This is a genomic window from Sunxiuqinia sp. sy24 (genome assembly GCF_052677165.1).
Map to the genome: position 1 here is coordinate 1 of NZ_JBQYLH010000015.1, position 115343 is coordinate 115343.

The following is a 115343-nucleotide window of genomic DNA, read 5'->3' on the forward strand; positions in this document are numbered from 1 at the left end:
CGAACATTTAAGAGAAACTTTGAAAGCAGGATGCTAATTTTACATGAAACAAGACGGGGTTTACCGAATGCTTACAAAAGCTTCTTCTGTTTGCAGGTCTTCGCGGGAAAAGCCTATCAGCCATTCATCGATGTCTTTCTTATAGAAAAACTTTTGGCAGATGTTGGCATTGCTCCCTGTCGGGATGAGTTTCTTGCTAGGCAGCTTGTAGATTTTGCTTTTCGAAAGCCCGGTGTACTGCGAGAAATCTTCAACATTGAAAACCGTCTTGTTTTCGAATAGCAGGCTTTTGATCTGTTTGAGTTCGTTTAGGACCGCTTTTGAAATAATCGCTTCATTTTCTATGGCTGATACTTTTGATGATTACGAATGTTGCCAGTTGCAACAAATTGTCATCAGCGAATATAGGCTCGCATCTAGCTGATCATCAAAAAAGTATTTTTGATTATGGGGCGATTATGGGAGAAATACCGTCTATTTCCGATGTGTCTTTTGAAAAGGCTCCAGGTTAGTTTGGAATTCCAGTTCCTTTTCGTTGACCAGTTCCGAAAACCGGGAATTAAAACTGGCTCGGTTTACCGGTGATCCATTCAACGTGAAGTTGTCCTCCACGAATTTAAAGAGCAATTCCTTTTGTTCTTTTTTGAAATCCCTGATCCCGCCAACAATCAGTAAATGAATAACTCTTAGAACTTTTTTATAATCCGCCGCAATCCGGTTGTCGGAAACCAGTTTGAAGTCGATTTTACTTTTGGGCTGAAGGTTATTGAGCACAAGGTTCAGGTTTTCACGGGCCGTTTCCGAAAAGCCCAATTCTGAAATGACGATACCATTCATATTGGAGTGGGTGAAATGAAAACACGAATTGAGTTCATTGGCCTGCAAACGTTTTGCTTCGTAGTATGCCCCTATTAAAACCAGCAGAATGAAGAACACAACGCTTAAACCAATGGAATACATAACCGCCTTTTCGGCAGGATATCCCAGCTCCCATAATACCGTCAAAAAAATTACCGTCAGGAAAATCCCAATAGAGATGATCATGGATGTATGATTTCGAAGAATCCTGTAATAACGCAGTTTCCGGATCCTTAAATCCAATAGGTACAAAATCTGCCCGGCTTTGCGTATTAGTGCATCCATTTTCTGTTCTCTTTGTTTTCAATGGCCCTGGTTACGAAGGATTAAACTTAATAAATAAAACAAATGCTGTTAAATGAAAATTGCTCAGGGGGTGTGGGGTGACGGGTTTTGGGTTGAATTGAGTGGGGATTTGAGATTGATGAGAAACGATGCAAATGAGAACAAGTATCGATTTTCCTTCAAATTGAGGACAAGGAAATTTTAAAAGTGACCATTCATTGCCCAAAACGGCAAAGAACACTTGATTCTATGATCAGAGGTATATGGACAAAAACTTCTGGCAAACACAAACTTCCTACACAATATCATCTCCTCTAATGTGTGAATTGTGTAACTTTTTCAGGAAGTTATGTAACACTTATCCTGAATATATTGTGACCTTTACACAGACTTCTCAAAAAAATAATTTGAAACTCTATATCAAATATATGGTAAGCAACCGCTGCAAAATGGCGGTAAAGGAAGACCTCAAAAGGCTTGGACTACATTTCATTATGGTCGATTTAGGTGAGGTTGAAATTATGGAGAACATCTCCGAAGAACAGCGCGAGCAGGTAAAAATTGCTTTGCTCAATTCGGGATTTGAGCTAATGGACAGTAAACGAGCTGTTTTGATTGAAAAAGTTAAAAATACCATCATCGAAATGGTTCATCACTCAGATCACTTAATCAAAACTAACTTTTCCAACTTCCTAAGTGAAAAATTAAACCACGATTACACCTATCTCTCTAACTTATTTTCAGCAATACAAGGAATGACCATTGAGCAATTCATTATTGCACATAAAATTGAGCGAATTAAAGAATTGATTATTTACGGCGAGCTGAATATTACAGAGATTGCATGGAAGATGAATTACAGCAGTGTGGCCCATTTATCCAATCAATTTAAGAAAATGACGGGCCTTACTCCTTCGCACTTTAAAAAGCTGAAGGGTCAAAGACGCAGTCCGATTGAACACATCGGAATTTTATTGAATAACGATGGCGCTAATAACTAACAAAAATGGAACAAACGAGGTCGCACCAGTCACAATACGCCAGCAGCTTGATCGAAGCCAGTCGCGCGCCCTTGGTTGTGATCAGCCCCAAGGGAAAAATTACTGATATGAACGAGGCCCTGGTTAACACGACCGGGGTATCTCGAGATGAACTGAAAGGAACCGGATTTCTCGATTATTTCACGGAGCCTCTAAAAGCCCATCAGATTTATCAGGAAGTATTTGCAAAAGAATCGGTTGCCGATTCGCAATTAACGCTTCGTCATGCCAATGGCAAATTGACCGATGTTTTGTTTAACGGTTCGGTTTACAAAGACGACCAAGGAAATGTGCTGGGTGCGGTAATTGTTGCCCGCGATGTGACCGAGCAAAAAAGGGTTGCAAATGAGCTAACCGAAGCCATTGTATTTGCCGAACTGGCCGTTGATATTGCCGAAGATGCCAAATTAAAAGCAGAAGATGCCACACGGATTGCCGAAAACGCGGTGAAAGCCAAACAGCAGTTTTTGTCGAATATGAGCCATGAAATCCGCACCCCCATGAATGCGATTATCGGCTTCACCAAAGTATTACTCAAGACCGAAATGACTGCCAAACAAAAGGAATACCTGGCAGCAATCAAGCTGAGTGGCGATGCATTGATTGTGTTGATCAACGACATTCTGGATCTGGCAAAAGTAGATGCCGGAAAAATGACTTTCGAACAAACCCCCTTTAAAATAGCGGCTTCTGTTTCGGCCATGCTTCATTTGTTTGAAACAAAAATTCACGAAAAAAATCTCAACCTAGTCATGGAGTACGACCAAAATATTCCTGAAATTTTGGTTGGCGACCCGATCCGCCTGCACCAGATTATTTCAAACCTGGTGGGCAATGCAGTTAAATTTACAAACAAGGGGAAAATCACGGTTGACGTAAGTTTACGAAGCGAAGATGAGAAAACAACAACCATCCAGTTTTCAGTTGCCGATACCGGAATAGGGATAGCCGAAGAAAAATTGGAAAAAATATTTGAGAACTTTCAGCAGGCGACAAGCGGAACTTCACGCATTTATGGAGGAACCGGCCTGGGCTTGGCTATCGTTAAACAATTGGTTGAATCACAAGGAGGAACGGTGACCGTAGAAAGCACGGTTAACCAGGGCTCAACATTTAGCTTTACGCTAAATTTCCTGAAAACCTCTGAAGATGCTGAATTTGATTCAGCGGTCATTGAGTTGGACAGCGAACTTGAAAATATAAACATTCTGGTTGTTGAAGACATCGTACTCAACCAACTTCTGATGCGAACCTTACTCGATGATTTCGGTTTTGAACTCGATATTGCCGAGAACGGAAAAATTGCTATTGAAAAGCTTCGGGCTAAAACCTACGACCTTATTTTAATGGATTTGCAGATGCCTGAAATGAATGGGTTTGATGCAACTGATTACATCCGCAGCACGATGAAATTGCAAATCCCGATCATCGCCTTAACGGCCGATGTGACTACTGTTGATCTGGACAAATGTAAAGCCGTTGGAATGGATGACTACATTGCCAAGCCAGTGGACGAACGCTTATTGTACAGCAAAATAGTTGCATTCGTTAAAAAAACAGCTCCCAAAAACCTTAGCGAATCGCAAGCAAAAATCATTGATGAAGTTATCGTAAACAGCTGTATTAATTTAGAATACTTAAATGGCCGAACCAAATCGCATCCGAAACTAATGATGGAAATGATTTCGGCTTATCTGGAACAAACACCATCCTTAATTTCAAACATGAAAAAAGGCTTGATTGAAAAAGACTGGAACCTGCTGTACGCTTCTGCTCATAAAATGATCCCTTCTTTTTCAATCATGGGCATGGGAGTCGAATCCGAAAACCTGGCAAAAAGGGTTCAGGAATATGCCAGCACACAGCAACAGATGGGAGAAATATCGGAGCTGGTAGGGCAACTCGAAACCGTTTGCACGCAAGCCTGTAATGAATTAAGAGTAGAGTTAAACCGGATAAAAAACACCACATCATGAACAAAAATAAAATAAAACTTTTCCTGGTCGATGACGACGCCGTGTTCCTGAAACTGTTGGAAATAGAATTCATGGAGCAAGCCAATTTTGACATCGAAACTTTTGCTACCGGTGAGCTTTGCATTGAAAGCCTGTCACACCGCCCGGACGTGATCATTTTAGATTATAATCTGAACGGGGTAGACCCCGACGCCATCAACGGGATTGACACACTGGATGAGATTAAAGCATTCAACCCAGAAATTCCTGTGATCATGTTGTCTTCTCAGGATAAAATCGATGTAGCCATTAACTGCATGCGCAACAAGGCAACTGACTATGTTGTTAAAAGCGAAACTGCCTTCCTGCGGCTGAAAAAAATCATCTCAACCATTTTGGAAACCCAAAAACTCGAAAGGCAATTAAACTGGTATATGGATCGCATGTGATCAATTTCTTTTCAATCTATTGAAAACCTCTGTAATTCAGGGTTTCTTTGTTAGTATCAACAAGCTGCAATGTGTGAATGATGTAATTCTTTTCCAAAATTGTGTAATGCTTTTGGGCTTGGATGTGCTGATCTTTGAATAGTGAAAATACCTTCACAAACTAATTTTATCCAAATGAAAAAAGTAACACTTGCCTTAATGACATTATTTCTGGTGCTTCTATTTTTACCAGACGAATTGAGAGCTGATGCAGAACCCGTAACGGTTCCAGCGGAGACCACCACTGAGGTGACCGTTGTGTCAGCCGAAGCCAATGCCCGGATCGACCGGTTAATGGAAATAAAAGCCATGGATGTATCAACACTTACTGCTTCAGAAAAGCGGGTGCTTCGAAAAGAAGTTCGCACCATCCGATCTGAAATGAAAGCCAATGGCGAAGCTAGGGTTGCCGATAGCCGAAACGGTGGAATTTACCTTTCAGCCGGAGGAATAATAATCGTTATACTCCTACTTGTCCTGTTGCTTTAAGCATTTACATGAAAATTCGATAACCCCCAAAAATTAATTATTATGGGAAATTTGCTTTATATCGTTGCTGTTGTATTAGTCATTTTATGGCTGATCGGAGTTGTTGGCTATAATACCGGAGGGATCATACATGTGTTGCTGGTTATTGCCCTCATTGCTGTAATTTTTAGAGTGATTCAGGGACGAAGGGTACTTTAAGATGAAGAACTTAGGAATTGTACTTATCGTGCTCGGAATAATGATGATGGTCTATACCGGATTCAATTATGTAACCAAAGAGAATGTCGTCGATCTGGGCCCGATTCAGATCAACGCGGAAAAGAACCATCCGGTCCAGTGGTCACCCATTGTTGGCTTAGTGCTAATTGTTGGAGGCATCGTTGTTGTTGCGGTTGATAGAAAGAAATAAAAGAAAACATCAACCAAAACAGTTCCAAATTACCCCATTGCTGGATGCCGTATGTGGACGATTTACAGACCAATACGCATTCATGCATCATTTGATATTGTTTCACCAACTTTTAAAAATTAGTACATATGCCTTTATTATCTATTCTAATTGTAATCCTTGTTGTGGGTGTTCTTTTGTGGATCATCAATTCATTCATCCCCATGGATCGTAAGATCAAACAAATCTTCAATATTGTCGTTGTGATTGCCTTGGTAATTTGGCTTCTCAAGGCGTTTGGAGTGTTTAATTACTTGATGAATGTTCAGATTTAAATCAGGCATCCGTCGTACAAAAATGAAAAACAATTTTTCATAAAATTGCTGTTTAATGTAAACAACGAAGCTGTTTGATATTTGAACAGTTTTAAAAAACCTGTTCATGCAAGTAAATGTCCTCAGAAAAAATTTATTATTCTCGCCTGACCCTTCCAGAGTAATCGCCCGGTTTCTATTTTTAAATGATGAACGATCGGCTGATATCATCCGGAAGGTGCTGGCTATGCCCGAAACAGAAGTCAATATTGCCATGAGTCAGTTACTTAGGCGGTATTCGAGAAGACACCGGAATATTTCACGAATATTTGAGACGCACTTTGCCCGTTTGGCCCCCATATTCGACAGGATTGAAATCAATGAAGAAGATTTGAGCCCTGCTCAGAAAGCACTGATCGGCTCTTATTTTACGATGGAATATTCGATTGAATCGGCAGCATTTTTTAATCCATCGGTCGTCGAAGATCCTGACCAATCGGGATTGAGAGACGACGAAAAAAGGGTTATCCTAAGTTTTCGGGCGACTGGCGAAGGCCATATTTCGTCCCTCGTATTCCGCACAGGAGTGCTTGACAAAAACAATGACCTACGTGTTGAACCAGTCGGAAAAATGTTGGCTGAGGCCGATGTAATAAAACGGAGTTTCTACGAAAAAAAGACTTTTCAGGAGAAATTAGTTGAAATGAACAAAGCAGAAAATGATCATCCTCCTGCGAATCTCAACAAGCCGAACGAAACCCCCGACCAGCAAGATGGTACTCCTCCAATTATTACTGACAGCCCGAAGCCTTTGCGAAAGTCTGCAAATGTTGTGTCAGCGGATTTCATCCTGGATAAGCTCGGCGAAAACTTTACCTATGGCGACCTAATGAAGAACGTCTCCATGGCATTAAAAGACCCGGATACTTCAGACGCACAGATTAATGTATTGAACAAACTCATGTGGTTGGCCTCATCGCATTACGAGATCAACTTTTCCATTGATTCGGCCATTTCTGAACGGGTTATTTTCCCGGTTTCGGTTACCGAACAAAAAGGCATTGAAGATGCCCGCTTTGTCAAATTCATCGATGAAAATGGCGAAATAACTTACTATGCCACTTATACTGCTTATGATGGGGTGACCATTTTACCTAAGCTGATTAGTACAACTGACTTTTATCATTTTAAAATTTTGCCGATCAACGGCGAGCTCGCCCGTAACAAAGGAATGGCTTTGTTTCCGCGGAAGATAAAAGGAAAATATGCCATGTTGTGCCGCATGGATGCTGTAAACAATTACATTGCGTTCTCTGACAAGATCAATTTCTGGAGTGAAGCAAAAATGACGCAACAACCTAAATATCCCTGGGATTTGGTGCAAATGGGCAATGCAGGATCGCCTATTGAAACAGAAGATGGATGGCTGGTAATTACCCATGCCGTTGGACCAATGAGGGAGTATAAACTGGGAGCATCCTTGTTTGATCTGGAGAATCCGGCAATTGAAATTGGCAGATTGAAAAGCCCCTTGATGGCTCCCAATGAATCAGAAAGAGAAGGTTATGTGCCCAATGTGTTATACTCCTGTGGTTCCGTTATTCATAACAACGACCTGATTATACCTTACGCCATGTCCGACCATTCCTCAGCGTACGCGACCGTTAATTTAAGGGAATTGCTCGACGAATTGAAAGCTTCAGGTAAGTCGTACCAGAATTAAAAGGTCATTCAGCTGTCATTGGAGGGGCATTAACTCCTCTTGAAACTATTAATGATAATAAAATGAATCACTTCAGCTTTTTGTGGAGAATTCGCGTTATCCTATATTAAAAAAAACTACTATACAACTCATAGGTAAACTTTCACCACCCAAGCTTATTTCTTCAATTTGAATAAAATACCTGACCCACGCTCTCCTTTCAAGCTACCCTTTAAAAAAAAAAGCACAATCCCGCTGATGATGTGTGAATGATGTAATAGTTAATCGGAATTGTGTAACGTTTTCCGAGGCCAGTTAGGCCACCTTTGTATGGTATATAGAGCGCAATTTGAATTGAAAGATATGACTGAAATAAATGCTGACAGCAGCTGGAAAAAGAGTAAAAATAAGCTTAAACAAAAATTTGCAGACTTAACAAAAAATGACCAAGTGCTTGCGGGAAGAAAAAAAAATGAAGTGATTGCCAGGCTTCAGCTAAGACTTGGAACAACAGAAGAAGAGACTTTAAAAATCATTTCAAGACTTTTCTGATCATTTGCGCCATCTATACCAACAAAGCGATTGTAGCCATGACATTATATATTTATCATTTAAAAATTGGAATTATGAAATCAGGAAATGTATTATTAAGCGTGTTGGCAGGCGCAGCCGCCGGAGCGTTGGCCGGAGTTTTATTCGCACCGCATAAAGGCAAAGTTACCCGCAAAAAGATAGGAAGACAAAGCGGAGCTTTGACCGACGAGGTAAAAGAAAAAATCAACGAATTGCTGGACGATCTTTCGGAACGGTTTGAAAAGACCAAGGAAAGTGTTTCGGAATATGCAGAGCAAAAAATGCACAATTCGAATCCTGCGAAGAAAGAAGCGGCATCTGTTTAAACAGAGACAAAATTACGCCTACAATAAAACTTGAGCCCGTAACTGAGAACAATAAAACTGGATTACTTCTATTTTATCGATTTCAGGATGCGGGCCCATTTTTTAAAATTGAATAAATACTGTCCAAAAAATGATGGAAGAAAATATAAACTCCATAGAATCGCTCATCGAAAGAGCGACTGACTACGGAAAAACAAGCATTGAATTGGCCAAGCTAAAAGCCCTGGATCAAATGTCACATGTGAAGTCATCATTGCTGTCCAATGGGGTTGTCCTGGTCATTGTTTCACTCTTTGCGATTTTTCTGAATTTTGGCTTAGCCCTCTGGATTAGCCACATGCTGGGCGAAATCTATTACGGCTTTTTTGTAGTAGCCGGCTTTTTGGGGATGATGGCAATTGTGGTCTATTTTTTTATGCGGAAATGGATAAAACGGACGGTTGGTAATTCGCTGATTAAACAAGTGCTAAAATAAATCCTATGAACCCGGTCACTACAACAGAAGCGCTTAAGAATGCCATTCACACCCTGGAGGTGGAGCATGCAGCCAAAGGCCAGCAACTTAGGGCGCAATTGCTGATTACCTACGAAAGTTTTAAACCGGTTAACCTGATTAAAGGAGCATTGTCCGAAGTTACTTCATCGCCCTCGCTGGGCAATAGTATTTTGGGAACGACCATCGGGCTGGTTTCCGGATACCTTTCGAAAATGATTATTGTTGCCGGATCAGGTAATAAGATGAGGAGGCTTTTGGGCCTGGTGCTGCAGTTTGGTGTGACCAATCTTATAGCACAGCACGGCGGCACGATTAAAACAATCGGTCAGTCTGCTTTCCATCATGTTATGCATAATAAAGGAACAAATCCAGAGTAGCCGTGACAGGTCGTGATAAAATACTGCAACTTCCGTTTTACGCAAAAGCATCGCTCATTTTAATTGGGCTGTATGTGCTGATTAGCATGCTTTACATTGGGCGCAGTATTATTGTGCCTTTGGTTTTTGCTGTCATTATTGCGATTGTACTCCATCCGGTCATCAACTTTTTTACACGGATGGGTATCAAGCGCGTAATTGCTATCATCATTACGATATTTCTGAGCTTTCTGGTTATTGCCGCTTTCGGGGGGCTCATCATGTTGCAAGCCAGTAAGTTTAGTCAGTCGTGGCCAATCATGGTCGACCGGATTAGCGACATGATCAACGAGGCAATCTCGGCCTTATCGGTTTATGCCGACATAAGCCCGGGAGAAGTTAATGCCTACATTGAACAGGGTAAAGAAGAAATGCTCAATCTCGGAAAAGCGGCCATTGGCGATACAATTGTAACCATTGGTAGTACGATCATGGTATTGCTTTTGGTGCCTGTTTATGTCTTCATCATCTTATTTTACCATTCGTTGTTGGTCGATTTTCTTCACCAGGTATTTGGTAAAAGCGATCAGGCGCAGGTAAGTACCATTATTTCTAAAACCAAATCGGTTGTTCAGCGCTATCTTGTCGGGCTCATTATTGAAGCGGTAATTATTGCGGTCATGAATTCGGTTGCGTTACTGGCACTGGGCATTGAATATGCCATTTTGCTGGGCATTATTGGTGCATTGCTGAACGTCATTCCATACGTTGGAGGGCTGGTAGCTGTAGCTTTGCCGATGATTGTTGCACTGGCCACTGAGACTTCTGACATGTACGCGGTTTATGTGTTGGTGTTGTATTACATTATTCAGCTGATTGACAACAACTACATTGTCCCGATCATCGTTTCCTCGAAAGTAAAGATCAATGCGCTGTTTTCAATCATTGTCGTCTTTGCCGGAAACGCCTTGTGGGGAATACCAGGCATGTTTTTGTCTATCCCGCTGCTTGCTATTGTCAAGCTTATTTTCGACCATATTGAACCCTTAAAACCCTGGGGATTTTTATTTGGAGACACCATGCCTTCCTTCTTGAAATTGAACCCGATTTTTAAGAAAAAATAATGCCATAAGATTAATGTAAGAAGCAGGCGAAAGCAAATTCCCGAATCTCCTGCACCCCGGTGAATTCATCAAAATTGGGAACAAATAATTAACAATTTATCATATGAGAAAGAATATCGATAGCCAACAGTATGAAGCCCATTCCTTGACTCAACCGGAGCAGACTGAAGTATTATTTTTGACTTCATATCCACCAAGGGAATGCGGTATCGCAACCTATTCGCAGGACTTGATCAAGTCGTTGAATAATAAATTCAGTGACTCTCTGTCGATTAAAGTTTGTGCCATGGAAGCCGATGATGTGAATTATGAATACCCGGATGAAGTTGAATTTGTATTGAAAACGTCCGTAGCTGCCGACTACGAAAAAATGGCACTCAAAATAAACCAGGATCAAAATATTAAAATTGTGTTGATCCAACACGAGTTTGGATTCTTTCATGGCCGGGAGGATGCTTTTCTGGAACTCCTTAAAACCGTTTCGAAGCCTGTTGTGATTGTTTTTCACACGGTTTTACCTAATCCTGATGAGCAATTTAAACTAAAATTACATCATATCGCAGCGGCATGCGAATCAATCATCGTGATGACCAATACTTCGGCCGAAATTTTAAAGACCGACTATGATGTGCCGCGGCAAAAAATAGCAGTGATCGCCCATGGCACCCACTTGGTTCCCCGATTAAACAAAGCTTCGTTAAAACTGAAGCACGGACTGAAAGGTCGAAAAGTACTGACGACATTTGGCTTGCTAAGTTCAGGGAAGAGCTTGGAAACCACCATTGAAGCAATGCCGGCAATTCTGAAAAAATGCCCCCGGGCCATCTTTCTGGCTATAGGAAAAACACACCCGGAGATCGCGAAAACGGAAGGCGAACAATACAGGAAAATGCTCGAAGGAAAAGTAAAACAACTGAATCTTCAGGATCACGTTCGTTTTGTGAACCAATATCTGGATTTGCCGGAATTACTCGAATATTTGCAGCTAACGGATATCTACCTGTTTACGTCCAACGATCCCAACCAGGCCGTTAGCGGAACCTTTGTTTACGCCATGAGCTGTGGTTGCCCCATCATTTCTACACCCATACCGCACGCAAAGGAAGTGCTGACCAAAGACACTGGTATTATTTTTGATTTTGGCAATTCAAAACAACTGTCCACTGCGGTAGTCCGGCTCCTCAACAATGATAAGCTACGGAGGAACATCAGCTTAAACACCTTGCAGGAAATTGTTTCAACAGCTTGGGAGAATTCCGCCGTTGAACATCGGTTGTTGTTCGACAAAATTGCTGGCAACCATGCTTCCGTACGCTACAACTTGCCCGCCATTAACCTGAGCCATTTGAAGCAGATGACCACCCGTATTGGGATCATTCAGTTTTCAAAAGTTAATCAACCAGATATTAACTCGGGATACACCCTTGACGATAATGCCAGAGCCCTTGTGGCTGCCTGCATGTACCTGGAAACAACAGGCGACAGGAAGATTATTTCGGCGATCAAGAAATACCTCAGCTTTATCGCGTATTGCCAGCAAGCGAAAGGCGACTTTTTAAACTATGTCGATAAAGAGCTCCGTTTTACCGACCAGAACAAAGATGTGAATTTAGATGATTCGAATGGCAGGGCCATTTGGGCGCTGGGCTATTTGACTTCATTAACCGGCCTGCTACCCAAGAAACTGATTACTGATGCCGGGGCCATGATTGAGAAATCATTGCCACGCATGCGCATGGTGCGTTCAACACGTGCCATGGCGTTTACAATTAAAGGCTTGTATTATTATGAGAATGCGGTCAATTACTCGGACAATCTCGACCTGATCGACGTATTTGCCCGTCGCATGGTTCAGATGTATAGACATGAATCGAGCAAAAAATGGGAATGGTTTGAAAGCTATCTCACTTATGGAAACAGTACCTTACCCGAAGCCATGTTGTATGCCTGGTTGCTAACGAAGGATGTTGCTTATAAAAACATCGCCTTGTCGTCTTTCAATTTTCTGCTGAATCAAACCTTCAACGAAAATGGTATCGAGGTGATTTCGAACAAACAGTGGCTAAAAAAAGGACAGAAAGCCGGGCAGTTTGGTGAACAGCCCATTGATGTGGCCTACACCATCATGACTTTAAGTGAATTTTACAAAGTAACAAACCATGAGAATTATCGTCTGAAAATGGATATTGCCTTCAATTGGTTTTTAGGCGAAAACCGGCTGCATCAAATCATTTACAATCCATGTACCGGAGGATGTTACGATGGCTTGGAAGAATGGCATGTGAACCTCAATCAGGGAGCTGAATCAACGGTGAGCTACCTGATGGCCAGGCTAACCATGACAGGAAATGAAAATTCGAAAGCATCCTTCGGCATGAAGCTACCAACCCACAGCCAAACGATTGCAGAACCCGTCAGATAAGGTTAGTAGCGCATTCGACAGAGTTGGTACCTAACCTGACAGAACCCGAGCCTTGTCCGCAGAAGCTTGCGAATCGTCCGATAAAACTTGGGATTCGTTGAGATTTTTGAAGAAGAATTCAAAAACAAGTGGGTCACCAATAGATGAACCCCTCAGGAAGGAAGAGAAAGGGAGATCGGATTTTGCGATTGGAGGGATGCCCGACACTTCGGGGGTCTCATCTTTCCTAATCAACTTTGTGTTTTTACGTGTTTGAACAAAAGCCGGGCGGAGTTTGGGGCGAAACCATTAGCGATTGAACAAAACTGGAAGGTTTCCAAGGATCTTTTCAGGTCTGCTATAAATTGCAATTTGCCCGAAAAATCCAACCACTGCCGGATTCAATTATCTTAATACCGTACAAAAATTTATCGTACATTTATGTAAATTTTCAAAGTAAACAACCGCAACACAGGTGAAAGAAAAATCAACAAAAACAAGCAAGAAGAAAACCTCAGATTTGGATGCCCACTTATTTCCAATCGTTGGTATTGGGGCCTCGGCCGGAGGGCTGGAGGCCTTTGAACAATTTCTGGTTAAGGTTCCCGAGAACAGCGGAATGGCCTATATCTTTATTCAGCATCTGGATCCTACCCAAAAAGGCATGTTGCCCGAATTGCTGCAACGGGTTTCCAAAATACCGGTTCATCAGGTAAAAGACCAAACCACGGTAAAGCCAAACTGCGCTTACGTCATCCCTCCAAACAAAAGCATGTCGATTTTAAAAGGTGTGCTTTACCTGTTTGAACCAATGGAAGCACGAGGACTTCGGTTACCCATCGATTTCTTCTTTCGTTCGCTTGCAATCGACCAACGCGACCGAAGTGTCGGTGTCATTCTGTCGGGAATGGGATCGGATGGAAGTATTGGGCTCCATGCCATCAAGGAGAATAATGGAATTGTCATGGCGCAAGAACCTGCTACGGCCAAATTCGACAGCATGCCGCGCAATGCGATCGATTCGGTGATGATCGATATCGTTGCCCCTGCCGAAGAGTTGCTCACAAAGCTGATGGATCTTATCAAGCACATCCCCACCCTCAATCCTGATTCACAAATTGAGGTTAAAGACAAAAGCGCACTCGATCGAGTGATTATCCTGCTGCGCAGCCAGACCGGAAACGATTTTTCGCTTTACAAGAAAAACACCCTGTATCGGCGCATTGAAAGGCGCATGGGCATCCATAAAATCGACCGCATCAATTCCTATGTTCACTTTTTGCAGGAGAATCCCGCTGAAATAGATATTCTTTTCAAGGAATTGCTGATCGGCGTTACCAACTTCTTTCGTGACCCGCATGTCTGGAGAAAATTGAAGGAATCCATCTTGCCTGGGATTATTGCCAACACCAAAGACGGATCAATTTTAAGGGCTTGGGTTCCCGGATGCTCTACCGGCGAGGAAGCCTATTCGCTGGCCATCGTCTTCAGGGAAGTACTGGAAAAAGCCAAGAAACATAGTGGTATTACCTTGCAAATATTTGCAACCGACCTGGATGAAAGCGCTATCGAAACAGCTCGAAAAGGCCTGTTCCCCGCTAATATTGCTACCGATGTTTCTCAAACACGCTTGAACCGGTTTTTTGTCAAAACAGAAGACAGCTACCTGGTCAAGACTGAAATTCGGGAGATGATTGTATTTGCGCAACATAACATTATCATGCACCCGCCTTTTACCAAAATAGACTTTCTAACGTGTCGCAATCTGCTGATCTACCTTGATAATGAGTTGCAAAAAAAACTACTTGGTTTATTCTATTACAGCCTGAATCCGGATGGACTGATGCTGCTTGGCAGCTCCGAATCGCTTGGAACACAAAGTCCGCTTTTTACGACCGTTGATTCAAAACTGAAAATATACAAACGCTCCAATATCACCTTAACGCCCGAACTGGTTGATTTTCCTTCCTCATTTTCACGAGCGAATATGAGCAAAACTGAAACCCAAATGCCAACCAAACTACCTTCAAATATTCAAACTCCTGCAGAGCAGCTGCTGTTGCAGCAGTTTTCGCCTCCTGCTGTTTTGGTCAACGAAAATGGCGACATTGTCTACATCAGCGGACACACCGGGAAATACCTCGAACCCGCAGTCGGTAAAGCCAACCTGAACATTTTTGCGATGCTGCGTGAGGGTTTACGCAACGAATTCCCGCTTGCCTTCCGTAAAGTTCTAGCATCCAAAGGGAAAGAAATTCTGCACCACATCAAGGTTGAAACCAATGGCAGTTCACAAACCTTGGATGTCACCATTCAATGGATTGAAAAACCTGATTCATTGCGGGGAATGGTGATGGTGGTATTTACTGACGTACACGAAATTTACAACAATAGCGCAAGGGCTGGCCGAAAGGCTATTGCCAGTCGCAAACAATCAGAATTGGAAAGAGAGTTGCAACACGCGCGCGAGTCGATGCAGGGCACGCTCGAAGAAATGCAGACGTCGCAGGAAGAACTGAAATCAACCAATGAAGAATTGCAATCGACAAACGAAGAGCTGCAATCAACCAATGAGGAACTGACGACTTCGAAGGAAGAAATGCAAAGCCTGAACGAAGAACTGCAAACGGTGAACGCTGAATTGCAGTCGAAAGTTGATGATTATTCAAGGGTGAACAACGACATGAAAAACCTGCTCAACAGTACCGATATTGCAACCTTGTTTCTGGATAAAGAACTGAATATACGCCGCTTCACCAATCAGACGACCAAAATTTTCAAACTTATAAAAAGCGACATTGGCCGACCATTTACCGATCAGGTCTCGGTTCTTAATTACCCTGATCTGGCTGATGACGCGCGCGAAGTTCTACGCACACTTGTTTTCATACAGAAACAAATTTCGACAAAAGACGGACGGTGGTTTTCCATTCGCATTATGCCCTACCGCACATACGATGACCGGATTGACGGACTGGTCATCACTTTCATCAATATCTCCGACCTTAACCAAATGGAAGTTCGTTTGCTTGAAGCAGAAAAACTGAACCGTTTACTGCTCGATTCCGTATCAGATGTTATCATTAAACTTACAACTGAGTTTAAAATTGTCGAGTTCAACCCTAAAGCGGAACTGTTTTTTGGAAAGGTAAAAACCGAAGTGACCGATCAGAATTTCATCCGGCTGTTCATTCCGTTGCCGGAACAGGAACACATTAAGAAAAAGCTGACCAACATACTCGGCAGCTCAAAAGATGGCAAATTGAAAATGCAAGTTTTAGCAGCGGGAGACAATAAACCAACGATTGAATGGTCCGTCAAGCGATTACTCAATCAACAAAAAGAACCAACAGGAATGATCATAACGACTAAAGAATAGAACCATGCAGAACGAAGAGCCAGATTTAACCGATCCACGGGCACTGCGCCAAAAAGCCGAAGAACAATTGAAGGCGAAGCAAAAAAAAGCCGTGTTTGAAGACATTGACGCTTCCAGGCTTGTGCACGAGTTACAAGTGCACCAGATTGAATTGGAAATGCAGAATGAAGAATTACGTCGGGCATACGACACCGCTGAAACTGCCCTAAAGAAATACACCATGCTGTACGACCTGGCCCCGATGGGCTATTTCACACTCGACGGCAATGGTAGTATTTGCGAACTGAATTTTACAGGCGCCGATCTGTTGGGAGACAAACGTTTCAAACTAATTAACAGTAACTTCAAACTGTTTATCTCCGAAGATTCGCGGGGCATATTCAACGATTTTTTCAATAAGGTTTTTACCAGCCATGCCAAAGAATCGTGCGAAGTGACACTCGGGTACGACAGTAAACCATTATGCCAGGTTTACATGGAAGGGATTGTTACCGACGATGACCGGCAATGTCTGTTGTCGGCAATCGATATCTCAGCTTTCAAAACCTGATCATTTAACGAACGATGGTCTTTCGTACTTGTTTAATGCCTTAAAATGAGTACATTTAGACAACACCCGATTTTCGAATCAACTAAAATTAGTTTACCTAAAGCACAAGCAGCATGAAACTTCACATCAGAAATATGGTAAGTAATCGCTGTAAGATGATTGTGAAGTCAGAGCTTAAAAAGCTTCGACTCCATTATATTCTCGTAGAGCTGGGGGAAGTTGAAATTATGGAAAGTCTCGCGCCTGAAGAGCTGGAGCAGCTAAACAGTGGTCTGCAAGAATCGGGACTTGCAATAATCGAAGACAGGAAGGGAATACTGATTGAGCGCATAAAAAATATTATCATTGAGTTGGTGCATTATTCCGAAGAACAAATCAAGGTGAATCTGTCGGATTACCTAAGCGAAAAACTCAATTACGATTACACCTACCTTTCCAACCTTTTCAAAGAAAACCAAGGGATCACGATCGAGCATTTTTTGCTCAGCCACAAAGTTGAGCGCGTAAAAGAATTGTTGGTTTACGACGAGCTTAATGTCACCGAAATCGCCTACATCATGCACTACAGCAGTGTAGCCCACCTGTCGAATCAATTTAAAAAATTGACCGGACTAACCCCATCGCACTACAAGCAGCTTAAAATTAAACGCAATCCCCTCGAAAATATGTGAATGTTGTAACTCTTTTCTGAAGTTGTGTAAGAGTTAATCATATCAATGGTTTTACCTTCGGATAAAATAAGAGGATAAGCGATCACCTAATATTTCGAATCATGAAAAATATGCTATTAGCATTACTAATCGCCTCCCTTTTAGGAGGATGCGCAATGAATCTGGTAACAGGGCGCAACCAGTTAAGCCTGGTTCCGGAATCGGAACTACAACTGATGGCCACAAACCAGTACACGACTTTTTTGGCAGAGAATAACACCTTAAATCCTAAAAACAGCAGTGCGGCAATGGTTGACCGTGTTGGTGCGCGTATTGCCAACGCTGTTACGCAGTATTATAACGGCAGGGGACAAGGATCAGTACTGGAAGGATACCAATGGGAATTCAACACCGTGACCAGTGACGACGTGAACGCCTGGTGTATGCCCGGCGGGAAAGTGGTTGTTTACACCGGCCTGCTGCCGGTTACCCAAAACGAAACAGCGCTTGCCATCGTTATGGGACACGAAATTGCTCACGCTATTGCCAAGCATGGCAGCGAACGGATGAGCCGGGCAATGGTCCAGCAATTGGGAGGAGCCGCTTTGGAAGTCGCTCTATCGCAAAAGCCACAGCAGACCAGTGATCTGTTTATGATGTCGTACGGCATTGGCACCCAGCTTGGAGCTATGTTGCCCTGGTCACGTCAGCAGGAAACCGAAGCCGATCAATACGGATTGATATTTGCCGCCATGGCCGGGTACGATCCCCGCGAAGCTATTTCCTTTTGGCAACGCATGTCGGCAGCCGGCGGAGCAAAGCAGCCTGAGTTTCTAAGTACTCACCCCTCTGATGATACCCGCATGAGAAAATTAAAGCAGTTTATGCCCGAGGCGTTGAAATATTATGTAGCAAGCAAATAAGCGAAAATCAAAAAACGTGCTATTCAAAGCAATCATCGTCTGCGACATATGTCGATTAACTGACAGACAATCTTTTGTTAAGAATGTTATAGGTGTCGTTGTGCCATTATTTATTACAATTATTATGAACAAAGGAGCAGTAAAATTTTTCAACGAATCCAAAGGTTTTTGATTTATCACAGACGGTGCATCAACTGAAGAGTATTTCGTACACGTATCAGGTTTGAACGACGAAGTAACATTCGATCTTCAAGATGGCCGCAAAGGATCAAATGTCGTAAATGTTAAACTTGCGTAGTTTATAAATATATAAGACATTTATTACTGAAAAGCCGACTCAATTCAAATTGAGCCGGCTTTTTTTCTATGCCGTTTTATCGAAACAAGACGGGTGCTGGTTTCCCAATTTCAAAATCCTGAAAGCCAAAATCACCCGTCGAAAATGAGTTGGGCTTCAAAACATTTCGCCCGACCCCGGGAATTCTCGGATAAAATGAAATGGAGATTTGAAAAGAATTCATAACCAGATGCTCATTCTTGATTAAGACACCCACACCCAACTGCGAATAAACTGGGCTGTTTTTAAAATCCATCCGTTCGTTGCCAAGCATCCCTATGGAGTAGTTGAGAAAAGGGCCAAACGTGAATCCAATAAAATCCCACGGGGCATACGACTGTGTCTGGATCGTCAATAAAAGCCGGCTGGCACCTGTCAGATCGCGACTGCGAAACCCGCTCAGTCCAAATTCCTCATTGAGTGTCAATCTGTCCAACGACAAGCGGTTTATTCCAACGGTAAGATGGGGTTTTACAAAATGCCGGAATTTCCACGGCCCAATTTCGATCAAGCCCGTAAAATAATTAACATCCATCTTAATTACGCCCTGGTTGGCATTCGACGCACGAATGAACGTACCCAGTTCAATATTGGAACTCAAAAAACCCCACCGAAAATAATCACCTAAGGAAAATCGTCCACCCAAATAAAACCGGGCAATCGCATTTTTTTCCTGATAACCTCCGGTTAGGTTGTACACCTTTCCAACCGGAACATCTTCCGTGATCCCATGTTTAAAAATGTATTTGTCCTGAACATACCTTCGAGCAGACACGCCAATACTTCCTAAAAAGAAATTTTCATCTGAATGAAATCCCTGCGGATCAACTGTTTTTCCAGGTTTGTCAAGATAACGAACCCGCAAAAAGCGGATGGTCGAAATAAAATTTGTCCCCCGGCGATAGGCTGGATTGACTCTATTTAATTGAATGGCAGCTCCCACCCAATAATCCTGGGCGTTAAACTTAAACCGGTTTTCCCTGTAAAGGGCATCGCCTGTGGGGATTGAATCATTGGTGAATTGTTGCATAAAATGAACGCCACCGGCCCACCTTGTAAAAGGCGAAAAAAACGGGCGTTCAATCGTCAGGCTTTTGTTAAAATAACGATCGCCGTCAACGGCGTAGTCCAAGGTTGCGCTAACGTAAGTGTTCTTGATGTTCGGAATGGAGTAACGGGTGTGGTACGAATAATCGGCTTCAGAATAGTTTCGGGCAATCTCATTTTGAAATTCGTGGCCCAGCCCGATAACATTATCATCAGTAAACCCAATGGTCGTGCGCGAACTTGAGGTTGAGAAGCTTGGAATAATGCTCCAAATATCCAACGTGCGAATATAAATGTCGACTGAATCAGAGCCCGGCGAAGCAGATTCAACAAAAAAGGCAACATCACGAATGTAATTTCTGCTGCGGACCAATCGTTCTGATTCTTTCATCAGCAGAGAATCAAAAACTTGATTATGATGGATCAACAGCAGATTTTTGATCGTGATCGAATGAGATTTTACATGTAGTTTGTTCCCGGTTTTCGAGAACCAATTGAGCGATGCATGGATGGTGTCGCCAATGGAAGTACCAAACGGATCGAGTGCTTGGACTGTGATGTTCCGGATGATTTTTCCTTCAAAAACTCGGTACGGCTTCTGCTCCTGCCTCGCATAAATTGGTTTTTCGCCTTTGTTTTTTACAGGATCGGGCACAATTGGTTCGAAAAATAGCCGGTACATAAAGCGGGTGAAGTTGCCGACTTCCGAATAGGCTTCAATATTTTCGTAAAAACGGGTCGAATCTTGTTTTTCAGGAGTTTGCCCGGCAAATGCAGAGCTGCTGGTTGCAAGCAGAACAATGAGAAGTATGAAGATAGTTCTGAGCCACATAGGAATACCGCCATTTTTTATAGTTATGGTTGTTCGACAACTTATCAATCTGGTCTTTCCCAGTGTTCAATTTTTGTCTTTCCTGGTCATTCTGTTGTCATGTTTTGTTTCGATGAAACTTATTGACTTTCAAATGACCATTCAATGACTTTTCAGTCATCGTAGGGGAAACATGCGGATCTATATCCCATTTTATGGAGTTTCCGGGTTCAACTCCCCAATCCGCTTCAGTTCCTCTTTTTTTGCTTTCCTTTTAAAATATCCTCTGAACAACAGATTATGCTTGAGTGCCTCCATGTTTTCGTCAAAGCTTTCGGAACTGTTTTTAAGGTTTATAATGGTCTGGTCGATATTATTTGAAGTGACCGTATCATTAATTAAGCGGCCCAATGTACCCTGTCCTCCATTAACTTTAACCATAATATCTTCGAGTTGCTGGGTTGAGACTTCAGCATTGTTCGCTGTTTCCTGGAAACTCGCCATAATGACGGAGACATCGCTTCTGGTTTTCATAATCATTTTATCCATTTCTTTCGAGCTATTCTGAAAATTCACGATGGTGTGATTAATATTATTTGCAATAATTGTGTCGTGTATTAGCCGGCCAAGCGTGCCGCGACCGCTGTTTATTTTAATCGCAATCTCGGCAAGTTGTTTGGTAACAATTTCCACATGTCCTGATGTTACCTGCAAACTGGAAATGATGGCATCTGTTTCAACTGGTTCAACCGATGCAAGTTGCTGGTCGTTTTTCACCAAGGGAGAATCCGTGCTCCCTTGGGTGATAATCAACAAACGGTCGCCAATCAAGCCTTCGGAACCGATGGCCACGATGCAGTCCGACTTAATAAACTGTTTTATTCCCTGCCTCACCAACATACCAACCTGTACCGTTGAATCGTTAATGATGCTGATGTTATCAACCGTCCCAACATTAATCCCCGAAAAACGGATGTTGTTTCCAACCTGCAGTCCACTGACATTATAGAAAGTCGTGGTCAGTTTAAACACCGGGTTGAACAGGTTCTTTTGTTTGCCGATGATAAAAATGGCAAGTATAAATAGCGCCAGTCCGCCGGCGACAAAAAGGCCTAAACGAACTTTAAAATTTGATGAGTGATTATCCATAATGCTGTTATTTTCTAATTACTTAAAAAATGATTTGATTAGAGGGTCGGTTGATTTTTCGAAATCTTCAATCGTCCCTTCTGTATATACTTCTCCGTCTTTCAGCATGATGATCCGGTCGGCAGTGGCACGCGCACATTCAATATCGTGGGTAATAATGATGGACGACGTTTTATATTTTTGCTGAACATCGTTAATCAGCTCGCTTATTTCATCAGATGTTACCGGATCAAGCCCTGTTGTGGGTTCATCATACAGCATGATCATAGGATCAACAACCACCGTGCGTGCCAGGCTAATCCTTTTTCGCATTCCGCCTGAAAGTTGGGATGGCATTTTATTCAAAGCATCAGCCAAACCCACATTTTCCAATGCCTCAATTACTTTTTCAGAGATTTGATTTTCTGTCAGGTCCTTTTTTATTCTCCGCAGGGGAAATTCCAGATTTTGTCTGACGGTCATGGAATCATACAAAGCGCCACTCTGAAAAAGAAAGCCAATTTTCTTCCGTAACTCACTCAATCCTGCGTTGCCCAGTTGACCGACTTCTTCGCCAAACACATGGATTGTACCCCCATCGGGATTTAGCAAGCGAACAATACATTTGATCAACACCGATTTTCCTGAACCTGATTTGCCCAGGATGACCAGGTTTTCGCCATTGTAAAGATTGATCGAAACGTCAACCAATACCGGCTCCATGTCGAATGACTTTTGCAGGTTCATGATCTCAATAACCGGCTCATTGCTTCTGTTGATTATTGGCCAGGGATCTGCAATTTTTTCTGTTTGAATGGTACTCATGACATTAACATATCGGTAATTTGTACTGCAATCATATCGGTAACGATCACCAGGAGCGAAGCCAGTACGACAGCCGAATTGGCGGCTTTGCCCACACTTTCGGTTCCACGCCCTGCGTTGTATCCTTTGTAGGTCCCGACTAATCCGATTACGGCACCAAAGAAAAATGTTTTCACGACGGCAGGTAAAAAATCGATAAACGCGATAGAGGCAAATGCCTGGGAGAAGAATAAGGAAAACGTGACGTCGCCTTTAATATTCGCACCGGCCCAGCTTCCCAGGATGCCCATCAAGTCGGCATACAAAACCAGCAAAGGGATCATTAAGGTGGCTGCCAACACCCGGGTGACCACTAAAAAACGCATCGGGTTGGTCGACGAAACTTCCATGGCTTCAATCTGCTCGGTCACTTTCATCGATCCAAGCTCCGCCCCCATTCCCGAGCCCACCTTACCGGCACAAATCAGTGCGGTAATCACCGGGCCCATTTCCCTAATCAGCGAAACGGCAACCATTCCCGGAAGCATGGACACCGCCCCAAAATCGACCAATACCGGTCGCGACTGGATGGTCAGCACCAGGCCCATAATGGCTCCCGTGATCGAAATAAGTGCCAAGGATTTAGACCCGATTTGAAAGCATTGCTGAAAAAATTCACGCCATTCGAAATGGCCCGAGAACATTTCGCGGACCAGACGGCCTATAAATAGGGACACGTCAGCAACATCCATTAAAAAGCGGCTGAATATCCCCGTTTGTTCCAGCGTCTTTTCGCTAAGCCTGGTCATGGAATGCTTCGTCACATCGCGGACCTTCGGAAGGACTCTCGGAATGACTTGAATAATAGGAGTAAACTTTCCCATATCAATTTTAAGTTTGCTTAAAAGTTGGTACAAACCTACGCTTATCAGCCCAAGATTGTGTTACATGATTTTACCAACATGTTACATGATTCACACATTGGGATAAAGGAAGCAGCTGACAGCTAGCGAATTGGAATAGCTATGAACACGGAGCCGGAATATCCATTTGTTCTGCTTGAACAAGAGTTATTTGATCAGCCGAACAAACTCAAAAGGAAAACCGTCCCCTTTTGAGGAACGGTCTTCCAAACACTAACCTTCACGTAAAAACCTAAACAAACTTAAAACCGATATCCCAATGACAGACCGAAGCCTGTATTCTTTGCTGTTGATTGTTCACCTGAAGAATCTTCAGGAATAATATTTAGCATCCCAAACTGGGTATCTAACTGTAGAAATAATCCACCGGCCGTTTCATATCCGGCAAAAATGTTCGCCCCTGCATCAAAATCATTGTAATCGACACCTCGCTCAAGCGTTAAGGAATTACCTTCAAAAACTTGTTTGCCGCTAATGCCATAAGCAATATAGGGCCCAAATCCAAGCATAAAAAATCCGCTACCTAAGGGAGCTTTGTAAACCAGGTTCAACGGCATCTCAAGATAGTTGATCTTGATTTCGTCGGTGAATTCGCTGCCCAAAGCCGTATACGTGTTTTTGGCACCTTTTGTGGAATACATCAATCCGGGCTGAAAATAAAACTCCGGGGCAATCGGAATCTGGGCATTAACTCCAACGTGGTAACCCAATAGCATGTCGTTTTCAAGTTTGTCACCATTGGGCAATTCTCCGTTCAAATTCTGAAAATTTATGCCGCCCAATATTCCAAATGATACATTCGATCTTTCCTGGGCAATCGCAGACGTTGCTGAAAACGCAAGAAATAATACCATTAATAGTAGTCTGTTTTTCATCTTTATTGTTTAAAATTGTGATTTTCGTAAATGAATTGTTCCTTTTTTTGCTGTAAACTTCCTCTAACTTCCTGCTTCTTCTTCCGCTTCCGCCTTCATCTTTTCATTGGCAGTAATCAAAAACTCAACCCTGCGATTTTGTGAACGGCCATCATCGGTGCTGTTATCATATTTTGGAAGCGTTTCGCCAAATCCTTTGATACTTAAACGGTCGTAATCGATTCCCTTGCTCGTCAGGTATGAAGACACTTGCCCCGCACGTTGTTCCGAAAGACTGCGGTTGTAGGCTTCGCTACCTTTGTTGTCGGTATGTCCCTGAACCTCGATATCCGTATCGGGATAAACATTCAACACTTTCACCAGCTTGTCCAGGTTCGTTTTGGCATCAGCCGAAAGATTTGAACTGTCGAATCCAAACAGAACATTGCTGCTAAATTCAACAACGATCCCTTCGCCTACGCGTTCTACTTTTGCATCGGGTACGGTTTGTTCGATTTCCTTGGCCTGTTTATCCATTTTATTGCCAATTACAGCTCCAGTCGCACCTCCAACAGTGGCTCCTATAATTGCTCCAAGCCCCGTATTTCCAGATGCCTTACCTATAATAGCCCCCATTGCGCCACCAGCAACAGCCCCAACAGCTCCACCTTTTTGAGTTTTGTTTAGCGATGCGCAGCCTGAAAACAAGAAAGCCGCACTTAGCAAGAGAACTACACTTATTCGTAACTTTTTCATAGTAAATGAATTTAATTCTTAATGTTTCAGTTTTATATAGACAAAGATAGGGTTGACCGAGTCTGGAAAAGTTACATAACTTTATATTTGATTTACATGATTCACACATTTCGAATAGTAAGCGTCTGAATATCTGTAAATCATGTAATATTTTGGTGGAATAGTGTAACAACAAATACCGGCATAAGGTTGACCTTTGTTACTTGCACAGTTATCAAATTTTTTACTCTGAAAAAATATGTGGCACGCATCATCAAATTACGGTCTCCCTGATCAAGCGGGAAAGAAAGTCAAACACGTTTCAAAAGAAGCGTTAATGGCATCTGAAGTTCATTATCGCCGACTCTTCGAATCAGCACAGGATGGAATTTTGATTCTTGATGCTGAAACCGGAAGGATTGTCGATGTCAATCTGTTTTTAATTGATTTGCTGGGCTACTCGAAGGAGGATCTGGAGGAGAAATTCTTGTGGGAAATTGGAGCCTTTCGTGATATTTATGAAAACAGAGAACGATTCAGAGAATTACAGGAAAAGGAATACTTGCGCTACGAAGATTTGCCTCTTGAAACAAACCATGGACGCCAAATCAATGTCGAGTTCATTAGCAATGTCTATTTAGTAGATGATTATAAGGTAATTCAATGCATCGTCAGAGATATTTCCAGGCGCAGGAAAGCCGAAAGCGACCTCCAAGAGAAAACCAATCAATGAGGTGGAGCAAAACCATCGCCAAAATCAAAAACGAATATGAGCAGAAAAAGCATACCCGAGGATCAGCCCAGGAATTATAAAATTCTCATCGCCAGCAACGACGAACTATCTGGAGTGCTAATGGCGCTTGCGGTGCAAGGGCCCTTTGGCGAGATTTTCAAGACAAGCAATGGGTTTGAAGCCATTGAAATTTGCCGCCGCAACCCTGCCGTGGATTTGATTCTGATGGACATTAACCTACCCGGAAAAAACTGTTTCGACATTTGCCGACAAATAAGAACGTTCAATAAAAAAGTGACTATTATTGCACAAACCACCCAAACACTGGCCAGTGAGCGCAAAAAAGCGCTCGAAGCCGGATGCGATGACTACCTTCTTAAACCAGCAAAAAAGAATGATCTGATCGCCTTAATCGTCAACCATCTTCAAATAACCGGGAACGATAAAACAGCATTGCCGGGTATCAAGAAAAAAGTGGACAGCACGGACTCATACCGTCGAGGGGCTGAAAATCTACTACAAAAAAAAACGGCAAAAATCGGAGAAGAAACCTACCGGCGTCAATAATTTAAAGCTCATTTATGAGCTTGAAGTGCATCAAATTGAACTGGAAATGCAAAACCAGGAACTCAGTCATGCAAAGGAAACGGCAGAACAAGCTGAAAAGAAATTCACCGAGCTGTATGATTTCTCCCCATCAGGCTACCTGACGCTCACAGCTGACGGTGAAATTGCTGAACTGAATTATACTGCAGCGCTTTTATTAGGTAAAGAGCGATCGCAATTGATCCGAAGTATGCTTGGCTTCTTTGTTTCGTCCGAGACCAGAGGCGTTTTTAATGATTTCATTCAAAACGTATTTCAAAGTGGGATCAAAGAAACCTGTGAATTAATACTGACGGTTGCGGACAGTGCGCCTAAATACGTACGTGTTGATGGTATCATCAGGCATGCCGAGGGGAAATGTTTGATCACCATGCTCGACATTACGAAGCAAAAACGAATCGAAAACGAATTGGTAAAAGCCAAAGAAAGAGCGGAAGAAGGCGAACGGTTGAAATCCGCTTTTCTGGCCAATATGAGCCACGAAATCAGGACGCCAATGAATGGCATCCTGGGTTTTACCGAATTGCTTAAAGCGAGCAAGCTATCCGAGAAGAAACGCCAGAAATACATCGGCATTGTTGAAGAAAGCGGAGTTCGAATGCTCAGTATCATCAACGACATCATAAGTATTTCGAAAATAGAATCGGAGCAAGTGGAAATTTCAATTTCGGATACGAATGTAAATAAGCAACTCGAATATATCTACCGATTTTTCAAGCTGGAAGCTGAAAAAAAGAAACTGCATCTTTCCTTCAAAACCGGTCTGAGCGACGATGAAGCAAACGTAAACATTGACCGGGAAAAAGTCTATGCCGTGTTGACCAACCTGGTGAAAAATTCGATCAAGTTTACAGCGGAGGGGTCCGTTAAGTTTGGTTACCAAAAGAAAGAAAACGATCTGGAGTTTTTTGTGACGGATACCGGTTCCGGAATTTCTGAACACAACAAGGAAATTGTATTTGAGCGATTCAGACAGGAAAACGACGCGCTGAGCCGCTTCCACGAAGGGGCCGGCTTAGGCTTAGCCATTTCAAAAGCCTACGTTGAAATGCTTGGAGGAAAAATTTGGATCGCAAGGGGTACCGAAAAAACGACAAAAAATAATCAACCGACAGAACACGGAACGACGATCTGCTTCACCCTCCCTTTTCATCCGGTCAAAAAACCGGAAGAAAAGGATGCTCCCATCCTGAATGGGGATGCGACGAAAATACCGAAAAGAAAAATCAAAATTTTGATTGCTGAAGATGACGAGATTTCGGGCCTGCTACTGACAAAGATGATCGAAAATATTACGGAAGAATTTCACAAAGTGACCACGGGCAAAGAAGCAGTGGCTGCCTGCCGCAATGACTCGGATATTGATCTGATTCTTATGGACATCAGCATGCCTGAAATGAATGGGTACGAAGCAGCCAGGCAGATCCGTCAATTCAATAAAAAAGTGGTTATTATCGCTCAAACAGCACATGCCCTGTATGGAGACAAAGAAAAAGCGATTGCGGCGGGATGCAACGATTATGCATCAAAGCCGCTAAATATGACAGCTTTAAGCAAGATGATTGATCGTTGTTATCAGAAAACAGAACGGCAAACAGTCAGTAAATCAGGCTGAAATAAGCCTTATTAAATATCCTTCCAATTCATGATTAAGTCCATCTCAGAATTCTGGGATGGACTTTTTACGTCTGTGTGAAAAGAAAAGCATAAGCCTGTGGATTACCATAAGGACATTAGCGGTAAAGTACAACAAGTTTCAATATTTCCCGTGATTTTATCTATTAGTTATGAGTATACATTCTGATTTAAAGACAGAAAACATGAAGCAAGTTCAGCTGTGCTAATTTCATTTATAGCATAATGGGGAAATTGGTCATCCACTCCTCCTTTCTGTATTCAGATATCGATGTCCGGATAGCTAGGGGAGGAGAGTATTTTTTGCAGAATGATTTAAGGCTTTTGATGATGAAAAAATGGTGGGGTTTATTTCAGGTTGATACACGATTTTTCTATTTATTCACCTTCGGATGAAAATATAGTGAGATCGAAATTCATTTAATTTTACTTACAGTGCAACTTTGTTGTACCCACCCAAAAAAAGAAGGAGTTAGATCTCGACCTAACTCCTTCTTTTTCAATAAGTCGGGATGACAAGATTTGAACTTGCGACCCCTCGCCCCCCAGACGAGTACGCTACCAGACTGCGCCACATCCCGATTGTTTTGCTATTTGCTAAAATGACATCTTTCGAATTCATTTTGCTAAAGCGTTTGCAAAAGTAAATAAAGAAGCCAATTCTGCAAAATTAATTTTAACTATTGCGTAAATATTTTCGATAGTCTAGCTCTATCCAGACTTCATTATTATCGATGGATCAAATGTTGCAAATATCTCGATGTTGTGTAATTTTGTCGTGTTATATATTGAAAAAAAAGCTAAAAAATAAAAGTCATGTTTAAATCATTGAATCTGAAAGAAAACGAAAAGCCAAATACAGAACCGCTAGGCGATGCTGAGCGTGTGAAATGTTTAATTATTGGTTCCGGACCTGCTGGATATACTGCAGCAATTTATGCTGCGCGGGCTAACTTAAATCCAGTTATGTATGAAGGACTTCAGCCAGGTGGGCAGCTAACGACAACTACCGAAGTTGAAAATTATCCTGGCTATCCGGAAGGGGTTACCGGACCGGTGATGATGGAGGACTTTAAAAAGCAGGCTGAGCGTTTTGGAACGGACGTGCGTTTTGGTTATGCTACAAAAGTTGATTTTTCAGGAGATATTCACAAAGTGTGGATTGATGATAAAAAAGTGATTGAAGCAGAAGCTGTTATTTTGGCTACCGGAGCTACGGCAAAGTATCTGGGCTTGGAAGATGAACAGAAATATGCCGGTGGTGGCGTCTCTGCTTGTGCTACCTGCGATGGCTTTTTCTATCGTGGAAGAGATGTAGCAGTGGTTGGTGGAGGAGATACAGCGGCTGAGGAAGCGTTGTATCTGGCCGGCTTGGCAAATAAAGTTTACCTGATTGTGCGCCGCGATGTTTTGCGAGCTTCTCGAGTCATGGCTGACCGGGTGAAGAAGACCCCTAATATTGAAATCCTGTGGAAGCACCAAACAAAAGGGTTATCTGGTGATGGGGTAGTGGAAGGAGCAACACTGCTGAAAAATAAAGGGGAAGCGAATGAAGAAGAAGTTAAAATAAAGATTGATGGTTTCTTCTTGGCAATTGGGCACAAACCGAATTCTGATTTCGTAAAGGATTTTCTGGAAACAGATGAGGTGGGCTACGTGAAGACGATTCCCGGCACATCAAAAACGAATGTTCCCGGAGTGTTTGCCTGTGGCGACTTGATGGATTCAATCTATCGTCAGGCTGTTACAGCGGCCGGTTCAGGCTGTAAAGCGGCCATGGATGTTGAGCGGTATTTGTCTGAAAAGAATGCATAATTGCTGAAAACGAATTAAAAAAAAATAGCCGTGTGGAATTTCCACACGGCTATTTTTTGTTTTGCTATGACCCTTATTAGGCCATATCCGGAACTTCAGCATCTTTGTAGGCGCCTGATTCCAGTTTATCTCTAACTTCTTTAAATGCTTCAATGGTGATTTTAACATCTTCCAGGTTGTGCATGGCTGTGGGGATTAAGCGAAGGATGATTTCTCCCTTCGGAATAACTGGGTAAACCACAACAGAGCAGAAGATACCATAGTTTTCGCGTAAGTCCATCACCACATTGGTTGCTTCTCCAACGCCACCCTTCATGTAAACAGGAGTTACTGGAGAGTTGGTTCGTCCTAAGTCGAATCCAGCCTCTTTCAAGCCCGATTGCAGTCCATTAACAACCGTCCACAGCTGTTCGCGCAGTTCGGGGCTGTTTTTCAAAAGCTCCAGGCGTTTCATAGCACCAACAACCATAGGCATTGGTAATGATTTGGCGAATGTTTGTGAGCGCATGTTGTAGCGCAAGAAGTTACAAATATCCGTGTCGCAGGCAATGAATGCTCCGATTCCGGCCATCGCTTTGGCGAAAGTACAGAAGTGCAGGTCCACCTGATCCTGAACGCCAAAGTGCTCTGGTGCTCCAGCTCCTGTTGGTCCCATCACACCAAATCCATGTGCATCGTCAACCAATAGTCTGAAATTGAATTCTTTTTTCAAGGCAACAATTTCGTCCAGCTTGCCAAGGTCGCCTGACATTCCGAAGACGCCTTCGGTGATCACTAAAATACCACCACCTTGTTTTTCAGCCAGCTTGGTTGCACGGCCAAGTTGAATTTTTAGGTTTTCAATATTGTTGTGTGGATATACATAGCGTTTGCCCATGTGCAGACGAACACCATCCAGAATGCATGCGTGAGATTCACTGTCGTATACAATCACATCATTTCGGCTACAAACCGCGTCAATGATTGAAACCATTCCCTGGTAACCGAAGTTTAACAAGAACGAATCCGGTTTGCCAACGTAGGCTGCCAATTGTTTTTCCAGTTCCTCGTGTTGGTTGGTTTGCCCCGACATCATGCGAGCTCCCATCGGATAAGCTAATCCCCATTCTTTTGTAGCATCAGCATCTACTTTGCGAACTTCCGGGTGATTGGCCAGGCCAATGTAGTTGTTCAAACTCCAGGTCAGCACTTCTTTGCCCCTGAACTTCATGCGGGCACTGATCTCACCTTCCAGTTTTGGGAAAGCAAAATAGCCATGGGCTCTCTCCATGTGCTTACCAATGTCGCCTCTATTTGATCGAAATTTTTCAAAAATATCCACTTCAAAAAGCTTTTAAAATTTACTATGCAAAAGTAATTTTTTTTAAGAAGTCTACAAATTTGTTAATTTATATTAAACCAGTGGGTATATAAACAATATCTTGCGTATTTTGCCGCTAGTTTTTTAATGAAAAATGTATCTTTGCGCCATGTTTATAAAAATGAAGAATTTAATCCTTTTCGCACTCTTGTTAATAATGGTTGGTACGTCATGTAGTGATTACAATAAGATTGTAAAAAGTACGGACTACGAGTTTAAGTATAAAAAAGCACTGGAATATTATGAAGATGAGGAATTTGTACGTTCTTCCCAGTTGTTGAGTGAGCTTGTTAATATTTACAGAGGAACCAGCCGGGCCGATGAAGTCTATTATTATTACGCCAAAAGTCATTTTGGGATGAACGATTACTTAATGGCTGGACATTGGTTTCGGACTTTAGTGAAGGATTTTCCGAAAAGTAAATTCGCGGAGGAATCGCAATATATGATTGGTTATTGTTTTTACCTGGATTCACCCAAGCCCCGCTTGGATCAGCAGGTTTCACAAAAAGCCATCGACGCACTGCAATTGTATATGAACCTTTACCCGGGTAGTAACCGGATTGAGGAAGCTAACCGATTGATTATTGAGCTGCGTGACAAGTTGGTGTTTAAATCATTTTTGAGCGGAAAACTTTATTACGACTTGGAAGATTACAAAGCAGCGGTCATTGCATTGACTAACTCGCTAAAGGATTTTCCTGACACGAAGTATCGAGAAGAGCTCATGTTTATGCTTTTAAGGGCAAAGTATCTTTTGGCTATCAGAAGTGTAGAAGAAAAAAAAGAGCAACGTTTGACCGATGCATTGGATGAATATTTTACCTTTGTCGATGAATTTCCGGAAAGTGAACACCGGAAAGATGCTGAAAAGTTCTATCAGGAGACAGCAAAACTATTAAATTACAACGAAGAGGCTAATTTATAAATAGATATGGATTATAAGAAAATTAAAGCTGAAAGCTCAACGGTACCAAGAAATTTGACGGACTTGGAAGATCAAACAGGAAACGTGTACGAAACAGTTATGATTCTGGCAAAGCGTTCTAATCAAATTGCTTCTGAAATGAAAGAAGAGTTGAACCAGAAATTGCAGGAATTTGCTTCGTATACTGATAACTTGGAAGAAGTATTTGAAAATCGCGAACAAATCGAAATTTCAAAGTACTACGAGCGTTTACCAAAACCAACGTTAATTGCTTTTGAAGAGTTGAAGCAAGGACAAATTTATCACCGTAATCCCGCGAAGGAAAACCGCAAGGGACTTTAAATGGAGGCCTTCATGAGGCTTAAAGGAAAACATATAATTTTAGGATTGACTGGAAGTATAGCTGCCTACAAGGCGGCTTATCTTTTAAGGGGGCTAATGAAAGAGGGGGCTGAGGTGCAAGTTGTGATGACTCCCGCAGCCAAAGAGTTCATTACGCCCGTTACAATGTCAGCCTTATCCGGACGACCAGTCGCTTCGGAATTTTTTGCTGCTAATGACGGAACCTGGCATTCGCATGTTGATATGGGACAATGGGCTGATTTGATGCTAATTGCTCCCATTACGGCTGCTACGCTGGGTAAAATGGCGCATGGTATTGCCGATAACCTACTGGTAACAACATACATGTCGGCAAAGTGCCCGGTGTATTTGGCGCCAGCAATGGACTTGGACATGTTTCGGCATCCCTCAACTCTTCAGAATCTGGAGATGTTGCGCTCGTTTGGCAATGTGATTCTCGAGCCGGGCGAAGGAGAGTTGGCCAGTGGCTTGCATGGTAAAGGACGCATGCAGGAACCCGAGCAATTGGTTGAAGAGGTGGTTAACTTTTTCCACTCAAAAAAAAAACTTCTGAATAAAAAGGTGCTGGTAACTGCCGGCCCTACTTTCGAAAAAATTGATCCGGTACGTTTTATTGGAAACTACTCCTCAGGTAAAATGGGTTTTGCCTTGGCCGAAGAGTTGGCTGAAGCTGGAGCTCAGGTTATTTTGGTGACTGGTCCCGTAAGTTTGCCAGCATTTCATAGTAATATTCAGCGGGTTGATGTTGAATCGGCCGCTGAAATGCATCAGGCTTGTTTGGCACATTTCTCTGAGGTTGATGCGGCCATTATGTGTGCCGCAGTAGCTGATTATCGACCCAAAGATGCAGCTCCTCAGAAGATAAAGCGAAAAGCAGACAGCATGAGCATTGAGCTGGAAGCAACCGTCGATATTGCCGCTTCACTGGGCAAACTAAAAACAGACAAGCAGTTGCTGGTTGGATTTGCCCTGGAAACCAACGATGAAAAGCAAAATGCGCTGGGTAAGATGCAGAAGAAAAACCTCGATTTTATTGTGCTCAATTCATTACAGGATCAAGGAGCCGGCTTCGGGGTGGATACCAATAAAATTACAATTCTGTCGAAAGACAATAATACTCATGAATTTGAGTTAAAGCACAAGAGGGAAGTTGCCGCTGATATTGTGGGAAAACTTACCCAGGAATTGGCAAAGTTGTAAGACTTCAGTAGATTTTGTTTATTTTTACTCCATTGGTATTTATCGACTATGAAGAAACTGAGCTTCTTAATGCTGTTGAGTTTGCTGATGACTGGTACGGTCATCGCACAGGAATTACGCTGTAATATTAGTGTTTCGGGACAGCAGATCCAGGGAGCGAACCGCAATGTGTTTCAGACCATGCAAGCTGATCTGTACGAGTTCATGAACAACCGCAAATGGACCGATCATGTGTATTCGATGGACGAGCGGATCGAGTGTAGCATCTACATTCGGCTGACAGAGCAAATTTCTTCTAATGAGTTTAAAGGGAGTATCCAGGTGCAGTTGCGTCGTCCGGTTTTCAACTCCGACTACGAAACCCCGCTTTTAAATATAAAGGACAATGATTTTCATGTCGAATATGTGGAGTATCAGGCAATGGAGTTCAATGAAACTTCCAACAGGGATAATCTGACCAATTTGATGGCTTTTTATGCCTACATCATTTTAGGAATGGATTATGATTCGTTTTCTCCCAATGGAGGAACGCCCTATTTTCAGAAAGCTCAGCAAATCGTAAATAATTCACAAAACGTAAGGTATTCGGGCTGGAAGGCTTATGAAAGTGAGCGAAATCGTTATTGGCTGATCGAAAATATAATGAATAGATCATATGCGCCGTTTCGCGACTGCATCTACCAGTACCATCGGTTAGGCTTAGACCAGATGAATGAGCAAATTGAAGAAGGGCGGGCAGCAATTGCCGAATCGTTGAAGTCGATTCAAAAGGTATTCCGTTCGCGGCCATCACTTTATATCTTGCAGGTCTTTTTCGATGCGAAATCGGATGAGTTGGTAAATGTTTTTTCCAAATCATATCCTGATGAACGCAACCGGGTGTTAACGATTTTGAATGAGGTTGACCCCTCGAATGGCAGTAAATACGAAAAGATAAATGAAGCCGCTGAAGAATTTTAAAAGCTAAAAACCACCTCTGTGTTACAATCTTTATACATTAAAAATTACGCGCTGATCGATAAGTTGTCGATCGAATTCAACAGTGGATTCAACATCATTACTGGAGAAACAGGTGCAGGAAAGTCGATTCTCTTGGGGGCTTTAGGGTTGATTCTGGGTCAACGGGCCGATCTTTCTGTACTGCGCGATAAAAAGAAAAAATGTACGGTTGAAGGTTGTTTTGGCGTACCGGCTTATGGGCTCGAAGAATTTTTTGCCGAGCATGAGTTAGATTATGATGATCAAACAATTTTGCGCCGGGAAATTACACCAGCCGGAAAGTCGCGGGCATTTATCAACGATACACCGGTTAACCTGAAAACCATTCGCGAACTGGCTTTGCGGCTCATCGATATCCATTCACAGCACCAAAATCTGGATTTGGGTAACCGTCTTTTTCAATTGAAATTGGTTGACTTAGTGGCCAGAAACAAAGCCTTGTTAGTCAGTTATCAGAGTCTGTTTCGCATTTATTCAGAAACTAAAAATAACTACATCCGTTTGGTCGAAGAGGCCGATCAGGCTCGAAAAGATTTGGATTACTTCCAGTTTCAGTTCAACCAGCTGGATGAAGCCAAGCTAAATACGGGAGAACAAACAGCGCTGGAAACTGAACAAAACCAGTTAGATCATGCCGAAGAGATTAAGCGGACCTTTGGGCAACTAGCAGAGGCGCTAGACAGTGAAGAGTTAGGCTTGCTGACTCATCTGAAGGAGCAGGTGAATCAGCTGCGGAAAATGAGTGATTATTTTGTGGATGCAAAATCGTTACACGAACGGTTGGAATCCTGCTATCTGGAATTGAAGGATATTTCGGATGAAAGTGCGACAGTGGCCGAGCGGGTAGAGCATGATCCGGCTCGCATCCAGCAGGTAGCCGGTCGCCTGGACTTGATTTATTCACTGCAACAAAAGTTCAATGTTGCTACGGTCGAGGAATTGCTTGCTCTCCAAGATGAATTGGAGCAGAAAATAGGGCAGGTGGAAAGCTCTGATGAAGAACTTACAGCTTTGGAGGCGTTATTAAAGAAACAAGAAACGGAACTAAGTACGATGGCTGCGGAATTAACGCAAAGAAGGAAAGCTGTTTCTGTAAACTTTCAGCAATCCGTTGTTGACATGCTTCGAAAACTAGGCATGGCCAATGCTGTTTTTCAGTTGAGTTTTGAATCGACGGAACAGCTTGGAGCGATGGGTAAAGATGAAGTTCGTTTTCTGTTTAGCGCCAATAAAAGTGCTGAAGTGCAGGAAATTTCTAAAATTGCTTCCGGGGGTGAAATGTCGCGCGTAATGCTGGCCTTGAAGAGCTTGATTACGGATAGCAAGTCGCTGCCAACCATCGTTTTTGATGAGATTGATACCGGAATATCGGGTGAGATTGCAGTTAAAATGGGTGATATTCTGAAGGCTATTTCCTCTAAAATGCAAGTGATTAATATTACGCATTTACCTCAAATAGCGGCTAAGGGTGATCACCATTATCAGGTTTATAAGTTCGATGAGGAAGATCAGACGTTTACTTCCATTCGTAAATTGGAGAACAGCGAACGGGTAGAGGAACTGGCCCAAATGTTGAGCGGTGACCGTAACTCGGATACTGCGCGCGAAACAGCCCGCGAGTTGTTGGATTAATACATGTAATCAATAGAAGATCTTTTTAGTTTCGAATACACCCCAGCGAATAGCAATTTCATCGCGAGATAGGCTTCGACGTTGCTGGCGAATCTTACGTATATTCCGTTTCGAGATAAACAAAAGGCTTCATCAATACGTGAAGCCTTTTGTTTTAGGGATGCTTTTTATATCCGATCTTCCAAAATCAGTTGAATTTCTTTTGGGCCGATATCTGCCTTCTCTCCAAGCTTGAAGCCACGTTGTTCAAAACGGTTGGCAATGCGTGTGATTGTTTCGGCCGGAACCTCATAGTCGGGTAGGGTGGTTTTGATACCTACCGACTCAAAGAAAGCAATGGTCTTGGCAATGGTTTGATCAATGCGCTCATCAACGGTTCCTTCGGTAATATTCCAAATGCGTTCGCCGTATTGCAGTAGCTTATCTTGTTTGTCTTTCCGGCGGATGTGCATGATTCCGGGAAGCACAATAGCCAGTGTGCGCGCGTGATCGATGCCATGGTAAGCCGTCAGTTCGTGCCCAATCATGTGGGTGGCCCAGTCCTGAGGAACTCCCATTCCAATAAGTCCGTTTAACGCCATGGTTGCACTCCACATAAAATTGGCTGCAGCTTCATAATCGTTGCGGTTGGCCAGTACCTTCGGCCCTTCTTCAACCAGGGTATGCAAAATTCCTTCAGCAAACCGATCCTGTAAAGGCGAATTGACCGGAAAGGTCAGGTATTGCTCTACCACATGGATGAAGGCATCAACGATTCCGTTAGCCACTTGTCGTTCGGGAAGGGAGAAGATTACTTCAGGATCGAGTACTGAAAATTGGGGCATAACAGCCGGCGAATCAAAAGCCAGCTTTTCTTGTGTTTCTACCCGGTTGATGACAGCATTGCCATTCATTTCCGAGCCAGTGGCTGGAAGGGTGATTACCGATCCAATCGGGACGGCCTTAGTGATACTCACCTGGCTGCGTTTAGCACAAATATCCCAAGGTTCGTTACCTTCATACAGGGCAGAAGCAGCAATGAATTTGGTGCCATCCAGCACCGAACCGCCACCTACTGAGAGCAGGTAACCTACCTTTTCAGCTTTGACGAGTTCGATCGCTTTCATTAGGGTTTCGTAATGCGGATTTGGTTCGATTCCTCCAAATTCAATAATATCGAGTCCTTTGGTGGCCGCTTTGACTTGATCATAAACGCCATTTTTGAAAATACTACCGCCACCGTATGTCAGCAGAATTTTTTTATCTGTTGGAAGTTCCTCTGCTATTTTTGCTATCTGTCCTTTTCCAAACAATATCTTTACCGGATTTTTAAACTTGAAATTATACATATTTTCTCCTTTTTTGATTTGATCTTCAAATTTACAAAACGTGTAGCAGATTCTCTGTTAATAAATTTAAAGCTTTGAAGGGGGTGGAGGAATCCTTTTTTTTAGGCTTTGTGGCTGAACGAAGTTTCCTATTTTTGCTGAATGGAAAATGAAGAATTGAAAAAGCGAATCTGTTCGCTGGATGATGCTGGCTTAAAGCGTCTACTTAGCTTGCGCGATTCCTATCAGCCGGAAGCCGTTGAAATTGCCATATGCGAAGCAATTGATCGTCAGTTGATCGAATCGGAAGAAGAATTGCAGTCAAAACGCTTCCAGGAGGAGTCTCACCCGAAAACCCTATTTCCATACCTTCATCATGAAAAGCAGTTTCAAAAAGTTTTTGGCAGTTTAATCCGGACCTTGTACCTGGTGGCAGTCATCCCCCTTATTTATGGAGCGCTGAAAGTTGTGGAGGCTCAGCAGCGTGACGGCTTGGTGATGCTGGGCTTGGGTTTGTTATGGATTGGATTGAGCATTCGAATGCAAAAACGGCAACAAGCTCAAATCCCTTTTGTATTGATGGGCGTTTTTCTGGTTGGCTTAATTCATGTTTTTATTAGCCGACCCAGTCATTTGACCTGGCAGGTTTCTGATTTTGTAGTTTTAGGAATAGCTGTTTTGTTGGTGTTTTATCTGCTAAGTTATCTCCGGGTTTTGCTTACTCGCAAACAGCACAAAGAATGAATTACTGCTTTAGCCACGCATTCGCCTTCTAAAAACGGGTATTCATCGAAAAAACGAAGTGTTAAAATGTTGTTTCGTGTAGTTTTGTGTTGTATTTAATTCCTATGAATGATGAAAACGAGACTATTCCCAAATTTATTTTTTCTCCTGACCTGTTTATTGATTTCGGCGCTTGCATCAGCAGCTCCGGAGTGGGATGACGATGACGTACGTGTTTATGATGTGGCGAATTTTGAGCGGATTGTGTTGGAAGGAGGCTATAAGGTCATCCTGAAGCAAGCTGATCAACCAGGCTTGCGCATTAAGGCCGATGAAGAGGCTTTCGAGTACATCAAGGTAGACAGCGACCGGGGAACATTGAGTGTAACCCTTAAAGAAAAGCACTTCAGCTTTGATCGCATGATTTTGTATATCGAGTTTGTTGAACTGCAAGAGCTCAGGGTAGAAGGTGGCATTAATTTGGAAACCCGTGGGTATTTAGATTTGGATGATTTCGACATACAGGTTGAAGGCGGAGCGATGATTGAGATGGAGATGAAAGTAGATCGTTTAAACGTTGTGGGAGAAGGTGGCGTCAGTTTCGATTTTCGGGGAGTCGCCAATTCGTTTGATGCCCGGATTTCGGGAGCGGGACATTTGGATGCAGATAAATTGAAAGCAAGATCGGTTGCAGTGGAGATTGAAGGCGTAGGTGGTGGCTCAGTTTACGCAACGGATTATTTGAAAGCAAAAATTGAAGGTGTCGGAAAGATTAGATATAAAGGCAATCCGGAAGTGGATAAACAGATCGAAGGTATCGGTTTTGTAAGCCCGGAATAAAGTTAAATCAGTTTTAGGAGGAAAGCAGAAGACTAAATTACCTTCTGCTTTTTTATTTTAGTAATTTCTTGTTGCTGAGTGATTAAAACCAAAGGAGTGCAATATTTGTTTAGGTTTTTAAATCATTATTGCTATTTTTGGAAACTTTGACACTAAAAAGAGGTAAGATTTAACTTTTATATAATTAATAAAACTGAAAAAGAGGATCATATTATGAAGCGATTTTTTTTATTTACTGTATTTTGTCTTGGAATGGCCGTTGCCGGAGTGGCTCAAGAGGCAGTTGACGCACTTCAACTGAAGAATGATGGTAATAATGCGTTACGAGACAAGAACTACAAAAATGCTCTGGAATTGTTCGAAAAATCGTTGGCTAACTGGGGCGAAGAAGAGCAAGACAATGCGATGATCTACAACGCTGGCTATTGTGCGTATAAAGTAAAAAGCTATGAGAAAGCAGTTAATTATTTCGGCCAATCAATCAATAATAATTATAAAGTTTCAACTGCTTATTTGTATAAAGCCAATGCACAGCGGAAAAATGGGGATGACCAAGGATTTGTAGAAACATTGGAAGCAGGTATTGCTGCTAATGCAAACGATTCTAAGATGAAATCCATGCTTTCAACCTATTATTTGAAAGAAGGAAATGCGTATTACAAAAAGGGAGCCTCGATTTTGAAAGAGGCCGCTGCTGATGTTGCTGCCGGTAAATTTAAAACGACTGATGACCAGTATAAGCAAGCAACGAGTGAAGCAAAAACGGAGTTTAAAAAAGCTTTGCCTTTCTTTGATAAAGCATTAAAGCTGACACCAAACAATGATACTGCTAAGCAGCTAAAAGCTGCAGCTAGTCAGGCAATCAATGGGTAATTAGAAGCTCAGAAAAATTTAAGCTGCTCCAAATGGGGCAGCTTTTTTTATGCCTTATTTTAAGTTTGGAACTTGGGAAATGGAGAGACTAAATTGCGTTTCGCTATTCTTTAAAACAACCAGTGAGTAGTTCGGGAGGGATGATGCCTCGATCGTTCTGGTCTTTTAGGGGGCTTGGGTTCGCACTTTTTTATTATCAGGATGTTCGACCGAAATGTTTTTCTGCAGAATAATGGAGTTGGGAATAGTAATACGATCACCATCGGGCGAGATGAGGTGTATGAAAAAGAAGGTTACATCATTGACCTGCCCTTCAATAATGAAATCTTTCTCGAGTATTTTGATGTGATCTCCCAGTTTCATCGGATGGTTAAAATAGAGAATTAAGCCAGCAGTAATATTAGCCAGGATAGACCATTGGGCGAAAAATGCGATTCCGAGGATGGTAAGCACCGAGGATAAAAACAGCATCAACTTCTCTTTTTCAATTCCCCAAATACCTATAACCGCTATGGTGGCACCCAGAATAATGAAAAAGTTCATCATTTTAATGGTGATTCTTCGACGTTGAAGGGTGAAATTAAATTTCTTTAGCGTTCGGTTAATGGAATGTCGAATAACGAAGCGAATAGCTAATAATGAGGCCAGCACAATGGCCGTTTGCATGATTTCTAATTTGTAGGCATCCATGGTGATAATTGTTTCAAACAAAAATAGGAATAAATTGATGTATTCTTACTACCGCCTACCGAGCTGTTAACAAAGGCCTGTATTTGATTCAAAATGAGCGGTAAAAAAAGCTGAAATACGCATGATTCCAGCACAAACAGGGTGACTCTAATTTTTGAGCATCGGGAAAAGTCTTTTGATCTCATCATCGGATGGATACCTGCCATATTCGCAAATTTCGAAGACTTCGGCCTTTTTTACCCCTTTGCCTTTTTTAGTTCCATACCACTTGATCAGAGATGCCAGTACTTCCTTGTTGATTTCCTGATCGCGTATGCCATGCATCCACTTTAGGCGCTCCTCTTCGGTTTGGGGAACTTGATCAAGGGTGCCGTTGAGCCAAGGCAGCCACTCAAAAAACTGAGATTCGTGAGCGGCCATCCCGTATGTTTTATCATCATACACTTCCGTAATGTCGATGGTAATATCTGGTTTTAACGGAGCCGGTTTTTGAAATCGGTCATGAGAATACAAGAAAAGTGGGTTCTCTTTCAGAGCCGGAACATCGGAGGCGATGTTGGGGACAACCACCATAAAGGCAGCATCCTGGAGTAACTGTGCGGTGTATCGGTGATCCGGATGGTAGTCATTGGGGCGATGACCGATCACAATGTCTGCTTGCCATTTTCGGATGATACGAATGAGTTCCAGTCTGTTTTCCAAGCTTGGCATCAATTCGCCATCGTGGTTGTCCAGTACCAAGTACTCCACTCCCAGGCGCTTGCCGGCTTCTTTTGCTTCGGCTCGTCTTATCTTAGCCAGTGCGCCTCCTCCTTTTTCATAATGGCCCGCATCTCCATTGGTAAGGGAAACAAAAAGGACTTGGTGTCCCATTCGCGCAAATTGAATGGCGGTTCCTCCGGCATCAATGTCACAATCGTCAGGATGAGCTCCAATGACTACCAGTTTGATTTTTTCCTGTGAACTAGCAAATAGGGGTAAAAGAAAAACGTATAGGATAAAGATTGTTAGTTTCTTCATGGTTTAGTTTTTTGGGTTTTTTAATAGGGAAATTTGGGAACTCCACTGATGCTGGTCAAGGGGTAGCCAAATCAATTTTGAGGTATGTTTGCAAAAATTGCTTTCAAGGGTGATATTTTTTTCTCAAAGATATCCGAAAAAAAGGATTCTCAAAAAAGACCAGCCTATAGCAGACTGGTCTTTTTGAGTTCCATTGGGAGTATGTGCATTAAAATAAGCCATCGATGGAAAGGTAACGTTCTCCGGTGTCGTAGGCGAAAGTCAGGATTTTTGATCCTTTGGGTAGCTCCTGTATTTTCTTGGCCACAGCAGCCAGAGAGGCGCCCGATGAAATGCCAATAAACAGGCCTTCTTCTTTGGCTGCGCGTCTGGCATAGTCAAAAGCGTCCTCTTTCGAAACCTGAACGGTGCCGTCCAGCAGGTTGGTTTTAAGATTTTCAGGAATGAACCCGGCGCCAATACCCTGGATGGGGTGAGGTCCTGGGTTTCCCCCGCTGATTACTGGTGAAAGTTCTGGTTCAACTGCCAGTGTTTTTAAGTCGGGAAAACGTTTTTTCAAGACTTCGCTTACGCCTGAAATGTGGCCACCCGTACCCACTCCGGTAATCAGGTAGTCAAAGCCCTCGGGAAAGTCGCTTAGGATTTCCTGAGCTGTATGTTCGCGGTGGGCTGCAAGGTTTGATTCGTTATCAAATTGCGAAGGAATCCACGAATTGGCATGTTCTGCCGCAATTTCTTCTGCTTTGGCAATCGCTCCTTTCATCCCTTTTTCTTTAGGTGTAAGCACCAATTGGGCGCCATGAGCGGTCAAAATACGACGACGCTCCAAAGACATAGACTCGGGCATAACCAAAATCAATTTGTATTTTTTGACAGCGGCAACCAGAGCGAGGCCGATGCCTGTGTTTCCCGAAGTGGGTTCAACAATTAGCGAGTCTGGTTTCAGAATTCCTTTGCTCTCTGCGTCTTCCACCATCTTTAAGGCAATCCGGTCTTTTATGCTACCGCCTGGATTGGCTCGTTCCAGCTTGATGTAGACTTCATATCCCTCAGGATAGAGGTTGTTTATTCGCACTAAAGGCGTGTTGCCAATGGTCTCCAAAATGGTGTTAAATTTCATATTTATCTGTTTTAAAGGGTTATTAAACAAAAAAAGGCCTTCCAAAATCATGGAAGGCCTGCTTATATCTTTATAAAGAGTTTACTGCATTTTACTCATACCTTCCCCGTGTTACTTCGAAGCAACAGCACATACACATATTTGGGAAGGAAAAGTTCATCTGAATTGTCTTTTTCTATTTTAGATGGAACAATATTAAGTAAAAATTCTGAATAAAATACAATTTAGTCTGATATTTAATTCTTATAAAAAAGCCATTTAAGGATTTCTTTAAAATTGACCTTCTTACCATACATTAAAATACCGGTCCGATAAATTTTACCTGCAACCCAAATGGTCCCATAAATGGAGCCCAGCAGGATGCTCATCGAAAGTAACAGTTCCCACAGCGGAACCCCATAAGGAACCCGAACCATCATGATGACTGGCGAAGTGAATGGAATCATGGACGTCCAAAAGGCCAGCGCTCCTTCCGGGTTTTTCACCACCGGAAATAAAATGACGATAGAAAAGATAAGCGGAATGGTAACAGGAAGCATGAGTTGTTGTGCTTCTTCTTCGTGATCGACAGCTGCACCAACGGCTCCCATCAGGGAAGAGTACATCAGAAATCCACCTAAAAAGTAGAATAGGAAAGCTCCCAGAATTAACGGAATATTCAGATTACCGATTAAATCGATAATGTTGAGTACGGCATTATCTTGCGTGGCTTGTTGAAGCTGGGGATTGGCTGCCATCATGCTTTGTGACTGCTGTAGCATTTCGGCCTGGTCGGGGGACAGAAAAAACTGCAAGCCGGTAACAATCAAAAACATCAATACAACCCAAAATACAAGTTGGGTTAAGCCAACCAAACCAATGCCTACGATTTTCCCAAACATCAGTTGTGTGGGCTTCACCGAGGAGATAATCACTTCCACAATACGGCTTGACTTTTCTTCCATAACACCGCGCATAACCATAGCCCCATAAATGAAGACGAACATGTAAATAATGAATCCAGCAGCATAGCCAACAGCCATGGCAATTTCCGTTGAACTTTTCACCGCTTCACCCTTTTCGTCCACTTTCACCGTTTCCAATTGAATATGAGTACGGGCAGCGGCCAACTTTTCCTCCAGATCCGGAATACCTGACTCATCAATGATCAGCGCTTTTTTATCTTCTTCAATCAGATTTTCGAGCTTGTTGCCAATCATATTTTTGATGTCGAAGGTCACTTGCTTGTCGGACAGTAAGCTGGCGCGGCTTGTCGTAACGATATCTTCTGGAATATATAATACAGCGTAGTAAGCACTCGATTTGATGTCTTGCTGAATATGCTCAAATTCCGTTTTCGGAATAAAGGTAAAATGGGTGAATTCGGTATCTTCCCATCGTTCATGAAACTGCTGGCTGGCATCGTAAACCCCGATGTTTCGCTCTTCCTTGTCATCTTGCATGGCCAGCCAAGTTGGCAAAATGGTAATCCCGGCAAATAAAAAAGGAACCAGTAAGGTTAGTATGATGAAGGACTTTTTCCGGACCCGGGTCAGGTATTCCCGTTTTAAGATTAAGAATGATTTATGCATGAGCTTGTGTTTTGGGGTTTGCTTGTTCAACAACTTGGATAAAGACTTCATTCATCGAAGGAATTACTTCGCGGAAAGAGCGAATCTCCATTTTTTCCATCAGGTTGTGGAGTAGGGTATTGGTCGAAACTTCATGCTCAAGTTGAAATTTCACGCGCTGGATCTGACCTTTCAGTTCATAATCGATGAGTTGAAAACCATTGCGGCTGAATTCGGCGGTGACATCATGGGGAGCAGTTGTTTCAATCTCAAAAACGTCTTGTTTATACTGTTCTTTGATGGTGTCGATTGGGCCATCCAATATTTTTTTTGATTGGTTGATGAGGGCGATGTGATCGCACACTTCCTCTACCGACGCCATGTTATGGGTCGAAAAGATGATGGTTGTCCCTCCTTCTTTTAGCTGGAGGATTTCATTTTTTAGCAGGTTGGTATTGATGGGGTCAAAACCACTGAAAGGTTCATCAAAAATCAGGAGTTTGGGTTGGTGCACAACCGTAATGATAAACTGAACTTTCTGCTGCATTCCTTTGGAGAGTTCTTCTACTTTTTTGTTCCACCACGGCTGAATCTCAAATTTCTCGAACCAGTATTTCAGGCTTTTTAAGGCATCATGGCGACTTAATCCTTTCAGCTGAGCGAGGTATAAGGCTTGTTCGCCCACTTTCATCTTTTTATATAGACCCCGTTCTTCAGGCAAGTAGCCAATGTGTTGAATGTCGGTAGCTTTCAGCTTGCGTCCAAACAGTCTAATTTCACCTTGATCGGGAGCGGTAATCTGGTTGATGATGCGGATCAGCGTGGTTTTGCCAGCACCATTAGGTCCGAGCAATCCAAAGATGCTTTGTTCGGAAACTTGAATGCTGACTTCATCCAATGCCCGGTGTCCGGCATAATCTTTCACGACATTGGTCGCTGTGAAAAGTTCCATGGATATGGTATTTAGGTTTTTAAAATTATGTAATTCGTTTTAAATTGAGCGAGCCGGGAAGCTCGTTTTGCTATTCAAATTTAAGTAAAACACCATAAAGGGCCTGCTTTTTTCGGCGAATAGTTGATTTTAATCTCCGAGTGGCACTTTTGGGTTCTTGCTTTCAGTAGATTTGGTCAGTAGCACGTGTTCTGCTGTTTCCTATTTTGCACTCAGTCCGGTTTCGTTGACCCGGGTTACTCCGCCCGAAACTACAAATTTCATGGCTTCAGAAGGAGGCATTTCCAGCGGTTTGATGGCGGAGGAGACAATCATATATAATTCGCCGGAAAAGTTATACGAGTGTGGAAAGTAAACGGCAACCAAGCCTTCCATTCCTATTTCGGCCATGCTTTTTTGCGTGACGAATCCAATTTTCCAGAGCTTGTTTTCTTTGTTGATCTCCACCAAAACCGGCTGGTTAAACTTTTTCTCTTTGCCCACGAAAGCTGAGAAAAGATCAGCCAGCGAGCTATAAATAACTTGTAGCAGAGGTGCTTTCTTGAGTAAGTGATGTCCCAGTGCTTTGAATGGACGAGCTACAATGGATTGCCCAACGAAGCCCAGAAAGGTGATCATTGCAAAAATGAGGAGTAATCCCAGACCGGGGATCATATAGCCAAACCATAGTTCCAGTTGGTGGCGTAAAATCCCATCGATAAAATCAAAGATCAGGAAAACAATGTAGATGGTTATAACGATGGGGGCAACAAGCACAAGGCCTTGCATAAAGTAAGTCAGTAATTTTTTCATGGGCTATAATTTTTTGAATAAGGCGAATTGATATCACTGATATTATCATTGCTGGCGTTTGGTGAAGCAAGTTACAAAATAAACTTATGGGCAAACTAATCTGCTGCTATGGATTGCGAAGCTCGTCAATAGCATCGGGTAGTTGCATAATCCGGGCTGGAGGCATGAATAGGTGCCTGGAAGTGAGTGTTATCTAATTTTTGTCATGTCGGGATTCCAACATTGGGGAAATGTTTATCTTCGTAGCGTGAAAAATGTATCGGATATTATCGCGCAAAAATCGTTTTCTAAAGACGATCTACTAGCTTTGCTTCAGGTGGAAGGCAACGATCGAAAGATTTTGTTTAATGCCGCTCAGGACCGGAAAGTGGAGGTTGTTGGTAAGCAGGTTTATTTCCGGGGACTCGTTGAATTCTCTAATATTTGCTCAAAGGATTGCCTGTATTGTGGTATTCGCAAAAGCAACGAGAAGGTTATTCGTTATGAGGCTTCGGACAAGGAGATTTTGGCGGCCTGCCGCTTTGCCTGGGAAAATCGTTTTGGGTCGGTGGTGTTACAGTCGGGCGAATTGTCGTCGCCAGCCTTTGTCGATCGTGTCGACCGTTTGCTAAAATCGATCAAGGAGCTTTCAAACCAGGAATTAGGAATCACCTTATCTTGTGGAGAGCAAAGTCGGGAAACGTATCAGCGCTGGTTCGAAAGTGGCGCACACCGGTACCTGTTGCGCATCGAGAGTTCCACTCCGGAATTGTACTCTCAAATCCATCTGCAAAACGCACATCATTCATTTGAAAAGCGATTGGAATGCTTGCAGTTATTGAAGGATTGCGGCTACCAGGTTGGAACAGGCGTCATGATTGGATTACCTTTTCAAACGATGGAGCATTTGGCTGCGGATTTACTTTTTCTGAAAAAACTCGATGTGGATATGGTGGGTATGGGGCCTTATATTGAGCATGAAGATACTCCTTTGTACACTTTTCGGGATCAACTAAAAACCAAACAGGAGCGCTTCGATCTGGCTCTGAAAATGGTGGCTGTGTTGCGTTTGCTAATGCCAGATATAAACATTGCGGCAGCTACAGCCTTGCAGGCTATCGATCCCGCCGGAAGGGAAAAAGCGTTGAAGATTGGTGCCAATGTGATTATGCCGAATCTGACTCCATGCGATTTCAGAAAAGAATACCAACTATACGAAGACAAACCTTGTCTGGATGAAGATGCGGAATTGTGTCGTAACTGTTTGGAAGCACGGATTGAAATGGCGGGTGGAGAAATTGGCTACGGCGAATGGGGAGATTCTAAGCACTTTTCTGATCGAAGTCAGGCTTCATCAGGAGGTAATTAAGAGCAGCTTTTAAAAGAGGTCATGGCTGGATTGTCGAAACTCCAGCTCGTGGCGTAAAAGCCATTTTTTTCGCCACAGGCCTCCGGCATAGCCTACTAGTTTTTTGTTACTGCCGATCACGCGGTGGCAGGGAATAACAATAGGTAACGGATTTTTGGAGTTGGCGCCACCAACAGCCTGAACCAAGTTTTTATCTCCAAGTCGCAATGCCAGATCTAAATAACTAATCTGTTGTCCATAATCGATCGCTGCCAGTTGGTTCCAAACCCTTTTTTGAAAATCAGTTCCTTCGGGCTTGAGCGGAAGATCAAATTGAAAGCGTCGTCCGTCGAAATAATCCTCCATCTGTCGAAAAATTAGATCTTCTAATTCCGGATCCATGTCGAGAGCTTTGCACTCGTGCTCAACAAACTGAATTGTGGTGATGCATTGGTCACTGCAGTCAAACTGCATCAAGCCGATGGGAGATGGATATGTGAAGGATTGAGCCACTGGATAGTTATTCTTTTGTCTTTAGTTAACGTTTAGTTAACGTTGTATTAACGAAAAGGTTTGGGAAAAGTGCTCACTCGAATAGCAAATGGGGATATGTTTTTTCGTTAGTCATCGATCGCTCCATAGATTACAGCGGTTAAGCGCTCGTAAAATTCACCGTGGATAAACGGATTAATTTGTGTCATACCAACAAAAATGAGTTCTTCTTTGGGGTCGATAAAAAATTTGGTGCTGAAATAGCCGCCCCACTCATACGTTCCGGGAGATTTTGAATTAAGGCCATTGGCTTCTTGGGTGATTAATCCGAAGCCTAAGCTAAAGGTGTTGCCTGGTATTGAGCTTATTCCGGCTCCTTTTCTGTTGAGCATTACAAATTGGTCTGCAGTCATCAACTCGATTGTCTTTCGGCCTAAAATCCGATGACCGTTTAATTCTCCTCCATTGAGCAGAGCTTGAATAAAACGAGCATAATCCATAGCTGTGGATGATAGTCCGCCACCTCCCGCATAATGCCCTCTGTCTTTCCATTTGGGGTAATCAATTCCCGGAGATAAGTCATCATCTTGCTTCATGATGGTGCCCTGATCGGTTTGTGCATACACCGGAACCAGGCGCTCCTGTTTTTCTTTGGGTAAGTAAAAATGGGTGTCGACCATTTTGAGAGGATCAAAAATATGTTGTTGAAAATAATCCCGGAGGGATAAGCCTGAAACGACTTCAATTACCCGACCAAGAACATCCATGTTTAAGCCGTAGTTGTATCGTTCACCCGGATGAAAAGCAAGGGGAGCCTTGGCCAGCTGGTCGATAAACTGGTTGGTTGTCCAGGATTGGTGCGAAAGTCCGACACCTAGTAAGTCCAGTTTTTGGTAGGCTGCGCGAATATCTCCTCGTTCAAAATTGCTATAAACCAGGCCGGAAGTGTGTGTTAACAGGTGACGAATGCTTATGGGCCTTTGGGGAGGAACGGTCGTAAAGCTCGAGTCGACTGGGTTTAACTGATCCAGAACTTCTGTTTGTGCAAAGGCTGGGAGGTATTTTTTTAGCGGATCATCCAATCCCAGTTTCCCTTGTTCGTAGAGCTGCATGATGGCTACGCTTGTTACTGCTTTGGTCATGGACGCAATTCGGAAAATATCGTCTTTTTGATATTGTTGCCAGAAATTTAAGGAATGGAAACCAAAGCTTTTGTAGTAGGCAATGGTTCCGTGACGGGCTACCAGAAAAACCCCACCGGGAAGCCAATGTTCTGACATATACCGCTCAATTAAGCTATCAGCCTTAGCCAATCTTTGCTCTGAAAATCCTGCTTCGGTTGGGTTTATGTGGTTTGGATTCAGAGAACTCTCCTTCGGATGGGTGCAAGCAGAAAGAAAAAGAATACTGAGAATAAAGGTAATTAGCTTAAGCATATAATTGTGTTTACTATTTATTAGGCAGCACAATTTACACAATATTGATAAATTGAGCAGAAGATTCTGAAAATAAAAAAACCACTTCTGAAGAATGAAGTGGTTTAGTACTGGTCGCTTTAGAACCGATCTCTTGGTGTGTATTTGGTATGCAGGAGGTGGTGTGACTTTGGACCAAGTGGTTCGCCTAGAAAATCCTGGTAAATTTTTAACACTCCCGGGTTTTCATGTGATTTACGTAGCGGCATCTCACCATCTTCGGCATAAATGGCGTCCATGCGCTTTTGACGAATCTCCGGGCTTGTCGGAATGGGTTGACCTCCACCTCCAAGACAGCCGCCAGGGCAAGCCATAATTTCAATGAAATGGTAATTGCTGGTGCCTTCTTTTACTGCATCCATTACTTTTTGGGCGTTAACAAGTCCGTGAGCAATGGCGCATTTTAGTTCTACACCATCCAGAAATGCCCATTCTTTGAGTGGGTTTTCAATTTTTACTGAAGCTTCCCGCACGCCGTCAATTCCGCGAACCGGGGTGATATTCAGATTGTCAAAGGGCACTTCGCGTCCGGTTACCAATTCATAGGCTGTTCGCAGTGCTGCTTCCATCACACCTCCTGTGGCACCAAAGATCACTCCGGCACCTGTAGATTCACCCATCAATCGATCGAACTTACCATCCGGAAGTTTTTCAAATTCGATACCGGCTTGTTTGATCATAATGGCGAGTTCGCGTGTGGTAAGCACATAGTCGACATCGCGGAAGCCACTATCGTGCATTTCGGGCCGATTGGCTTCAAACTTTTTAGCAGTACAAGGCATGATCGACACCGAAACGATTTTCTCCGGATCAATTTTTCGGGCCTTGGCATAATAGGTTTTGGCCAAGGCTCCAAACATTTGCTGAGGCGATTTGCAGGTCGAAAGATTTTCCAGAAGATCAGGATACAGGTGTTCAATATATTTAATCCATCCTGGAGAGCAAGATGTCGTGAGCGGTAGTTTGACACTGGCATCGTTGTCCTGCAATACTTTTTTGAGGCGGTTAAGCAGTTCAGTTCCTTCTTCAATAATGGTCAGGTCGGCCGTGAAGTCAGTGTCTAAAACGGAGTTGAATCCGAGTCGTTTGAGGGCAGTGGCCATTTTGCCTGTTACCCGCGCTCCAACTTCCATTCCTAAGGCTTCGCCCAGGCCTACGCGAACGGCCGGTGCTGTTTGAACCACCACATGCTTGTCGGGGTTCGAGATAGCGTCCCACACTTCTTCAATGTAGTTACGCTCGACCAGCGCGCCTGTAGGGCAGTGGTTGACACACTGTCCACAGTTGGTGCATACCACATCGTTCATCGCTTTTTCAAAGAAGGTGGCAATTTTCATTTCATCGCCTTTGTAGGCAACTGTCAGGGCGTTTACTCCCTGTAATTCGGCACAGGTGCGCACACAGCGCTGGCAGCGGATGCATTTGCTGTCATCTTTGATGATAGAAGGGGAGAATTGGTCGATGGTGTAATTTCTCATGGGCGCCAGACGGAGGAAATCTTGGGTCATAATTTTATACTCCGAAGCCAGTTCCTGCAGCTCGCAGTCCCCATTCTTGTAGCATTTGGTGCAGTCGGCATTGTGTTCCGACAATAACAGCTCGATGATGTGCTTGCGCGAATTTCTTACTTTTAGGCTGTTGGTCTGAATCTCCATTTCTTCTTCGCAGGGAGTAGCACAGGCCGCAGCCAGGCGTTTCTGCCCCGACACTTCGACCACACAAACCCGGCAATTGCCGGCAATGCACAGATCTTTGTGGTAGCATAAGGTCGGAATGATGATGTCGGCTTCATTGGCGGCATCGAGAATGGTGCTTCCGCGTTCTACTTCGAGTTGAAATCCGTTGATTGTGACATTTATTTTCGTGCTCATCGTCATTTGCTTTTGGAATTAGTAAATCATTTCTTCCCGGAAATTCTCAACAATGGAGCTAAACGAGTTGGCGACCGATTGTCCCAATCCACATTTGGCGGTTAACTGCATGGTCTCGGTTAGTTTGAGTAGTTTGTCGAGGTATTGAGCCGGTTTCTCTCCCCGCTTAACAGCCTTTATCCCACTGTGAAGCTGTTGGCAGCCAACGCGGCAAGGCGTGCACTGTCCGCAACTTTCTTCCCTGAAAAATTCCAGGTAATTGTCCAGCACATTGTACATCGATCGGGAGCTGTTGTATAGCATCATGGATCCGCCGGTGGGCAGCGAAATCCCGGTTAGTTTGCCCCGGTAACCAATAGTGGTTTTCTCGAGTCGTTTACGGGGAACTAAAAATCCGGAAGCACCGCCAACCTGTACCGCTTTGGTGTCGCCATCGCCAAACTCGTTGACAAAATCCTGGAGACTCATTCCCAGTTCGAGTTCGTAGATTCCGGGTTTTGGGGTGTCGCCCGAAACGGAGAACAGTTTGGAGCCCCGGGAATATTGAACGCCGAGATCATAAAATTTCTTCGCCCCATATTTAAAGATGGTGAACGTGTGGGCTAATGTTTCAACATTGTTTACCACGGTGGCTTTGCCCAAGTATCCGTTTGAGGTGGGATAGGGAGGTTTGTTGCGCGGTTCGCCTCGCTTGCCTTCCATTGATTCAAATAGAGCCGTTTCTTCTCCACAAATGTAGGCTCCGCTTCCTAGAAATATCTGGATGGAAAAGTCGTGGCCTATTTCTTTACAGTAGTATTCAAATTCCTGGATAACTTTGTTGAGCTCGGGAACCAGAAACTTATATTCGCCCCGTAAGTAGATGTATCCTTTTGACGAACCAATGACGTAGCCACAAATAGCCATGGCCATCAGTACTTTGTAAGGAACCTTCGATAAGATTTCGCGGTCTTTGAATGTGCCGGGTTCTCCTTCATCGGCATTGCAAATTACAAACTTTTCGTCCGATGGTTCTTCGGCGGTCAGCTTCCATTTTAATCCGGTTGGAAAACCAGCACCGCCGCGGCCTTTAAGCTCCGAACTCATCAATTCGTTAATTAGTTCCTGAGGTGGACGCGTAAGGGTTTTATCCAGAATCCGTTCCCAGTCATTATCATTTTTGAAGATAAAATCAGCACGTTTTAGTTGATAGGATGAAGCAACCATGGTTTTTATTTTTTTAGGTATTGACTCAAAATTTCTCGTACCGATTCATGGTTTAGTTCGGTGTAAACCTCATCATTTATCAGCATCGCCGGCGCCTTGTGGCACCATCCCAAACAGTTGGTTTGCAGTAAGGAGAATTTTCCATCGGACGTGGTTTCGCCCAAGCCAATTTTGAGCATGTCCTGGATGGTTAGCAGAATCTGGTTTTTGCCTTTCATGGAGCAGGTAATGGTTTTGCACACCCTAATAATATACGTGCCCATTTTTTGGTGTTCCAGAAACGAATAAAAGGTTGCGGTGCCATAAACATCAGCCGTGGAAAGATTCAGTTCACGAGCAATTTCAATCATGGAATATTCCGACAGGTATTTTTCCTGCTCAACAACGCCTTGTAAGATAGGGAGTAAATTGCGCCGGTTTCTGCCGTGTTCATCAGCGAGGGTTTTTATTAGGTCTTGTAGTGGGCTCATACCTTTTGAAATTAGAATTGATTTAGTTCGATTTGAAGGTAACATGTTGTATGAGAGCGCCTGGGTGATGGCGGGATCCAATTTTTGTTGAACTAACCTTTTTTTTGTTAGAAAGATCATTTGTTCACTTTGGTGTAAAATTAAGGAAGCTGAGGAAGATAACCAGTAGACTTTTATCAGGATACACTGGTTATTAGCTGTTCTTCAACATAATTTCGACTTTTGAGCATTAGAACGATTCTAAATAAGTGAATATTTTACATTGGCTTAAGGATGGAGAGGGTTTTGTAAATCTTTTGACTTCTATTCTTTTTATCTCGTCAGGTCTTTTACTTTTGTTTAAAAATTGGTGGGTATGTCCATAGAAATTGAACGAAAATTTTTGGTAGACGAGCAGCTACTTCCTGAAGCAGAACAAAAAATAGAGATGATTCAGGCCTATCTGCAAACCGATCCGGAACGAACGATTCGGGTTCGGATAACGGATGATTCGGCCTATTTAACTATCAAAGGGAAGATGGTTGGTATTTCGCGGAAGGAGTTTGAATACCCGATTCCGGTAAACGATGCCCATGAGCTTGTCAAATTGGCGGTGTACCCACCGATTGAAAAAGTCAGGCATCATATTTTTGTTGATGGTCGAAAATGGGAAGTTGATTTTTTTGAGGGAGTCAATCAAGGATTAATTTTGGCAGAAGTCGAGCTTCTTCATGAAGATGAGGGGGTTCGTATTCCGTCTTGGATTAGAGAAGAGGTTACCGGGCAGGTTCAATACCACAATTCATACTTGGCCCAGCACCCCTATTCGACTTGGGAATAGCCACTCTGGCTTAGTTTTTGATAGCCATGCACAAGATTTTGTATGAAGTTACGTTTGTAAGTAAAGCCAAATAAACCTTTCAATTCATGAAGAGCAGATTATTTCTACCTGTTATTTTAATCCTAATAACTGGTTGTTTAAATGTTAGTGCCAATAGTTGGCCCCGAAAAGCAAATGATTCGAAAGTCGACTCTGTCGCACTAAGTGTCGAATACCTTAACTATTTTCTAGAACAACAAAACAATTGGGTTCCCCGTAATGAAGAACTTTTTAGAAGTCTGAAAGGCTTGGTTCATTTTGCAGAGGATGAGAAAATAGACACAATTCTATATCGGATAAACGCTTACCGGAAGATGAATGACGGCGATTTTTTTTACCGTTCACCAGCTCGCGTTTCTGATAGTTTAGATGTTGAGGGGTATGTGTCGCAAACGGAAGTTAGCGAGCAGTTGCAGCGATTGGAGCGTGCGATCAGGAGTACGATTGTGGAGGAACAGATTGCCGTTCCTGAAGAGTTGCTGGAGAACCTGACTGAAAAAGTTAAGCTGCTCGAGCCCGGCGATGTTCATGTTTTGCTGCGTGACTCATTGGTTGTGATTCCGGATAGTTTGATTGGATTTGACGTGATTCCAGACTCGCTGATTAGCAGTCCTGCCGACTTTAGGCGTTTACAGCGTTTAGATAGCGCTAAAAATAATCTATTGGAAAGTGCACGGATTCAATACAACAGCAAAGCTTTGCAGCTGTACATTGATTCGGTTTCTACAGCTTATCGTAATCAGTATATTCAAGATTATACCAACCAGGCTAAAATCAACTTTGTCGATTCTATTCAGATACATAATTTCAGAACTCTTGAGCAATACAACAATCAGGTGATGAGATCGGTAAATGATTCCATTGCCCATATGATTGATGTGCTTACGGATTTTGCAGAGAAAGACTCTGTTGAGGTTTGGGTTAAAAACAGTACCGGTGACTCAACCCAGGTCATCCTGCGTAATGATGGTTCGCGTTACACGCGGATGTTTTTGAAGAATGAGCAAAAGGACTCGCTTGGAATCCGAATTCATAACACCGCTAAAAACGGAATGCAGATTTTTATCGACGATGCGGTAACCCTGAAGCGCTTTTCGGCACAGCAAACCAAGGATTATGATTTTGACCAGTTTCAGCCTGAAAGTAACTTACGAAAAATCGATAAACGCTACCAAATTACCACTCCTTGGGTGTTGGGAGGAGATGGAACAATTGGTTTTACCCAAACGGCAGTCAATAAATACTGGAAAAAAGGAGCTGGTTCATTATCCAGTTTGATGATCTTGAAAGGGTATGCCAACTACTCGCGAGGGAAAGTGAAGTGGGCTAATTCGGTCGAGATTCGGAATGGATGGCTGAAACCATCGGAAGATAAAATTCAAAAGAACGATGACAAATTTGAGTTTACCTCACGTTTTGGCGTAAGTGCCTTCAAAAAATGGTACTACAGTTCGGAGATTGATTTTCAAACCCAGTTTTTTAATGGCTATAAGTACCCGGATCGGGACAATAAAATTTCGGGCTTTTTATCGCCTGCCAAAACGTTGATTAAGGTTGGTCTGGACTATAAACCCAACAATAATTTCTCCCTGTTCCTTTCGCCCTTTACTTCAAAAACGGTTTATGTGCGCGACACCGCGAATATTGATGAAACCAAGTATGGCATTGAAGAAGGCAAACAGCGTTACTGGGAGCCTGGTTTAAATGCGGATCTATTTTTCAAAGCTGATATTGCATCGGATATTTCGTACCAGATGAAATATAAAATGTTCATCAATTACAATGCACCATTTTCAAATTTCGATGTGGATTGGGAAAATAATCTGGTCATGAAACTGAATGACTTTATGAACCTAAGGATGCAAATTCACTTCATCTTTGATGATAATGTCAAATTTAATGTCGGGGAAGATGCTAATGGCAATCCGATTTTAGAACCGAGGTGGCAGGTGAAAGAATTTGTCACCATTGGGTTTAGTTATAAATTAAATAAGCGTATTTTTCGCAGAGAAAAAGTCAAATAAATCGCAGGACGTATGTCTACTCAAGCAGGGAAAGTATGCATGTTGTTGACGTGAGTTGTAAACATGGCTGTTTTTTTACGCTCAACGTGGCCTGTGTTGACAAGCTAATGGCTGAGTTGCTTGGCTAATAAAAAATGTTGAACTCCATTTGGGAGGATTCGTACACTGAAAAAAAATAAACATGAAAAATTATAAGAAGTATTTTCGTCTGGCAGCTGCGCCATCCGATGTTTACAATGCCTTGACCAATAAGGTTATGATCGAAATTTGGACGGGTGAAGATGCGGTGATGGAAGAAAAAGCGGATACCGAGTTTTCTCTTTGGGATGGAAGTATTTGCGGGAAAAACCTGGAATTTGTTAAAGATCAGAAGTTAGTTCAGGAATGGTTTTTTGGAGAGCAGGATGAACCTTCCATTGTCACCATCAAACTGCATAAAGATGGAGAAGGAACGAGCATGGAAGTTGTGCATACTAATATTCCGAACGAGGCTTATGACAACATTGTAGATGGCTGGAAAGAGGATTACTTTGATGCCTTGAATCAACTTTTTGAACAATAGTATTTTCAGAGAAAAAGATAAAAAAGGCAGGGCGGTTTCGTTCAAGAAACAGCCCTGCCTTTTTCCATTTTGAAATTGATGATGTTAGTCTTTACCTGAATTGCTGACAAACGAAATTTGTTTACTGTTGGGTGACCAGGATGGCACGTTGATCGTTCCCTGCCCTCCATACAGGTAGGCAATAACTTTGGGGGCACCTCCGGCGGTGGGCATCAACCGAAGCATGACCCGTTTGTAAGATGGGTGCGAATTGAATTCAATATCCGGAGGAAAGGAAATGAATGCGATCCATTGGCCATCGGGCGAGATGTGTGGAAACCAGTCGTTATATTCATCGAAGGTAATTTGTTCTTTTCCGCTGCCATCTGGTTGCATTCGCCAAATTTGCATCGTCCCCGACTGACTACCGTTGTAATAAATGTATTTCCCGTCGGGAGAGTATTCGCAGCCATCCACATGTTCGCCGGGCTTATTAGCAGTAAGTGCCACTTCTTGTCCGCCCTTGATGGAGTTTTTATAGATGTTGTAAACGCTGCTTCCGCTACGCTGCGCCACATAAACGACCTCCTTGTTGTTTGGGGCCCAGCCGTGCCAGTAAGAGGGTGTTTTTTCTGTAATTAATTGAGGTGTTCCCCCCTCAAGAGGCAATACATAAATGCTGGATCCTCCTCCTGGTAGTCCCTCGCGGTGGTGGCTGATGGCCAGCAGTTTTCCGTCGAATGAAATACCGTGGTCGTTGTTGTTACGTTTGGCAAAGCCGGTGTCTAGTTGTTTCGGGGCGCCTCCTTCAATCGGAATGGTATACAATAAGCCCTTGCTGTTGAAAAGTAGTTTCTGGCCATCGGGCATCCAGTTGGGGGCTTCAAAGCGCTCGTTTGATTGATAGATTACCTTTCGTTTGCCAGTGAAAACATGCAGCGTTTCAAGTCGGCAAGCCAGCCAACCTTCTTTTTCCGGGGTGTAGTTATTGGCTACTGGCTGGTCGATCCGAACATTCCATATTTTTGCTTTTTCAACGACTTCCGGATTATGAGCGTTTATGAACAGGCCGGCCAATACTTTTTCTGGTAAGCTTTCTAGTGTTTGGCTGCCGATGAGTTGTAGTGGTTCTCCGGGGTGCGCTGCCCGAAAGATCATGGTTTTTCCTTTTCGTTCCAGTTGTAGTATCTGGTAATGGGCCTTTGGGGCAAACAGTTCGTCTTGCTGCTTGCGCATCAACGATCCTTTCAGCTGGCGCCACTGCATTGCGGTTAATCCGTCTCCATGCAAAACCGCAGAACAATGGACGTCGTTTTCTGCTGAGGAAGCGCGAACCATCCAGCCCACTTTTCGATGTGGATCAATACCTTCTCCCTCGAAGGCAAAGTTGGCTGTTAAAATGAAATCACCATCAAGCTTGTTGTAGAGGTAGTGAAACTCATCACGGTCGAACCAAATGTTGTATCCCGATCCGGTCAGTGTATACTCCTGTTCCTGGCTGTCGAATAAGGCCGACCCGGCACGTTTGGGAGTTCCGATATCTTGGTGGTAGGAAAAAATACCGATGGAGTTTTGGGGAAATATACTGGTCAAAATCAACTTGAAAAGAAGTATCAATGTAAGTTTCATATTGCTCAGGATTCAAGGGTTTAGTCCTTTAAAGATAAAAAATCGGCACGAACATATGAAACAGTCGTTTGTCGGGTAGCGTCCACATGGCAGCATGCTCGTTTGGTTTTAGCTTGTTTATTTATTGTGAGGTGGGGACGAAAAAACCCTGTGAACCTTGGCCCACAGGGTTTGGTCTTTCGTGAAGTTTAAATTCAATTACAATAAACTCAGTGTAACTGTTAATCCGGCCATAACAACTGAAACCATAGTCATCAGTTTAATAAGGATATTTAATGAGGGACCGGAAGTGTCTTTAAACGGATCACCAACGGTGTCACCAACAACACCGGCTTTGTGGGCTTCGCTTCCTTTGCCACCGTAATTTCCTTTTTCGATGAATTTTTTGGCATTATCCCATGCGCCCCCGGCATTATTCATGAATACGGCCAGCGTAAATCCAGAGGTCAGTCCACCAGCTAGCAGTCCGATAACACCGGCTACGCCCATGCTTGCTCCAACAACTACCGGAACGATGATGGCTACCAAAGAGGGAAGCAGCATTTCTTTTTGGGCGCCAATGGTTGAAATTTCAACACATTTCGCATACTCCGGAGTCGCTTTCCCTTCCAGAATTCCTTTGATATCGCGGAACTGGCGTCTTACTTCGTCTACCATGGCGCCTGCGGCACGTCCTACAGCTTTCATGGTCATGGCACTGAATACAAAGGCCATCATAGAGCCGAGGAACAAACCACCCAAAAACAGAGGATTGAATAAGGTGATGTCGTAGGCAGAAGAGAAATCTTTAACTGAAGCGCTGGAGATTTTGATGACCTTAACGCCCTCTTCTACAGCTGGTGCTACATCATTATAGAAAACGTATTCGCCTTTAGTGACAAATCCCTCGCCGGCTTTGGCAATCTTGTCGAACCACAAACGAACTTCTTCCATGTAGGCGGCTATCAGAGCCATGGCAGTAAGTGCTGCCGAACCAATGGCAAATCCTTTACCGGTTGCTGCTGTTGTATTACCAAGCATGTCCAGAGCATCGGTGCGCTCGCGAACTTGGGGATCGAGCTCTGCCATTTCTGCATTTCCTCCGGCATTATCCGCAATGGGGCCAAAGGCATCGGTTGCTAGCGTAATTCCAAGGGTTGAAAGCATTCCTACGGCAGCAAATCCAATTCCGTAAACACCCATGGCGAAATGGGTGGCGCCACCAGCAGCCCAAAAGGCACCCATGATACCGAGCACGATGGTAACTACCGGAATCCAGGTTGAATACATTCCCACGGCTAGTCCGTCAATAATGGTTGTGGCTGGTCCTTGTTGTGCTTGTTTGGCAATTCCTTTGGTTGGTCCGTATTCGTCGGATGTGAAATACTCTGTAGCTTGTCCGATAATGACACCAGCAGCCAGCCCAATTACGACAGCCCAGAAAACGCCCCAGGTCACCCAACCCAGTATGGTGAGTCCGACCATTGCCAGAAGGATCAGTACTGAGCTGCCGCCTGTTCCCAGGAGCAAGGCGTTAAGTAAGTTCTTTTGCGTGGCCGATTCTTTGGTGCGAACCATGTAGATTCCTATAATGGAAAGAATGATTCCAATGGCTGCAACAATCATTGGAGCCAGTACCGCCTGAAAAGGATCGAGTCCGGCATCGCGCAAAACCAAGGCTGGTAGCGATGCGCCTAAAGCTGCCGTTGCCAGAATTGAACCGGCATAGGACTCGTAAAGGTCGGCGCCCATACCGGCTACGTCGCCTACGTTATCACCCACGTTGTCGGCAATGGTTGCCGGGTTACGTGGATCATCTTCCGGAATACCGGCTTCAACTTTACCTACCAGGTCGGCACCTACGTCTGCCGCTTTCGTATAGATTCCACCGCCAACACGTGCAAACAGGGCTTGAGTAGATGCTCCCATTCCGAATGTCAGCATGGTTACGGTAATTTCAATGAGTTTGGTACGTGTTCCGGCTTCCGTTAAAACGCCGTTAAGGACGTATTCCGGATGAGCATGAACGAAGTTCAGCCCCAGGAAGTGAAGGCCAGTGCTCATGTTTTCAGGGGTGTAGATCCATTCGTTTAAAATAAGGAACCAGGCGGCAATGTCAAGCAGAGCAAAGCCCACTACAACCAAGCCCATAACAGCGCCACTTCGAAAAGCGACTTGAAGGCCTTTATTGAGCGACTGTGACGCTCCGTGAGCCGTACGTGCCGAAGCAAAAGTGGCTGTCTTCATTCCTAAGAAACCACATAAGCCGGAGAAAAAACCACCGGTTAAGAAGGCCACCGGAACAAAGGGGTTTTGGACATTGAAGTAGGCCATGATCGTGAGTAGAATAAACAGAACCCCAAAAACAATAGCCACCACTTTGTATTGTCTCCTCAAATAGGCCATTGCACCTTCTCTTACATACTGTGCAATTTCTTTCATTCGATCTGTGCCCTCTGAATTTTTCATCATCGATTTGAAAAATATCCAGGCAAAGATCAGGGCAAGGATAGATGCAATTGGAACAATAAAGAAAATATTACTCATAAGTTATCAATTTATTGCAACGGTGTTGCGGTTAGAATTTGTTAGTGATCAAATGACAGCTCTGAAAGTAATAAATATTGATCTTCTTAATGGATTTCAATAAATGTTTTAGGACAGGCTGTTTCGTTTTTTTCTTATGAATAAAGATAGCCTGATTAATTAAATCTAGAAGCGGAGTTCTTTTTATACATATAATTTGTAAGTATTCTAAAGAAGGTGAATGTAAATTGGTTTTTTACAAGGGAGCTTTCTTTGCTTCGTTTGTTGAGGGATTTTTCACAACGACTTTGCCTCGCCATTTCCCACTCAGGTAGTAGATGATTAGAATGATTGTTCCAGCTGTCCATCCGGCGGGTTCGGCCCACCAAATGCCATTGACACCTAAGAGGTCGGAAAGAAAATAAGCTAGTGGAATACGAAACACATACAGCGCTGTTAAAGTGGTGAGCATAGGAACAAAAGTAGCGCCTGCTCCGCGTAAAAAGCCTGTAAGCGTAAACATCACCGCCAGTAAAAGGTAGAAAGATGAAACAATGACCAGGTAGTCTTGTCCGATGGCGATAACACCTTCGTCGGCAGTAAATAGTTTGATGAGGTATTGGCCTGAGAAAATAATGACGATGGAAATGAATACCGAATAGATCAGGGAGAAAATCAGGGTTATTTTCAAGCCCTTTTTTGCCCGGTCTTCCCTGAAAGCGCCCAGATTCTGTCCCGTGAAGCTTGAGAGTGCTGAAGAAAATGTGATAGCAGGCATTTTGGCAAACGAGTCAATACGAATCGCGGCAGAGTAAGCTGCTACCGCATTTACCCCGAAGCCATTGACAATCGCCATAATGGCCATCATCCCAAAAGCCACAAACGATTGCTGGAAGCCCGTGGGCAAGCCAATGCGGATGCAGCTTTTAAAGATGTCGCGGTCGAAAACATAGTTGCGAAGCGTCAGTTTAATCACCGGATGTTTTTTATTGAGATACCAGGTGGCAGTAAAAAAAGCGATGGCCTGCGCGATGACCGTAGCAAAGGCTACTCCCGCAATTCCCCATTTAAACACGATGACAAACAAGAGATCCAGCGCAATATTGAGGAAGGTGGAAAGGATCATGAAATAGAGCGGTGTTTTTGAATCGCCCATTCCGCGGAGTATAGAGGTAATGCCATTAAATCCGAAAAAGAAAAACATGCCTGTCAGGTAGATGCTCATGTAGGTAACGGCTTCGGGCATTAGCTCGGCAGGCAGCTGCAGTAGTTTAAAAATGGCTTCACTGAAATAAATGCCAAGTGCCGAAACGACTAGAGAGGAGGCCAGAAAGAAAATGAATATGGTATCAATGGTTTTGCTAACCTGCGGCATTTGTTTGGCGCCAAAGTATTGTGAAACCACCGTTGAGGCACCAGACCCTACACCAATGACCAATGAAATTAAGGTGAATATGATGGGGAACGAAGCTCCAACTGCTCCCAGGGCTTCCTTGCCTAAGTAATTCCCTACAATAATACTGTCTATAATATTATAGAGGTTTTGAAATAAATTCCCAATGACCAAGGGGACTGAAAAATTCAGGAGTATCTTGGCTTCATTTCCAACGGTAAAATCTCTCATGGGCTAGAAAACAGAATGCAAATCTCTGGATTTTAATTTTGATTTCAAAATTGATAATTTTGGGTTTGTTTTTTATTTTATTGTTGCCTAGTGTATTGCTTTTTTGTTTCTTGGGTAGGTGTTTGATAGTCCGTTCATTGATGTGGTTTGTGCGGTTTGCTTAGGATGGTTGCTTTTATTTCTTTTGTTAAAATACTTTAAAGTGAAGCACTTTTTCCGTTCTTGACTTTTATGGTTTATGGAATGGGCTATTTTTGTATAAAATCTGGTTCTATGGATAGGAAAAAGAGGGTGCTTTTTGTTTGTTTAGGAAATATTTGCCGGTCGCCCAGTGCGGAGGCCGTTTTCAATTACTTGCTCGAAGAGAAAGGATTGGAGCTGGAGATTGAATGCGATTCAGCCGGAACAACGGCTTATCATGAAGGAGAACCAGCAGATAAGCGAATGCAAGGGCATGCCATTAGGCGAGGATATCGGCTGACATCGATTTCCCGGCCGGTCGATCCCCAGGTGGATTTCGATGCTTTTGATTATATCATTGGGATGGATGACAACAATGTGTGGGATTTGAAAAAAATGGCACGCAACCTGGATGATCTGAGGAAGATTCATAAAATGACTGATTTTGCGACGATCAATGGGTATCATTCCGTTCCCGATCCCTATTACGGTGGTGCCGATGGCTTTGAATTGGTTCTTGATATTTTGGAAGATACGTGTCGGGGATTGTTAAAGGAGCTTCAAAAATAGGCGTTGCGTTTTCTAACCGACAGCAATTCGTTAGTCGTTGATTGTTTATGTGGAGTATGTGGGGGAGTGTCGTTCGGAAAACTTTCATTCAGATCCTTTGTTCACAAGAGTATAGGGTTTTTTATCCCATTTATATTTGCAATATAGATTCTAATTCATAACCGTTTAAAATAAACTACATCTCATTATGAAAATTGACCAGGAAGTTTTTTATTCTTCGATCGCTAAATATTATAATCAAATATTCCCCTTAAAAGAGAGTCAGGTTGATTTTGTGCAATCTGCTTTGCAAAAGCTGGATGGGAAGAAGATCCTTGATATTGGATGTTCCACCGGGCAGTTGGCAACCCGATTGGCCAGCCTTGGCGCGCAGGTTACGGCAATTGATTTGAACGAGAAAATGATCTCGATTGCTCAAAAGGAAAATCATTTTCCTGCCTTGGATTTTAAAACGGCAAACATGTTGGAGGTGAATTCGTTTTGTGAAGAGTCTACCCTGGATGCGGCCTTGTGTTTTGGGAATACGCTTGTTCATCTCGATTCAATTGAAGAAGTCAGTCAGTTTTTGAAAGGAATGGCCAAGGTCTTAAAGCCGGGTGCCAAATTAGTGATTCAGATTCTTAATTATGACCATATTCTGGAGCATGAGATTGATGAGCTCCCCTTGATTGACGGGCCAAATATCAGCTTTATTCGTAAATATGATCTTCCGGAAACGGCCGGAGAAAAGATTATTTTCAATACGGAATTGGTTATCAAGAGTAGTCGTGAATCGCTCTTTCATGCCTCACGCCTGTTGCCGTTACGTAAGCACGATTTGCACACCCTGCTCGAATACAACGGTTTTGAGCGGATGAAGTACTATGCTGACTTCAGCAAGAGGCCTTATGGAGGAAATCATTTGCCATTGATTGTGTCAGCAGAACGATCGGCCTCTTAACTATTCGTTTTCTTTGTTTTTCGGTACGCTTTCCACCAAATCAAAAAGCCGCTCACTAATACCATCAGGAGGCATAGGCCTGACAGCGGAACGTAAAGGATATAGAAAGGGCCAAGCAGGTGCTCGAAAATCCGTCCGGTGTGAACTTCCAGGGCTGCATTCCAGAGCGATATAGGCGTTTGCTCAAGGATTTGGGCAGGCATGGTCCACGGTTGGTGGCCTTCAAAACTTTGCATGCCACGGTTGTAGTCAAACCAATAATGCTCCTGTTCGCTACGCTCGAAATACCCGGCAATCATATGGTTTGAAATGGGGCGTCCCGTGCTTGCCCGGGGCTGCTTGAGGCTGAAGGCGTCCAATACCAGCTGATTTTTAAAATCCCAGATAAAGAGCCCGCTGAATGAGCCTACCAGGTATTGAGTAGCGCTGATGGGTTCAAGAACATTGCAGCCCATGACACTAACCGGTGGCTGAACCGGAGCTTTTTGTAACGGTTGTTGCAAGCTTTCATCAGCCAGGTAAAATCCATCCGAAGTAGAAAACACATAGCTTTTTAATGATTCGTTCCATTGTACCCGGCGTAGTTTATCGAACCAAGGGTTGGGGGTATCCAGGTGGGTGCACGGAATGAGCCCAACTTTGGTGCTGGCAATAGGGATTAAAAGCGGAGGCCGCAAAAACATGCCGGCCGTGGTGTTTAACAGCAAAAAGAAGATAAACAGATATCCTGCTACATTGTGCCAGCGCAGGTTTAGCCGCCGGACAGCTGTTAGCCGGGTGTTGTCTTTTTGTTTGGCACGGCGTTGCTTGGCCAGTTTGGGAAAGAAAAAGTGAAGTAGTCCGCTTACAGCAAGCAGTATAGTCACCAAGCCTAGCAAATCGACAAAAAGTTTGCCGCCTAAACCAAAGAGCTCACCGCTGTGTAGGTTCCAGAGCGTTTTGAATAGCCCTGTTTCTCGTTTATAATTTTCCGGTTCCGGCAGTTGAACGACTTCAAACTGTTGACCATTGGCCGACTTGAGCAGCCGGTGGCGACTCAACACCATCAGACTGTCATCTTTTACAAAAACATCGGTTAGCCGTTCTTCTTTGATGGGAAGTGGAACTTTTTGCCATTGCTTACTTTTGGGACTACGTTGATAAAGGCCAAAATGGGTGGCTGCAAAGAGCTGTTGATTCTGAAACGAAACCACTTGATAGGTTTTTCGCTGGTCAATTCCTTGGGGTAAACCTTGGTTAAAATTGCTGAAGATGGTGTCTTCCTGCAGCCAGATGCCCACATTCCCAAAGATCAGAAAACGGCTAGAATCAAGCGGCAAGCCACCTCGCACGGCAGCCTGGTTCCAGTTTTGGTAGTGGTAGCTTTTCGGCAGCCAACTGCGTTTAACTTCTACCGAAGAGAACAGGGGGCGGTGATTCATGACAATGCCGGATGAAGCGAATAAAATGGCCAGAAGTGCTATAATGATCCCCGGCCATTTATGGAGCCTTCGGAACAGTTTGAGTGACTTGTTTTTGTGTTTCATAAAAGGCCGTTTTGGAGGAGTTGGGGTGTTGGTTCTTTTATTAGTCGTGAAGATAAAAAATGCTGCCCAGCCGTTCTGTAACGAATGTTACAATCCAGTTGGGCAGCATCTTTTTTTAACCCTTCGCTTACTTGATAAAATTGGGCGTGACACTCAGCATCAGCCAGCCCCAGTAGTTGGAGGTGGAATGATCGCCACCTTTGATCAGCTCCATGCTTTTTCCGGCAGATAGCCACGACAGCCCGCCACTGATTTGTGCTTCCGGACTGATTTTCCACCCTGCGCCCAAATCAAGTTCAGTGCCCAAGTAGTTGGAGGCATCTGCAGAAATTTTGGCTGCCGTCGAAAAGTAGTGCAGGTGCGCGTTCAGGCTTAGCTTATCCTTGGCATAATTGTACTTGGCGTACACGTCGTTGAGCCCGACACTGTTGGCATGGTTGCCCACGTAGAAATAATCCATAAAACCATTAAACTTGTGATTGGTCCCGTAAAGGGGAGTGAACGACTTGTTTTTGTTATCATCGTAAGCAGTTCCCGATAGTTGCTCGTACCCCCAGGTAATGCCGCGCGGACAAGTAGCTTCAAAAAGCAGGTTGTAAGCGCTAAGATTGCTCCCTGTGCCCGTTTTACCCGTTTGCAGGTAAGCATTGGCGGCCAGGTTGAAGTTGCCAAGTTGATAAGTGGCGTGCCCTCCCAAGGTTTGACTGTAGTTTACTTCCTGACCGTCCACGGTGTTTTCAGGAATGCCATTGTTGAGGATGAGCAAGCTGAGGCTGGCTTCGTTCCATTTTTTGTTGAACCACACAAACTGGAGGTCTTTGTAGGCATCATTCCCATCGAAAAGGTTGTTGGCCGGGTTCGAGTTTTCCTGATGCGCCAGCCCCAGATGCAGACGGATGTTACTTTCGTATTTGAAGATGGCCAAGTCGTGTGAGCGGGCTTGGTGCGCCCAGCCCACGTTTCCAAAAATCCGGTGATCGTCATAAATCAGCTCCTGGCGTCCGGCTTTCATCGAGAATTCCGGGGTGAAAAAGACTTCAGCCCAAGCCTGATGAACCGATGTGGCATAATCTTCATTGCCCACCAGTTGGGCCTGGCTTCCCCAGGTGCGTACATCCTGTAAAACCAGCGAGGTTACTAGCTTGTCCGATTGGTAACGTGCATTCAGACGTGTACGCTGGGCAGTAAAGAGGGAAGCATCCTGATCGCTGTTGGCCAGGCTTTTGTAGCCGTGACTCAGCTCGGTTCGGGGGCGAAATTCACCACTTAACGAAAACTGGGCAAATGCAGGTGTTGACAAGACAATGAAGCCAAGCAAAAGCCAGCCGATCCAATATTTTTTCATTTTTCGGTGTTTTTAGTTTCTAACCACATCCCATGAATCTTCGCGCTGCTGAGCTGCTTCGAGCCAAACAGGAACAATGTTTTCCATGAAGTCAGCCTTTTCGGCATTCAGCTGGTCCATATCCAAGCCAATAAAAGCCTGCGCTTTGGCTTTGGTGGAAATGTCAGGATAAGGGAGCTCTTCATCAAAACCTTTGGCGGCTAACAGGCGTGCCAGTTTGATCCGGGTTTCCTGGGCAATGGTGATTCCGGTAGAAATAATCCGGCTGGTTTCCAGCGGGGCATGAAACGATCCGCCATGCGAGGCTGCAGCATAATCCCAACGCCACTGAGCATGACGAATGCCCATTAATATGGCTTCCATTTCGGTTTCGTTGGCTCCAAGTTCCCAGGCTTTTTGGGCTTCCAGATGCGCCCGAACGAGCAGTTCCTCCAGCTTGTCGCGGTTTTTAATGGTTTTATCCTGACGGTCAAATACGTTTTTGATCAGGGTAGCGGTTTCTTCCCGATGACATACCTGGCATGAGTTGGCGACATTGTTGAGGGGAGACTGGATGTGGTGGTCGGTAAACTTTTGGCCTCCTTCAGACTTATACGGCATGTGACAATCGGCACAGGATACGCCGCGTTCGGCATGAATACCCTGTTGAAACAGTTCGTAGCCTGGATGCTGGGCTTTTAGCATGGGAGCTTTACTAAGGGCATGCGTCCAGTCGCTAAAGCCCATTTCGTCGTAGTAGGCCTCGGCATCTTCAACGGTTAAGCCCTTTGCCCATGGGAAAGTGAGGTACTGGGCACCTTCAACGGTTTCTTTGTTGAAATAATATTCCACATGGCACTGGGCACAAACCAGCGTACGCATTTCCTGGTGCGACGCTTTGTTAACGTCTTTACCCATTTTTTCGAAGGCTTCAACCAAGGCCGGACGGGTAATGCGCAGGTTCATGGTTTTCGGATCGTGGCAATCGGCACAACCAATGGTGTTAACCACTTCGGCTCCCAGCCGGGCCCATTTCCCTTTATAAAATTCGGCCACGCCATGTTCTTCCATCAAGCGCGGAACATCCGGACTTTTACAGGTCCAGCAAGTGGATGGCATGGGGCCTTCGTTGGCGTTTTTAGGAGCACCGGTACGCAGGGTTTTCTGAATGTCTTCTATGGCATAGTAATGTCCGCGCCCCTGGTTATAGTCTTTGGAGAAACCATAACCGGCCCACAACACCACCAGTCGCGGGTCTTCTTCCAGCATATCGATCATGGTATTGCCATTGTATTTACTTCGGAAGTTGGTGTCGGCGGTTTGATAGTAGGACTGATACTCGCGGGGGAAATTCTCGCCCCACAGCTCATTGCGTGGTTCAAATTCCGATAAAGTGATTTGAGGAACATTAACAAAGCTGGCTTCGGCCCGACGTTCCATGATGGAGGAGGCCAGCAAGCCCAGCAGAAATACAGCAAGTATGGTAATCAGGAAAAGTAGCCAACCAATAATTGGCTTTTGCTCGATCGTTGTTTTTAATGATTTCATATGATTGGTTTTTTAGTTGAGATCTAATTTTTTTATCCATTCCGGCACCGGGCTTTCGGGGAGCGGCACCCGCGCATAAGGGGTACTCGACAGGCTGTTGACACGGCCATGCGGCACTTCGCGGTGACATTCCCAGCATTTGCGATCGGTTCGGTGCGACTCGTAGTTGGCCACAAGGCTGTTGTGCCGGGCATCCAGTAGCTGGTTCTCATGGCAACGCACACAGTTTTGGTGGACAACTTCTGCGCCTTCTTCCTTAATAAAAATGACCTGGGGTTCTTTTCGAAGCGTGAAGACCGTGGCATGGCGCAGTCCGTCTTTAGCCTTGAAATAGTAGGTATTGAAAACATTGTCGTGCGGTACGTGGCAGTCGTTGCAGTTGGTTACTTCGCGATGCGAACTGTGGTTCCAGGTGGCATACTGAGGAGCCATAAGGTGACAGTTGACACAGGTTTTCGGGTCGTTGGACAGGTAGGAGTGGGCCTTGGAAAAGTAAAGGGAAAGGAGAAAAAGGCCGGTGAAAATGCCCAAAACAAGGATGACCGGAATTTTCCACTTGGCAGGAGGCTGTAGGTTTCGGATCATAGTTGATAGTGTTTTTTATATGATTAAAACTACGTAACCACATCCATTAAGGTTGTAACCAATGTTACAAATGGCCAAAAAAGTACAAAAAAAATGGTTTTGTTCGTTATCAGGAAATTGAAGTTGCAGGTTTCATCTGCCTTTGAAAAGCGATTGAATTACTGGTGTTCTTGTAATCTGGCCCCCCTGTTGTTTCATGTTTGTTGAACTCTTGCTCTGTCATCGGGCGAATTTCTTTCAACCATTTTGGGAATCATGGCATACCTTCGGCTTCTGTTATTTTTTGAAGATAAGACCAGTTGCTTTTGAATCCCTCCAGTCCGAATTATTTCCTGCCGGCCGGAATTGCAAGCAGACCAATCCGAATTGAGCTCCGACCGCCCGGAAATGAGAAATTCCAGCCGGAAAAGCCATGATACCAGCCGGAAATGCGACCAAAACACACGGAAAAGTGATCAAGCCGAACGGAACTACCAAAAACGAGCCGGAAATGGGACACAACCCGGATTTTTCCATTTCCGGCTGGTTTTTTGGGCATCCGCCACCGTTTATTGCCTTTCTGCTTGGTATGCTTCATTTTTTTGGCTTCGCGCAAAAATACATTGGCGGCTGAGCCTCAGAAATGTTGCCGGCACTTGTTTTCTGACCAGCTGAGCCTCAGCCGACCTGTTTTTGTTTGTTTTCTACTCAGCTGAGGGTCGGCCAGGCTGTTCTTATTTATTTTCTGCTTAGCCGAGACTCAGCCAGCTTGTTTCTGCTTGTTTTCCGATTAGCTGAGGGTCAGCCAGACTGTTTTTTGTTGTTTTCTGCTTGGCTGAGGCTCAGCCGGGAGGTTATTTTTGTTGGTTTAAGTGAACATTGCAAAGTCCAAATCTCAGGTTTTAGCAGCTTTTTACTGCTCAATTAATGACAACTCAATAACTATCTAGTCCCCTTAGTAGGTATTTGTAAAAAGAAGTGAGAGAGCCGATTCCTGCCAGTACTTGCTGGCGGGGAAGGCTATTTGACTGTACGATGTTTTTCTTTCAATTTCCTCTATAGGTAGAATATCCGAAAGGGGATAGCGTTATCGGAACGTGATAATGATTATCATCTTTAATCTTAAATACGACTTCTATAAATGGATAAAAAGAGCTTTGGTTTAATTTTTCAAAATAAGGCTCTACAAAATAAGTCAGCTTATACACTCCTTGATGCTCAGTTTCTTTGCCTTCTTTTAAAAAGTCTTTGATACGACCGTTTTTATCGGTGTATTTTTCATCAATAATGTTCCACTTTCCGCTTTTGTCTCGTTTCGACAGGCTAATTTTGACATTCGGGGCAGGTTTTCCCTGTGTAATGTCCAAAATATGACTGGACAATTGGTATTTTGCTTCTTGAGCAAAACCCAGACTCGCAAACGCAAGTGATAATGCTAATAAAAAAATCTTTGTATTCATTGTAATTGAATTTTAACCTTAAACTTCCTAACGCTTTTCGTGTATTATTGTGGTCATTTTTATCGCCAGCTCCACCGAAAAATTGCTACTTTCTTTCAGTTTGCATCTTTTCAAATAGGAACTCCATCATGTAGTAACAAAAGTTAGGGAAGGGTGTTCAGATTTTTGGCACTTGTGCCTTTTCATTTTTTGCTATTACACCTCGAAAGTAGCAAAGGCTTCTATCTCAACTAATAATTCATCGCGGCAAACATCGGCTTGAACGAAAATGATGGCCGCATCCGGATAATGTTCATGACAAATTTTTTGAACCTGATCAAAGTCTTCTTTCTGCCTAATATAAACCCGCAGTTGTTGAATACGCATTGATTCATTATCAAGCGATGAGCATAGTAATTCGATATGTTCCAGCGTGAGCAAGGTTTGCTGCCTGATGTCTGCAATATCGCTCTCTTCTCCATTAATGGCAGCAGTACCTGATATAAAAAGCATACCGTAAGAACCTGATACAGCAGCCTTGGCTCTTTCAAATTTAGGGCTTGTTTTTAAGCTTGAATGCCCCAACAGTACATTTGCCGAGTATTCATGCGCATCAATCTGTTTACGGTTACTGATAGCCTGGGTAGCATAACCCTCAACGGCCAGTATGTCTATTATCAGCTGTTGTCCATCAATACCAATGCCCGTTGCTGCGGGATAGCCTGATGGCCACGAGGTGGTATTGTATACACGGCTTCTTACATCATTAAATGCCTGATAGTTTTGTATTCCTTTGTCAAAAGCAATAATGCCGGGAATATAATTCCACTGCCTGGCTATTGAGTTTAGTGGAAATCCAGTTTTCTTCAGGATGAACCTTAATGCGTCAAAAGCCGCTTTTGCCTGTTCTTCTAATGTCAGCGTATTGCTGGCGGAGATGCCATTAAGGATCAGAAGTCGTTTGCCTTTTTCTTCAATTAGTATATAATCAAGGCCTTTGTCATGCTTTTGGCATATTGTACCATCACCTTCATAAGTTGCATATTCAACAGACACGGAACAGCCAAGAGGTTTTTGTTCGATTAACGGTATGCCTGTATGTACAAGATCAAGAGTGCTTTGTGCATACCGGGCAATAATTGCTTTTTGCTGATCGGGATTGCACCCGGAGTGTACTCCGGTGAAGAAGCTGATCTTAACCAGATTATTGATTGTCTGAAGCTGTTTGAAAATGGCATTGACAGCTTGTTCAAACTCAGGAATAGCACTGTGGGTGGAGCTAAATTTTAGCATTAAAGTGAGTTAAGATATTCAACTAACTGGTCTATTTCTTCTTCGCTTAGTTTGTGGTATTTCAAACCATGCTTTTCATTGATAAACACATCTTTAAGGGTTGCACTTCTGCCGTCATGCAGGTAGGGTGCTGTTCTCCATATCTCAATCAAAGTAGGAGTGTCCCAGGTGTTTTGCCGGTCAAATTCACCTTGTTGTCCTATCTCATGACGTTTGAGATCAGTGTGATAAGTTCCATGATGACAGAAGGTGCAATTTGCTTTTTCAAATACGGTTTTTCCTTTTAACGCATTGGCCGATAACTCTCCGTCATCATTCAAAAAAGGACTGGGAACAGCTTTCAGGCTTTTCAGGTAAGCATCAACTTTACGCGCGTCATCCTCGGTAACCTCAACAAACTGAATGTGTTTGAATCCGGCTCGCACAGCCACTTCAGCATTGGGACGAATGCCTGTTATCATGGCAGGAGGTGTATGGTGGCTAACCAAAAGACTTTTGCAGTTTTTGGGATTGCCAATACCGTCATTCAGCAAATCCCAGTTTAAACCATCTGTTCTGGCATCGTTCGGATGGCATCCGTTGCACGACTGCCAGCCCTGGAAGCAATGCGAAGCATCATTGAAGATCATTTCTCCCAGGCGTACCTCATCTGGCTGATAGCCCTTGTTCAGCGCAATGACTTCGTTTGCGTTCCTGGACTTATCAAGGTCAATTATTTCGATGTTGTCGCTAAAGTAATTGGCGATGAACAGCTGCTTTTCGGTCATCAAAACGCTTCTGGGGCCATTCCCTTTTACCGGATATCGATTACGAACATTCTGAATGAAGTTCAGATCGTAGGTGAGTTGCTGCTTGTCGGGATGACTTACCAGCTTGTTGATGAATGCCTGATAGGCAATACGGCTGTAGTCATGTGTGCCCGAATGAGCAACAACCATTTCTTTGCTGTTTATATCAATTCCCCATGAGCCTGCTGCACCTTGTTCTGGTTGATCCAGAATAACGGTTGCGACATAGGTAAGTGCACGTGCATCAATCACTGAAACGGCAGAGGTATTCATCCACCCCTGCACAAGCTGGGTCGTTGGAACCTGGAAACGCCCAAGATTATGACTGATGAATACATATCGTCCATCGGGAGAAACTTGTATGTCGCGCAGGGCGTTACTGCCGTTTGCCAGGCGGATATCTTTGATTTTTTCCGCTGTCTTCGTATCAATGACCGATACGCACGAGGCAACCGTATCAATATCAGCTCGTGTTTCGGGCAGCAGATTAGCCACAAAAAGATATTTGCCATCCGGTGATATGGTTTGGGCCGTAGGTTGGCGCAATACCTTGATCCGCCTGATTTCCCTCAGTTGATTGATATCCACTACCGAAATGTCATTGGAGAACTGGTTGGCTACATAGATAATATCTTTTATAGGATGAGCTATGGGTGAACAGGCGCCGTGCCCCACTTTTATGCTAATCGTTTCATCATTTCTAAGGTCCACTTTTTGAAGATATCCTTTGGAATAAGTCTTACTTATCCAAAGGGCTTCATCCTTAAAAATAACTCCGGTAGGTGCCAGATCTGTATTAATCGTTTTAACGACTTTACCATCCTTTAACCGTATCACTAGCACTGAATTGGCTGTCTTTCCTGCAACAGCAATGAATTTGCCATTGATGTCAGTGGCCATATCAGTGGGTGAAAAAGGGTGTTGGTCATTTTGCGCCTGTAGCAATATGGAGTTGAACAGGTAAATGCAAACTGTTACTAAACGAATAATGCGCATAGCTTGTATTCCTTAAGAATTAGTACTAGTCTTCTATAATTAGTCTGAACCCAACGTTGAACACTTTCTGATAACTCAGGTAACCTTCCTTGCTTGCCGAAGTAGCGTATTTAGGCCGGTCTCTCCATGAGCCGCCCTTGGCCGTTTTCAGTTGTTCTTTATTATCAGAAAGGCCAAAGATAAAGTGTTTGTAATCGGATCGCGTCCATTCAGCCACATTACCCAGCATATCATGCAAGCCCCAGGCGTTGGGATGGTATTGTCCTGTGTTTTGTGGTACCAGTACTCCATCGTTATAAAGGGTGTCGCGAGGTACAAAATCATAGTAGCGACGGCGTGGATCTTTGGCTCCCATTGGTTTTGGATCAACACCAACTACAGCCAGGTCCTTGAGACTAATATCTGCCAAGTTCTCATACTTTGAGAAGTCATCATTTATATTTCCATAATGCATGGCAGTGTTACTTCCTGCCCGGGCAGCCCATTCCCATTGTTCTTCGGTTGGCAAGGTAATGTTTAAGCCTGTTTTTTCGCTCAGGAGCTTGCCAAACTCCATGGCTTGCTCCCAGGAGACCCTGATGACCGGCATTTGATCCTCATTGGCCGGATACCCCGGGAAGATATGATCTTTCCACTGCTGGTCTATCGCCCGGCTGTCATGGTCTTTAAAGATAGTTCTGAAATGTTTGTTAGTCACTTCGGTCTTCATCATCCAGAAGGGTTTTTCGATGGTCACAATTCGTTCTTTCTGATCAGGCTGTCCGGCATTATCACCCATAATATAGGTTCCGGCAGGGATACGAATAAATTCAAGCACCATGCCGTCGCCAATATCTACCTGTTTAGTAATGGCATTATTAACAGCTGCATCTTCCTGGAGTTTTTTAAGCTCATCAGCTGATAAGGGCCAGCCATTCAGCGCTAACGAGGTCTTCTTTTTTGGCCTGTAATCAGGCCTGATTGGAGTGATTGGGCCTGTTTCTTTTCTTTTCTGATTGGCTTTTTCCAACTCCTGCTTGCTGTTAATACACACATTGGCAAATTCTTTGGCCAGTTCTTTTCTTCTTTCGTACTGGTTGTAGCCATTAAATTCCGGTGCATTATATTCCCCATGATACGGAACGTTTAAGTCAATCCAGGTGAGCAAGCGATCCCACTCTTCCTCGTTCAGTTCAACTCCATAGTGATCTTTTCCTAGAATCTGAACCAGGTCGCTGGTATTTGCATAATAATCCATAGGCTCAAGGGTATAAAAGTCCGATTCGCACCCGGGTCTTCTCACGTAAGGATGAAGGGCCATATATGATTTTGAGAAGCCATGGTATCCACTGTTCTCATCGCTTGAAAAGTCAGGGATGGATTGACTGTTTCCATTATGGCAGGCAACGCATCGTTTCTCGATAATGGGTTTGACCTCATTATTATAAGTGAATGGTCGGATATCGCCATGCCAATCTCTGATTTCTGAAGGTTGTTTCCTTGAGGCAATGGTAAATCTGGATTCGGGCATGGTGTTTTGCGACTCATGACAACCGACGCAACTGACTACCTCGCCAGGCATGCCGGTCATCCAACTGCGCATCAGCTGAAGCGAAGCGCCGTTTTCGTCCAAAGGTTGAAGGGAGACAGGGGTGTTGGCAGGTATCTTGAATGTTGCCGAACCGTCTTCTTCAACTGGTACTGTACCTAATATGCGCTTCACATCCCAGCTGCTTTCCAGGCCAATAATGTCATGACCGCCCCGTTTGTTATAGCTGTACTCGTAGGTGAATATTCGTAATTGCTTCACAGTTCCCCGTGGTACGCCTTTTAGTCCTTGTCCCTGATAGATGTCCATGATATACACCGTTGAGGTGGAGTCGGTAAGGTTAACACGCTCAGGAATAACCGGTGGAACAGGGCGTTTTTGAAGCAGGTTAGGCTCAACCAGTGCAGCACCTTCCTCTTCATACACCAGTGTCATGTTATCAAATTTGTCAACCAGATAGATGCCCCATAATTCATCAGGCCCCATCTTGGCCGAGACAAGGAAATAATTTTCACTCAGGGGATAGGGGGTTAAAAACTGTGGCCAGACACCATCTACCAAATTGTCCTTAATAATTGGTTCTACCGTTTTGCCATAACCAGGAATTTCCTGCACAACGCCATCTGCTTCTTTTCTCCCTTTCACCGGATCAAAGATTATCAGGCGGCCCGATCTGGCTAAGCCATGATGACCGGATACAATACCTATAAACTGGGATGGGTGATTGGGGATGGGTTTGACATCAAATAACGAATTAGGGAAATATGAGCCACTGCCATAGTATTCCTTTTTGGTTGTTCCATCCGGATTCATGTTCATAAGAATACGGGTGAAGTAATGTGAGTTATCGGTATATTCCCATCTTAGGTAACATACTTTTCCGTTATTAAGCACCACGGGATTCCATTCGCTCTCCTGTCCGAAATTCAGTTGTCTCAGGTCTTTATTAGCGGGATCAAGCAAGTGTAAGCTTGATACTTTGTTGCTACCTCCGACACAGGGTACCGCCACATAGGCGGCTGTTGTTGAAAGGACAACCTTACCGTTTGGAAGGTAGCAGGGATCGAAATAGTCAATATCATCATATTCATGGGGAGTCAGTACTTGTTCGCTTTGATCGGCGAGATTATGTTCCACAACCTGCCAGCGTTTATTAGACCCAACGGTTGAATAAAGTAGACGTTTGCTATCCCAGTGCAGGTCAATGTCTAAGATGGGAGCACCACTGTCAGATTTTATTAGTGAGTTAATCTTTATTTCTCCCTGTAGATTGCTTAACGCGCATATGTCATTGTTCCATCCTTGGCGTCTAATTTCGTCGGCCGTAGACCAGTTGTTTTTGTTGCGTCCAATCTGTGCTGCCATTGCTTTACGGGCATCTTTCACCTTATGTCGGAGTACAAGTAACTCCTTATTGTTCAGGTACGGATTTCTAAGTAAAACAGCCCGGTGATTGTTCAGAAATAGTTGAATCTCATTGATGGCTTTTTTATCAAGTTGATAAATACCAGGTTTGATTTTATTGATTCTCGCTTCCTTTTTATCAAGTTCTTTCAGGTAATTTTTTAGTTCTTTGTCAACTTGAGGATGACTGGAAATGATATCCTCGAGAGCCAGTTTGGTGCCGTTGAAAGAAATCAATTTTAAGCTATTCTGGAGTGTGATAACGGTATTGATATCAGCAAGAAGTTGCTTTTTTGATCGACTGTCTGTGGTGTTTTTGACTACAGATACTATATGATCAGGCATATCTAATTGCGCTAAGGCAACCTGTATCTGTGAGTCGATTTTATGGTTTGTGTTTTTATGATTTGCTTGTACCGTGTTTGCTAAAAGCAAGCCGATGCATACTATAAGAAAACCGGATAGTTTATTGAATCGTTTCATCAGGTTAATCATTTATGTAGCCTAATTGTTTTGAGATTTCCAGAGCATATTGATTGATAATATTCCCATTTTTTTCAAAGTCTTCCTTTAATAACCTGGAGGAAGGACCGGTTGTCCAGATGAGTGCGACAGGCTGACCGTTGGATGAAAATATAGGAGCTGAAATACAGTGAACACCCTCCATTTCTTCAGCACGGTCTATAGCGTATCCTTGTTCTTTTATAATCTTAAGGTGTTCTCTTAGAATTGATTTATCGGTGATGGAGTTTTGATTATATCTTTTCATTTCCAATCGGTCGATAATCGTCTCTCTTTCTTGCTTATCGCAAAAGGCCAGGTAAGCCTTACCTGGTGCAGATATGTGCATTTCAACTTTTTTTCCGGGTCTCAGGTAAAAGGTAAACGGATGGTTGCCAATGATCTGCTCCAGCATCACAATCTTATCATCAACCATGGTGCCGAGCAAAACGGTTTCGTTAATTTCGTCCTTTAAGCGACGCATCACACTTAGTGACTTTTCAATCAGGTTTTCGTTTCCCATGCCTGCCAGACCAAGCGTCAGAAACTTTTTTGTTAATCGGAAACAGTTATTCGTTTCCTTGTAAAGATAACCATGGTCAACAAAGGTGTTTAAAATGCGAAAAACAGAAGTCTTGGCTAAGTCGGTCATGTCGATAAGCGATTGGAGCGTCATGCCATTGGGATTCTTGGAAAGCAGTTCAATAATGGTTATTGCCTTATCAATATTGGGTACCGTATTGGGTTGTTTATTCATATCATAATGGTTTATCTGAATAGATCTCCATGTTCCATCTTGCCTTCAACATCAAGTATCTGCAGAGTGGATATCATGCCAAGTCTTGCCCAGTCGTTAACCTCCCAGACTACTTTCTTATCCCGGGTAATCTCAAAAACCTGTGCTTGTCCGTTTTTATGACCATGACCACCCCAATTACAAATAACTGTATTGCCGTTTGGCAGGCGTTGAACGTTGGCAACAAAACGCAAGGGATGGTCGGGTATCTCATTCTCTTCAACCGTCCACACTTCATTTCCCTCCTTGTCTATTTCAATAAGGCGGTGTCCATCACCACAGGCTATCAGCGTATTTCCATTGCTCAGGCGAATGGAGGCGAAGGCATTCCCTTTGATGGGGATGGTTCTGATAATGTTTCCTTTTCTATCAAATTCGCAAACTTTGTTTTCCCTGAAATAGCCTACCAGGTAGGTCTTGTCCGGTGTTTGCCTGATATTACGAAACTGGGCGTGAGGATTTTTCATGGAAGTTGGGATGATCAACTCCCTTTTTATCTTGCCTTTTCGGTTAATTTCTTTCAATAATGCAGGGGTGCCGTTTTGTATAATCAATATGTTTCCGTTGCGTAGCATGGATGCCGATTGAACCTCCGTATTTGGTGCTCCTTTATATTCCCATAGGACTTCTTTCTGTAAAGACACCAGTTTGGCGCCTGTGCTGCAGCTAAAGAGGATGGTACTGTCTGATAATAAGCTTACATCATTGCATTCTTTACCGGCAGGATAGCTCCATTCAATATCACCTTGTTCGTTAGCAATAACGATGTTTTTCATGCCACTTCCTGAAGCAATAAAACGGTGTTGTACTTCCTGTCCTGTTGCATGGAGGGAAAGGAGTATTATGGTCAATGTAAGAAATGATTTAATCTGTTTCATACTCGCTTAAAATTTAGAACTGATACCCAATGAAAACCAAAATTCATCTTCTATATCACTTCGCTGGTTAAAAGACCATTGCTTGTTGATGGCAGCAGAGAGTTTGACAGTTTTTACATTAAGTGAAGAAGAGATGTGTGAAGTCGCATGAGTCCAACCAGATCCTCCGTCAAACACACCGGTGTGATAGTTAACCGTACTGCCTACTTTAATCCGGCTTAAAACTGGAATAGTGTAAAAGAGTGAACACTCGTGAATGGACCCATCGGTAAAGTCAATGTTGCCGAACGGACGGATGTAATATAGGTTGTACGCCGGAATAACGCGACTTTGGGCTATCTTGATGAGGTTGGTGAAAGCGATGCCAAGATTATATTTCCATAGCATTTTTGTTTTGTTTGAACCATCCGTTGTAGTCAATTTCACATTAGGACAAACAACATAGTCAATAAAGCTATTGAACTTTATGGCGAATTGTTTTTTTCCCAGCAACTCTTTGTTATACTTAAGGAAAAACTCAATATCGTCGTTGATATTCAGACTGCGGTCAGTTGGCAGAGATGCCCAGGCGGCCAAAGAAAAACCAGATTTTGGGATGGCATACTCGAGGTAAGGATGTATGACCGGACTGTTATTATTGTTTATATCCCAACCGTGCCATATCGAATGGCTGGCGGTTGTCAAGTCGGCATAAAACTGTTTGTCTTTCTGTCCCTGAGCAAATGTAGAGCAGAAGATGATACTGATAATTACAATTGTTACTTTTTTCATATGTGATTTCAAATAAGAAACTTGGTTTCTGGTCGTAAATGTAGAGATTTTTAATTCTCATGCATAATTTTATCTGTAAATAATTTATAAATGTCAACTTTAAAGTGTTGAATTTTCAAGGATATTAAAAATCGGTCTCCAATAAATCCAGTACTTTCCATGGCAATATGCGTAATCCCAATACTAATGAGCCATTCTTTCATCTCTTTCAAAGGACTGGTAAAGGTTTCGTAAGTTTTTGTTCCTTCTTTAATCCCTTTCCTTTGACTGTTGCTACTGCTGTTTCTTTATGAATATCGATACCGCAGCCCCTTTCAATTAATTTTTCAAATTCAATTGTGTTTCGTGCCATAATAACTTGTAATTAGTTCCATGTTAATAACCTATTTTTATACTTGTCTGTGCTTTTTAAATCATGGCTGCTTCATAGCTCAAATTTTGCTCTGATACACTTGCACATTCCTTGAGTATATGGATAGTTGGGTATTTAAAATGGCTCAGCTGATGATGAAATCCTGTTCAATGCCAATTTTCACTGCCTGTCTCTTTTGATCCTCATTTACTATTCATTCTTTTCACAAACCCATATTTTTCTAGCGAAATTTCTCTTTCCACTTTTACCAACGCTGCAATAGCCTGCTATTCGGAGTCCTGCGTTGCTAATTAAGGTTGTAATATCTGATGTCGATACAATCACAAGTCGATCTGTGATTTCCGCTGTCGACTCAACAATGTGTAAGATATCATTATCCGTTGCACAGCTTAATAGGTTGTATGGTAGGTCAATAATGGCAGCATCATACCTTGTGTTAATGTCTTTTATATCGGAACGATATACATTTGCAGTATAGTTGAAGTGAGAAAGGTTTTCTCGTGCATTCTTACATATCTTCCAGTTAATGTCACAGCCCTCAATGTTATTTCCGGCAAAACAGGCTTCTAGCATGATTGTCCCAACGCCACAACATGCATCGAGTAGCTTTTCTTCTTTGTTTCCCTTTGCTGCAATATTGACAAGAGCTTTGGCGATATTTGTACTTATTGAGTTGCTGTATGAGCAAGGTTTTTGCTTGTGTTTATGCCAAGCAAAATTATTTTTAATCAAAACACCAAAATACCAAATACCCTCGTAATTGCATAAAGCATAAGTTATTGAGGGGCTATAGTAATCAGAATCACCTTCAATGCTGTAGCCTATATCTCTTACCTTCTTAAGCCTCACAGCATACTCCGTTGTATCACCATCCAAAACTAAATATTCAACTTTGAAACCTTCAATGCATATACTTTCTTTTTTGATTTTATTTATTAGCGTAGAGTAATCTTCAGAAAATGAGATAATGTCAAGTCGGTTTTTTATGAAAGCACTATTTGAAGGTTCTGCTTTTATATCGGAAAAAAGCAGTTTGTTCTTTTCTTCCTTATTAAAAATATAGCTCGATTCGAGCTTGCATAACTCATTTTCGTAATTAGCATAACTAAAGGAGTATATATAGTTGTTTGTCTGCATATTCTTTTTGTCCTTGATATTCTTCTATCAGTGGGATTTTAGCAATGAATAGACTCGTTTATGAGGCAAAAGGGGGTATTGCCAGATTAACTATCCAAAATGCTAAGGAGCCACAATGTTGTATTTGGTTTTATCTTTTTATTATAAAGCCAAATCAACGATTTGGCGGCGGTCGTAATTGCTGGGACCTACCCAAAACCAGAGTGTCCCTTTGCTTTATTGGCTATTGTATGTGCCCTGCATGGGCAGCATAGTACAGAGCGCGAAGTTGTTGAAAAAGTTAAAAAAATACAAGTTATCTTCAGTAAACCATGAGTTGGCCTTTTTAAAACCTAAAGGCCAACCGATTTCGTTCAACCGGGGTACAAAGCTCTGCACTGCCTAACGCTTAAAGCCTTCTTTGTTGTCGTGCGTAATTTTTATTCTAAGACTTGATCTTTTTTGATCAATACTTCTCTAATCTTATTGTATTCTATCTCTTGAACTGCTTTATCTTCTTCAATTGCCAAACTAGCAATAACACCAGAACTTTGCCCCAGGACCATAAATACGGGCTCCATCCGAATCGACCCAAATGCGATATGTGTTGCACTCAGGCATATAGGAACAAGCAAGTTAGAACATTCTTCTTTTCTCGGGAAAATTGAGCGATAACTTATTGGAAAAGGAGCTTTAACATGAGCTTCTACATTTCCCTCATTGGATGCGTATCCATTGGAATTTACGTAGCGCTTAACATGGTGCGAATCCATGCCATACGCAGCCATTCCAATAGGGTCGGGGACGATTTCAATTCCTTCGCAGTTTTTTTGGGTCATCACATAATTGCTAATCATGCGGCGCGCTTCTCTTATGTAGAGTTGTTGTTGCCATCCATCTTCACGTTCATATTCATCTTTGCACGTTCCCCACTGCGACACCTTTTCTCTTACTTTTGCCGGAATACGCGGATGATAGGCCAGTGTCCACATTAATCCCTGCTGATACTGACGATGGCGTGTTACTATTTTTTCGCGCTCTTCATAGGAAGCTTCAGGATATTCCCAGTTTTGTCCGATAAAATCAGTTGAAAATCCTTTTTGGTTGTTAGTATCCGTTTTCCGGTTGGGCATTGCTGAATTGATCCAAGGCACCAAAGGATCACCATAAGCATACATTTCTTCTATTGGCCCCTCAGCTGCTTCGTAATTACGAAATAAGAGTTCATATTCCAGTTCGTTATAATTTTTAGGTTTCTTAAATGGTATTCGGTTTCCGGGGTGGTTTGTCAGGGTCATTCGGAAGCAGTAAGCTTGTAGCCCATTGTCTCCTTGTCCTTCACCTTTGTATTCTCCTCCGGTAATAAAAGGCAGAAGTCCGCTTGAAGGATCACCTTTTACGATATAAGGATCGACACCTTCGATGAAATTATGATATACACTGTTGTTCGAAACCGTACCTTGCAGTGTCGTTCCAAATTTGTTGGATTGAACACCGTTTAAAGATTCCCCATATTGAGAATTAGATTCTCGCCCCACGGTATAAGAAACTCCTGCAGCTGCCATGAGATCACCTTCATAGCTTGCATCGATAAAAACTTTCCCGAAGTAAGTATCACCCGATTCCATTGAAATCGAGTTAATGGTATTAGAATCTTTCGATATACCTGTTACTCTATTAAGTTTCTGGTTGTAGATTATGGTAATATCGAGATTTTCAATCATTTTATGATAGACTTTCAGAGCGGCCGAGGGCTCGAATGTCCACATGGCATCTTCTTCTTTTCCTGAACGCGTTTGCCCTCCATCCTTATATTCGGACCTGAGTTGCCAGACCCAATTGGCAGAATCCTTGTAGTGAGCTTTGATATTCCTATAAAATTCACGAGCAACTCCTCCTATAACCTGTTTGTTGCCGATGTCAGTCTGCCCAAGACCACCCGTTGTTAATCCTCCTAAACGATTGGTTGGCTCTATGATGACGACCGATTTTTTAAGTCTTGCGGCTTGAATGGCAGCAGTTATGCCCGCAGAAGTTCCTCCATAAATAACAACATCTGCCGAATTTAGATTCTCGTTACTCGTACAGCTGTAAAACAGTGAAGCTATAACTGCAAGAGTAATCATCGCTAGTAAAACTTGTTTTATTCTCATTTGAATGAAAGACTAGTGGGTTATTTATTACAACGGCAGTCTGTGTGAAGACCGGAATTATTTCCTGTTCGAGTCGTTTATTTCAGGCCTTTTAAGCTGCACTTTGAAAATAGGTATAAAATTTTGTTTGGATAACAGAATGACTTAAAATCTTTGATTGTAATCGAGATAAGGACTTTGAGAACGAAAGCATGAACCCAAAAAGCAGCATCGACCGCTCCCTCAAACCACTAGGTGTTTTTTAGCCGGCAGGGATAAGTATGTCCTGAACAAAAGCAGCAAACTGAAAAACAAAGGATCCGGCAGAAAAAAAACGGACTAACACAACAAAAGTGAAACGCCCGATTTCGTTCAACCGGGGCTCAACGCTTGGCACCGCGCACCGTTTAGAGTCCTCTTTACTACAAACTGTTTATTTCAATCTTTAATTATTTTTTCTATTTCAGAATTAGCATATGATTCACGATATAAAGGATTGTTCCAAACATTAGTGCCCGGTAATTTTTTTACCGGACACCAATGATAGCTTTAAGTAAATAATAGGTGATTGTGAGTTTATTGTCATCTTATTGAAGAGCTCCAGTCAAATGGTGGAGCCACCGGACACAAGGATCGATGGCTGCCACTAAACTAGGCTATAATTTAAAACATTACCTATGCCAGAACAATTTGTTGGCTGGCGAATTTTCCTTGCCGCTCAGCGCTGCATTGAAATTATCAGCGTTATAATTTTTTTCGCTTTCAGGATAAGGCAACTTATAGAATGCATTCTCAGCTTGATTGTACGATCCGCTTTCGTCGCGTGGTGTCGCTAGCGTTCTTCTGTACAGGTTAAAAGCCACCCAAGGTTGACGGAATGAATCGATCCAGATCTGCTTGTAAATCTGTTTCAGTGCATCGTCTTCGTTGCTGCTGAAAGCTATTTCGCTGCGAGCCATATACGTGGAGATGTCGTTTGCACCCAGCGTGGGTTGGTTGATGTACCATATACTGGAAGCCAGATCCACCAATCCGTACCAAAATTCAATAGAAGAAGTGACACCGGCTTCATAGTGTGTTTTTGCCGTTGCAACGTTCTTAGCAACGCCAATACCTCGCAGGTATGCTTCTGCTGTAATAAAATGTACTTCTGCCACGGTCATGATGATCTCGGGAAGATACTGGTCGTCGCGGGCCAGGTAGTAGTTTACTGACGAATAGAAGGCCGATTCGCCTTTGTTATCCCATTCGGCCTGTGTCATGGCGCGGTCGCGCCCACTTGGGAATGCTGCATTCAGGTATGGTCCCCTTCCCTGAACTGGGTTGGCGCCGTTTTGTTGCTGCGCTGCCCATTGATTTTCTCTGTTGGTTTCGAAAAAAACCATGCAACGTGGGTCGACAATACCCGAACCATCAGCTGCATTGCTTTCTGACATTTCGTTCCACATGGTGGATCCTAAACACGTGAGGTTTTCTGCTGAAAAGGACCATGGACGTGAATCGATGGTAATTCCCAAATCGTCAGGCCAAATGCCAAGTGTTTCATCACCGCTGATCACGGGGTATTGTGCGGTGTTACCCAGAATTTCACCAATGTGAGCACTGGCTTGCGAGGCATCAACTTCGGCAAGCTGCATGGCATACCGTAGACGAATAGAATTGGCAAATTTCTTCCACATGTCGTAATCACCTCCGAAAAGTACGTCGCCACTGCCTAAGCTAAACTGGTCGGCATCGGAGGAGAAACTTTCGGAAGCCGATTTCAATAGATCCAGGCAGTAGGTGTAGATTTCCTGGTGGTTGTCGTACTTCACTCGGAAATAATCGCTGCTTTCTGCTGCTCGTCCAGCTTCAGTAAATGGCATGTCTCCATAGTAGTCGGCTGTACGAAGTGTTTTGTAAGCAAGTATGATATTCAGAGAAGCTTGAGCGTTGTCCATTTTTAATTCCGATTTTGCGAATTCGCTTTCTAACCAGCGAACGTTTTTCAAGGTGGTGTAATATGCAACCCAGATCTCATCTACGCCTTGCGCCAGAATGTAACGTGGAGCCGCGTTAGCTAACTGCTGGGTCACAAAATAATAGTATCCGTTGTGTATGGAGTTCTGTTCCATCCAACCCAATACAAGCGAACTGGTAACCCGGTTAAAAACAGTTGGTATCGATGCCTGTGTCGGATTGAAAGGATCCCGGTTTATATCCTCGAAATCTTCGGTACAGCTTTGCGTGAAGCCAATAAAAAACAGGCTGAGCAAAAGTGAGTATATTTTAATATTTTTCATAGTATTTCCTTTTTAGGGTGTTACAAATTAGAATCCAACGTTTACGCCGAAACTGAATGAACGCATTCCCGGCAATGCACCAAACATTAAGCCCTGTGCATTACCTGCTGTTAAACTTGTAGCCTCTGGGTTGATTTTGTCAGGCATGGAGGAGTGAAAGTAGAACAGGTCACGTCCGGTAACCGAAAGGTTCAGACTTTGTATAAATCCTGTTTTTTGTAAGATCTCTGACGGAACCCTGTAGCTGAGTGTGATCTCGCGTAGTTTGATCCAATTGTTTTTCACGATCGAAGGAGTGGAAAGGTTTCCGCCACCCCACGAACCCAGCCGCCCGTATTTCCAGATGTAGTGAACCACGTTCGTATTGGGTGTTCCGTCTTCCAGATCGCCTTCCATAACAATACCGTGGTTAGCCTGTGTCCCATCAGGATAAGTAAAAGGCAGACCTCCGCCGTTTCTTTCCTCAAGGGTCTCCGGACTCAGCCCTGATGACAGTGATGTTGCATAGTCTCCACTCCAGATATCTGCTCCCCAGCTGTAATCAACCAATGCATACAGGCGGAGGTTTTTGTAACGGAGCGTGTTGCTGATACCCCCCATCAGGTCGGGTGTGGCATTCCCCAGTTTAACCCGGGTGTCAGTGGTTTTGTAAAGCGTCCCCACTACCTTGCCATCGCCATCCAATCGGGTTTCGACCACCTTGTTTCCTTTGTCGTTATATACGTAATCCCAACCGTAAATATTACCATATTCTTCGCCTACATCTACCTGAACCACCGGGCCTGCATCGCCAAAGAATTGGCCGATGATAATGGTTTTGTTTATCCCGTCAAGCGAGAGAAGTTTATTCTGGTTTCGCGAACCATTGAAGCCCAGTGTCCAGTCGATGTCGTTGGTGCGGATGATATCGTAGCTGGCAATGATCTCGAAACCTTTGTTTTCCATCTCACCCGAGTTGAACTCAACATTGCTGTAACCCGATGATACTGGAATTGGCGCACTCATGATTTGATTGTCTGAAACAGCTTTGTAATACGTGAAGTCGAACATTAAGCGGTTTTCGAGGAAGCGAATGTCCAGACCAGCTTCGTAGGACCTGGAGCGTTGCGGTTTCAACTCGGTTGGAGGAAGGGTATTTTTGATGCTGTGTGTTGGATATCCAGCAAATGAACCTGACTCGAAAGTTGGCAGCAATTTGTATGGAGCAGCATCGGTGGCTGCTTCGGCATAGGCTAGGCGAAGCTTCCCAAACGACAGCCAGTCTTTTTGCGCCACTTCGCTGAAAACAAAACTCAGCGATGTTGACGGGTAGAAGTACGAATTGTTGTTCGATGGGAGGGTCGATGACCAGTCGTTTCTTCCGGTTGCCTGGAAGAACAGGTAGTCACTGTAACTCAAATCAAGGAACCCGTATATCGAGTTGATCCTCTTTTCCAAACGTGATTCGGAAGGAACCTGGTAGGCCTGTACCAGACCTCCTTGCTTTGATATGTCGTAGTTCTGGAATGAATAGATCCACGGATCTTTGAACGTTCCTCCGCTTCTTCCGCTCATTCCATACAGTTCGCGCGACCAGCGGGTTCCACCAGCCGAAACGCTTGCATCGAGGTTGCTCATGAAATCATTCTTGTGAACGGTTGCCAGAAAATCATAGTTTTTTACCATTTCACGAGCCATACTATGTGTATACAATCCATTCAAGCCGGCAATATCGGTGGGCTTGTTGCGGGTTTCAATGTCCTGATTGTTATAGTCCATACCACCCCGGGCCATGAAGGTAAGCCAGTCCGTTGGCGTGTAATCTATTTTTATGGCTCCCAAAAACTGGTTGCGTTGCTGTGTCCTGTTCTGTTCATAAATATTCCAGAATACATCGTAAGCGTTTACCCCGTATGGATTATTATTGTTGTTATTTTTTGTGCCATCTTCTCTTTTATAGTTCTGAAAGTCCAACTCCGGGCGGTAATCTACCGGATAGTTGTACACGAATTTCGTAAAGAAATCATTGGTGGTGGTCATATTCATACCGTTAAGCCTGTAGTGATCGTTGTAGGTGACGGATACTTCTGCTTTCAGAACATCAGAGATGTTCATGTTTGAACCAATTGAAATGTTGGTCCTTTTGTAGTTACTATTATCTATCACGGCGTCGTTGCTGGTGTGACCGATCCCTACACGTACAGACCCGAAGTCGCCAGCATTCGAGAACGAGACGTTGTGGGTTTGCTGAATACCATTGCGATAGTAGAATTCCTGGTTGTCGGGCTGCGGAGAATGCGGCCGCATTTCACCGTCCCACCACTTAATAAGAGTTCCATCCATTTTGCGACCCCACGAAGTGGAATATCCATGCCAGGTGAAGGCTTGTGAGTCGTAGGTCCACATACCATGTGGCATTTTACCATAGATGGCTTCATAGCGATCGCCCGACCAGCGCTGACGGGGATACAGAATATTTCCGTCAGCATCTTTTTCATACAGCTGGTCGTTGTCGGCTGTATACATGGCCATTGCCGGGCCACCATAACCGTAAACGTTTTGTTGTTCGCGAAAACGGTATGGATCGGTAATTTTGTGGTTATAAGAATAGTTAACGCCTATTCCTTTTTTCTTGGTCCCTTTCTTGGTGGTGATCAGGATTACTCCATTTGCACCACGTGCTCCGTAAAGTGCGGCAGCCGCTGGCCCTTTCAGTACGTTCATTTCTTCAACATCTTCCGGATTCAGGAAGTTAATAGCCGTACCATAGTCGGTAATGCTTGAGGTGTTCTCTGTTGTTCCGCTGATGTTTACCGAAGGATTGTTCTCGAGCGGAATACCATCTACAATGAACAATGGCTGGTTGTTACCGGTAATGCTGTTGTTGCCACGGATTACAATCCTTGTTGAACCACCGTCCAGCTGGTTGGCGTTAGTAATACCTACTCCCGCGAGTTTTCCCGAAAGTGAGCTTGCCATGTTTGGCGAGTTGGATTGCACGAGGGCATCTCCTTTAACAATTTGGGTGATGTAACCCAGGGCTTTTGCTTCTCTCTTAATTCCCAAAGCAGTAACCACCACTTCGTCAATGCCGATTTCGTTTGAATCTAGCCGAACATCGATCGTCTGACGACCATCAACATTCACTTCTTTGGTTCCCATCCCCACAAACGAAAAAGAAATTACTGCGTCAGAAGCCACCTGAATGGTGTACTTTCCATTGGCATTCGTAATTGTACCATTATTCGTGCCTATTTCAAGGACTGTCACTCCCGGGATTTCTTCCCCTTGTGCATCCCTAACTGTACCACTCACGCTCACTTGCGCGTGAGTTTGCCCGATTAGCAAGAGTGCCAAACAGACTGTACTCATAAATGTCAAGATAATTTTTCTCATAGAACTAAGATTTAGATTAATTTGTGCAGCGAGACTGCACAGGTTAAGACTAAGTTTCTACTTGTACCTATTTATAGTTAGACTGAATTGTTGTCTGATTAAATAAATAGTTATAATAGATCGTCGTAACCTCTAACAAGCTTGACCTCTTTGAAGTAATGACAAGTGCTTGTTAATCGATATTTTGAGGTAATAACGATTGAGTGCATGCTGGATAGGAACTGGAATGTGTTGATTCGCGTCTGCATGATTACCACTCAGAACAATGACTCTTAGGTTCAATAGTTGGATCAAGATGGGCAGTGCTTTACCCATGGCATGACCAACCTTATTTAGTAGCGCAATAGCGAACTCTTCCGATCGCCTGTAGGTTTGATTAATATCTTTTGATGTAAGGTTTAGAAGGTGATGCCGAAAAATGCGCGTGATTTGTGACGTTTTATTCTGCCGAATTTCCTCTTTGGGCAATCGAACCAAAGCCGTTATCGAGGCAGGAGTATTTAGCGAGCTTTGCTGGGGGCGATTGATTACTCCCTCAGAAAGACTTAAATCAGCAGACCTGGTATTTGCTGCGTACAGTATTTTGAGAACCTCTTTTTTTTGTCGGTATTTTTTCATCTCATTCCCCAAAAATTAAGTTACGTTAGTTTCTTTTCAGGAGAACCATTTTGTCTGGTGGAATTTTATCATCAGGAAACAAGTTCTGAAGAATATTCCATATGTCAGCAATGCTTTTGCTCCTATTTTTCAAAGCATGTTATATAATATATTTATCTCATCCTTAGGGGGGTGTGGGGTAGTTTGCTAAGTTATTAATATTAATTGCCTACCCTTTGGCTGAGTGAAGCAGAAACTTAAAGTTCTGACTGCTGATGGGAGGTTGAAATCCGTGTCGTGATGATCAAGCATGCTTTTCTTTGCGCTGGCTCAAATTTGTGTCAGAGCAAAGAAAATTCCTATGCAATGGGAGGGGGCTCTAATTATAAATAACAGCGAGCGGGGAAGTGCTTTTCGGCCCGTTTGCAAGCATTTATTATTCAAAACGATTATAAATTACTGAAATTTCAAATTAATAGAATTTTGGTTCTGAAATTTACAATTGCTTGTTTATCGGCTTGTTTGCTTGATGGATCGTAATTTAATCGACTTGTTTTTAAGGAATTGACTTATAGCTTCCATTGATCGGACAGGGTTTTCTTTTATTTTTGATTCCCAATGAACCAAAATGACGCTAACTAACGCCCAAAATGTCTTCCCGATTGGACTGTTTTGCATTTTGCCGAAGTCAGTTTTCCGCCATTTGGTCTGAAAAACAAAAAATATAGACTGCTTTTAAATTGACAATGATGAAGAAATTGATGGGCTTGCTTTGCCTCATGGGGATGATTTTGTTTGGAAATGCACAAGAGAAGAAGGGCAAAGACCTGAATCTGAATTTATACGGATTTGTGCGGAATGAGATTTTTATCGATTCATACAAAGGCTTGGATGCTGCCAATGAGTTATTTTACCTGGTTCCGCTCTATGTGGGTCAAGATGCCAATGGCGAAGATATTAATGAGCAGGCTAGCTCGAATTTGTCGGCTCTTGCTTCGCGATTGGGCGTTAAAGTTGATGGGCCGGAGATTTTTGGTGCTAAAACCAGCGGTACCATTGAGTTTGATTTTGGCGGAATTGTGAAAACTGATCCGACACTGTTTCGGATTCGCCATGCCAATGTGGTTTTCGACTGGACAAAATCACGTTTGTTGGTAGGGCAGAGCTGGCATCCCTTTTGGGGTGGAGGTGTCTTTCCTACGGTGGCAGGTTTGAATACAGGTTCGCCTTTTCAGGCATTTAATCGTTCGCCTCAAATTCGCTACGATGTTAAAGCCGGCTACTGGACGGTATCCGGAGCTGCGGTTTATGAAAATCAATACACTTCGAAATGTTTTGAGGCCAGTAATTATACTACCCCTACACAGGCACAGCGCAATGGTGTGATGCCTGAGCTGGTTTGGTCAACTGAGTATAATTATAATGGACTAACCCTTGGGGCCGGTGCTCAAATTAAGCGGATTAAACCGCGCATGACGGTGGCCGGAACCGATGGTACGTTCAAAGCAGATGAATTTTTAACCAGCAGTGGTTTTATGGCCTACTTGAAACATCAGAGTCGTCGTTTTAGCTTGACAGCCAAAGGGTATTACGGCCAAAATATGACACACCTGACCATGCTTGGAGGTTATGGCGTGGCCACGCGCGACCTGACAACGGGTGCGGAAACCTATACCAATTACAGCAATTATACCGCTTTGCTCAATATGGTTTATGGGCAAAAGTGGCAGGTTGGGATGACTCTGGGGTACGGCGGAAACTTGGGTGCCGATGCTCCTTTGTATGACGATGGGGTAGGAAAAGGCGTTGTGGCTGGGCTGCTTACGAATGTGCAGGATTTGGCTCGTGTAGCTCCTCATGTGGCACTGAATGTTTCCAAAGTGAGAGTGATTGCTGAATATGAAATGACCACGGCAAACTACGGGGTTGGCGAATTTGACTTCTCGGACGGTTTATATGCCGATAAGCATCTGACAACCAATCACCGTTTCATTGTGATGATGATGTATGTCTTTTAACGATAGAAAAACACACACCAATGTATTGGGAAAAAGAATTTGAGACCATAGAGCGAAAAAAGCTGGAAAAACTACAGCTTGAACGGCTGAAGAAAACGATTCTGGATGCTGGGAAGGCACCGTTTTACAAGCAACTATACCAGCAAAAGGGAATTACAGCTGATAAGCTGAAACACATTGACGACATTCGTCAATTACCATTCACCACCAAACAGGATTTGCGCAATCATTTTCCGTATGGGTTTTTAAGCCGACCGAAGCAAGAGATTATCCGTTTGCACAGCTCAAGCGGAACGACAGGTAATCCAACAGTAATTTTTCATAACCGGCACGACATTAGCAGCTGGTCTAATCTGATGGCTCGTTCCCTGTTTTGTGCCGGTATTCGCGATACCGATGTTTTTCAAAATATATGTGGTTACGGTTTGTTTACTGGAGGTCTTGGTTTTCAATACGGTATTGAGCGGTTGGGGTGTTTGAGCATTCCTGCCGGAGCGGGTAACAGCCTGCGTCAAATCAAACTGATGCAAGATTACGGTACTACGGTGGTCCATGCTATTCCTAGTTATTTGGGACGTTTGTATGAGGTTTTTCAGGCCGAAGGGCTGGATCCGCGGAAGGATACCGACTTGCGTCTGTTTGTGATAGGTGCCGAGCCTCATACTGAAGAGCAACGGCAACGTATTGAAGAGCTGTTTGGGGTAAAAGCCTACAATTCGTTCGGACTGTCAGAAATGAATGGCCCCGGAGTGGCTTTTGAATGTACGCATCAAGCCGGCTTGCACATTTGGGAAGACGCCTACCTGGTCGAAATTCTCGATCCGGAGACTTTGGAGCCGGTTCCTGATGGAGAGATTGGGGAGCTGGTGATGACCACCCTGGATCGCGAAGCCATGCCGCTTGTTCGTTATCGTACGCGCGACTTAACACGAATTATTCCGGGGTCATGTGCCTGTGGGCGCACGCATGCCCGAATTGACCGGATTGCAGGTCGTAGTGATGATATGTTCATCATTAAGGGGTGTAATGTATTCCCCATGCAGATTGAAGGGGTGCTACTAAAGATTCCGGAAGTAGGCTCCGATTACCTCATTACCCTTGAACATGTGGATGGGGTGGATGAAATGATTGTTGAGGTGGAAGTTAGGAGAGATTGGTTTAATGGAGATATTACACGGTTGGATCGGCTTAGCCGGATGATTACGCATCAAATTCGGGATGAAGTGCTAGCTAAGCCCATCGTCAAACTTGTTGAGCCCGGTTCGCTCCCAAAATCAGAAGGGAAAGCGATACGGGTGAATGACAAACGTGTTTTAGATACTGTGAAAATTTAGAAATTATGGCTTATCAGGTCTCCATTTTTTTGGAAAACAAAACCGGACATTTTGAGCGGGTTACGCGTATTTTAAGAGCGAATACAATCAATATTCGATCCATGACTCTTACGCATACCGCAAGTGGGTGGGGAATTTTAAATCTGCTGGTTGATCAGCCCGAAAAGGCAAAAGAGGCGCTGCAGGCAGATGGCCTTTCGGCTGCTTTGCGCCAAGTGCTTGTGTTTGGTATGGATGATCACCCGGGCGGGCTGGATGAAATCTTGTTGCAATTGGCACAGGCCGGGCTCAACTTTCTGAATGCCTATGGCCGGGTTTTAGAGGATGGGAAAACAGCGTTGCTCATTGTGGATGTGGAGGATTACGAGGTTGCCCTGGAGCTGGTGGCTCAAAACGACCTTTTGCCACTCAGCGATGAACTGGTGTACGGAAACTAAACGAATAAAATAGAAACTTATGTTGGGAATTAACGATCCTTCAATTTACCTGGGCTATCTGTTGGCGGTTTTAAGTTTGCTCTTGTGTATTTGGTATGGAGTAAAAAACTGGAACAAGGGCTGCGAAACGGATGAGCTGGAGCTCCAGGAAGACGTGGCTTGGGAGCTAAAAGACGAACAACTGAAAGAACAACTTTAAACCGGAATTTATGAATACGTTTTCTCTTGGATTGGTCGTCATTACGTATCTGTTGGTGATTGCCTATTTGGGCTATGTGGGATTTAAAAACACAAAAACAGCCAATGATTATTTGTTGGGTGGTCGCGAAATTCATCCTTTTGTGATGGCTGTTTCTTATGGTGCGACCTTTATTTCTACCTCCGCCATCATTGGCTTTGGAGGCATTGCGGGGGTTTATGGCATGGGGCTGATTTGGCTTACGGTGTTAAATATTTTTATAGGAGTGTTTATTGCCTTTGTATTTTTCGGAAGGCGCACACGAAAGATGGGGCACAACCTGGATGCCCATACGTTCCCCGAGTTTTTAGGGAATCGCTTTCAATCCAAAAAGATTCAGATGTTTAGTGGGGGGATTATTTTTCTTGCGATGCCCTTGTACGCCGCGGTGGTACTTGTTGGAGGCGCTCGCTTTATAGAAAGCATTTTTGACATCGATTTTGGCATTGCCCTGACTTTCTTCTCACTGGTGATTGCCGCTTATGTTATTGCCGGAGGTTTGAAAGGGGTGATGTACACCGATGCACTGCAGGGAGGAATCATGTTTTTGAGTTTATTCTTTCTGCTGGCAATGACCTATATTAAGCTAGGTGGCGTGTCTGGAGCGCATGAGGCTTTAACCAATATGGCCAACTTAGTGCCGGATACACTGCAGACCAAGGGACACCAGGGCTGGACGGCTTTCCCACGCATGGGGTCTGCCTGGTGGTGGGTCTTAACCACCAACATCATCTTAGGAGTCGGTATTGGCGTGCTGGCCCAGCCTCAGCTGGTTGTGCGGTTTATGACCGTCAAAAGTAACCGGGAATTGAATCGTGCGGTGTTAATCGGCGGAATATTCATTTTTGTGGTTACCGGCTTTATTTATACCGTTGGTGCCTTGTCAAACCTGTACTTTTTTCAGCAAACAGGGCAGCTGGCTATCGAAGTGGGGCAGGGAAATGTCGACCTGATTATTCCCGAATTCCTTAATGCAGCTATGCCCGAGTGGTTTGTTTACCTGTTTATGCTGGCCTTGCTTTCGGCGGGCATGTCTACCTTGAGTTCGCAGTTTCATACCATGGGAACCGCCATTGGACGAGATTTCTTCGAAAATCTTTTCCCTGGTAAGGTTCTGAATAGCATGCTGATTTCCCGAATTGGAATTGTAGTAGCTATACTTGTCAGCATAATCATTGGCTATAACTTACCCATTGGAATTGTGGCGCGAGGGACTGCCATTTTCTTTGGAATTTGTGCTGCTGCTTTTTTGCCTGCTTATTTTGCCGGGCTTTACTGGAAAGGAGCCACTCGTTCCGGAGCTCAATGGAGCATGGTTGCGGGGGTGCTTGCCAGCGCCTTTATGCTGGCTATGGTACATCAGTCCGAGTCAGCGCCACTGGGTATTTGTCAGGCAATATTTGGAAAAGATGTCTTGATTGACCAGTTCCCCTGGATGATTATTGATCCGATAATGATTGCTTTGCCGCTCTCCATCTTAGTGATGGTGGGGGTGAGCGTGATGACACAAAAAGTAGAACCAAAACATTTGGATGCCTGCCTTAAAGGCATTCGTTAATCTATAGATAAGCTATGATCTGGAATGAAAAGATAGAATGCGCCAGCCGCGAAGAGATGAAGTCCGTTCAGTCGGAGCGCCTGGTCGATACGGTAAAGCGGATTTACCATAACATCCCAAGCTACCGGAAAAAAATGCAGGAAGTAGGGCTGGTACCCGATGATATCAAGTCGATTGATGATTTGTCGAAATTGCCTTTTACCACCAAGCAGGACCTGCGCGACAACTACCCTTTTGGCATGTTTACTGTACCCATGAGCGAAATTGTTCGGGTACATGCTTCTTCCGGCACAACCGGAAAGCCTACAGTAGTGGGGTACACCCGCAAAGATTTAAACACCTGGGCCGAGGTGGTTACCCGCACCTTGTGCATGGCTGGTGTACATCGTAACGACATGGTGCAGATTGCCTATGGTTATGGGTTGTTTACCGGAGGCCTGGGACTTCATTATGGTTGCGAGAATCTGGGTGCTTCGGTCATTCCTATTTCCGGAGGAAACACGCAAAAACAGCTCCAGCTGATGCAGGATTTTGGCACTAGCGTTATTGCTTGTACGCCTTCTTACGCGCTCTTCCTGGCTGAAGCTATGGCCGATGCAGGAATCAAAACAGAAGATTTGAACCTCCGGGTGGGCATTTTTGGTGCTGAGCCCTGGACGGAGGAAATGCGCCGCGAAATTGAAAATAAATTGGGTTTAAAAGCCATCGATATTTATGGTTTAAGTGAGGTGATTGGACCGGGTGTTTCGTGCGAATGCGAACACCAGTGTGGCATGCATGTGAACGAAGATCATTTTATTCCTGAAATTATTCATCCTGAAACCTTAGAGCCGCTGCCTGCCGGAGAAGTTGGTGAGCTGGTCTTTACAACGGTAACCAAAGAGGGCATTCCGATTATTCGCTACCGTACACGCGATTTGACGCGTTTGAATTACGATAAATGCACCTGTGGCAGAACACTGGTTCGCATGGAAAAATGTAAGGGCAGGAGCGATGACATGTTGATCATCCGTGGGGTAAATGTTTTTCCATCGCAAATTGAGAGTGTGTTGTTGGAAATGAGCGAAACGGAACCTCATTATTTGCTTATTGTGGAGCGGGACGGTAATTTAGATAGCCTGAAACTTATGGTAGAAGTGCAGGAGCAGTTTTTCTCTGATGAGGTGAAGCAGCTGGAAGTGTTACGCAAAAAAATTACGCATAACATTGAAAGTACGCTGGGCATTTCAGTGAATGTGAAATTGGTTGAACCCAAAACAATCGAACGTACGGCAGGTAAAGCCAAGCGGGTAATTGATAACCGAAAATTATAGGAGGTTGATATGATTATTAAACAACTAGCGGTTTTTCTAGAAAACAAGGGCGGACGCCTGAATGAAGTTTCTCAGTTGATGAGTGATGCCGGCATTAATATGTCAGCCTTTAGTGTGGCCGATACCTCAGAGTTTGGTATTCTGCGAATGATTGTATCTGACCCGGATAGGGCTTACCAAGTGCTGAAAGAGGCCAGCTTTTCGGTCAATCTAACAGAGGTGGTATGCCTGAGTAGCCCGAATGTTCCGGGCGCTTTAGCCAAAGCCTTGAATATTTTATCGTCTGAAGAAGTCTTTATTGAGTATCTTTACGCGTTTTCAATGGATAAACAATCGGCCAACATTGTGTTGAAACCGGCCAACATTGAGAAATGTATTAAAGTACTACAAGATCATCAGATGGAACTGGTTCGCGCCAGTGATCTGTATAAACTCTAAAGAATAAGCGGTCATGCGGAAACTTAGCACCACTGAAAAATTCCTGATCAGTTTTATATTGATCCTGCTTTTAGCCATTGCTTTTAGCTGGAAGGATTTTTCGAAACGGGTGAAAGATGGGTTGAAAGGTCAGACAACAGAGCAGGTTCAGGAGTAAAAAAACAGACGAAAGCCTTGTATGTTCTCGTCTTCCTGAAAGCTTGGTTCTGATGAAAGGATATTCATTTTTTTGTTAATTTTTATTGGGCCGTTGTTTGTTCCCGAGGGTTATAAAGACGTTTTTGCGTAAATTGTCCCGGACTAATCCTGCGGGATTTTTTAATCGATAATAAAAAGGTATGAAGAAAATTGCTATTCAGGGAATTGCAGGTTCCTTTCACGAAGATGCTGCAAGGAATTATTTTGGAGATCAAGAGATTGACGTGATGGAGTGCAGATCCTTTCAAGGCGTATGCGAGCAGATTGATTCTGACCAGGTTGACATTGCGGTAATGGCTATTGAAAACTCAATTGCCGGGAGTATTATTCAGAATTACTCGCTCATCCGCGATTATCACCTGCGCATTATTGGTGAAATATACATCCATATTCAGATGAATTTGATGATGCTTCCGGGCGCTAAACCCGAAGATGTCAAAACCATTTATTCGCATCCAATTGCAATCCGCCAATGTACAGAGTACATTGAGAAGTATTTTCCAAATGCTAAAATCAGAGAGAATCAGGATACAGCTGCATCCGGGAAACTGTTGGTTGAGGAAAACCTGACGGACGCTGCAGCGATCGGGAACCTCCGTACAGCTGAATTGTACGGATTAAATGTGATTGACAAAGGGATTGAGAGCAATAAGAAAAATTATACCCGTTTCTGGATTTTGTCGAAACACGCCAATCACTCCGACGAAAACAATAAAGCATCTATTTGCTTTGAAGTGGGGCATTATTATGGAGCATTGGCTAAAGTGCTGAATATTTTCGCTGAAAATAAAATCAACCTGAATCGAATTTTGTCGGTTCCGATTCTTGGTAAACCCAATGAGTACACGATCCATGTTGATGTGGAATGGGATTCGACCGGGAATTACGAACATGCCATTCATTTAATTTTGAAAAATGTTTCCAGTTTATCTATTTTAGGAGAATATGTCCGAGGAGAATTGGAGATACAAAATCAATAATAAAATACGTGAATTATGAGTAAAATAGGATTGTTTTTTGGGCCTGAAAAAGGATCAGTACATCGTGCCGCAGAGAAGGTTGCTGCCGCCATTGGAACTGATAAAGTGGATATGGTTTCTGTGAATAGCGCCACCGCAGCTGACCTCGAAAAATATGATAAAATTATTTTTGGGATTTCAACCGTAGGGAAAGAAACCTGGGATTCAGAATATTCAAATACCGATTGGAGCAAGTTTTTCCCTGAAGTGAGCAAAGCCAGCTACGAAGGAAAAGTGGTTGCTCTTTTTGGTTTGGGAGATCACGTCACTTATCCCGGTCATTTTGTGAATGCCATGGGACGATTGGCCAAAGAACTGAACAAGCAAAATGTGAACATCGTTGGAGCCGTTGATCCTTCTGGATACGAGTTTGAAGAGTCCGAAGCTCTGATTGATGGACAGTTTGTAGGCTTGCCACTTGATGAAGATTTTGAGCCCGACCTTTCCGATGAACGAATTGCGAACTGGCTCGAATCGATTAAAGCTGACTTCGGATTGTAAATCGGAAAATATGATATAATTCAGGTCGTTAAAAAGGCCTGAATTTCTTTTAATTTAGATTGATTTATTTCAAAAAAATATCAATTCTATTCTTTCACTCTGCAAGTTATGTCGATTTGTAAAACCTGCTCAGCAATACTTTGCAGTTCTTTGGTAAATCGGGAATACTTTGCTTTTTTTAATGAGGATTTCTGTCTGCTATTAAAAAATAACGAAGGTAAAGTGGTCTGAGTTTGACGAATTTTGACCAATCGTATCTTCGGATGGATAATAGCTGCGGGAGTTGTTCTGCTAATTTTAATGCATGAAAAAGACACCAATAGATCAACAACTCGTTGAACGGAATATTGCCAGACTACGAATTGAAAATGTCGGTCAGGCATCGATACGGGAAATTGTAGCTTTAGTCAACTTAATAGAAGAAGAAGGTAGCGACAAGTTTGTCCGTATGGAGATGGGCGTGCCGGGGCTGCCACCTGCTCAGGTGGGAACTGATGCCGAAATTAAAGCGCTGAAATCAGGCGTGGCCTCCAAATACCCGATGATGGATGGCATTAAGCCGCTGAAGTACGAAGCTTCCCGTTTTGTCAAATCATTCATGAATGTGGATGTTGATCCGTCGGGATGTATTCCAACAGTGGGCTCCATGCAGGGAACCTATGCCGCACTTCTGGTGGCGGCCAATGTTGATCCGAAAAAAGATACAGCCTTGTTCATCGATCCCGGCTTTCCGGTGCAAAAGCAGCAAATGCTGGTGATGGGGCACAAATACGAAACCTTCGATGTGTTTAATTACCGGGGAGAGAAGTTGCGCGAAAAATTGGAGCAGTTTCTTTCAAAGGGAAACATTAATTCCATTATTTATTCAAACCCCAATAACCCCAGCTGGATTTGTTTTACCGAAGATGAACTCCAAATTATTGGAGAATTAGCAAATAAATACGATGTTATTGTGATGGAAGACCTGGCTTATTTTGCCATGGATTTCCGGAAAGACTTATATACACCGGGCAAAGAGCCGTACCAGTCGACTGTGGCACGCTACACGGATAATTACGTTTTGTTCGTTTCCAGCTCGAAAATATTTTCCTATGCCGGTCAGCGTTGCGGCATGATGATTATTTCTGATGCACTTTTTAATCGCGACTACGACAATCTGAAAACCCGGTTTGAGAGCAATACCTTTGGCAATACAATCGTGTTAAGGGTGCTTTATACGCTTTCTTCAGGAACCAGCCATTCGGCTCAGTATGCGTTGGCGGCCATGTTTAAAGCTGCCAGCGACGGAAAGTTCAACTTCATTAATGAGGTGAAGGAGTATGGAGCGAAAGCTAAAATCATGAAAGAAATTTTCCTGAGACATGGCTTTTACATCGTTTACGAGAAAGATGGAGAAGAACTGGTGGGCGATGGTTTTTACTTCACCATTGGTTATCCCGAAATGACCGGCGAAGAACTGCTGGCCAATTTGCTTTACTATGGAGTAAGTGCCATTACCTTGAAGAATACCGGTAGTGAAAAAGAAGGCTTGCGGGCTTGTGTCTCGCATGTTCAGCGTAATCAATTTGATGATTTAGACAAACGGCTGGACTTGTTTGCCGCTGCTTTTCCTGTGAACTAATCGATCGAAGATAGAGAAATGAGTGCCTATTCAATAAATACACCTGATAATTCAACCTTGATTCATTTGAAGGCGTATTTCTCGAAACAGGTGCCTGTTTTGTTGAAGAAGGGCGAGCCGTTTTTGGCTTACGATGAACCCAATCAAAAGCTGGGGATTTTGCTGCGTGGCCTAATGTATGCCACCTATGTTGCTGAGAGTGGACAGGAGTGGATTTCGCGTTTTTTTTATCTGCCACATAATGCCATTGTCAGTAGTCACGACTCCTTTTTGTCTGGTGAAAATTCATCAGAAGCCATTTGTGCCTATGAAGATTCTGAAATCATTTATATCACGAAACCGGAGTTTGATGAGATGCTGGCGAGCAGTAGCGATTTGCAAAGCTTGGTGATGCGCATGGCGGAGGAAAGTTATGTCAATGCCTTAAAAAGAGTGCACATGCTGCAATCCTTAACGGCATCGCAGCGGGTAAAGAAATTTGTGAAAGACCACGGTGATCTGGTTTCCAGGGTACAGCGACAGCATATTGCGTCCTATCTGGGTGTTCACCGCAATATTTTCACGCGGATATTGAATAAAATTTGAAACGATGATGATAATTAGTCAGACAATCAGCGGCGTGAATTTGAGCGACTTCGACCTGTCAGACTCGTTTGACTTGATCGTTCGAAATACGAAACTGATGAATATGCAACATTTGTTGCAAGCTCATCAGTGCTGATGTTTTAGATTTGTAAGTCCGGCTTGAACAGGCCGCAGCATGCGGGAAGTCGGTTTTTTTGAGTGGAGAAATTTTTAAAATAAAGAACCATGGCAAAAGTAGTAGGTGCAGTTGTTGTTGACACTGAGGAATGTAAAGGTTGTGGCCTTTGCGTTGTTGCTTGTCCGCAGCAGGTTTTAGGACAAAATAAACAGGTAAATAGCCGGGGATATCATTATTCCTTCATGGAAAATCCCGAAGCTTGTATTGGCTGTTCAAACTGCGCGGTAGTTTGTCCGGATACCTGTATCACGGTATACCGCGTTAAGATCTAATTTCTGTTAACATTAAAAAGATTCAATAGATGGGAGAATTAAGATTAATGAAAGGGAATGAGGTAATTGCAGAAGCCGCCATTCGGTGTGGCTGCGACGGTTACTTTGGTTACCCGATCACCCCTCAATCAGAGGTGATGGAAACGTTAATGGACCGCGAACCCTGGGATGAAACCGGTATGGTTGTTCTGCAGGCCGAAAGTGAAGTGGCCTCTATAAATATGGTTTATGGGGCAGCGGGATCCGGAAAAAAAGTGATGACTTCTTCTTCAAGTCCCGGAATCAGCTTAATGGCAGAAGGTATTTCTTACATTGCCGGAGCTGAATTGCCGTGTTTAATTGTGAATGTGCAACGTGGAGGCCCGGGATTGGGGACTATTCAGCCATCACAGGCAGATTATTTCCAGTCGACAAAAGGTGGCGGACATGGTGATTATCGACTCATCGTACTGGCTCCGTCTTCGGTTCAGGAAATGAATGACTTTGTTGATTTGGGCTTCGAATTGGCCTACAAATACCGCAATCCAGCCATGATTTTGACGGATGGTGCCATTGGTCAGATGATGGAAAAAGTGGAGTTAAGCGACTATAAACCCCGCATGACTGCTGAAGAAATTGACGCTAAATGTGGAAGCTGGGCAACCAATGGGAAGAAGGCAAACCGCGATTACAATGTCATTACTTCGTTGGAAATGGACTCGGCCAAAATGGAAAGCAATAACATGCGTTTCCAGGAAAAATACAAACAAATGGAAGAGGACGAAGTTCGTTACGAAATGTTTCAGTGTGAAGATGCTGAGTACATTTTAGTGGCTTTTGGTTCTTCGGCCCGTATTTGTCAAAAATCGGTTGACTTGGCTCGTGCCAAAGGCTTGAAAGTAGGCTTGCTAAGACCTATTACGCTGTACCCGTTCCCGAAAAAGCCGATTGCAGAGCTCTCGAAAAGAGTAAAAGGCTTTTTGACTGTTGAAATGAATGCTGGACAAATGATTGAAGATGTTCAGCTAGCCGTTGGATGTGCCAATAGTTCGGCAGCAGTGAAATACTTTGGCCGGTTAGGTGGAATTATTCCTACGCCGGGTGAAGTAGTGGAAGCATTGGAACAAAAACTTATTGAAGCTTAAAAAGATGGATATTAAAGATATTATTAAGCCCGCAAACCTGGTTTACGAGAAACCCAAATTGCTGACCGATAAAACCATGCACTATTGCCCGGGCTGTACGCATGGTGTGGTTCACCGCTTGGTGGCCGAAGTGATTGAGGATCTGAACATCCAGGAGAAAACCATTGGTGTTTCTCCGGTCGGATGTTCTGTATTTGCTTACAACTATATCGATATAGACTGGCAGGAAGCAGCTCACGGACGGGCACCTGCTGTGGCTACCGGAATTGCTCGTGTGAATGAGGATAAGGTGGTGTTTACCTACCAGGGCGATGGCGACTTAGCTTCCATTGGGACCGCTGAAATTATGCATGCCTGTAATCGCGGTGAAAATATTGTTGTCATCTTTATCAACAATGCGATTTATGGGATGACTGGCGGACAAATGGCACCGACTACCTTACTGGGACAGGTGACTGCGACCACCCCTTGTGGACGCGACTTGGAGCGCAACGGCTATCCTTTGAAAATTACCGAACTGATTGCGCAATTGCCCGGTACCGCTTATGTTACCCGCCAGTCGGCGCATACCCCTGCTACTGCGCGCAAATGCCGGAAAGCCATTAAAAAGGCCTTCCAGAATGCGCTGGATAAGAAAGGAACATCGTTTGTGGAGGTGGTTTCAACCTGTAACTCGGGCTGGCGCTTGAACCCGGTTGATGCCAATACTTGGATGGAAGAAAACATGTTCCCGTTTTTCCCCATGGGTGATATGAAAGATGGTGAGCGTGATGCTCCGGATGCTTATTTTAAAAAGAACTAAAAAATTGAAATCATGACTGAAGAATTAATTATCGCCGGATTTGGTGGGCAAGGTGTTCTTTCCATGGGAAAAATTTTGGCTTACTCAGGCGTTATGCAGGATCAGGAAGTAACTTGGTTTCCGTCTTACGGTCCCGAAATGCGCGGCGGTACAGCCAACGTATCGGTAATCATTAGCGATGCGCGCATCAGTTCGCCTATCCTGCATGAATTTGATACCGCGATTATCCTGAATCAACAGTCGATGGATAAGTTTGAAAAGACTGTAAAACCGGGTGGTGTACTGCTGTATGATCCCAACGGGATTGTCAATCCTCCCACGCGAACAGATATCAATATTTATAAGATTGAAGGCACAAAGATTGCCGCTGACCTGGGAAATGTGAAGACGTTTAATATGGTGGTGCTGGGCGCTTACCTGAAGGCCAAGCCCATTGTGGAAATGGAAAGTATCCGCAAAGGATTGGAAAAATCGCTTCCTGAGCGTCATCATAAATTGATTCCGCTTAACCTCGAAGCCATCCAGGCCGGGCAGGAAAAGCTGGAAGCTGTCAATGAAATTTAATCTTTCCGATTATACATCGAACAAAAGCCATTCCTTAGGGATGGCTTTTTTATTGGGTGCTTAATTGAGGTGATCCGGGCTTGATTTGTAATTTTTTGTAGTGATGAAATCAAAAAATATAGAACAACAATGCTTTGAAAAACAGAATAACTAACGATCTTTAAGCATCAAATCATTCAACTAACAAACAACTAATCATGCGTAGACCGATTCTGCCTGTCACCTTCGTGCTTTTTCTGTTGGCACAACTTTTCTTTTCTTGTTCAAGAATACAACCGGAAAACTGGACTCACCTTCGTGGAAGCAATTTGGATGGCTTATCGAAATCCGAAAATGTACCCATTCGGTGGAGTGAAACGGAAAATATGGCATGGAAAGTACCTGTAAAAGGTTTAGGCTGGTCATCGCCAGTAGTTTTTGATCAACAAGTTTGGATGACGACGGCTGACCACGATGGAGAATGGTTCTCTGTTGTTTGCCTTGATTTTGATTCAGGTGAGCTGATTCAGGAATTGGAGCTGTACCGCCCCGACTCGGTTCAGCGAATGCACGCCACCAACAGCTATGCCACTCCAACCCCAAGCATTGAAAAGGGTTTTGTTTACGTGCATTATGGCACTTACGGAACGGCCTGTATCGATACCCGGAACTTCGAAGTGGTCTGGAGTCGGACGGATTTAAATTGCGAGCATTTGCAAGGCGCAGCTTCTTCAACCATTTTATACAAGGAGTTGCTGATTGTTCATCTGGAAGGAACCGATGTCCAAAATATTTATGCTCTGAACAAGCATACGGGTGAAACGGTTTGGCAGGTGGGAACGCCTGATCAGAAGGCTTATGAAGAAGTAGCACCGGTTTATCGGAAGTCGTACCAAACACCCTTAATAATTCAGGTTGATGGCCATGATCAGTTGATTACCAACCGATCGCTGTTCGCCATTTCCTACGATCCGCACACAGGAGAGGAGAACTGGCGTGTTTTTTATGGTGAAGATTCGGCTGTAAGCATGCCACTATACTACAACGGCTTGGTGCTGGTTAATTCTGGCTGGGTGCTGTCGCAAGGGGCGCCTTATTTTGCTAAGCTTTTGGCTGTTGATCCTATAGGGAGAGGTGACATCACGGATACGCATGTGGTTTGGCAAACCGATAAGCATGTTCCTCAAACTTCAACTCCGGTGATTGTAGATAGCTTGATGTTTATGATTGAGGAGCGTGGAACACTGACATGTTTGAACCCAGGTAATGGCGAGGTTTATTGGACCGAAAGGCTTAAGGGACATTTCAATTGCTCCCCGATTTATGCTGATGGGGCAATTTATTTTACGAATAATAAGGGAGAAACTACTGTGATTAAGGCAGTGCTGGATTTTGAGCTGCTTGCTGAAAATAGGCTCGATGGAATATTTAAAGCGACGCCAGCTATTTTGAGAGGAGCGATTCTGCAACGAAGTGATAAGTTTTTGTATAAGATTGCAGTAGCGCAAGAGAAATAGTCTGAAGTTGAAATCGAAGCAGAACGAGATACCTCTGGGAATCACGTTTTATTCATCGATCTCGATAGAAAAACAAAACCCGACAAGTTGCCGGGTTTTATATTTGCTATGCTGATTGGGCTTAATAGTCCATTTCCAGATCTGTATTGTGAATCTCGTGCCAAGGTAAGCCGTGTTCGTTCAACGCTTCCATAAATGGGTCCGGGTTGAACTCTTCCACGTTGAAGACACCTTCTTTTTTCCATAAGCCTTTCAGGTACATCATGGCGCCAATCATGGCCGGAACACCAGTGGTGTAGCTAACAGCCTGCGTGCCGGTTTCGGAATAGGCCACTTCGTGGTCGCAGTTATTGTACACGTAATAGGTCTTTTCCTTCCCATCTTTCAAGCCTTTAATGCGGCAGCCGATAGAGGTTTGTCCTTTGTAGTTTTCACCCAAATCTCCTGGGTTAGGTAGAACGGCTTTCAAAAATTGAATCGGAACAATTTCGCGTCCTTCGTACATTACCGGCTCAATGCCAGCCATACCAATATTTTGAATCACGCGTAAGTGCGTCAGGTATTCCTGTCCGAAAGTCATCCAGAAACGTGCCTGTTTAATAGTTGGGAAATTCTTTACCAATGACTCCAGTTCTTCATGAAAAATCAGGTAAGACTCTTTGTGGCCGATATTCGGATAATTCAGAGGTTTATGAATTTCATGTGGCTCGGTTTCTACCCACTGACCATCTTTCCAGTATTTTCCTCTTTGGGTTACCTCCCGGATGTTGATTTCTGGATTGAAGTTGGTGGCAAAAGCTTTTCCATGATCCCCGGCATTGCAGTCGACGATGTCCAGGTAGTGGATTTCGTCAAAATGGTGTTTGGCGGCATGTGCTGTGAAAATGCTGGTAACTCCCGGATCAAAACCACAGCCTAAAATAGCGGTAATCCCTGCTTCTTTAAACCTGTTTTGATATGCCCATTGCCATTTATATTCGAATTTTGCTTCATCTTTGGGTTCGTAGTTCGCGGTGTCCAGGTAACTGACTTCAGTTTCCAAACAGGCATCCATGATCGGAAGATCCTGGTAGGGAAGGGCTACATTGACTACCAGGTCCGGCTTGAAGCTACGGATTAACTCCACCAGCTGGGGCACGTTTTCCGCGTCAACCTGAGCGGTTTGAATACGGTTACCACCAATTTTAGTTGCAATCTCATCACACTTTGCCTTGGTACGGCTTGCCAGCATGATTTCGGTAAAAACCTCAGGAAGCGCAGCCATTTTGTGAGCAACAACTGTTCCCACGCCACCCGCGCCAATGATCAATACTTTTCCCATTAATTCTATCTTTTTTGCATTAAGTAATTTGTTTCAAAGGAACTAAATTTTTTATAATCAATAAAGTACTTTTTTTTCGAAAGTCCAAATTATATTTGGCTTTTAACCTCTTGTTGCTTAGCTAGTTGTTCTGGGTTGAAAGAACAACTCCAGTGTAGCGATAGACTAGAGAGGCCAGATTACGGTAAACAGCAGATGCTTAAAAATGTATTTTCAGAAATGGCTCAAGTCTTTTTTTTGCCTCTTTCTATTGGAGGATTCTTTAGAGAAATAACACATTATTTATCATCGTGGTTGAAAATGATTATTTTTGTCGAATATTACTGGAATAAAACGAAAGGAATATCAAATGGTTACTATAAAAACAGCCGAGCAGCTTAATGCTGAATTCAAGGAGAAAGAAATCGTTGAGACATTGAAAGCCCTGGCCGAAAAGTTCGACGGGAAAGTAGTTTTTACGACGAGCTTTGGTATTGAAGACCAAGTGATCACCGACTTTATCTTTAAAAATGATATCTGCATTAAAGTCATTACGTTGGATACCGGGCGTTTGTTTGAAGAAACGCATAAGGTGTACAATCGCACCCTCGAAAAATATCAGAAGCCTGTTCAGCCGTTGTACCCCCAAAATGAGGAACTGGAAAAATTTGTCGCCGAAAAAGGCCCCAATAGCTTTTACCTTTCGGTAGACAACCGGAAGCGATGCTGTCAGATCCGTAAGGTTGAACCGCTGGGCCGTGCGTTGAATGGCATGGAATGTTGGATAACTGGCTTGCGCGCTTCGCAGTCAAACAACCGGCATGATCTGCAACAATTTGTTTGGGATGGTGGTTTTGAAGTGGTCAAATTTAATCCGCTATTGGATTGGAGCCTGGACGACTGTCGCGAATACGTGAAGGAAAATCAGGTGCCTTACAATGTATTGCACGATCGTGGGTTTGTGAGCATTGGCTGTGCGCCCTGTACCCGCGCTATCCAGCCGGGCGAAGATTTCCGCGCCGGACGCTGGTGGTGGGAAGATAACTCGAAGAAAGAGTGTGGCTTACATACACACTAAAAAATAGAAAACGAAAAGCAGGCCTTGAAAGCCTGCTTTTTTTAGCGGTCAACAATTCGGCGGCCAAATGGCGTAAGGGCCAGGCTCACCAATTTGAAATGTTGCTTGGCAAAGGGGATACCAATGATGGTAATGGCAAAGAGCAAGCCAAAAACCAGGTGACTCAAGGCAATCCAGATGCCACCGATCAGCAGCCAGATTATATTCATAATTGTGGATAAGCACCCCGGCGCATAATCCATGTATTCAATACGTTTGCCAAAAGGCCAAAGCGCCATCTGTGCCATTTTGATACTTTGTAGGCCAAAAGGAATACCGACAATGGTTAAGCACAACAGGACTCCCGCAACCACGTATTCCAGAAAAATGAAAAAGCCGCCAAAAACGACCCAAATAATATTTCCAAGTGTGTTCATGTGTTGATGTACTTTTAAGTTTGCTAGTCTAAAGTAGGGTTTTTCGTTTAGTTGTGCTTTTTATTTTCGGTGAAACATGCTTATTTCGGGATAAATATAGAATGGCGACTTTATTTTGACATCGCTGCTAAGTTTTTCTCGTTTGACAAAGCCTCAATTCTTCACTAGAAGAAAATAAGGTGTCAAGTGTCCTGTTTTAATAAAATGAAATAATTTCTGTTTGAACCTGAACTTCTTTTTGCTGTTTCTTACAACAGAAAAGTTAATAAAATCATGAGAAAGCTGAGTGTCCTATTTTTCTTATTTATCGTTGTTTCGTGTAGCTTGAAACCGGCCAGAGATCCTATAAATACCGCGGAAAAGATTTCTGCGGAGCAGATCTCGCTTGGGGGAGTTATAGCCGAGATGATGCAGAGCATGCCAGAAGTTGACTTCGGTATTTTCGATACAGCCTTGTTTGGAAAGCAGATTAATCAGCTTGGGAATGAGTTGGAACAACTAAAAGTAGCGCGCGAGGAGCTGAAAGGAACAGCTTTGTCTGATCAATGGGAAGAGCTGAATCAGAATGTCTTGTTGCGTTTTGAAGACTTGTCCAGAGCAGACTTGCAAGCTTGGGTGAACTTGAATGATAGTTTATTGAAATATACCGAAGAAGTTCGCTTTGCTGATGCTTTGGAGCGGGTGGTCTACAACTCGGCGGGGGAAAATAGTTTGAGTGAAAAGCAGATAAAATCGTTCTTCTATACGCAATTATACGATCGTGTTTTCTTTAATGTGTATGGAAGCTCAAGTTTGCAATATGAGCATACAACAGGTGGTGTTGTGCGTCTGGTGCAAGCGACCGACTATCCGTATGATGGAAAGATCAGGCTGAAAATTGAGCTGCAGGATACCCGTTTTCTGAATTTTTACTTTCGGATTCCGGAATGGGCCGATCGGGCTAGTGTTGTCTGTAAGGGAGTGAAATATAAAGCAGTACCCGGTGAGTTTACTGAGATTGCCAAGAAATGGAAAAATGGCGATGAGGTGGAAATCCTGATTGGTATGCGACCTTCAATTGTCGAGCGGAAGCAGAATGATCCTGCCTTTTCATTGACTTACGGTTCGTTGTTTCTGAGCTATCCTCAAATGGGGAGCGAGGCGCTGGTCTATCAGAACGGTGATCCGATTCAATACCTGAACTTTGTGTCGTCCGCCGGAAAAATGCCTACGTTTATCTTTTCTGGTCTTAAAGATACGACGCTGGTCTTGCAGCCACTTTTGGCTCAGCAGCGCGACTCCGTGGAGCGTACTGCTTGGATTCAGAAAAATTGATCTTCTGTAAGTGGCATTCGTTCACGATACTTCAGACTGATGACAATTGTGTGATGATTGTAAAATTGAGTTGGAAGACGGCGTACGCATAGAAATTATTTTATCTTTGTCTGAAGCCAACTAAATCGGATCTGCGTGAAAATATCCAGGGAGATAAGTGATCATCAATTGACTAGGTTCTTGAAGGAAGGCTCGAAAGATGCTTTTCGGGTCTTGTATGATCGCTACGGCACGAAGATTCACCGCTTTGCTTTGGGCTATTTAAAGTCAGAGCATGATGCTGAAGAGTTGGTTCAGGATGTTTTCCTCAAGTTATGGGATAAACGTCATTTATTGAATGACTCCGGAAACATCAAATCTTACCTGTACAAAGTCGCCGTTAATAGTATTTATGATTTTATTCGCCGGAAAAATCTGGAGCAGGCTTTTCATGAATTTGCGAGTGGAGCAACCAATGAAGTCGATAGCACCTGGGATGAAGTGGTGTACAACGACATGTTGGCGCAAATTAACCAGTTGATGGAACAAATGCCGGAGCAACGGCGCAAGATCTTCAAGCTGAGAAAGGAAAAAGGGCTTAGCCATGAAGAGATCGCTGAAAGTCTTGGCTTATCGAAGCGAACCGTTGAAAACCAAGTCTATCGCGCCACAACTTTTCTGAAAGAAAACCTGAAACAGAACTCGGTTCTGGCCCTCCTTTTTATCTACCTGTTCGTTTAAACCTTTTTTTCTAATATTTTTTTGTGAGGCGTGAGTAGTCGGAGGCACTCCTTCGTATTATAAGTAAAATATTAGGCAAGAATGGGCGATTCGTTGAATAGGAAATTAGACAAGTTAAGAACCGGGACCGTGTCGGGGAAAGATGAAAAAGAGCTGTTGGCTTTGTTTCATAAGGAGGGGGTGGAGTATGACCTGAAAAAGGAGCTGTACCTACAGCTAGAAGGAGCGCCTGCAGCTGAGGATGACACACGGGAAAGGAAGTCGCGTTTTGAGCGCCTGTGGAAGAAAATTGAAACATCTGAAAATAGAACTGTTGTCCGCAAACTGCCGCAAATGCAGTGGTATGTGGCCGCAGCCATGCTACTCATTGGCCTGTTGATTGGTAACCTACTTCAACCTAAAGCACCAGAGCGCGTGGGAGAAACCACTTACTACACTGCCATCGCTCCCAAAGGATCTATCTCACAAGCAATCTTACCCGACGGAACAATCATCTTTTTAAATTCGGGTTCCGAAATTAGATATGCTACCGATATGAGTCAAACCAAGCGCGAAGTGTATCTGAACGGAGAAGCCTGGTTTGATGTACGTCACTCGGAAGAGATTCCCTTTCTGGTTCATACCGACCAATACGATGTTAAGGTTATGGGCACCGAATTCAACGTGAAAGCTTATCGCGACGATCAGGAAGTTGTAACGACCCTGGAAGAGGGAAGTATTCAGGTTCAGTCAGCCAATAGCTTGAAATTGGAGCGCGATATTGAGCTTGTACCAGGCGAGCAGCTGGTGTATAATAAAACTGAAAAAACGGTCAAGCTCAAAGAAGTAAGGGCCAATCTGTTTTCCTCGTGGAAAGATAATAAGCTCATTTTTATCAATATGAATCTGGGTGAATTAATTACCCTGCTGGAGCGGAAATATGGTGTTGATATTATCATTCAGGATCAGCAGCTACTGAAACACCATTACGACGGAACTATTAGAAATGAAACAATAGTGGAAGTGTTGGATATTCTGCAAAAGACACTCCCTATTAATTATGTCATTCAGGACCAGAAAGTAATTATAAAGAAAAAATAAGCTGGAGGAAGCCTATGTAAAAACGAATTAACCCAAACTAAAAAGCCGGCAGATGCTGTCACATCCAACCGGCCAGAAAGTTAATAACCAGGTGCTGTCACACCTATTAATTATTAATCAACAACTTCCAAATTTATGAAAAAAAATGAATTTACATTCCCTGAGAATCGATGGGAAAAACAAAATCTGTTTTTAAAGATGAAGCTGACCCTACTTACGCTATTGGTTTGCATCATGCAGGTTTCGGCCTCTGTGTATTCGCAAACAACGAAACTGACCCTGGACTTACAAGGGAAAAAGATTTCAGATGTTCTGATGGAGATCGAGGAAACGACAGATTTTCGTTTCTTCTATCAACGCGAGCAGATTGACGTCGAACGCAAAGTGAACCTTAAAGCGAACAACAAGAGTGTCGATGAGGTGCTCAACACGCTTTTTGAAAATCAGGAGGTAACCTACAAAGTGATGGATGATAACCTGATTTTGTTGACGGTCGGTAAACAACAAGCTCAACAACAACAAACCGTTCGTGGTAAGGTAACTAACAGTCGTGGCGAATCAATTCCCGGTGCTACCGTTATTATCAAGGGAACATCGAATGGAGGAGTTACTGATTTCAACGGGGAATTTACGATTAGCAGCGTTCCTTCCGATGCGGTATTGCTTGTTTCCTTTGTTGGAATGCAAACCCAGGAGGTGCTGGTGGATGGCCGAAGCTCTATTGAAGTTATTATGGCCGAAGATGTGATTGGACTGGAAGAAGTGGTTGCTGTTGGCTATGGTGTTCAACGTAAATCGGATATTACCGGTTCGGTCGGTGTTGTTACAGCTGACGATATTTTAGAGCGCCCTTCATTCAATGCGCTTCAGGGAATGAAAGGAAAAGTAGCTGGTGTTAATATTTTCTCCAACTCCGGTTCTCCAACCGGAAGCACTCGGGTTATGATTCGGGGAATGAACTCCATCGAGACAACTTCAAGCCCATTGTATGTTGTTGATGGTGTGGTGATGGAAAATTTTGACCTGGTTAACCCGAACGATATTGAGCGTATTGAGGTGTTGAAAGATGCTTCTTCTGCTGCGATTTATGGAGCACGTGGTGCCAATGGTGTTATTCTGGTAACGACCAAGCGAGGAGCAAAAGCCGGAGAAGTGGTTGTTAGCTATAATGGTTACATCAGTGTCGGAAAAGTGCGTAAAAAAATGGACTTGCTGAATGCCGAAGAATGGCTCGAAGTTATTAAAACAGGCTACGAAAATGCACCAAAGTATAAAGATTATGCAGCTGGTGAAGCGCCAACAATTGACTTTACAGATCCAAATCTTTTTGACTCTAATGGTAAGCCGCTATATGATACCGATTGGCAGGAAGAAGCAACGCGCACAGCTGTTAGTCACAATCACCAAATTAGTATTCAACAAGGAAATGAAAAATCATCTGTTGGAGCCTTCTTGAACTACTCAGAAAATGAGGGAGTGATGCTGAACTCATGGATGAAGCGTGTGAATGCGAAAATTGCTTATGATGCCAGTCCTCGCGAATGGTTTGACTTTGGAATCAATATGTTGATCAATAAGACCTGGGAGAATGAAATAGAAGAAGGTGGCGGTCACCAAATGCCACGCCGTTCGATGATTGAAAATATACCGATTATGCCGGTTAAATTTCCTGATGGAAGCTGGAGTAACAGCTCGAGCACCAGCAATTTTGCTCTGGAAGGAATGGCTAACCCAGTGCACGTATTGACAACTCAAGAACGCTTAAGAAACCGGACTCAGTTTTTTGGGAACACTTTTTTCAATTTCCACTTAACACAGGATCTTTCGTTGAAAACGCAATTTGGTATCGATAACCAAATTAGTCAAAATAGAGAGTATAGCCCGAAAGACCTTTTGAATATTTCTTATCCGAATGCCTGGGCCAATGTCAACGATTATGAAACCATGTATTGGCAGGAAGAGACTTATTTGTCATACAATAAGAGTATTGGAGACCACCGTATCAACTCGGTATTGGGTATGAGTTGGCAGGAGCGTATCTATCGTAACAATACATCCGGCACTTCTGGATTCTCTGATGACTTTTTCAAGTATAACAACATGGGAGCAGCCAGCGATCCGGATGCACCAGGATCTTATTACGAAAGTTGGGCTATGAATTCTTACTTCTTCCGTTTTGGGTATTCTTACAAAGATAAATACTTGGCGACCATCACAGGTCGAGCCGATGGTTCTTCTCGTTTTGGAAAGAACAACAAATATGGTTATTTCCCATCAGCCGGATTGGGCTGGGTTGTTTCTAACGAAGATTTTATGAGTAATTCATCTTTAATCGATTACTTCAAGTTACGTGCCAGCTACGGTATCACGGGTAGCACCGAATTGGGAACCTACCGTTCATTAGCCACTATTTCAGGAGGAACTGTTCTGTTGAATGGAGCCCGTGAAAACTACAATGTAGTTACCCGCTTGCCCAATCCGGATCTGGAGTGGGAAAAAACATCACAATTTGATATCGGTTTCAACTTAACCATGTTGAATCAGCGGGTAACCATGGAAATGGATTACTATTACAAGTTGACCACAGACTTGTTACTCGGACGTCCAGTGCCACACTCTACTGGGTTTACCTCAGTAACGGATAATATTGGCTCGGTGTCAAATCAGGGTATCGACTTCCTGGTGACAACACAAAACGTGTCAACCAATGATTTTCAGTGGGAATCAAGTCTGAACCTGAACTTCAACAAAAATCAAATTGAAGAGCTGGGAGAGAATGACGAAGATATCTTTCCGGGACCATGGTGGGTGTCTGGTAGCCAAACTATCTTAAGAGTAGGTGAGTCTTTGGGCTCTTTCTGGGGATATCGCCGATTAGGAACATGGGGAACCGACGAAGCCGCCGAGGCTGCTGCTGTTGGTGCAGTTCCGGGTGTTGCCAAACGGTCTTCCGAGCGTGAAATTATTGGTAAAGGTTTACCTGATTTGACTGGAAGTTTTATCAATCGTTTCAATTATAAAAATTTCGATTTGATGGTCGATTTGCAGTTCACCCTTGGGGTAGAAATCATGCAGCAGTTTTTCCACTCAACCGAAGATCGTACAGGTTATGCTAATGGCCTTTCGACCATTCTCTATGATGGCTGGACTGAATCCAACCAAAATACAATGGTTCAGCAAATCAGAAACGCACCCCTCAATGGTCAAAACTCAGAAGTGGATGATCATTGGGTTGTTGACGGGTCTTATTTGAGAGGTAACCTGATTTCTATGGGGTACACCTTCGACAATGCTTTACTTAGTGGATATGGGTTAAAATCATGTCGCATTTTCGCCAGTGTTGATAATCTTTTCGTACTTCATTCAGACGATTTTAAGGGCTATGATCCAGAATCGACTTCGTGGGGTGATAACCAATGGGGACAGAATATTTTCTTTTTCCAGTATCCGAAACCAACGACAGTTACATTTGGTGTGAATGTTAAATTTTAATCATTGAATTTAAAGAGCAAAACAATGAAAAAGATATTATTACTAATAATGGCCCTTGGGGCACTGGCCTCATGCGATGATTTTCTGGCAGAAGAGCCAAGAAGCGAAATGAGTGTGGATCAGTTTTTCAGTTATCCTTCTCATGCTTACAATGCGGTTAATATTTTATACCGAAGTGGAGCTCCTTCCTTTTACAGTACAGGCGTTTACAGTGGTAGCCGCGCCATGCTTGGTGGATATATGACCGGATTGTACGATAACGACTATAAAGGTCAGGAAGTTCATGTGCAACATAGTCAAAATCTTACCTTGAACGGAGACAATCTGGCTGGTTATTTTGACGGATCGTGGGATGCTTGTTACTTAGCGATTTCAAGAGCAAATTTGGCAATTTCCAACATTGCAGAAACACCTGATCTGACTGATTCTGAAATCAAGCAACTGGAAGCGGAAGCTCGCTTTTTCAGAGCATTCAATTATTATTATCTGGTTAAAACCTTTGGTGATGTGCCACTCGTTCTGGAAGCTTATTCCTCTTTGGAAAACTTGTATGTTGAGCGCACACCTGTTGCTCAGGTGTATGCTCAGATTGTTGAAGATTTGAAGTATGCTGTTGATCAAGGAGGCTTGGATAACTTGCCTATGCCGGCTAATGGATTTCGCATTTCGAAAGGAACTGCTGCCACATTACTTGCCGATGTTTATCTGAATATGAGTGGTTATCCGGTTCAGGATGACAACTATGCCGAAGCAGCCTCTGCAGCCAGAACTGTTATTAATAGCGGTAACTTTTCTTTGATTCAGCATGGAGCTGATGAAAGCCAGAGTGCTTATAATGTGCTACGGACCTCGGATAACGAGGACGAGTATATTTACACGATTGAATATGATGCCAGCATTTCTGAAAACTATTGGCAACCGGCTATTTGCTATCCAAACAGTGCTACTGCATGGGGTATTTTCAAGTATTCGATTACCAACAATGCGTATAAACCCATGCCTGCCTTGCTGTGGATCTATGATGAGGCCAATGACCTTCGTATTCAGGAAAAACAGTATTTCCATTCCAGCTTAACATACATGGAAGATGACCAGGAAATTACTAAAACGTTTGAAGTTTCGCCTTACTTGTGGCACGACGATGAGGCTTTGTTTGAGACTGGTAAAAACAATAAGGACATGGTGGTTTACCGCTATGCCGAAGTACTGCTGATTGCTGCTGAGGCGAT

General features: G+C 43.5%; 104 protein-coding genes and 1 tRNA gene (1 of these 105 running past the window's edge). 62 read left to right on the top strand and 43 right to left on the bottom strand.

Annotated features, from left to right (window positions below):
- Positions 1-282: hypothetical protein (locus ACUNWA_RS13265; protein ID WP_445592406.1), on the top strand; the 282-nt coding region annotated here is incomplete at its 5' end.
- 192 nt (positions 283-474) lie between these two features.
- Here ACUNWA_RS13265 and ACUNWA_RS13270 read toward each other — a convergent pair.
- Positions 475-1143 carry a hypothetical protein gene (locus ACUNWA_RS13270; protein WP_445592407.1) on the bottom strand — a complete coding sequence of 223 codons (669 nt, stop codon included), beginning with the start codon at positions 1141-1143 and terminating at the stop codon, positions 475-477.
- Positions 1144-1550: 407 nt separating this feature from the next.
- Between ACUNWA_RS13270 and ACUNWA_RS13275 the strand changes: the two genes are divergently transcribed.
- The 18 genes from ACUNWA_RS13275 to ACUNWA_RS13360 all read left to right on the top strand — a co-directional run bounded on the left by ACUNWA_RS13275 (position 1551) and on the right by ACUNWA_RS13360 (position 18297).
- Positions 1551-2144, top strand: coding sequence for a helix-turn-helix domain-containing protein (locus ACUNWA_RS13275; protein ID WP_445592408.1), 594 nt, complete (start codon positions 1551-1553; stop codon positions 2142-2144).
- Between the two features lie 5 nt (positions 2145-2149).
- A complete protein-coding gene (locus ACUNWA_RS13280) occupies positions 2150-4159 on the top strand; it encodes an ATP-binding protein (RefSeq protein ID WP_445592409.1) in 2010 nt (669 codons plus the stop codon).
- The gene (locus tag ACUNWA_RS13285; RefSeq protein WP_445592410.1) at positions 4156-4587 is read left to right on the top strand and encodes a response regulator; all 432 of its coding nucleotides are present in this window, start codon (positions 4156-4158) and stop codon (positions 4585-4587) included. The genes ACUNWA_RS13280 and ACUNWA_RS13285 overlap by 4 nt, the downstream gene beginning before the upstream one ends.
- Before the next feature lie 174 nt (positions 4588-4761).
- Entirely contained in the window at positions 4762-5115 is a 354-nt protein-coding gene (locus tag ACUNWA_RS13290) for a hypothetical protein (RefSeq protein ID WP_445592411.1), read from the top strand.
- A 42-nt stretch (positions 5116-5157) separates the two neighbouring features.
- A complete protein-coding gene (locus tag ACUNWA_RS13295) occupies positions 5158-5313 on the top strand; it encodes a lmo0937 family membrane protein (RefSeq protein WP_445592412.1) in 156 nt (51 codons plus the stop codon).
- 1 nt (position 5314) lies between these two features.
- On the top strand, positions 5315-5524 hold the full coding sequence (locus ACUNWA_RS13300; RefSeq protein ID WP_445592413.1) for a hypothetical protein: 210 nt from the start codon (positions 5315-5317) through the stop codon (positions 5522-5524).
- A gap of 128 nt (positions 5525-5652) precedes the next feature.
- Positions 5653-5838, top strand: a complete 186-nt coding sequence (locus tag ACUNWA_RS13305; RefSeq protein ID WP_445592414.1) for a Thivi_2564 family membrane protein — start codon at positions 5653-5655, stop codon at positions 5836-5838.
- A 106-nt stretch (positions 5839-5944) separates the two neighbouring features.
- Positions 5945-7540 (top strand): glycoside hydrolase family 130 protein, encoded by a 1596-nt coding sequence (locus ACUNWA_RS13310; protein WP_445592415.1) that lies wholly within the window; start codon positions 5945-5947, stop codon positions 7538-7540.
- Between the two features lie 342 nt (positions 7541-7882).
- Entirely contained in the window at positions 7883-8071 is a 189-nt protein-coding gene (locus ACUNWA_RS13315; RefSeq protein WP_445592416.1) for a hypothetical protein, read from the top strand.
- A 74-nt stretch (positions 8072-8145) separates the two neighbouring features.
- A complete protein-coding gene (locus ACUNWA_RS13320) occupies positions 8146-8418 on the top strand; it encodes a YtxH domain-containing protein (protein ID WP_445592417.1) in 273 nt (90 codons plus the stop codon).
- A gap of 130 nt (positions 8419-8548) precedes the next feature.
- Positions 8549-8893 (top strand): phage holin family protein, encoded by a 345-nt coding sequence (locus ACUNWA_RS13325; RefSeq protein ID WP_445592418.1) that lies wholly within the window; start codon positions 8549-8551, stop codon positions 8891-8893.
- Positions 8894-8898: 5 nt separating this feature from the next.
- The gene (locus tag ACUNWA_RS13330; protein ID WP_445592419.1) at positions 8899-9291 is read left to right on the top strand and encodes a hypothetical protein; all 393 of its coding nucleotides are present in this window, start codon (positions 8899-8901) and stop codon (positions 9289-9291) included.
- Positions 9292-9293: 2 nt separating this feature from the next.
- Positions 9294-10394, top strand: a complete 1101-nt coding sequence (locus tag ACUNWA_RS13335; RefSeq protein ID WP_445592420.1) for an AI-2E family transporter — start codon at positions 9294-9296, stop codon at positions 10392-10394.
- A gap of 103 nt (positions 10395-10497) precedes the next feature.
- On the top strand, positions 10498-12816 hold the full coding sequence (locus tag ACUNWA_RS13340) for a glycosyltransferase family 4 protein (protein WP_445592421.1): 2319 nt from the start codon (positions 10498-10500) through the stop codon (positions 12814-12816).
- Between the two features lie 454 nt (positions 12817-13270).
- On the top strand, positions 13271-16174 hold the full coding sequence (locus tag ACUNWA_RS13345) for a chemotaxis protein CheB (RefSeq protein ID WP_445592422.1): 2904 nt from the start codon (positions 13271-13273) through the stop codon (positions 16172-16174).
- Positions 16175-16178: 4 nt separating this feature from the next.
- Positions 16179-16724, top strand: coding sequence for a hypothetical protein (locus ACUNWA_RS13350; protein ID WP_445592423.1), 546 nt, complete (start codon positions 16179-16181; stop codon positions 16722-16724).
- Between the two features lie 113 nt (positions 16725-16837).
- On the top strand, positions 16838-17395 hold the full coding sequence (locus tag ACUNWA_RS13355) for a helix-turn-helix domain-containing protein (RefSeq protein WP_445592424.1): 558 nt from the start codon (positions 16838-16840) through the stop codon (positions 17393-17395).
- Positions 17396-17496: 101 nt separating this feature from the next.
- The gene (locus ACUNWA_RS13360; RefSeq protein WP_445592425.1) at positions 17497-18297 is read left to right on the top strand and encodes a M48 family metallopeptidase; all 801 of its coding nucleotides are present in this window, start codon (positions 17497-17499) and stop codon (positions 18295-18297) included.
- Positions 18298-18671: 374 nt separating this feature from the next.
- On the opposite strand, the gene ACUNWA_RS13365 is transcribed toward ACUNWA_RS13360, so the two are convergent.
- The 6 genes from ACUNWA_RS13365 to ACUNWA_RS13390 all read right to left on the bottom strand — a co-directional run bounded on the left by ACUNWA_RS13365 (position 18672) and on the right by ACUNWA_RS13390 (position 24957).
- Entirely contained in the window at positions 18672-20513 is a 1842-nt protein-coding gene (locus ACUNWA_RS13365; protein WP_445592426.1) for a hypothetical protein, read from the bottom strand.
- A 192-nt stretch (positions 20514-20705) separates the two neighbouring features.
- The gene (locus ACUNWA_RS13370) at positions 20706-21641 is read right to left on the bottom strand and encodes an MlaD family protein (protein ID WP_445592427.1); all 936 of its coding nucleotides are present in this window, start codon (positions 21639-21641) and stop codon (positions 20706-20708) included.
- 18 nt (positions 21642-21659) lie between these two features.
- Positions 21660-22445 carry an ABC transporter ATP-binding protein gene (locus tag ACUNWA_RS13375; RefSeq protein ID WP_445592428.1) on the bottom strand — a complete coding sequence of 262 codons (786 nt, stop codon included), beginning with the start codon at positions 22443-22445 and terminating at the stop codon, positions 21660-21662.
- Positions 22442-23308 carry an MlaE family ABC transporter permease gene (locus ACUNWA_RS13380; protein ID WP_445592429.1) on the bottom strand — a complete coding sequence of 289 codons (867 nt, stop codon included), beginning with the start codon at positions 23306-23308 and terminating at the stop codon, positions 22442-22444. Before ACUNWA_RS13380 ends, ACUNWA_RS13375 begins: the two co-directional genes overlap by 4 nt.
- A 281-nt stretch (positions 23309-23589) precedes the next feature.
- Complete coding sequence (locus ACUNWA_RS13385) at positions 23590-24222, bottom strand: porin family protein (protein WP_445592430.1); 633 nt, start codon at positions 24220-24222, stop codon at positions 23590-23592.
- A gap of 63 nt (positions 24223-24285) precedes the next feature.
- A complete protein-coding gene (locus ACUNWA_RS13390) occupies positions 24286-24957 on the bottom strand; it encodes an OmpA family protein (RefSeq protein ID WP_445592431.1) in 672 nt (223 codons plus the stop codon).
- Between the two features lie 316 nt (positions 24958-25273).
- On the opposite strand from ACUNWA_RS13390, the gene ACUNWA_RS13395 reads away from it, so the two are divergent.
- Genes ACUNWA_RS13395 through ACUNWA_RS13405 form a run of 3 tightly spaced genes read left to right on the top strand, consistent with a single transcriptional unit; the run spans position 25274 to position 27890 of the window.
- Positions 25274-25669, top strand: a complete 396-nt coding sequence (locus tag ACUNWA_RS13395; RefSeq protein WP_445592432.1) for a PAS domain S-box protein — start codon at positions 25274-25276, stop codon at positions 25667-25669.
- Positions 25670-25705: 36 nt separating this feature from the next.
- Positions 25706-26236: a response regulator gene (locus ACUNWA_RS13400; protein WP_445592433.1), complete on the top strand. Its 531-nt coding sequence runs from the start codon at positions 25706-25708 to the stop codon at positions 26234-26236.
- Positions 26237-26282: 46 nt separating this feature from the next.
- Complete coding sequence (locus tag ACUNWA_RS13405; protein ID WP_445592434.1) at positions 26283-27890, top strand: ATP-binding protein; 1608 nt, start codon at positions 26283-26285, stop codon at positions 27888-27890.
- A 527-nt stretch (positions 27891-28417) separates the two neighbouring features.
- Here ACUNWA_RS13405 and ACUNWA_RS13410 read toward each other — a convergent pair.
- Positions 28418-28491, bottom strand: a tRNA-Pro gene (locus ACUNWA_RS13410).
- Positions 28492-28726: 235 nt separating this feature from the next.
- Here ACUNWA_RS13410 and trxB point away from each other — a divergent pair.
- Positions 28727-29725: a thioredoxin-disulfide reductase gene (gene trxB / locus ACUNWA_RS13415; RefSeq protein ID WP_445592435.1), complete on the top strand. Its 999-nt coding sequence runs from the start codon at positions 28727-28729 to the stop codon at positions 29723-29725.
- 76 nt (positions 29726-29801) lie between these two features.
- Here trxB and ACUNWA_RS13420 read toward each other — a convergent pair whose 3' ends face one another.
- Complete coding sequence (locus ACUNWA_RS13420; RefSeq protein WP_445592436.1) at positions 29802-31046, bottom strand: aminotransferase class I/II-fold pyridoxal phosphate-dependent enzyme; 1245 nt, start codon at positions 31044-31046, stop codon at positions 29802-29804.
- Positions 31047-31206: 160 nt separating this feature from the next.
- Between ACUNWA_RS13420 and ACUNWA_RS13425 the strand changes: the two genes are divergently transcribed.
- The 5 genes from ACUNWA_RS13425 to recN are packed head-to-tail and all read left to right on the top strand — an operon-like array spanning position 31207 to position 36207.
- Positions 31207-32013, top strand: a complete 807-nt coding sequence (locus ACUNWA_RS13425; RefSeq protein WP_445592437.1) for an outer membrane protein assembly factor BamD — start codon at positions 31207-31209, stop codon at positions 32011-32013.
- A gap of 6 nt (positions 32014-32019) precedes the next feature.
- On the top strand, positions 32020-32355 hold the full coding sequence (locus tag ACUNWA_RS13430; RefSeq protein ID WP_445592438.1) for a DNA-directed RNA polymerase subunit omega: 336 nt from the start codon (positions 32020-32022) through the stop codon (positions 32353-32355).
- 12 nt (positions 32356-32367) lie between these two features.
- The gene (gene coaBC / locus ACUNWA_RS13435; RefSeq protein ID WP_445592439.1) at positions 32368-33576 is read left to right on the top strand and encodes a bifunctional phosphopantothenoylcysteine decarboxylase/phosphopantothenate--cysteine ligase CoaBC; all 1209 of its coding nucleotides are present in this window, start codon (positions 32368-32370) and stop codon (positions 33574-33576) included.
- Between the two features lie 48 nt (positions 33577-33624).
- The gene (gene porD, locus ACUNWA_RS13440) at positions 33625-34536 is read left to right on the top strand and encodes a type IX secretion system protein PorD (RefSeq protein WP_445592440.1); all 912 of its coding nucleotides are present in this window, start codon (positions 33625-33627) and stop codon (positions 34534-34536) included.
- An 18-nt stretch (positions 34537-34554) separates the two neighbouring features.
- Complete coding sequence (recN, locus tag ACUNWA_RS13445) at positions 34555-36207, top strand: DNA repair protein RecN (RefSeq protein ID WP_445592441.1); 1653 nt, start codon at positions 34555-34557, stop codon at positions 36205-36207.
- Positions 36208-36374: 167 nt separating this feature from the next.
- On the opposite strand, the gene ACUNWA_RS13450 is transcribed toward recN, so the two are convergent.
- Positions 36375-37535, bottom strand: coding sequence for an iron-containing alcohol dehydrogenase (locus tag ACUNWA_RS13450; protein ID WP_445592442.1), 1161 nt, complete (start codon positions 37533-37535; stop codon positions 36375-36377).
- Positions 37536-37676: 141 nt separating this feature from the next.
- Here ACUNWA_RS13450 and ACUNWA_RS13455 point away from each other — a divergent pair, with 141 nt between their 5' ends.
- The 3 genes from ACUNWA_RS13455 (at position 37677) to ACUNWA_RS13465 (ending at position 39950) form a co-directional block, all read left to right on the top strand.
- Complete coding sequence (locus ACUNWA_RS13455) at positions 37677-38258, top strand: hypothetical protein (RefSeq protein WP_445592443.1); 582 nt, start codon at positions 37677-37679, stop codon at positions 38256-38258.
- 108 nt (positions 38259-38366) lie between these two features.
- Positions 38367-39077 carry a head GIN domain-containing protein gene (locus ACUNWA_RS13460; RefSeq protein ID WP_445592444.1) on the top strand — a complete coding sequence of 237 codons (711 nt, stop codon included), beginning with the start codon at positions 38367-38369 and terminating at the stop codon, positions 39075-39077.
- Between the two features lie 213 nt (positions 39078-39290).
- Positions 39291-39950, top strand: a complete 660-nt coding sequence (locus ACUNWA_RS13465; RefSeq protein ID WP_445592445.1) for a tetratricopeptide repeat protein — start codon at positions 39291-39293, stop codon at positions 39948-39950.
- Positions 39951-40115: 165 nt separating this feature from the next.
- On the opposite strand, the gene ACUNWA_RS13470 is transcribed toward ACUNWA_RS13465, so the two are convergent.
- From ACUNWA_RS13470 to ACUNWA_RS13495, 6 genes are all read right to left on the bottom strand, one after another.
- On the bottom strand, positions 40116-40640 hold the full coding sequence (locus tag ACUNWA_RS13470; protein WP_445592446.1) for a mechanosensitive ion channel domain-containing protein: 525 nt from the start codon (positions 40638-40640) through the stop codon (positions 40116-40118).
- Positions 40641-40787: 147 nt separating this feature from the next.
- On the bottom strand, positions 40788-41660 hold the full coding sequence (locus tag ACUNWA_RS13475; RefSeq protein WP_445592447.1) for a PIG-L deacetylase family protein: 873 nt from the start codon (positions 41658-41660) through the stop codon (positions 40788-40790).
- 208 nt (positions 41661-41868) lie between these two features.
- Positions 41869-42780, bottom strand: a complete 912-nt coding sequence (cysK, locus tag ACUNWA_RS13480) for a cysteine synthase A (RefSeq protein ID WP_445592448.1) — start codon at positions 42778-42780, stop codon at positions 41869-41871.
- A 236-nt stretch (positions 42781-43016) separates the two neighbouring features.
- On the bottom strand, positions 43017-44351 hold the full coding sequence (locus tag ACUNWA_RS13485; protein WP_445592449.1) for an ABC transporter permease: 1335 nt from the start codon (positions 44349-44351) through the stop codon (positions 43017-43019).
- Positions 44344-45282 (bottom strand): ABC transporter ATP-binding protein, encoded by a 939-nt coding sequence (locus ACUNWA_RS13490; RefSeq protein WP_445592450.1) that lies wholly within the window; start codon positions 45280-45282, stop codon positions 44344-44346. Before ACUNWA_RS13490 ends, ACUNWA_RS13485 begins: the two co-directional genes overlap by 8 nt.
- Before the next feature lie 201 nt (positions 45283-45483).
- The gene (locus ACUNWA_RS13495; RefSeq protein ID WP_445592451.1) at positions 45484-46074 is read right to left on the bottom strand and encodes a DUF502 domain-containing protein; all 591 of its coding nucleotides are present in this window, start codon (positions 46072-46074) and stop codon (positions 45484-45486) included.
- A gap of 205 nt (positions 46075-46279) precedes the next feature.
- On the opposite strand from ACUNWA_RS13495, the gene hydE reads away from it, so the two are divergent.
- Positions 46280-47422: a [FeFe] hydrogenase H-cluster radical SAM maturase HydE gene (hydE, locus tag ACUNWA_RS13500; protein ID WP_445592452.1), complete on the top strand. Its 1143-nt coding sequence runs from the start codon at positions 46280-46282 to the stop codon at positions 47420-47422.
- A 9-nt stretch (positions 47423-47431) separates the two neighbouring features.
- Here hydE and ACUNWA_RS13505 read toward each other — a convergent pair whose 3' ends face one another.
- The 5 genes from ACUNWA_RS13505 to ACUNWA_RS13525 all read right to left on the bottom strand — a co-directional run bounded on the left by ACUNWA_RS13505 (position 47432) and on the right by ACUNWA_RS13525 (position 52915).
- The gene (locus ACUNWA_RS13505) at positions 47432-47914 is read right to left on the bottom strand and encodes a methylated-DNA--[protein]-cysteine S-methyltransferase (RefSeq protein WP_445592453.1); all 483 of its coding nucleotides are present in this window, start codon (positions 47912-47914) and stop codon (positions 47432-47434) included.
- 107 nt (positions 47915-48021) lie between these two features.
- Entirely contained in the window at positions 48022-49329 is a 1308-nt protein-coding gene (locus ACUNWA_RS13510; RefSeq protein WP_445592454.1) for a serine hydrolase domain-containing protein, read from the bottom strand.
- Between the two features lie 119 nt (positions 49330-49448).
- Complete coding sequence (locus ACUNWA_RS13515; protein ID WP_445592455.1) at positions 49449-51239, bottom strand: NADH-dependent [FeFe] hydrogenase, group A6; 1791 nt, start codon at positions 51237-51239, stop codon at positions 49449-49451.
- Positions 51240-51257: 18 nt separating this feature from the next.
- A complete protein-coding gene (locus tag ACUNWA_RS13520) occupies positions 51258-52445 on the bottom strand; it encodes an NADH-ubiquinone oxidoreductase-F iron-sulfur binding region domain-containing protein (RefSeq protein ID WP_445592456.1) in 1188 nt (395 codons plus the stop codon).
- A gap of 5 nt (positions 52446-52450) precedes the next feature.
- Complete coding sequence (locus ACUNWA_RS13525) at positions 52451-52915, bottom strand: NADH-quinone oxidoreductase subunit NuoE family protein (RefSeq protein WP_445592457.1); 465 nt, start codon at positions 52913-52915, stop codon at positions 52451-52453.
- A gap of 355 nt (positions 52916-53270) precedes the next feature.
- Here ACUNWA_RS13525 and ACUNWA_RS13530 point away from each other — a divergent pair, with 355 nt between their 5' ends.
- The 3 genes from ACUNWA_RS13530 to ACUNWA_RS13540 all read left to right on the top strand — a co-directional run bounded on the left by ACUNWA_RS13530 (position 53271) and on the right by ACUNWA_RS13540 (position 56360).
- Positions 53271-53735 carry a CYTH domain-containing protein gene (locus tag ACUNWA_RS13530; protein WP_445592458.1) on the top strand — a complete coding sequence of 155 codons (465 nt, stop codon included), beginning with the start codon at positions 53271-53273 and terminating at the stop codon, positions 53733-53735.
- 86 nt (positions 53736-53821) lie between these two features.
- Complete coding sequence (locus tag ACUNWA_RS13535) at positions 53822-55798, top strand: DUF3078 domain-containing protein (RefSeq protein WP_445592459.1); 1977 nt, start codon at positions 53822-53824, stop codon at positions 55796-55798.
- Between the two features lie 181 nt (positions 55799-55979).
- Positions 55980-56360, top strand: a complete 381-nt coding sequence (locus ACUNWA_RS13540; protein WP_445592460.1) for an SRPBCC domain-containing protein — start codon at positions 55980-55982, stop codon at positions 56358-56360.
- Positions 56361-56444: 84 nt separating this feature from the next.
- Here the strand turns inward: ACUNWA_RS13540 and ACUNWA_RS13545 are convergent, their stop codons facing one another.
- From ACUNWA_RS13545 to ACUNWA_RS13555, 3 genes are all read right to left on the bottom strand, one after another.
- The gene (locus ACUNWA_RS13545) at positions 56445-57968 is read right to left on the bottom strand and encodes a TolB family protein (RefSeq protein WP_445592461.1); all 1524 of its coding nucleotides are present in this window, start codon (positions 57966-57968) and stop codon (positions 56445-56447) included.
- A gap of 198 nt (positions 57969-58166) precedes the next feature.
- The gene (locus ACUNWA_RS13550; RefSeq protein ID WP_445592462.1) at positions 58167-60494 is read right to left on the bottom strand and encodes a sodium-translocating pyrophosphatase; all 2328 of its coding nucleotides are present in this window, start codon (positions 60492-60494) and stop codon (positions 58167-58169) included.
- A gap of 235 nt (positions 60495-60729) precedes the next feature.
- Complete coding sequence (locus ACUNWA_RS13555) at positions 60730-62097, bottom strand: MATE family efflux transporter (RefSeq protein WP_445592463.1); 1368 nt, start codon at positions 62095-62097, stop codon at positions 60730-60732.
- Between the two features lie 273 nt (positions 62098-62370).
- On the opposite strand from ACUNWA_RS13555, the gene ACUNWA_RS13560 reads away from it, so the two are divergent.
- Together ACUNWA_RS13560 and ACUNWA_RS13565 are read left to right on the top strand one after the other, a co-directional pair.
- On the top strand, positions 62371-62847 hold the full coding sequence (locus ACUNWA_RS13560) for a low molecular weight protein-tyrosine-phosphatase (protein ID WP_445592464.1): 477 nt from the start codon (positions 62371-62373) through the stop codon (positions 62845-62847).
- Positions 62848-63034: 187 nt separating this feature from the next.
- Positions 63035-63787 carry a class I SAM-dependent methyltransferase gene (locus tag ACUNWA_RS13565; protein ID WP_445592465.1) on the top strand — a complete coding sequence of 251 codons (753 nt, stop codon included), beginning with the start codon at positions 63035-63037 and terminating at the stop codon, positions 63785-63787.
- On the opposite strand, the gene ACUNWA_RS13570 is transcribed toward ACUNWA_RS13565, so the two are convergent.
- The 4 genes from ACUNWA_RS13570 to nrfH form a co-directional block, all read right to left on the bottom strand.
- Positions 63784-65367 (bottom strand): PepSY domain-containing protein, encoded by a 1584-nt coding sequence (locus ACUNWA_RS13570; protein ID WP_445592527.1) that lies wholly within the window; start codon positions 65365-65367, stop codon positions 63784-63786. The genes ACUNWA_RS13565 and ACUNWA_RS13570 overlap by 4 nt on opposite strands.
- A 73-nt stretch (positions 65368-65440) precedes the next feature.
- On the bottom strand, positions 65441-66658 hold the full coding sequence (locus ACUNWA_RS13575) for a hypothetical protein (RefSeq protein ID WP_445592466.1): 1218 nt from the start codon (positions 66656-66658) through the stop codon (positions 65441-65443).
- Positions 66659-66670: 12 nt separating this feature from the next.
- Positions 66671-68185, bottom strand: a complete 1515-nt coding sequence (gene nrfA, locus ACUNWA_RS13580) for an ammonia-forming cytochrome c nitrite reductase (RefSeq protein ID WP_445592467.1) — start codon at positions 68183-68185, stop codon at positions 66671-66673.
- Between the two features lie 12 nt (positions 68186-68197).
- On the bottom strand, positions 68198-68770 hold the full coding sequence (nrfH, locus tag ACUNWA_RS13585; RefSeq protein WP_445592468.1) for a cytochrome c nitrite reductase small subunit: 573 nt from the start codon (positions 68768-68770) through the stop codon (positions 68198-68200).
- Between the two features lie 412 nt (positions 68771-69182).
- Here nrfH and ACUNWA_RS13590 point away from each other — a divergent pair, with 412 nt between their 5' ends.
- Positions 69183-69383 carry a hypothetical protein gene (locus tag ACUNWA_RS13590; RefSeq protein ID WP_445592469.1) on the top strand — a complete coding sequence of 67 codons (201 nt, stop codon included), beginning with the start codon at positions 69183-69185 and terminating at the stop codon, positions 69381-69383.
- Between the two features lie 412 nt (positions 69384-69795).
- On the opposite strand, the gene uraH is transcribed toward ACUNWA_RS13590, so the two are convergent.
- The 13 genes from uraH to ACUNWA_RS13655 form a co-directional block, all read right to left on the bottom strand.
- The gene (gene uraH / locus ACUNWA_RS13595) at positions 69796-70209 is read right to left on the bottom strand and encodes a hydroxyisourate hydrolase (RefSeq protein WP_445592470.1); all 414 of its coding nucleotides are present in this window, start codon (positions 70207-70209) and stop codon (positions 69796-69798) included.
- A 195-nt stretch (positions 70210-70404) separates the two neighbouring features.
- A complete protein-coding gene (locus ACUNWA_RS13600; RefSeq protein ID WP_445592471.1) occupies positions 70405-71481 on the bottom strand; it encodes a Rid family hydrolase in 1077 nt (358 codons plus the stop codon).
- Positions 71481-73265 (bottom strand): c-type cytochrome, encoded by a 1785-nt coding sequence (locus ACUNWA_RS13605; RefSeq protein ID WP_445592472.1) that lies wholly within the window; start codon positions 73263-73265, stop codon positions 71481-71483. Before ACUNWA_RS13605 ends, ACUNWA_RS13600 begins: the two co-directional genes overlap by 1 nt.
- A 25-nt stretch (positions 73266-73290) precedes the next feature.
- Complete coding sequence (locus ACUNWA_RS13610; RefSeq protein WP_445592473.1) at positions 73291-76542, bottom strand: SUMF1/EgtB/PvdO family nonheme iron enzyme; 3252 nt, start codon at positions 76540-76542, stop codon at positions 73291-73293.
- 142 nt (positions 76543-76684) lie between these two features.
- Positions 76685-77455 (bottom strand): IclR family transcriptional regulator, encoded by a 771-nt coding sequence (locus ACUNWA_RS13615; protein WP_445592474.1) that lies wholly within the window; start codon positions 77453-77455, stop codon positions 76685-76687.
- Positions 77456-77466: 11 nt separating this feature from the next.
- A complete protein-coding gene (locus tag ACUNWA_RS13620; protein WP_445592475.1) occupies positions 77467-78372 on the bottom strand; it encodes a beta-propeller domain-containing protein in 906 nt (301 codons plus the stop codon).
- Positions 78373-78378: 6 nt separating this feature from the next.
- The gene (locus ACUNWA_RS13625; RefSeq protein WP_445592476.1) at positions 78379-79143 is read right to left on the bottom strand and encodes a hypothetical protein; all 765 of its coding nucleotides are present in this window, start codon (positions 79141-79143) and stop codon (positions 78379-78381) included.
- 208 nt (positions 79144-79351) lie between these two features.
- A complete protein-coding gene (locus ACUNWA_RS13630; RefSeq protein WP_445592477.1) occupies positions 79352-79495 on the bottom strand; it encodes a hypothetical protein in 144 nt (47 codons plus the stop codon).
- Between the two features lie 210 nt (positions 79496-79705).
- Complete coding sequence (locus tag ACUNWA_RS13635) at positions 79706-80653, bottom strand: TRM11 family SAM-dependent methyltransferase (protein ID WP_445592478.1); 948 nt, start codon at positions 80651-80653, stop codon at positions 79706-79708.
- A 419-nt stretch (positions 80654-81072) separates the two neighbouring features.
- Entirely contained in the window at positions 81073-82785 is a 1713-nt protein-coding gene (locus tag ACUNWA_RS13640; RefSeq protein ID WP_445592479.1) for an FAD-dependent oxidoreductase, read from the bottom strand.
- Between the two features lie 650 nt (positions 82786-83435).
- A complete protein-coding gene (locus ACUNWA_RS13645; protein ID WP_445592480.1) occupies positions 83436-85046 on the bottom strand; it encodes a SusD/RagB family nutrient-binding outer membrane lipoprotein in 1611 nt (536 codons plus the stop codon).
- Between the two features lie 27 nt (positions 85047-85073).
- Complete coding sequence (locus ACUNWA_RS13650) at positions 85074-88421, bottom strand: SusC/RagA family TonB-linked outer membrane protein (RefSeq protein WP_445592481.1); 3348 nt, start codon at positions 88419-88421, stop codon at positions 85074-85076.
- Between the two features lie 132 nt (positions 88422-88553).
- Positions 88554-89039: a hypothetical protein gene (locus tag ACUNWA_RS13655; RefSeq protein ID WP_445592482.1), complete on the bottom strand. Its 486-nt coding sequence runs from the start codon at positions 89037-89039 to the stop codon at positions 88554-88556.
- A gap of 725 nt (positions 89040-89764) precedes the next feature.
- On the opposite strand from ACUNWA_RS13655, the gene ACUNWA_RS13660 reads away from it, so the two are divergent.
- The 17 genes from ACUNWA_RS13660 to ACUNWA_RS13740 all read left to right on the top strand — a co-directional run bounded on the left by ACUNWA_RS13660 (position 89765) and on the right by ACUNWA_RS13740 (position 104714).
- Positions 89765-91036 carry a hypothetical protein gene (locus tag ACUNWA_RS13660; protein WP_445592483.1) on the top strand — a complete coding sequence of 424 codons (1272 nt, stop codon included), beginning with the start codon at positions 89765-89767 and terminating at the stop codon, positions 91034-91036.
- 20 nt (positions 91037-91056) lie between these two features.
- Positions 91057-92370: a phenylacetate--CoA ligase family protein gene (locus tag ACUNWA_RS13665; protein ID WP_445592484.1), complete on the top strand. Its 1314-nt coding sequence runs from the start codon at positions 91057-91059 to the stop codon at positions 92368-92370.
- A gap of 5 nt (positions 92371-92375) precedes the next feature.
- Entirely contained in the window at positions 92376-92807 is a 432-nt protein-coding gene (locus tag ACUNWA_RS13670) for a hypothetical protein (protein WP_445592485.1), read from the top strand.
- A 19-nt stretch (positions 92808-92826) separates the two neighbouring features.
- Positions 92827-93006 carry a symporter small accessory protein gene (locus tag ACUNWA_RS13675; RefSeq protein ID WP_445592486.1) on the top strand — a complete coding sequence of 60 codons (180 nt, stop codon included), beginning with the start codon at positions 92827-92829 and terminating at the stop codon, positions 93004-93006.
- Positions 93007-93016: 10 nt separating this feature from the next.
- Positions 93017-94603 carry a sodium:solute symporter family protein gene (locus ACUNWA_RS13680; RefSeq protein WP_445592487.1) on the top strand — a complete coding sequence of 529 codons (1587 nt, stop codon included), beginning with the start codon at positions 93017-93019 and terminating at the stop codon, positions 94601-94603.
- Positions 94604-94617: 14 nt separating this feature from the next.
- Positions 94618-95916, top strand: a complete 1299-nt coding sequence (locus tag ACUNWA_RS13685) for a phenylacetate--CoA ligase family protein (protein ID WP_445592488.1) — start codon at positions 94618-94620, stop codon at positions 95914-95916.
- Positions 95917-95925: 9 nt separating this feature from the next.
- A complete protein-coding gene (locus tag ACUNWA_RS13690; protein WP_445592489.1) occupies positions 95926-96354 on the top strand; it encodes an acetolactate synthase in 429 nt (142 codons plus the stop codon).
- A gap of 13 nt (positions 96355-96367) precedes the next feature.
- On the top strand, positions 96368-96511 hold the full coding sequence (locus ACUNWA_RS13695) for a hypothetical protein (RefSeq protein ID WP_445592490.1): 144 nt from the start codon (positions 96368-96370) through the stop codon (positions 96509-96511).
- 181 nt (positions 96512-96692) lie between these two features.
- Positions 96693-97532: a prephenate dehydratase gene (locus tag ACUNWA_RS13700; RefSeq protein ID WP_445592491.1), complete on the top strand. Its 840-nt coding sequence runs from the start codon at positions 96693-96695 to the stop codon at positions 97530-97532.
- Positions 97533-97547: 15 nt separating this feature from the next.
- Entirely contained in the window at positions 97548-98072 is a 525-nt protein-coding gene (locus ACUNWA_RS13705; protein WP_445592492.1) for a flavodoxin, read from the top strand.
- Positions 98073-98376: 304 nt separating this feature from the next.
- Entirely contained in the window at positions 98377-99693 is a 1317-nt protein-coding gene (locus ACUNWA_RS13710; protein ID WP_445592493.1) for an aminotransferase class I/II-fold pyridoxal phosphate-dependent enzyme, read from the top strand.
- Between the two features lie 18 nt (positions 99694-99711).
- Entirely contained in the window at positions 99712-100278 is a 567-nt protein-coding gene (locus ACUNWA_RS13715) for a Crp/Fnr family transcriptional regulator (protein WP_445592494.1), read from the top strand.
- A 225-nt stretch (positions 100279-100503) separates the two neighbouring features.
- Positions 100504-100728, top strand: coding sequence for a 4Fe-4S binding protein (locus tag ACUNWA_RS13720; protein ID WP_082326261.1), 225 nt, complete (start codon positions 100504-100506; stop codon positions 100726-100728).
- 29 nt (positions 100729-100757) lie between these two features.
- Positions 100758-101852 carry a 3-methyl-2-oxobutanoate dehydrogenase subunit VorB gene (locus ACUNWA_RS13725; RefSeq protein ID WP_445592495.1) on the top strand — a complete coding sequence of 365 codons (1095 nt, stop codon included), beginning with the start codon at positions 100758-100760 and terminating at the stop codon, positions 101850-101852.
- 4 nt (positions 101853-101856) lie between these two features.
- Positions 101857-102654 (top strand): thiamine pyrophosphate-dependent enzyme, encoded by a 798-nt coding sequence (locus ACUNWA_RS13730; protein WP_445592496.1) that lies wholly within the window; start codon positions 101857-101859, stop codon positions 102652-102654.
- A gap of 12 nt (positions 102655-102666) precedes the next feature.
- Complete coding sequence (locus ACUNWA_RS13735; protein WP_445592497.1) at positions 102667-103218, top strand: 2-oxoacid:acceptor oxidoreductase family protein; 552 nt, start codon at positions 102667-102669, stop codon at positions 103216-103218.
- Positions 103219-103415: 197 nt separating this feature from the next.
- Complete coding sequence (locus ACUNWA_RS13740; RefSeq protein ID WP_445592498.1) at positions 103416-104714, top strand: outer membrane protein assembly factor BamB family protein; 1299 nt, start codon at positions 103416-103418, stop codon at positions 104712-104714.
- Positions 104715-104835: 121 nt separating this feature from the next.
- Here the strand turns inward: ACUNWA_RS13740 and ACUNWA_RS13745 are convergent, their stop codons facing one another.
- Positions 104836-106035 carry a saccharopine dehydrogenase C-terminal domain-containing protein gene (locus tag ACUNWA_RS13745; protein WP_445592499.1) on the bottom strand — a complete coding sequence of 400 codons (1200 nt, stop codon included), beginning with the start codon at positions 106033-106035 and terminating at the stop codon, positions 104836-104838.
- Between the two features lie 135 nt (positions 106036-106170).
- Here ACUNWA_RS13745 and ACUNWA_RS13750 point away from each other — a divergent pair, with 135 nt between their 5' ends.
- Both ACUNWA_RS13750 and ACUNWA_RS13755 read left to right on the top strand, forming a co-directional pair.
- A complete protein-coding gene (locus tag ACUNWA_RS13750) occupies positions 106171-106416 on the top strand; it encodes a hypothetical protein (protein ID WP_445592500.1) in 246 nt (81 codons plus the stop codon).
- Positions 106385-107092 carry a phosphoadenylyl-sulfate reductase gene (locus ACUNWA_RS13755; protein WP_445592501.1) on the top strand — a complete coding sequence of 236 codons (708 nt, stop codon included), beginning with the start codon at positions 106385-106387 and terminating at the stop codon, positions 107090-107092. The genes ACUNWA_RS13750 and ACUNWA_RS13755 overlap by 32 nt, the downstream gene beginning before the upstream one ends.
- Before the next feature lie 41 nt (positions 107093-107133).
- Here the strand turns inward: ACUNWA_RS13755 and ACUNWA_RS13760 are convergent, their stop codons facing one another.
- The gene (locus tag ACUNWA_RS13760; RefSeq protein ID WP_445592502.1) at positions 107134-107508 is read right to left on the bottom strand and encodes a YccF domain-containing protein; all 375 of its coding nucleotides are present in this window, start codon (positions 107506-107508) and stop codon (positions 107134-107136) included.
- Positions 107509-107781: 273 nt separating this feature from the next.
- Here ACUNWA_RS13760 and ACUNWA_RS13765 point away from each other — a divergent pair, with 273 nt between their 5' ends.
- From ACUNWA_RS13765 to ACUNWA_RS13785, 5 genes are all read left to right on the top strand, one after another.
- Complete coding sequence (locus tag ACUNWA_RS13765; RefSeq protein WP_445592503.1) at positions 107782-108822, top strand: hypothetical protein; 1041 nt, start codon at positions 107782-107784, stop codon at positions 108820-108822.
- A 135-nt stretch (positions 108823-108957) separates the two neighbouring features.
- Positions 108958-109542, top strand: coding sequence for an RNA polymerase sigma-70 factor (locus tag ACUNWA_RS13770; protein ID WP_445592504.1), 585 nt, complete (start codon positions 108958-108960; stop codon positions 109540-109542).
- Between the two features lie 81 nt (positions 109543-109623).
- Entirely contained in the window at positions 109624-110622 is a 999-nt protein-coding gene (locus ACUNWA_RS13775) for a FecR family protein (protein ID WP_445592505.1), read from the top strand.
- A gap of 135 nt (positions 110623-110757) precedes the next feature.
- A complete protein-coding gene (locus tag ACUNWA_RS13780) occupies positions 110758-114114 on the top strand; it encodes a TonB-dependent receptor (protein ID WP_445592506.1) in 3357 nt (1118 codons plus the stop codon).
- Positions 114115-114138: 24 nt separating this feature from the next.
- A protein-coding gene (locus tag ACUNWA_RS13785) for a RagB/SusD family nutrient uptake outer membrane protein (protein ID WP_445592507.1) crosses the window boundary here: on the top strand, positions 114139-115343 show its 5' portion. The gene runs 373 nt beyond the window's last position; only the first 1205 of its 1578 coding nucleotides appear in the window; its start codon is at positions 114139-114141; its stop codon lies off the right edge, out of view.

What these genes read in the sequence shown, in the direction of transcription:
- ACUNWA_RS13670 (WP_445592485.1), top strand. Translation starts at nt 92,376, where the DNA reads ATGGCTTATCAGGTCTCCATTTTTTTGGAAAACAAAACCGGACATTTT.
- ACUNWA_RS13550 (WP_445592462.1), bottom strand. Translation starts at nt 60,494, where the DNA reads ATGAGTAATATTTTCTTTATTGTTCCAATTGCATCTATCCTTGCCCTG.
- ACUNWA_RS13730 (WP_445592496.1), top strand. Translation starts at nt 101,857, where the DNA reads ATGGATATTAAAGATATTATTAAGCCCGCAAACCTGGTTTACGAGAAA.
- ACUNWA_RS13725 (WP_445592495.1), top strand. Translation starts at nt 100,758, where the DNA reads ATGGGAGAATTAAGATTAATGAAAGGGAATGAGGTAATTGCAGAAGCC.
- ACUNWA_RS13395 (WP_445592432.1), top strand. Translation starts at nt 25,274, where the DNA reads ATGGCATCTGAAGTTCATTATCGCCGACTCTTCGAATCAGCACAGGAT.
- ACUNWA_RS13700 (WP_445592491.1), top strand. Translation starts at nt 96,693, where the DNA reads ATGAAGAAAATTGCTATTCAGGGAATTGCAGGTTCCTTTCACGAAGAT.
- ACUNWA_RS13380 (WP_445592429.1), bottom strand. Translation starts at nt 23,308, where the DNA reads ATGGGAAAGTTTACTCCTATTATTCAAGTCATTCCGAGAGTCCTTCCG.
- ACUNWA_RS13650 (WP_445592481.1), bottom strand. Translation starts at nt 88,421, where the DNA reads ATGAGAAAAATTATCTTGACATTTATGAGTACAGTCTGTTTGGCACTC.
- ACUNWA_RS13430 (WP_445592438.1), top strand. Translation starts at nt 32,020, where the DNA reads ATGGATTATAAGAAAATTAAAGCTGAAAGCTCAACGGTACCAAGAAAT.
- ACUNWA_RS13490 (WP_445592450.1), bottom strand. Translation starts at nt 45,282, where the DNA reads ATGGAACTTTTCACAGCGACCAATGTCGTGAAAGATTATGCCGGACAC.
- ACUNWA_RS13280 (WP_445592409.1), top strand. Translation starts at nt 2,150, where the DNA reads ATGGAACAAACGAGGTCGCACCAGTCACAATACGCCAGCAGCTTGATC.
- ACUNWA_RS13525 (WP_445592457.1), bottom strand. Translation starts at nt 52,915, where the DNA reads ATGAGCCCACTACAAGACCTAATAAAAACCCTCGCTGATGAACACGGC.
- ACUNWA_RS13645 (WP_445592480.1), bottom strand. Translation starts at nt 85,046, where the DNA reads ATGAAAAATATTAAAATATACTCACTTTTGCTCAGCCTGTTTTTTATT.
- ACUNWA_RS13735 (WP_445592497.1), top strand. Translation starts at nt 102,667, where the DNA reads ATGACTGAAGAATTAATTATCGCCGGATTTGGTGGGCAAGGTGTTCTT.
- nrfA (WP_445592467.1), bottom strand. Translation starts at nt 68,185, where the DNA reads ATGAAATCATTAAAAACAACGATCGAGCAAAAGCCAATTATTGGTTGG.
- porD (WP_445592440.1), top strand. Translation starts at nt 33,625, where the DNA reads ATGAAGAAACTGAGCTTCTTAATGCTGTTGAGTTTGCTGATGACTGGT.
- ACUNWA_RS13510 (WP_445592454.1), bottom strand. Translation starts at nt 49,329, where the DNA reads ATGCTTAAGCTAATTACCTTTATTCTCAGTATTCTTTTTCTTTCTGCT.
- ACUNWA_RS13765 (WP_445592503.1), top strand. Translation starts at nt 107,782, where the DNA reads ATGAGAAAGCTGAGTGTCCTATTTTTCTTATTTATCGTTGTTTCGTGT.
- ACUNWA_RS13455 (WP_445592443.1), top strand. Translation starts at nt 37,677, where the DNA reads ATGGAAAATGAAGAATTGAAAAAGCGAATCTGTTCGCTGGATGATGCT.
- ACUNWA_RS13340 (WP_445592421.1), top strand. Translation starts at nt 10,498, where the DNA reads ATGAGAAAGAATATCGATAGCCAACAGTATGAAGCCCATTCCTTGACT.
- ACUNWA_RS13755 (WP_445592501.1), top strand. Translation starts at nt 106,385, where the DNA reads ATGGTTACTATAAAAACAGCCGAGCAGCTTAATGCTGAATTCAAGGAG.
- ACUNWA_RS13690 (WP_445592489.1), top strand. Translation starts at nt 95,926, where the DNA reads ATGATTATTAAACAACTAGCGGTTTTTCTAGAAAACAAGGGCGGACGC.
- ACUNWA_RS13710 (WP_445592493.1), top strand. Translation starts at nt 98,377, where the DNA reads ATGAAAAAGACACCAATAGATCAACAACTCGTTGAACGGAATATTGCC.
- ACUNWA_RS13530 (WP_445592458.1), top strand. Translation starts at nt 53,271, where the DNA reads ATGTCCATAGAAATTGAACGAAAATTTTTGGTAGACGAGCAGCTACTT.
- ACUNWA_RS13600 (WP_445592471.1), bottom strand. Translation starts at nt 71,481, where the DNA reads ATGCTAAAATTTAGCTCCACCCACAGTGCTATTCCTGAGTTTGAACAA.
- ACUNWA_RS13470 (WP_445592446.1), bottom strand. Translation starts at nt 40,640, where the DNA reads ATGGATGCCTACAAATTAGAAATCATGCAAACGGCCATTGTGCTGGCC.
- ACUNWA_RS13295 (WP_445592412.1), top strand. Translation starts at nt 5,158, where the DNA reads ATGGGAAATTTGCTTTATATCGTTGCTGTTGTATTAGTCATTTTATGG.
- ACUNWA_RS13760 (WP_445592502.1), bottom strand. Translation starts at nt 107,508, where the DNA reads ATGAACACACTTGGAAATATTATTTGGGTCGTTTTTGGCGGCTTTTTC.
- ACUNWA_RS13485 (WP_445592449.1), bottom strand. Translation starts at nt 44,351, where the DNA reads ATGCATAAATCATTCTTAATCTTAAAACGGGAATACCTGACCCGGGTC.
- ACUNWA_RS13450 (WP_445592442.1), bottom strand. Translation starts at nt 37,535, where the DNA reads ATGTATAATTTCAAGTTTAAAAATCCGGTAAAGATATTGTTTGGAAAA.
- ACUNWA_RS13405 (WP_445592434.1), top strand. Translation starts at nt 26,283, where the DNA reads ATGCAAAACCAGGAACTCAGTCATGCAAAGGAAACGGCAGAACAAGCT.
- ACUNWA_RS13610 (WP_445592473.1), bottom strand. Translation starts at nt 76,542, where the DNA reads ATGCCTGATCATATAGTATCTGTAGTCAAAAACACCACAGACAGTCGA.
- ACUNWA_RS13360 (WP_445592425.1), top strand. Translation starts at nt 17,497, where the DNA reads ATGAAAAATATGCTATTAGCATTACTAATCGCCTCCCTTTTAGGAGGA.
- ACUNWA_RS13375 (WP_445592428.1), bottom strand. Translation starts at nt 22,445, where the DNA reads ATGAGTACCATTCAAACAGAAAAAATTGCAGATCCCTGGCCAATAATC.
- ACUNWA_RS13475 (WP_445592447.1), bottom strand. Translation starts at nt 41,660, where the DNA reads ATGAAGAAACTAACAATCTTTATCCTATACGTTTTTCTTTTACCCCTA.
- ACUNWA_RS13555 (WP_445592463.1), bottom strand. Translation starts at nt 62,097, where the DNA reads ATGAGAGATTTTACCGTTGGAAATGAAGCCAAGATACTCCTGAATTTT.
- ACUNWA_RS13365 (WP_445592426.1), bottom strand. Translation starts at nt 20,513, where the DNA reads ATGTGGCTCAGAACTATCTTCATACTTCTCATTGTTCTGCTTGCAACC.
- ACUNWA_RS13625 (WP_445592476.1), bottom strand. Translation starts at nt 79,143, where the DNA reads ATGAAAAAAGTAACAATTGTAATTATCAGTATCATCTTCTGCTCTACA.
- ACUNWA_RS13655 (WP_445592482.1), bottom strand. Translation starts at nt 89,039, where the DNA reads ATGAAAAAATACCGACAAAAAAAAGAGGTTCTCAAAATACTGTACGCA.
- ACUNWA_RS13270 (WP_445592407.1), bottom strand. Translation starts at nt 1,143, where the DNA reads ATGGATGCACTAATACGCAAAGCCGGGCAGATTTTGTACCTATTGGAT.
- ACUNWA_RS13720 (WP_082326261.1), top strand. Translation starts at nt 100,504, where the DNA reads ATGGCAAAAGTAGTAGGTGCAGTTGTTGTTGACACTGAGGAATGTAAA.
- ACUNWA_RS13740 (WP_445592498.1), top strand. Translation starts at nt 103,416, where the DNA reads ATGCGTAGACCGATTCTGCCTGTCACCTTCGTGCTTTTTCTGTTGGCA.
- ACUNWA_RS13680 (WP_445592487.1), top strand. Translation starts at nt 93,017, where the DNA reads ATGAATACGTTTTCTCTTGGATTGGTCGTCATTACGTATCTGTTGGTG.
- ACUNWA_RS13630 (WP_445592477.1), bottom strand. Translation starts at nt 79,495, where the DNA reads ATGGCACGAAACACAATTGAATTTGAAAAATTAATTGAAAGGGGCTGC.
- ACUNWA_RS13300 (WP_445592413.1), top strand. Translation starts at nt 5,315, where the DNA reads ATGAAGAACTTAGGAATTGTACTTATCGTGCTCGGAATAATGATGATG.
- ACUNWA_RS13400 (WP_445592433.1), top strand. Translation starts at nt 25,706, where the DNA reads ATGAGCAGAAAAAGCATACCCGAGGATCAGCCCAGGAATTATAAAATT.
- ACUNWA_RS13560 (WP_445592464.1), top strand. Translation starts at nt 62,371, where the DNA reads ATGGATAGGAAAAAGAGGGTGCTTTTTGTTTGTTTAGGAAATATTTGC.
- ACUNWA_RS13385 (WP_445592430.1), bottom strand. Translation starts at nt 24,222, where the DNA reads ATGAAAAACAGACTACTATTAATGGTATTATTTCTTGCGTTTTCAGCA.
- ACUNWA_RS13540 (WP_445592460.1), top strand. Translation starts at nt 55,980, where the DNA reads ATGAAAAATTATAAGAAGTATTTTCGTCTGGCAGCTGCGCCATCCGAT.
- ACUNWA_RS13640 (WP_445592479.1), bottom strand. Translation starts at nt 82,785, where the DNA reads ATGAGAATAAAACAAGTTTTACTAGCGATGATTACTCTTGCAGTTATA.
- ACUNWA_RS13715 (WP_445592494.1), top strand. Translation starts at nt 99,712, where the DNA reads ATGAGTGCCTATTCAATAAATACACCTGATAATTCAACCTTGATTCAT.
- nrfH (WP_445592468.1), bottom strand. Translation starts at nt 68,770, where the DNA reads ATGATCCGAAACCTACAGCCTCCTGCCAAGTGGAAAATTCCGGTCATC.
- ACUNWA_RS13590 (WP_445592469.1), top strand. Translation starts at nt 69,183, where the DNA reads ATGATACCAGCCGGAAATGCGACCAAAACACACGGAAAAGTGATCAAG.
- ACUNWA_RS13520 (WP_445592456.1), bottom strand. Translation starts at nt 52,445, where the DNA reads ATGGTTGCTTCATCCTATCAACTAAAACGTGCTGATTTTATCTTCAAA.
- ACUNWA_RS13320 (WP_445592417.1), top strand. Translation starts at nt 8,146, where the DNA reads ATGAAATCAGGAAATGTATTATTAAGCGTGTTGGCAGGCGCAGCCGCC.
- ACUNWA_RS13460 (WP_445592444.1), top strand. Translation starts at nt 38,367, where the DNA reads ATGATGAAAACGAGACTATTCCCAAATTTATTTTTTCTCCTGACCTGT.
- ACUNWA_RS13665 (WP_445592484.1), top strand. Translation starts at nt 91,057, where the DNA reads ATGTATTGGGAAAAAGAATTTGAGACCATAGAGCGAAAAAAGCTGGAA.
- ACUNWA_RS13745 (WP_445592499.1), bottom strand. Translation starts at nt 106,035, where the DNA reads ATGGGAAAAGTATTGATCATTGGCGCGGGTGGCGTGGGAACAGTTGTT.
- ACUNWA_RS13355 (WP_445592424.1), top strand. Translation starts at nt 16,838, where the DNA reads ATGAAACTTCACATCAGAAATATGGTAAGTAATCGCTGTAAGATGATT.
- ACUNWA_RS13620 (WP_445592475.1), bottom strand. Translation starts at nt 78,372, where the DNA reads ATGAAACAGATTAAATCATTTCTTACATTGACCATAATACTCCTTTCC.
- ACUNWA_RS13695 (WP_445592490.1), top strand. Translation starts at nt 96,368, where the DNA reads ATGCGGAAACTTAGCACCACTGAAAAATTCCTGATCAGTTTTATATTG.
- ACUNWA_RS13615 (WP_445592474.1), bottom strand. Translation starts at nt 77,455, where the DNA reads ATGAATAAACAACCCAATACGGTACCCAATATTGATAAGGCAATAACC.
- ACUNWA_RS13635 (WP_445592478.1), bottom strand. Translation starts at nt 80,653, where the DNA reads ATGCAGACAAACAACTATATATACTCCTTTAGTTATGCTAATTACGAA.
- trxB (WP_445592435.1), top strand. Translation starts at nt 28,727, where the DNA reads ATGTTTAAATCATTGAATCTGAAAGAAAACGAAAAGCCAAATACAGAA.
- ACUNWA_RS13310 (WP_445592415.1), top strand. Translation starts at nt 5,945, where the DNA reads ATGCAAGTAAATGTCCTCAGAAAAAATTTATTATTCTCGCCTGACCCT.
- ACUNWA_RS13465 (WP_445592445.1), top strand. Translation starts at nt 39,291, where the DNA reads ATGAAGCGATTTTTTTTATTTACTGTATTTTGTCTTGGAATGGCCGTT.
- ACUNWA_RS13780 (WP_445592506.1), top strand. Translation starts at nt 110,758, where the DNA reads ATGAAAAAAAATGAATTTACATTCCCTGAGAATCGATGGGAAAAACAA.
- ACUNWA_RS13325 (WP_445592418.1), top strand. Translation starts at nt 8,549, where the DNA reads ATGATGGAAGAAAATATAAACTCCATAGAATCGCTCATCGAAAGAGCG.
- hydE (WP_445592452.1), top strand. Translation starts at nt 46,280, where the DNA reads ATGTCGGGATTCCAACATTGGGGAAATGTTTATCTTCGTAGCGTGAAA.
- ACUNWA_RS13390 (WP_445592431.1), bottom strand. Translation starts at nt 24,957, where the DNA reads ATGAAAAAGTTACGAATAAGTGTAGTTCTCTTGCTAAGTGCGGCTTTC.
- ACUNWA_RS13545 (WP_445592461.1), bottom strand. Translation starts at nt 57,968, where the DNA reads ATGAAACTTACATTGATACTTCTTTTCAAGTTGATTTTGACCAGTATA.
- ACUNWA_RS13535 (WP_445592459.1), top strand. Translation starts at nt 53,822, where the DNA reads ATGAAGAGCAGATTATTTCTACCTGTTATTTTAATCCTAATAACTGGT.
- ACUNWA_RS13290 (WP_445592411.1), top strand. Translation starts at nt 4,762, where the DNA reads ATGAAAAAAGTAACACTTGCCTTAATGACATTATTTCTGGTGCTTCTA.
- ACUNWA_RS13305 (WP_445592414.1), top strand. Translation starts at nt 5,653, where the DNA reads ATGCCTTTATTATCTATTCTAATTGTAATCCTTGTTGTGGGTGTTCTT.
- ACUNWA_RS13775 (WP_445592505.1), top strand. Translation starts at nt 109,624, where the DNA reads ATGGGCGATTCGTTGAATAGGAAATTAGACAAGTTAAGAACCGGGACC.
- ACUNWA_RS13315 (WP_445592416.1), top strand. Translation starts at nt 7,883, where the DNA reads ATGACTGAAATAAATGCTGACAGCAGCTGGAAAAAGAGTAAAAATAAG.
- ACUNWA_RS13330 (WP_445592419.1), top strand. Translation starts at nt 8,899, where the DNA reads ATGAACCCGGTCACTACAACAGAAGCGCTTAAGAATGCCATTCACACC.
- uraH (WP_445592470.1), bottom strand. Translation starts at nt 70,209, where the DNA reads ATGAATACAAAGATTTTTTTATTAGCATTATCACTTGCGTTTGCGAGT.
- ACUNWA_RS13285 (WP_445592410.1), top strand. Translation starts at nt 4,156, where the DNA reads ATGAACAAAAATAAAATAAAACTTTTCCTGGTCGATGACGACGCCGTG.
- ACUNWA_RS13675 (WP_445592486.1), top strand. Translation starts at nt 92,827, where the DNA reads ATGTTGGGAATTAACGATCCTTCAATTTACCTGGGCTATCTGTTGGCG.
- ACUNWA_RS13685 (WP_445592488.1), top strand. Translation starts at nt 94,618, where the DNA reads ATGATCTGGAATGAAAAGATAGAATGCGCCAGCCGCGAAGAGATGAAG.
- cysK (WP_445592448.1), bottom strand. Translation starts at nt 42,780, where the DNA reads ATGAAATTTAACACCATTTTGGAGACCATTGGCAACACGCCTTTAGTG.
- ACUNWA_RS13565 (WP_445592465.1), top strand. Translation starts at nt 63,035, where the DNA reads ATGAAAATTGACCAGGAAGTTTTTTATTCTTCGATCGCTAAATATTAT.
- ACUNWA_RS13495 (WP_445592451.1), bottom strand. Translation starts at nt 46,074, where the DNA reads ATGAAAAAATTACTGACTTACTTTATGCAAGGCCTTGTGCTTGTTGCC.
- ACUNWA_RS13515 (WP_445592455.1), bottom strand. Translation starts at nt 51,239, where the DNA reads ATGAGCACGAAAATAAATGTCACAATCAACGGATTTCAACTCGAAGTA.
- coaBC (WP_445592439.1), top strand. Translation starts at nt 32,368, where the DNA reads ATGAGGCTTAAAGGAAAACATATAATTTTAGGATTGACTGGAAGTATA.
- ACUNWA_RS13660 (WP_445592483.1), top strand. Translation starts at nt 89,765, where the DNA reads ATGATGAAGAAATTGATGGGCTTGCTTTGCCTCATGGGGATGATTTTG.
- ACUNWA_RS13370 (WP_445592427.1), bottom strand. Translation starts at nt 21,641, where the DNA reads ATGGATAATCACTCATCAAATTTTAAAGTTCGTTTAGGCCTTTTTGTC.
- ACUNWA_RS13705 (WP_445592492.1), top strand. Translation starts at nt 97,548, where the DNA reads ATGAGTAAAATAGGATTGTTTTTTGGGCCTGAAAAAGGATCAGTACAT.
- ACUNWA_RS13350 (WP_445592423.1), top strand. Translation starts at nt 16,179, where the DNA reads ATGCAGAACGAAGAGCCAGATTTAACCGATCCACGGGCACTGCGCCAA.
- ACUNWA_RS13605 (WP_445592472.1), bottom strand. Translation starts at nt 73,265, where the DNA reads ATGCGCATTATTCGTTTAGTAACAGTTTGCATTTACCTGTTCAACTCC.
- ACUNWA_RS13575 (WP_445592466.1), bottom strand. Translation starts at nt 66,658, where the DNA reads ATGAAAAAATATTGGATCGGCTGGCTTTTGCTTGGCTTCATTGTCTTG.
- ACUNWA_RS13425 (WP_445592437.1), top strand. Translation starts at nt 31,207, where the DNA reads ATGAAGAATTTAATCCTTTTCGCACTCTTGTTAATAATGGTTGGTACG.